104 protein-coding genes, 1 pseudogene and 1 riboswitch (1 of these 106 running past the window's edge) are annotated in these 115343 nt (G+C 52.1%); of the genes and pseudogenes, 55 read left to right on the top strand and 50 right to left on the bottom strand.

Features of this window, described 5'->3' with window-relative positions; all coding sequences use genetic code 11:
* The 4 genes from yjfF to BM181_RS05950 all read right to left on the bottom strand — a co-directional run.
* A protein-coding gene (gene yjfF / locus BM181_RS05965; RefSeq protein WP_075442883.1) for a galactofuranose ABC transporter, permease protein YjfF crosses the window boundary here: on the bottom strand, positions 1-576 show its 5' portion. It extends 468 nt beyond the left edge of the window; the window shows 576 of its 1044 coding nt (coding positions 1-576); its start codon is at positions 574-576; the stop codon falls past the left edge of the window.
* On the bottom strand, positions 573-1646 hold the full coding sequence (locus BM181_RS05960) for an ABC transporter permease (protein WP_075442882.1): 1074 nt from the start codon (positions 1644-1646) through the stop codon (positions 573-575). Before BM181_RS05960 ends, yjfF begins: the two co-directional genes overlap by 4 nt.
* Positions 1646-3154, bottom strand: a complete 1509-nt coding sequence (locus tag BM181_RS05955) for a sugar ABC transporter ATP-binding protein (protein WP_075442881.1) — start codon at positions 3152-3154, stop codon at positions 1646-1648. The genes BM181_RS05960 and BM181_RS05955 overlap by 1 nt, the downstream gene beginning before the upstream one ends.
* Positions 3155-3341: 187 nt before the next feature.
* Positions 3342-4367, bottom strand: coding sequence for an ABC transporter substrate-binding protein (locus BM181_RS05950; RefSeq protein WP_075442880.1), 1026 nt, complete (start codon positions 4365-4367; stop codon positions 3342-3344).
* A 580-nt stretch (positions 4368-4947) separates the two neighbouring features.
* Here BM181_RS05950 and BM181_RS05945 point away from each other — a divergent pair.
* Positions 4948-5967 carry a LacI family DNA-binding transcriptional regulator gene (locus BM181_RS05945; RefSeq protein WP_075442879.1) on the top strand — a complete coding sequence of 340 codons (1020 nt, stop codon included), beginning with the start codon at positions 4948-4950 and terminating at the stop codon, positions 5965-5967.
* A 135-nt stretch (positions 5968-6102) separates the two neighbouring features.
* Here BM181_RS05945 and araA (BM181_RS05940) read toward each other — a convergent pair whose 3' ends face one another.
* The 16 genes from araA (BM181_RS05940) to BM181_RS05865 form a co-directional block, all read right to left on the bottom strand.
* The gene (gene araA, locus BM181_RS05940; RefSeq protein ID WP_075442878.1) at positions 6103-7527 is read right to left on the bottom strand and encodes an L-arabinose isomerase; all 1425 of its coding nucleotides are present in this window, start codon (positions 7525-7527) and stop codon (positions 6103-6105) included.
* A 34-nt stretch (positions 7528-7561) separates the two neighbouring features.
* Positions 7562-9175, bottom strand: a complete 1614-nt coding sequence (locus tag BM181_RS05935) for a xylulokinase (protein WP_075442877.1) — start codon at positions 9173-9175, stop codon at positions 7562-7564.
* A 13-nt stretch (positions 9176-9188) separates the two neighbouring features.
* On the bottom strand, positions 9189-9530 hold the full coding sequence (locus BM181_RS05930; protein WP_075442902.1) for a PTS sugar transporter subunit IIA: 342 nt from the start codon (positions 9528-9530) through the stop codon (positions 9189-9191).
* Positions 9531-9807: 277 nt separating this feature from the next.
* Positions 9808-11232, bottom strand: coding sequence for an L-arabinose isomerase (gene araA / locus BM181_RS05925; RefSeq protein WP_075442876.1), 1425 nt, complete (start codon positions 11230-11232; stop codon positions 9808-9810).
* 42 nt (positions 11233-11274) lie between these two features.
* A complete protein-coding gene (locus BM181_RS05920) occupies positions 11275-12003 on the bottom strand; it encodes an L-ribulose-5-phosphate 4-epimerase (protein ID WP_075442875.1) in 729 nt (242 codons plus the stop codon).
* A gap of 44 nt (positions 12004-12047) precedes the next feature.
* Positions 12048-13658, bottom strand: coding sequence for a xylulokinase (locus BM181_RS05915; protein ID WP_075442874.1), 1611 nt, complete (start codon positions 13656-13658; stop codon positions 12048-12050).
* 36 nt (positions 13659-13694) lie between these two features.
* Entirely contained in the window at positions 13695-15119 is a 1425-nt protein-coding gene (locus BM181_RS05910; protein ID WP_075442873.1) for a sugar porter family MFS transporter, read from the bottom strand.
* Between the two features lie 196 nt (positions 15120-15315).
* Positions 15316-17052, bottom strand: a complete 1737-nt coding sequence (ade, locus tag BM181_RS05905) for an adenine deaminase (RefSeq protein ID WP_075442872.1) — start codon at positions 17050-17052, stop codon at positions 15316-15318.
* Positions 17045-17860: a Cof-type HAD-IIB family hydrolase gene (locus BM181_RS05900; RefSeq protein WP_075442871.1), complete on the bottom strand. Its 816-nt coding sequence runs from the start codon at positions 17858-17860 to the stop codon at positions 17045-17047. The genes ade and BM181_RS05900 overlap by 8 nt, the downstream gene beginning before the upstream one ends.
* A gap of 459 nt (positions 17861-18319) precedes the next feature.
* Positions 18320-20656, bottom strand: coding sequence for an FAD-dependent oxidoreductase (locus BM181_RS05895; RefSeq protein ID WP_075442870.1), 2337 nt, complete (start codon positions 20654-20656; stop codon positions 18320-18322).
* Between the two features lie 26 nt (positions 20657-20682).
* Complete coding sequence (locus BM181_RS05890; RefSeq protein ID WP_075442869.1) at positions 20683-22314, bottom strand: glutamate synthase-related protein; 1632 nt, start codon at positions 22312-22314, stop codon at positions 20683-20685.
* Complete coding sequence (locus tag BM181_RS05885) at positions 22302-23408, bottom strand: class II glutamine amidotransferase (protein ID WP_075442868.1); 1107 nt, start codon at positions 23406-23408, stop codon at positions 22302-22304. The genes BM181_RS05890 and BM181_RS05885 overlap by 13 nt, the downstream gene beginning before the upstream one ends.
* Positions 23409-23858: 450 nt before the next feature.
* Entirely contained in the window at positions 23859-24839 is a 981-nt protein-coding gene (locus BM181_RS05880; protein WP_075442867.1) for a M23 family metallopeptidase, read from the bottom strand.
* Positions 24840-25003: 164 nt separating this feature from the next.
* The gene (locus BM181_RS05875) at positions 25004-25513 is read right to left on the bottom strand and encodes a DUF4446 family protein (protein ID WP_075442866.1); all 510 of its coding nucleotides are present in this window, start codon (positions 25511-25513) and stop codon (positions 25004-25006) included.
* A gap of 67 nt (positions 25514-25580) precedes the next feature.
* Positions 25581-26531 (bottom strand): ParB/RepB/Spo0J family partition protein, encoded by a 951-nt coding sequence (locus BM181_RS05870; protein WP_075442865.1) that lies wholly within the window; start codon positions 26529-26531, stop codon positions 25581-25583.
* Entirely contained in the window at positions 26524-27291 is a 768-nt protein-coding gene (locus BM181_RS05865) for a ParA family protein (RefSeq protein ID WP_075442864.1), read from the bottom strand. Before BM181_RS05865 ends, BM181_RS05870 begins: the two co-directional genes overlap by 8 nt.
* Before the next feature lie 227 nt (positions 27292-27518).
* Here BM181_RS05865 and BM181_RS05860 point away from each other — a divergent pair, with 227 nt between their 5' ends.
* On the top strand, positions 27519-28220 hold the full coding sequence (locus BM181_RS05860; protein ID WP_075442863.1) for a methionine synthase: 702 nt from the start codon (positions 27519-27521) through the stop codon (positions 28218-28220).
* A 13-nt stretch (positions 28221-28233) separates the two neighbouring features.
* A complete protein-coding gene (locus tag BM181_RS05855; RefSeq protein ID WP_075442862.1) occupies positions 28234-30609 on the top strand; it encodes a homocysteine S-methyltransferase family protein in 2376 nt (791 codons plus the stop codon).
* A gap of 48 nt (positions 30610-30657) precedes the next feature.
* On the opposite strand, the gene BM181_RS05850 is transcribed toward BM181_RS05855, so the two are convergent.
* Complete coding sequence (locus BM181_RS05850) at positions 30658-31641, bottom strand: helix-turn-helix transcriptional regulator (protein ID WP_075442900.1); 984 nt, start codon at positions 31639-31641, stop codon at positions 30658-30660.
* Between the two features lie 104 nt (positions 31642-31745).
* Between BM181_RS05850 and BM181_RS05845 the strand changes: the two genes are divergently transcribed.
* From BM181_RS05845 to BM181_RS05830, 4 genes and pseudogenes are all read left to right on the top strand, one after another.
* Positions 31746-33794 carry an AAA family ATPase gene (locus BM181_RS05845; protein ID WP_075442861.1) on the top strand — a complete coding sequence of 683 codons (2049 nt, stop codon included), beginning with the start codon at positions 31746-31748 and terminating at the stop codon, positions 33792-33794.
* Between the two features lie 40 nt (positions 33795-33834).
* A pseudogene (dnaB, locus tag BM181_RS05840) lies at positions 33835-35164 on the top strand (replicative DNA helicase).
* 54 nt (positions 35165-35218) lie between these two features.
* Entirely contained in the window at positions 35219-35734 is a 516-nt protein-coding gene (locus BM181_RS05835; RefSeq protein ID WP_075442860.1) for a 3'-5' exonuclease, read from the top strand.
* Positions 35735-35810: 76 nt separating this feature from the next.
* Positions 35811-36959 (top strand): hypothetical protein, encoded by a 1149-nt coding sequence (locus BM181_RS05830; RefSeq protein WP_075442859.1) that lies wholly within the window; start codon positions 35811-35813, stop codon positions 36957-36959.
* A gap of 106 nt (positions 36960-37065) precedes the next feature.
* Here BM181_RS05830 and BM181_RS05825 read toward each other — a convergent pair whose 3' ends face one another.
* Together BM181_RS05825 and BM181_RS05820 are read right to left on the bottom strand one after the other, a co-directional pair.
* Complete coding sequence (locus BM181_RS05825; RefSeq protein WP_082336194.1) at positions 37066-37911, bottom strand: FtsZ/tubulin family protein; 846 nt, start codon at positions 37909-37911, stop codon at positions 37066-37068.
* 116 nt (positions 37912-38027) lie between these two features.
* Positions 38028-38948 carry a cell division protein FtsZ gene (locus tag BM181_RS05820; RefSeq protein WP_371263012.1) on the bottom strand — a complete coding sequence of 307 codons (921 nt, stop codon included), beginning with the start codon at positions 38946-38948 and terminating at the stop codon, positions 38028-38030.
* Between the two features lie 650 nt (positions 38949-39598).
* Between BM181_RS05820 and BM181_RS05815 the strand changes: the two genes are divergently transcribed.
* Entirely contained in the window at positions 39599-40864 is a 1266-nt protein-coding gene (locus BM181_RS05815) for a hypothetical protein (protein ID WP_075442856.1), read from the top strand.
* 82 nt (positions 40865-40946) lie between these two features.
* On the opposite strand, the gene pfkA is transcribed toward BM181_RS05815, so the two are convergent.
* On the bottom strand, positions 40947-41909 hold the full coding sequence (gene pfkA / locus BM181_RS05810) for a 6-phosphofructokinase (protein ID WP_075442855.1): 963 nt from the start codon (positions 41907-41909) through the stop codon (positions 40947-40949).
* Positions 41910-42116: 207 nt separating this feature from the next.
* Positions 42117-42193: riboswitch (ZMP/ZTP riboswitch) on the top strand.
* A 53-nt stretch (positions 42194-42246) separates the two neighbouring features.
* On the opposite strand from pfkA, the gene BM181_RS05805 reads away from it, so the two are divergent.
* Complete coding sequence (locus BM181_RS05805; protein WP_075442854.1) at positions 42247-43419, top strand: phosphoribosylaminoimidazolecarboxamide formyltransferase; 1173 nt, start codon at positions 42247-42249, stop codon at positions 43417-43419.
* A 93-nt stretch (positions 43420-43512) separates the two neighbouring features.
* Here the strand turns inward: BM181_RS05805 and BM181_RS05800 are convergent, their stop codons facing one another.
* From BM181_RS05800 to rpmH, 11 genes are all read right to left on the bottom strand, one after another.
* Positions 43513-45666, bottom strand: a complete 2154-nt coding sequence (locus tag BM181_RS05800) for a putative bifunctional diguanylate cyclase/phosphodiesterase (RefSeq protein WP_075442898.1) — start codon at positions 45664-45666, stop codon at positions 43513-43515.
* 88 nt (positions 45667-45754) lie between these two features.
* On the bottom strand, positions 45755-46315 hold the full coding sequence (locus BM181_RS05795; protein WP_075442853.1) for a hypothetical protein: 561 nt from the start codon (positions 46313-46315) through the stop codon (positions 45755-45757).
* A 152-nt stretch (positions 46316-46467) separates the two neighbouring features.
* Complete coding sequence (preA, locus tag BM181_RS05790; RefSeq protein WP_218150096.1) at positions 46468-47952, bottom strand: NAD-dependent dihydropyrimidine dehydrogenase subunit PreA; 1485 nt, start codon at positions 47950-47952, stop codon at positions 46468-46470.
* 103 nt (positions 47953-48055) lie between these two features.
* On the bottom strand, positions 48056-48769 hold the full coding sequence (rsmG, locus tag BM181_RS05785; RefSeq protein WP_075442851.1) for a 16S rRNA (guanine(527)-N(7))-methyltransferase RsmG: 714 nt from the start codon (positions 48767-48769) through the stop codon (positions 48056-48058).
* A gap of 18 nt (positions 48770-48787) precedes the next feature.
* A complete protein-coding gene (gene mnmG / locus BM181_RS05780; protein WP_075442896.1) occupies positions 48788-50662 on the bottom strand; it encodes a tRNA uridine-5-carboxymethylaminomethyl(34) synthesis enzyme MnmG in 1875 nt (624 codons plus the stop codon).
* A gap of 38 nt (positions 50663-50700) precedes the next feature.
* Positions 50701-52083, bottom strand: a complete 1383-nt coding sequence (mnmE, locus tag BM181_RS05775; protein WP_075442850.1) for a tRNA uridine-5-carboxymethylaminomethyl(34) synthesis GTPase MnmE — start codon at positions 52081-52083, stop codon at positions 50701-50703.
* Positions 52084-52161: 78 nt separating this feature from the next.
* Positions 52162-52914 carry an RNA-binding cell elongation regulator Jag/EloR gene (jag, locus tag BM181_RS05770; protein WP_075442849.1) on the bottom strand — a complete coding sequence of 251 codons (753 nt, stop codon included), beginning with the start codon at positions 52912-52914 and terminating at the stop codon, positions 52162-52164.
* A gap of 1 nt (position 52915) precedes the next feature.
* The gene (locus BM181_RS05765; RefSeq protein WP_075442848.1) at positions 52916-53584 is read right to left on the bottom strand and encodes a YidC/Oxa1 family membrane protein insertase; all 669 of its coding nucleotides are present in this window, start codon (positions 53582-53584) and stop codon (positions 52916-52918) included.
* Positions 53585-53626: 42 nt separating this feature from the next.
* Positions 53627-53836, bottom strand: a complete 210-nt coding sequence (gene yidD, locus BM181_RS05760; RefSeq protein WP_075442847.1) for a membrane protein insertion efficiency factor YidD — start codon at positions 53834-53836, stop codon at positions 53627-53629.
* Entirely contained in the window at positions 53833-54213 is a 381-nt protein-coding gene (rnpA, locus tag BM181_RS05755; protein WP_075442846.1) for a ribonuclease P protein component, read from the bottom strand. Before rnpA ends, yidD begins: the two co-directional genes overlap by 4 nt.
* 100 nt (positions 54214-54313) lie before the next feature.
* Positions 54314-54448 (bottom strand): 50S ribosomal protein L34, encoded by a 135-nt coding sequence (gene rpmH, locus BM181_RS05750; RefSeq protein WP_075429623.1) that lies wholly within the window; start codon positions 54446-54448, stop codon positions 54314-54316.
* A 442-nt stretch (positions 54449-54890) separates the two neighbouring features.
* On the opposite strand from rpmH, the gene dnaA reads away from it, so the two are divergent.
* From dnaA to htpX, 9 genes are all read left to right on the top strand, one after another.
* On the top strand, positions 54891-56318 hold the full coding sequence (dnaA, locus tag BM181_RS05745; protein WP_075442845.1) for a chromosomal replication initiator protein DnaA: 1428 nt from the start codon (positions 54891-54893) through the stop codon (positions 56316-56318).
* 281 nt (positions 56319-56599) lie between these two features.
* Positions 56600-57712 (top strand): DNA polymerase III subunit beta, encoded by a 1113-nt coding sequence (dnaN, locus tag BM181_RS05740; RefSeq protein ID WP_075442844.1) that lies wholly within the window; start codon positions 56600-56602, stop codon positions 57710-57712.
* A 22-nt stretch (positions 57713-57734) separates the two neighbouring features.
* A complete protein-coding gene (locus tag BM181_RS05735; protein ID WP_173371644.1) occupies positions 57735-57956 on the top strand; it encodes an RNA-binding S4 domain-containing protein in 222 nt (73 codons plus the stop codon).
* Between the two features lie 33 nt (positions 57957-57989).
* Positions 57990-59093, top strand: coding sequence for a DNA replication/repair protein RecF (gene recF / locus BM181_RS05730; RefSeq protein ID WP_075442843.1), 1104 nt, complete (start codon positions 57990-57992; stop codon positions 59091-59093).
* 4 nt (positions 59094-59097) lie between these two features.
* Positions 59098-60051, top strand: a complete 954-nt coding sequence (locus tag BM181_RS05725) for a DciA family protein (protein WP_075442842.1) — start codon at positions 59098-59100, stop codon at positions 60049-60051.
* Positions 60051-60389, top strand: a complete 339-nt coding sequence (remB, locus tag BM181_RS05720) for an extracellular matrix regulator RemB (RefSeq protein WP_075442841.1) — start codon at positions 60051-60053, stop codon at positions 60387-60389. Before BM181_RS05725 ends, remB begins: the two co-directional genes overlap by 1 nt.
* A gap of 18 nt (positions 60390-60407) precedes the next feature.
* Positions 60408-62447 carry a DNA topoisomerase (ATP-hydrolyzing) subunit B gene (gene gyrB / locus BM181_RS05715; RefSeq protein WP_075442840.1) on the top strand — a complete coding sequence of 680 codons (2040 nt, stop codon included), beginning with the start codon at positions 60408-60410 and terminating at the stop codon, positions 62445-62447.
* A 255-nt stretch (positions 62448-62702) separates the two neighbouring features.
* Positions 62703-63395: a YjbE family putative metal transport protein gene (locus BM181_RS05710; protein WP_075442891.1), complete on the top strand. Its 693-nt coding sequence runs from the start codon at positions 62703-62705 to the stop codon at positions 63393-63395.
* Positions 63396-63410: 15 nt separating this feature from the next.
* Complete coding sequence (gene htpX, locus BM181_RS05705; protein WP_075442839.1) at positions 63411-64268, top strand: zinc metalloprotease HtpX; 858 nt, start codon at positions 63411-63413, stop codon at positions 64266-64268.
* 85 nt (positions 64269-64353) lie between these two features.
* On the opposite strand, the gene BM181_RS05700 is transcribed toward htpX, so the two are convergent.
* A complete protein-coding gene (locus BM181_RS05700) occupies positions 64354-64995 on the bottom strand; it encodes a prepilin peptidase (protein ID WP_143092118.1) in 642 nt (213 codons plus the stop codon).
* Positions 64996-65298: 303 nt separating this feature from the next.
* On the opposite strand from BM181_RS05700, the gene cpaB reads away from it, so the two are divergent.
* The 10 genes from cpaB (at position 65299) to BM181_RS05650 (ending at position 74672) form a co-directional block, all read left to right on the top strand.
* The gene (gene cpaB, locus BM181_RS05695) at positions 65299-66291 is read left to right on the top strand and encodes a Flp pilus assembly protein CpaB (RefSeq protein ID WP_256211308.1); all 993 of its coding nucleotides are present in this window, start codon (positions 65299-65301) and stop codon (positions 66289-66291) included.
* A gap of 4 nt (positions 66292-66295) precedes the next feature.
* Positions 66296-68152 (top strand): type II and III secretion system protein family protein, encoded by a 1857-nt coding sequence (locus tag BM181_RS05690; protein ID WP_075442838.1) that lies wholly within the window; start codon positions 66296-66298, stop codon positions 68150-68152.
* Positions 68153-68176: 24 nt separating this feature from the next.
* On the top strand, positions 68177-69010 hold the full coding sequence (locus BM181_RS05685; protein ID WP_075442837.1) for a CpaE/TadZ family protein: 834 nt from the start codon (positions 68177-68179) through the stop codon (positions 69008-69010).
* Positions 69011-69036: 26 nt separating this feature from the next.
* Positions 69037-70167, top strand: a complete 1131-nt coding sequence (locus BM181_RS05680) for a CpaE/TadZ family protein (protein WP_075442836.1) — start codon at positions 69037-69039, stop codon at positions 70165-70167.
* Positions 70164-71138 carry a type II secretion system F family protein gene (locus BM181_RS05675; RefSeq protein ID WP_075442835.1) on the top strand — a complete coding sequence of 325 codons (975 nt, stop codon included), beginning with the start codon at positions 70164-70166 and terminating at the stop codon, positions 71136-71138. Before BM181_RS05680 ends, BM181_RS05675 begins: the two co-directional genes overlap by 4 nt.
* Before the next feature lie 66 nt (positions 71139-71204).
* Entirely contained in the window at positions 71205-71387 is a 183-nt protein-coding gene (locus BM181_RS05670) for a pilin protein (protein ID WP_075442834.1), read from the top strand.
* A gap of 47 nt (positions 71388-71434) precedes the next feature.
* Positions 71435-71914 (top strand): TadE family protein, encoded by a 480-nt coding sequence (locus tag BM181_RS05665; protein ID WP_082336190.1) that lies wholly within the window; start codon positions 71435-71437, stop codon positions 71912-71914.
* A gap of 45 nt (positions 71915-71959) precedes the next feature.
* Positions 71960-73366 (top strand): TadA family conjugal transfer-associated ATPase, encoded by a 1407-nt coding sequence (locus BM181_RS05660; protein WP_075442832.1) that lies wholly within the window; start codon positions 71960-71962, stop codon positions 73364-73366.
* Positions 73366-74307 (top strand): type II secretion system F family protein, encoded by a 942-nt coding sequence (locus BM181_RS05655; RefSeq protein ID WP_075442831.1) that lies wholly within the window; start codon positions 73366-73368, stop codon positions 74305-74307. Before BM181_RS05660 ends, BM181_RS05655 begins: the two co-directional genes overlap by 1 nt.
* 14 nt (positions 74308-74321) lie before the next feature.
* Positions 74322-74672, top strand: coding sequence for a DUF192 domain-containing protein (locus BM181_RS05650; protein WP_075442830.1), 351 nt, complete (start codon positions 74322-74324; stop codon positions 74670-74672).
* A 35-nt stretch (positions 74673-74707) separates the two neighbouring features.
* Here the strand turns inward: BM181_RS05650 and BM181_RS05645 are convergent, their stop codons facing one another.
* The 3 genes from BM181_RS05645 to BM181_RS05635 form a co-directional block, all read right to left on the bottom strand.
* Positions 74708-75970 carry a pilus assembly protein TadG-related protein gene (locus tag BM181_RS05645; RefSeq protein ID WP_075442829.1) on the bottom strand — a complete coding sequence of 421 codons (1263 nt, stop codon included), beginning with the start codon at positions 75968-75970 and terminating at the stop codon, positions 74708-74710.
* 100 nt (positions 75971-76070) lie between these two features.
* Positions 76071-76964 (bottom strand): Fic family protein, encoded by an 894-nt coding sequence (locus BM181_RS05640; protein WP_075442828.1) that lies wholly within the window; start codon positions 76962-76964, stop codon positions 76071-76073.
* 177 nt (positions 76965-77141) lie between these two features.
* Positions 77142-77738, bottom strand: a complete 597-nt coding sequence (locus tag BM181_RS05635; RefSeq protein WP_075442827.1) for a hypothetical protein — start codon at positions 77736-77738, stop codon at positions 77142-77144.
* A 299-nt stretch (positions 77739-78037) separates the two neighbouring features.
* Here BM181_RS05635 and BM181_RS05630 point away from each other — a divergent pair, with 299 nt between their 5' ends.
* From BM181_RS05630 to BM181_RS05615, 4 genes are all read left to right on the top strand, one after another.
* A complete protein-coding gene (locus BM181_RS05630; protein WP_075442826.1) occupies positions 78038-79033 on the top strand; it encodes a pyridoxal-phosphate dependent enzyme in 996 nt (331 codons plus the stop codon).
* A gap of 25 nt (positions 79034-79058) precedes the next feature.
* Positions 79059-79973, top strand: coding sequence for a Ppx/GppA phosphatase family protein (locus tag BM181_RS05625; RefSeq protein ID WP_075442825.1), 915 nt, complete (start codon positions 79059-79061; stop codon positions 79971-79973).
* 142 nt (positions 79974-80115) lie between these two features.
* Complete coding sequence (gene gyrA, locus BM181_RS05620) at positions 80116-82545, top strand: DNA gyrase subunit A (protein ID WP_075442824.1); 2430 nt, start codon at positions 80116-80118, stop codon at positions 82543-82545.
* A gap of 184 nt (positions 82546-82729) precedes the next feature.
* Positions 82730-84709 carry a methyl-accepting chemotaxis protein gene (locus BM181_RS05615; RefSeq protein WP_075442823.1) on the top strand — a complete coding sequence of 660 codons (1980 nt, stop codon included), beginning with the start codon at positions 82730-82732 and terminating at the stop codon, positions 84707-84709.
* Between the two features lie 81 nt (positions 84710-84790).
* On the opposite strand, the gene BM181_RS05610 is transcribed toward BM181_RS05615, so the two are convergent.
* Both BM181_RS05610 and BM181_RS05605 read right to left on the bottom strand, forming a co-directional pair.
* Positions 84791-86023, bottom strand: coding sequence for an NAD(P)-dependent malic enzyme (locus BM181_RS05610; protein WP_075442822.1), 1233 nt, complete (start codon positions 86021-86023; stop codon positions 84791-84793).
* A 229-nt stretch (positions 86024-86252) separates the two neighbouring features.
* On the bottom strand, positions 86253-87515 hold the full coding sequence (locus tag BM181_RS05605; protein WP_075442821.1) for an LCP family protein: 1263 nt from the start codon (positions 87513-87515) through the stop codon (positions 86253-86255).
* Between the two features lie 549 nt (positions 87516-88064).
* Between BM181_RS05605 and BM181_RS05600 the strand changes: the two genes are divergently transcribed.
* The 3 genes from BM181_RS05600 to BM181_RS05590 all read left to right on the top strand — a co-directional run bounded on the left by BM181_RS05600 (position 88065) and on the right by BM181_RS05590 (position 89828).
* Positions 88065-88745 carry an MgtC/SapB family protein gene (locus tag BM181_RS05600; protein WP_173372145.1) on the top strand — a complete coding sequence of 227 codons (681 nt, stop codon included), beginning with the start codon at positions 88065-88067 and terminating at the stop codon, positions 88743-88745.
* A gap of 101 nt (positions 88746-88846) precedes the next feature.
* Positions 88847-89269, top strand: coding sequence for a cytidine deaminase (locus BM181_RS05595; RefSeq protein ID WP_075442820.1), 423 nt, complete (start codon positions 88847-88849; stop codon positions 89267-89269).
* Positions 89270-89348: 79 nt separating this feature from the next.
* On the top strand, positions 89349-89828 hold the full coding sequence (locus BM181_RS05590) for a hypothetical protein (protein WP_075442819.1): 480 nt from the start codon (positions 89349-89351) through the stop codon (positions 89826-89828).
* 57 nt (positions 89829-89885) lie between these two features.
* Here the strand turns inward: BM181_RS05590 and BM181_RS05585 are convergent, their stop codons facing one another.
* Genes BM181_RS05585 through BM181_RS15525 form a run of 4 tightly spaced genes read right to left on the bottom strand, consistent with a single transcriptional unit; the run spans position 89886 to position 93495 of the window.
* Positions 89886-91778, bottom strand: a complete 1893-nt coding sequence (locus BM181_RS05585) for a PTS fructose transporter subunit IIABC (protein ID WP_075442818.1) — start codon at positions 91776-91778, stop codon at positions 89886-89888.
* 53 nt (positions 91779-91831) lie between these two features.
* A complete protein-coding gene (gene pfkB / locus BM181_RS05580; protein ID WP_075442817.1) occupies positions 91832-92740 on the bottom strand; it encodes a 1-phosphofructokinase in 909 nt (302 codons plus the stop codon).
* A 3-nt stretch (positions 92741-92743) separates the two neighbouring features.
* Positions 92744-93139: a DeoR/GlpR family DNA-binding transcription regulator gene (locus BM181_RS15530; RefSeq protein WP_256211307.1), complete on the bottom strand. Its 396-nt coding sequence runs from the start codon at positions 93137-93139 to the stop codon at positions 92744-92746.
* Positions 93130-93495 carry a DeoR/GlpR family DNA-binding transcription regulator gene (locus BM181_RS15525; protein WP_256211306.1) on the bottom strand — a complete coding sequence of 122 codons (366 nt, stop codon included), beginning with the start codon at positions 93493-93495 and terminating at the stop codon, positions 93130-93132. Before BM181_RS15525 ends, BM181_RS15530 begins: the two co-directional genes overlap by 10 nt.
* Positions 93496-93727: 232 nt before the next feature.
* Here BM181_RS15525 and BM181_RS05570 point away from each other — a divergent pair, with 232 nt between their 5' ends.
* From BM181_RS05570 to BM181_RS05540, 7 genes are all read left to right on the top strand, one after another.
* Positions 93728-94603 carry a YitT family protein gene (locus tag BM181_RS05570; protein ID WP_075442816.1) on the top strand — a complete coding sequence of 292 codons (876 nt, stop codon included), beginning with the start codon at positions 93728-93730 and terminating at the stop codon, positions 94601-94603.
* A gap of 22 nt (positions 94604-94625) precedes the next feature.
* Positions 94626-95228, top strand: coding sequence for a hypothetical protein (locus BM181_RS05565; protein ID WP_075442815.1), 603 nt, complete (start codon positions 94626-94628; stop codon positions 95226-95228).
* Between the two features lie 148 nt (positions 95229-95376).
* Positions 95377-96672 (top strand): O-acetylhomoserine aminocarboxypropyltransferase/cysteine synthase family protein, encoded by a 1296-nt coding sequence (locus tag BM181_RS05560; RefSeq protein WP_075442814.1) that lies wholly within the window; start codon positions 95377-95379, stop codon positions 96670-96672.
* Between the two features lie 167 nt (positions 96673-96839).
* Positions 96840-97967, top strand: a complete 1128-nt coding sequence (locus BM181_RS05555; protein ID WP_256211305.1) for a M48 family metallopeptidase — start codon at positions 96840-96842, stop codon at positions 97965-97967.
* Between the two features lie 87 nt (positions 97968-98054).
* Positions 98055-98318 carry a YhdT family protein gene (locus tag BM181_RS05550; RefSeq protein WP_075442813.1) on the top strand — a complete coding sequence of 88 codons (264 nt, stop codon included), beginning with the start codon at positions 98055-98057 and terminating at the stop codon, positions 98316-98318.
* The gene (panF, locus tag BM181_RS05545) at positions 98311-99810 is read left to right on the top strand and encodes a sodium/pantothenate symporter (protein ID WP_075442812.1); all 1500 of its coding nucleotides are present in this window, start codon (positions 98311-98313) and stop codon (positions 99808-99810) included. Before BM181_RS05550 ends, panF begins: the two co-directional genes overlap by 8 nt.
* A gap of 145 nt (positions 99811-99955) precedes the next feature.
* Positions 99956-100243: a hypothetical protein gene (locus BM181_RS05540; RefSeq protein WP_075442811.1), complete on the top strand. Its 288-nt coding sequence runs from the start codon at positions 99956-99958 to the stop codon at positions 100241-100243.
* Positions 100244-100330: 87 nt separating this feature from the next.
* On the opposite strand, the gene BM181_RS05535 is transcribed toward BM181_RS05540, so the two are convergent.
* Positions 100331-100741: a hemerythrin domain-containing protein gene (locus tag BM181_RS05535; RefSeq protein WP_075442810.1), complete on the bottom strand. Its 411-nt coding sequence runs from the start codon at positions 100739-100741 to the stop codon at positions 100331-100333.
* Between the two features lie 156 nt (positions 100742-100897).
* Here BM181_RS05535 and BM181_RS05530 point away from each other — a divergent pair, with 156 nt between their 5' ends.
* The 8 genes from BM181_RS05530 (at position 100898) to BM181_RS05500 (ending at position 106910) form a co-directional block, all read left to right on the top strand.
* On the top strand, positions 100898-101578 hold the full coding sequence (locus tag BM181_RS05530; RefSeq protein WP_143092117.1) for a Crp/Fnr family transcriptional regulator: 681 nt from the start codon (positions 100898-100900) through the stop codon (positions 101576-101578).
* A gap of 149 nt (positions 101579-101727) precedes the next feature.
* A complete protein-coding gene (locus tag BM181_RS05525; protein WP_075442809.1) occupies positions 101728-102324 on the top strand; it encodes a recombinase family protein in 597 nt (198 codons plus the stop codon).
* 334 nt (positions 102325-102658) lie between these two features.
* Entirely contained in the window at positions 102659-103387 is a 729-nt protein-coding gene (locus BM181_RS05520) for an LEM-3-like GIY-YIG domain-containing protein (protein ID WP_075442808.1), read from the top strand.
* Positions 103388-103483: 96 nt separating this feature from the next.
* Positions 103484-104470, top strand: coding sequence for an HNH endonuclease (locus BM181_RS05515; RefSeq protein ID WP_075442807.1), 987 nt, complete (start codon positions 103484-103486; stop codon positions 104468-104470).
* A 74-nt stretch (positions 104471-104544) separates the two neighbouring features.
* A complete protein-coding gene (locus BM181_RS05510) occupies positions 104545-105402 on the top strand; it encodes a hypothetical protein (protein WP_075442806.1) in 858 nt (285 codons plus the stop codon).
* Positions 105403-105491: 89 nt separating this feature from the next.
* A complete protein-coding gene (locus tag BM181_RS15520; RefSeq protein ID WP_256211304.1) occupies positions 105492-105623 on the top strand; it encodes a hypothetical protein in 132 nt (43 codons plus the stop codon).
* A gap of 72 nt (positions 105624-105695) precedes the next feature.
* On the top strand, positions 105696-106193 hold the full coding sequence (locus BM181_RS05505; RefSeq protein WP_075442805.1) for a hypothetical protein: 498 nt from the start codon (positions 105696-105698) through the stop codon (positions 106191-106193).
* A 15-nt stretch (positions 106194-106208) separates the two neighbouring features.
* A complete protein-coding gene (locus tag BM181_RS05500) occupies positions 106209-106910 on the top strand; it encodes a hypothetical protein (RefSeq protein ID WP_075442804.1) in 702 nt (233 codons plus the stop codon).
* A gap of 309 nt (positions 106911-107219) precedes the next feature.
* Here BM181_RS05500 and BM181_RS05495 read toward each other — a convergent pair whose 3' ends face one another.
* From BM181_RS05495 to BM181_RS05480, 4 genes are all read right to left on the bottom strand, one after another.
* A complete protein-coding gene (locus tag BM181_RS05495; protein WP_075442803.1) occupies positions 107220-107528 on the bottom strand; it encodes an AzlD domain-containing protein in 309 nt (102 codons plus the stop codon).
* A complete protein-coding gene (locus BM181_RS05490) occupies positions 107518-108267 on the bottom strand; it encodes an AzlC family ABC transporter permease (protein WP_075442802.1) in 750 nt (249 codons plus the stop codon). Before BM181_RS05490 ends, BM181_RS05495 begins: the two co-directional genes overlap by 11 nt.
* A gap of 129 nt (positions 108268-108396) precedes the next feature.
* Positions 108397-109767 (bottom strand): alanine/glycine:cation symporter family protein, encoded by a 1371-nt coding sequence (locus tag BM181_RS05485; RefSeq protein ID WP_075442801.1) that lies wholly within the window; start codon positions 109765-109767, stop codon positions 108397-108399.
* Positions 109768-109952: 185 nt separating this feature from the next.
* Complete coding sequence (locus BM181_RS05480) at positions 109953-111767, bottom strand: MutS-related protein (RefSeq protein WP_075442800.1); 1815 nt, start codon at positions 111765-111767, stop codon at positions 109953-109955.
* A 163-nt stretch (positions 111768-111930) separates the two neighbouring features.
* Between BM181_RS05480 and BM181_RS05475 the strand changes: the two genes are divergently transcribed.
* The 5 genes from BM181_RS05475 to BM181_RS05455 all read left to right on the top strand — a co-directional run bounded on the left by BM181_RS05475 (position 111931) and on the right by BM181_RS05455 (position 114918).
* Positions 111931-112902: a hypothetical protein gene (locus BM181_RS05475; protein WP_075442799.1), complete on the top strand. Its 972-nt coding sequence runs from the start codon at positions 111931-111933 to the stop codon at positions 112900-112902.
* Positions 112903-113021: 119 nt separating this feature from the next.
* Entirely contained in the window at positions 113022-113186 is a 165-nt protein-coding gene (locus tag BM181_RS05470) for an aminoglycoside phosphotransferase (protein ID WP_075442798.1), read from the top strand.
* A gap of 73 nt (positions 113187-113259) precedes the next feature.
* The gene (locus BM181_RS05465) at positions 113260-113538 is read left to right on the top strand and encodes a hypothetical protein (RefSeq protein ID WP_075442797.1); all 279 of its coding nucleotides are present in this window, start codon (positions 113260-113262) and stop codon (positions 113536-113538) included.
* A gap of 34 nt (positions 113539-113572) precedes the next feature.
* Positions 113573-114244, top strand: a complete 672-nt coding sequence (locus BM181_RS05460) for a hypothetical protein (RefSeq protein ID WP_075442796.1) — start codon at positions 113573-113575, stop codon at positions 114242-114244.
* 17 nt (positions 114245-114261) lie between these two features.
* Positions 114262-114918, top strand: coding sequence for a D-sedoheptulose-7-phosphate isomerase (locus tag BM181_RS05455; RefSeq protein WP_075442795.1), 657 nt, complete (start codon positions 114262-114264; stop codon positions 114916-114918).
* Positions 114919-115343 lie beyond the last annotated feature (425 nt).

The raw sequence follows: 115343 nt of genomic DNA, 5'->3' as shown, positions 1-115343 counted from the left end.
AAATTTCGTGAAGCCAAGCACGATAGCCGCCACAACAATCGTCAGCAGCGCCACAATAGCGCCGATCGAGATGAAGCCCACGCCGACATCGACACGATAGCTTGCCAGCGCCACCCAGGTCGGATTCTCGATTTGGATCGTATCCTGCGAGATGACGGCCGTGAGGCCGCGGCAGAAGAACATGCCCGCCAGCGTGATGATGAACGGCTGCAGATCGAACTTCGAGATGATATAGCCCTGCGCTGCGCCGAAGACCGTTCCCATGACCATGACGATGAGCACACACAGGCCAAGTGGCAGGCCCGTATTGGCCAGCAGCCACGCAAGCACCATGCAGACCAGTGCCAGCACGGCACCGACTGACAGGTCGATCCCCGCGATGATCAGCGTGAACGTGATACCCACCGTGACGATGATCAGCGCCGCATTATCGATGAAGAGATTCAAGAAAACCTGCGGCCGCATAAAGCCCTTGTACATGGCAATACCTGCACCATAAAGAATGGCAAACAGGAGCACTGTGACGAAAAATGAGAAATATTTGGATGCTATGATGTCATTAAGTCTGTTTCTCATGGCTGCTCCACCACCTTTCCATCAACCAACTTTTTTGGGCGCGGTTTCCCCGCTGCCCGCCGTGCTTTCCATGCATCGAAAAGCTCCTGGGCTTTTTTCGACTGAATCAAGCAGATGATGATGACCGCGATTGCCTTGACAACCGGCAGCTGGTCGGCGGAAACACCGAGCGCATACATCGTCGTCGTCAGCGTCTGGATCGTGATAGCACCGATGACCGAACCACCGATGTAGAATTTGCCGCCCGAAAGCAGCGTACCACCAAGGGCAACAGCCAGGATAGCATCCATCTCCATGTTGAGGCCGGCATTATTAGCATCGGCTGCGCGGATCAGGGAACTTTCAATGAGGCCCGAAACGCCCGCGCAAAGCCCCGAAAACGCATAGACAAGGAAGATGACCAGTGTAACGTTGATGCCCGCATATCTGGCCGCCGTCGGGTTGATACCGACCGACTGGACGAAGAGCCCGATGCTCGTCTTCTTCATCAACACAGCCACCAGCAAGACCATTGCGAGGGCAATGAAGATGTTCGTCGGCAGCGGCATGCCCGGCAGGAACCCGGCGATGTATTCAAAGGGTTTGTAGTAGACCGTGATGATCTGGCCTTCCGTCATGAGCTGTGCCACGCCACGGCCAGCCGTCATGAGAATCAGAGTAGCAACAACGGCCTGGATCTTGAACTTAGCGACCAAAAGGCCATTCCACATGCCGCAGAGGACACCAACACCAACAGCAGCAAGCATCGCCATTGCCATCGGCATCTGAGCTACACCATCGCCACGGCCACCGATCATCGTGCAGACCACAGCCGCCGAGATGGCTACCACAGCACCGACGGAAATATCGATACCGCTCGTCGCGATGACGAAAGTCATGCCCAGCGCCAAAATAATCAGCGAACAGGAACGGTTGAGGATATCGATGAGGCGGCCGTACAGCCTGCCATCCTCGGTCAGCTGTATCGACAGGAACCCATCGACGAAAATCGTATTGAATACCAGCAGTACCAAGAGGGCTACTACTGGCAGGAAGAGCGAACTTCCTGCAAACCTTTTCAGCATATCCATCAGGCTGCACCTCCCGCAATTGCCTTCATGACACCATCCGAACTGATGTCATCGCCCGTGAGTTCTGCCACCTTGCGGCGGTCACGCATGACGATGAGTTTCGTGCAGGTACGGACCATCTCATCCATCTCCGACGAGATGAACACGACCGACATGCCACGCTGCTTCGCCAAGGCAATCGCCATCTTCTGGATTTCCGTCTTCGTGCCGACATCGATGCCGCGCGTCGGCTCATCAAGGATCAACAGGCTCGGCTGCGTCGCAAGCCAGCGGGCAATGATGACTTTCTGCTGATTGCCGCCCGACAAGTTCTTGACGAGCTGCTCGCGGTCGGAAACCTTGATTTTGAGCAGCTTGATGCAATCATCTGCAATCCTGCACTGCTCTTCGTAGGGGATATGGCGCATGATACCATCCTTCGCCTGCATCGCGAGGATGATGTTCTCACGCACCGACAGGTCGCCGATGATGCCTGAGAGCTTGCGGTCTTCAGGACAGAAGCCGATCTTCTGCTCCATGGCATCCATCGGGTTCTTGAGATTGATTTTCTTGCCATTGATGCTGATGGCGCCCTTGCTGATCTGGTCGATGCCAAACAAGAGATCCGCCGTCTCGGTGCGCCCAGAGCCCAAAAGCCCTGCAAAACCGATGACCTCGCCCTTGTGGATGGTCACGTCCACCTCGCGCAGCTTGCCAACGGCGCCAATCCCCTTAGCATCGAGGAAGACCTCCTCCGACGGCGTGCTCTTCTCTGCGAATTTGTCCATATCCTTGACATCGCTGAGCTCCTTGCCGACCATCTTGGCGATGAGCTCCAGGCGTGGCAGCTTCGCTACCTCATAGGAACCTACCAGCTCGCCGTTGCGCAATACGGTGATATGGTCGCAGATCTCATAGATCTGATCGAGGAAATGGGAGATGAAGACAATCCCCATGCCCTGCTTCTGCAACTGGCGCATGATCTTGAACAGATGCGCCGTCTCCTCCTCGTTGAGCGAGGAAGTCGGCTCATCGAGGATCAGGATCTTCGCATCGACATCGACAGCGCGCGCAATGGCGATCATCTGCTGCAGGGCGACCGAATAGTTGTCAAGTGTCTTTGTCACATCAATATGAACATCCAGCTTTGCGAGGAGTTCCTCGGACCGCTGGTTGATTGTTTTCCAGTCAATGAAACCGTGCTTCTTCGGCTCGCGGCCAATGAAGATATTCTCTGCCACCGTGAGGTTCGAGCAGAGGTTCACCTCCTGATACACCGTCGAAATGCCACACTCCTGGGCCTCCTTCGGCGTCTTCGGTGAAATGGGCTTGCCATTCATGACGATGGTACCACCATCGCGCTGATAAACACCCGTAAGTACCTTGACCAGCGTCGACTTGCCGGCGCCGTTCTCTCCCATCAGGGAGTGGATTTCCCCGGCGTGGAGCGTGAAATTGACGTTCGATAGTGCCTTGACGCCCGGGAATACCTTATCTATATACCGCATCTCCAATAGAGCTTGTGCCATGATCTTCACTCCTAACCAGGAAACTCAATACACTCGGAATCAGTTATAAACCACACGGATAAGTCCTGAATTGTTCCTTTTGGATCTATCTGCGGATAAAAACAGCCGCGTCCGAACTCATACGACGTACGGGCGCGGCCTGTTTATCCTAAGCTGCGTATTTGGATTGATTGGAAAGGGGAATCAATTAATATTTGCGCTCTGGGAGCGTCTTTGCTGCGACATCTGCCGGGAATACGCCCTCATCGACATAGACGAGTTTTTCGACTTTCTCGCCAGCGAGGATCTTCTTAGCCGTCTCCATGAGCAGCGGTCCCTGCAGCGGGTTGCACTCAACCGTGCAGTTTGCTTTGCCATCGATCATAGCCTGGAACATGCCTTTGACACCATCGATGGAAATGATCGTGATATCTTTGCCCGGTTTCAGACCAGCTTTCTCGATTGCCTGGATAGCACCGAGAGCCATGTCATCGTTGTGAGCGAAGAGGATGTCGATTTTCGGACCATAGGATTTGAGGAAGGACTCCATGACTTCCTGGCCTTTCTGGCGGGTGAACTCACCAGTCTGGGAAGCGAGGATGTTGTACTTGCCTGCATCAGCTGCTTTAGCCATTGCATCTTTGAAACCTTCCTGACGGCGGATAGCTACGGAAGAACCAACCGTGCCCTCAAGAATTACAACATTGTACTGGCTGCCGCCATCACGCGGGGTCTTTTTCTCTTTAGCCATGTACTCATCGATCCATTTGAAGACGTTGTTGCCTTCTTTGACAGAGTCCGTACCGATTTTAGCAACGTAGAGGGAATCATCGCTGAGTTTGACATCGCGGTCAACAACGATAACCGGAATCTTCGCATCTTTTGCTTCTTTTAGCACCGTGTCCCAACCGGTTTCAACGATAGGAACGAAAGCGATGATATCAACGCCCTGTGCAATGAAGGAACGGATAGCCTTGATCTGGTTCTCCTGTTTCTGCTGTGCATCCGAGAACTGCAAGTTGATACCTGCATCTTTAGCTGCCTGTTTGATGGATTCCGTATTGGCCGTTCTCCACTCGGATTCCGCTCCGATCTGTGAGAAGCCCATCGTTATCTGCTTGCCGCCAGAGCCTGAGCTCGAGCCGCTTCCACTGCTTGCGGACTGTCCGCCGCCACAACCGGCTGCAACGATCATCATGGCTGCTGCCAAAAGTAATGCAATGATCTTTTTCATGTTTTCGTCTCCTTTGCTTTTCGTACTGCCATCAGTACATTATTGTGGGCTCTGCCCGGAACCAGCCTTCCCGCTTGTCCACCTCGATTCTCCGGGAGTGATTCCTTTTCCGGTTTCAGGATTTCCGTCTCGCTGCTTCTGTTCTCGTGCACAGAAAAGTTTAAAAACAATCCTGTTTATTACAAAAAATCAGACAATAATAGAACCAGCACTGCCCCCAACGGTAACACTCCTTACTTCCAAGCTACAGAACCATTTCGTTCTCTTGCTATTACAATACACTTTCACTCCGCAGTTGTCAATACGTTTTTTATTCTTTGTTTTTGTTTGTGTATGTTTTATTCCTGTTTGTTATCATGTGCACGAACACCAACACACCAGCACGGACGCCACTTCACGCCACTTTGTGTTCGCCTTGGAGACAGCAGAAAATTTTTTCCGCACGCCGCCTTGCCAAAAAAATAACTGTGCTCGTGCAGGATTCCCCTTCTCCCACGACGAAACTATATTCCTATCATCCATTTATGGACCCCATTAAGAAATCATAAATGTACATTATATATAAAGCGAGGTGCCCTTTATGGTTACTATCAAACAAATCGCCGAACTCTGCGGCGTTTCCCGGGGAACCGTTGATCGTGTCCTCAATAACCGCGGCAACGTGAAGCCCGAAAAAAGACAACTCGTGCTCGATACCGCCAAACAGCTCAACTATCAGCCGAACCCCGCAGGCAAAGCGCTGGCCGCCCGCAAGAAGAATCCCATCGTCGGTGTGCTCATTGCCTCCGAGGGTGTCCCCTTCTTCGACGATGTGCTGCTGCCGATGCGCAAAGCCGCCCTCAAATACGAAAACTACGGCATGAAAGTCCTCTGGCGCAGCATGCGCGGCTTCAATGTCGACGAGCAATGCGGCATCATCGATGAACTGGCGCAGGAAGTCAACGCGCTCATCATCAACCCCGTCAATGACAAACGCATCATCGCCAAGCTGGACAATCTGGTGACACAGGGGATATTCGTCGTGACCATCAACAACGACGTCGATACCTGCCGCCGCCACTGCTATGTCGGTACAGACTATCTGCAGGGCGGACGCACAGCTGGTGCCCTGCTCAAGATGATCGCGCCGCCAGGCATCCATGCCGGCGTGCTGATGGGATCGCAAAGCATGCAGGGCCATCGTGAACGCCTCAAGGGCTTCCTAGAGGTACTCGAGAAGACCGAGGGCTTCGAGCTCATGGGCGTCCGCGAGAACGACGATGATGACATGATTTCCTACGAGGAAACCCGGCAGCTTTTAGCCGAACATCCCGAGACCAATGCGCTCTTCATCATCTCCTCCGGTGCCTACGGTGCCGCCCGCGCCGTGGTCGCCCAGAACCGCCGCGACATCGTGATGGTGGTCTTCGATACGATCCCCTCAACGATACGGATGATGCGCGACCACATCATCCAGGCTGCCATATACCAGCACCCACGCCAGCAAGGCCGACGTGCCATGCAAGTGGTCTTTGACTACCTCGTCAACGGCATCAAGCCAGAACACGAAAAATACATCATGCGCAACGAAATCCGCATCCTCGAAAACGTTGTCGACTAAATACACAAAAATGGAGCTGAAAAAACAGCTCCATTTTTCTATGCAAAAATACTCTTCACGCTGAACAAACTGCAAATCCCCAAAGCAAAAAGGGAATCTGCCGCCTCCGATTTCAAGCCAACAGATTCCCTCTTTTCAGCAGATTTCTACGATATCCATGCCCAGCATGATCCCGAGCTCACGGATCTGCTCGGTCGTCAGATGGAAGCTCAACACGGTATGATGGCCGCCACCAGCCTGGATCCATGCCGTAGAGCCCTCTTTGAGCCCTACCGTCGGCGTCCAGAGCTGCTTAGCCACCGGCAGATGCGGCGTCTCCGCCTCAGCTTTGCGGCAGTCCACCGGATAGTATATCAGCCGGAAGCCCTCGCGGAAATCAGCCACCGTGACATCGACAGCTGCCCCGTCAGCCCCCGTGAACACCAGACGAGCGGGATCGTCCTTGCCACCGATGTCGAGCGGGTGCACTTCGACCTTCGGTTTGTCACTTGCGATAGTCGGATCGACCTCAAGCATATGCGCGCCCAAAATAGCCTCGTGCCCCTTGCGCAGGTCGAGGGTATAGTCCTCCATGAAGACCGTACGGTCATTGCGGGCCATGATCTTGAGCAGGCGCGTGAGTGCGGCATGCTTCCAGTCGCCCTCTGCACCAAAGCCATAGCCATCACGCATCAAGAGCTGCGCTGCCAGTCCTGGCAGCTGCTTCAAGCCCTTGAGATCCTGGAAATTCGTGCAGAATGCACTATACCCGCGGTCATCGAGGAATTTCTTGATGGCAATGTATTCGCGCAGCTGATAGCGCACGGATTCCGTGAAATGCTCCGCGCTGTTATCCTGAGGATTCAAGTCATACTCCGCCTTGAGTTTCTCATAAGCCGCATCGATATCCTTCTCATCGACAGCATCCACGACATCGACAAGTTCGCCGACCGGCCAGTAGTCAACCGTCCAGCCCAGCTGGATCTGCGCCTCGACTTTGTCACCCTCGGTGACAGCAACATCGCGCATCGTATCGCCAAAGCGGCAGACACGTATCTTGAAGCTTTCATTATAGGCCACAGCCACATCCTGCCAATCGGCAATCTCCCGCTGCACTTCCTCATCGCCCCAGAAGCCATAGACAATCTTATTGTTGAGACCGAGACGAGCGTTCAGATAGCCGTATTCCCGGTCACCATGAGCACTCTGGTTGAGGTTCATATAGTCAAAGTCGATCGTCGCATACGGAATCTCATTAAGGTACTGCGTCGCCAGATGCAGCAGCGGTTTCTGCAGCAGTTTCGTACCGCGGATCCAGTTCTTGGCCGGCGAGAAGGTATGCATCCAGGTAATGACACCAGCTACCTCATCGTGATAGTTGACATCCTTCATGAACTGCGTGATGCCATCAGCCGTCGTCATGACGCCCTTGCAGACCACCTTGTATGGCAGCTTGCCACTCGCATTGAGCTTATCCACGATGTCCTGCGTATCACGCGCAACATTCTTGAGCTGCTCCTCGCCGTAGAGGAACTGGCTGCCAGCAACGAACCAAAATTCATAGTTAGGTACATTCAACATAAGTGACCGACTCCTTTGTACTATAAAATATGGATTACTCATCTACATCAGCGATGGCTGCCGCTGCAATCTCTGCCGGCAAGCCGCTGCGATAAGCCTTGATGAAGCGATCTGCCCCCTCGCGGCCAGCGGCCGTCGGTGTGCAGGTCGTGCTCTTTACGCCACGGAATACCTCCTGATCGAGGAAATCCGCTAACGGCTTGCGGCTGTCCTCGGGCTCCGCCGCATAGACGGCCAATAAAGCCATCCCCCAAGGGCCGCCCGCATCGGCCGTCTCCATGATCGTGATCGGCATGCCGAGGAAATCCGCCAATGCCTGCTGCGCGATTTCCGGTGTCTTGAACAAACCGCCTTGCGCAATCATCCCCGCGGACTCCACCTGCTCTTCGCCAGTCAGGATATCCATGCCGATGCGCAATGGCGCAAAGGCACCATAGAGCTGCGCCAGCAGGAAATTCCCCAAGTTCATCGCACTGTGCGGCGTGCGGACAAATAGCGGCCGCCCGCTCTCGATGCGCGTGATATTCTCGCCCGACAGGCAGCTGTAATTCACCAGCCCGCCAGCGTCCTTGCGGGCTGCCTTGACGGTTCCCAGCAGCCTGCCGTAAAGCTCCCCCGTCGTTACGGTTGCGCCCACGGCTTTGGCTACATCAGCAAAGATACCCATCCAGGCATTGAGGTCTGACGTGCAGTTATTCGTATGCACCATAGCCACTGGCGCTCCATCCGGCGTCATGACAATGTCGATATCCTGATGCACCGCCTTGAGCGGCTGCTCCAGCACATTCATCGAGAAAGCCGACGTGCCGACTGAGATATTGCCCGTGCATTTGCGCACGGCATTCGTGCTGACCATGCCCGTACCGGCATCGCCTTCCGGCGGTGCCATGAGACTTCCCGGCTCCAGCTTCCAACTCACATCGAGCATCTTCGCACCATAGTCCGTAAGCCTGCCTGCCTGCTCACCCGCGACTTTGACGACTGGCAGGATATCCTTGAGCTTCCATGGTTGCTTTTCTACCAGCTCCAGCTTATCAAATATCGCTAACCGTGCCTCATCATATGTCCCGGTCGCCGGATCGATGGGGAACATGCCCGATGCATCATCGATGCCCAGCACCTTCTCCCCTGTGAGCTCCCAGTGCACATAGCCGGCCAGTGTCGTCAAAAAGCCGATGTCACGTACGGATTCCTCGCCATTCATGATGGCCTGATATAGATGGGCAATGCTCCAGCGCTGCGGGATATTGAAGTCAAACGCCTTGGTGAGCTCATCCGCGGCAGCTGCCGTGATATTGTTACGCCAAGTGCGGAACTCCGCCAGCTGCGCTCCCTCCCGATCAAAAGCCAGATAGCCATGCATCATAGCGCTGACGCCGATGGCACCAATCTTCCTCAATTCAATGCCATAACGCGTCTGCACCTCAGCAGCCAGATTCTGATAGCACCGCTGTATGCCCTCCCATACTTCATCGAGCGAATACGTCCAGATACCATCCTTCAGCGTGTTTTCCCAGCCGTGACTGCCACTGGCGACCGTGCGGAAATCCTTTGTAACGAGCACGGCTTTGATGTTCGTCGACCCCAGCTCCAGTCCCAGCGCGGTATCACCAGCCTCAATGCTGGCCCGAATCTCTTCTTCATTCATTGCTAGACACCTCTCACACTGCATGTGATCCTACATTCGATTGTGCGTATTGCATCGCCTGATAGATGTGTATGCTCTCCACGGCCAGCGCTTTGTTCCCTTCGGCACCGGTGAGCTGATCTTCCGCATGGATCAGAAGCAGCAGCTCCTTGCCGCTCAACGACAATATTTCCTGCATGAGACTGGTATGGATCTCGTGCCCGATATCAGCGTGGCCGTCACCGGTTTCCAGCAGATTCTTCGCCTTGTCGAAATCCCTGTTGCGAGCCGCATGAATCGCCTTTAGATAGCTGAGTCTTGCGTCATTCGCCGCTTTTAGCATCTTCTGCAGCAGTAGTTCACGAGAAGCTTCCATCCTCATATTCTCCCTTCTTGCACGGAGTGATTGTCCTGCGCTCTTTGTGTCCGAGCACATCTATTGACTAAACTATAGCATTGTTATCCTATTTTGTCAATATCTTTATTATTTATATCTTATTTTATCGTATCCTTTATCTGCCAATGGCCGCAGCCATAGAAAATTGATCCGCATACATGCCAGACAACCTGCAATTCCTATAAGAAAAGCCCGCTGGCTCCATGTTTCTGAACCAGCGGACTTCTCCGGGGAACTTATATCTGTATTTCAGAGGTTAGCAGATTTCTACCAAATCCGTGCCCAACATAACCGCAAGGTCATGTAGCTGGGATTCTTTGATTGAGAAGCTCAATACCGTATGGTGGCCGCCGCCAGCTTCGAGCCAGCGGGTTGCGCCTTCCTTGAGGCCGACGGTCGGCGTCCAGAGCTGTTTGGCTACTGGCAGATGCGGCGTCTCAGCCTCAGCCTTGCGGCAGGTGACTGGATAGCTGATGATGCGGAACCCGTCGCGGAAATCAGCGATCGTCACATCGATGGCATCGCCATCAGCGCCAGTGAATACCAGGCGTGCCGGATCATCCTTGCCGCCGATATCGAGCGGATGGACCTCAACCTTCGGCTTATCGCTGGCAATCGTCGGGTCAACCTCAAGCATATGCGCACCAAGGATAGCCTCATGACCCTTGCGCAGATCGAGCGTGTAATCCTCCATGAAGACCGTGCGGTCGTTATGGGACAGGATCTTCAGCAGGCGCGTAAGCGCGGCATGTTTCCAGTCGCCTTCCGCACCGAATCCGTAGCCATCACGCATCAGGAGCTGTGCGGCAAGACCTGGCAGCTGTTTGAGCCCCTTGAGATCCTGGAAGTTCGTGCAGAATGCCGTATAGCCCTTCTCATCGAGGAACTGTTTGATGCCCAGATATTCACGCAGCTGATAGCGTACCGATTCAGCGAATTTCTCTTCGCTGTTATGCTGCGGATTCAGCGTGTAGTCACGCTGCAATTTCTCATACTCAGCATCGATGGCCTTCTCATCGATTGCATCGATGACATCCACCAGCTCGCCGACTGGCCAGTAGTCGACCGTCCAGCCCAGCTGGATCTGCGCTTCGACCTTGTCGCCCTCGGTGACGGCAACATCGCGCATCGTGTCGCCAAAGCGGCAGACGCGGATCTTGAAGCTCTCGTTATAAGCTACGGCAACATCCTGCCAGTCAGCAATCTCCTGCTGCACTTCCTCATCGCCCCACCAGCCATAGACGATCTTGTTGTTGAGACCGAGGCGGGCATTCAGATAGCCATACTCGCGGTCGCCATGGGCACTCTGGTTGAGGTTCATATAGTCAAAGTCGATTGTCGCATACGGGATCTCATTGAGATACTGCGTTGCCAGATGCAGCAGCGGTTTCTGCAGGAGTTTCGTGCCGCGGATCCAGTTCTTGGCCGGCGAGAAGGTGTGCATCCAAGTGATGACACCAGCCACCTCATCGTGATAGTTGACCTCTTTCATGAAATCCGTGATGCCATCAGCCGTCGTCATGACCCCTTTGCAGACAACTTTATACGGCAGTTTGCCGCTTGCATTGAGCTTTGCCGTCATATCCTCTACATCGCGGGCAACATTGCGGAGCTGCTCCTCGCCATAGAGGAACTGGCTGCCAGCTACAAACCAAAACTCATATTCTTTCGTCTCTAACATGATAATTCTTCCCTTCGCTTGTTCTGAAAATACGGTATCTGCTCAGCGATGCGTGACACCACTGTTTGACTTGGCATTATTCTGCCCATAGTAGGCATTGGCACCATGCTTGCGATAGTAATGCTTATCGAGCAGGAACTGCGGTACGCGTTCATCCGCCCGCGTGAGCTGCAGCGCATGGTAGTTCATCTCCGCCACGACATCAAGGATCTTGGCCGTCTCCACGGCTTTTTTCGGCGTCGGCCCCCAGGTGAACGGGCCATGCTGCTTGACGAGCACTGCCGGGACAGCATCGGGATCGATGCCCAGTTTGCGGAATGTCCGGACGATGACATGACCGGTATTCTCCTCATAGGCTCCCTCGATTTCTTCCTTGGTCAGGGCCTCGGTCACCGGCACATCACCGTAGAAGGTATCGGCATGCGTCGTGCCCAGCGCCTCGATCGGCAGCCCGGCTTCGGCGAACGATACCGCCCACGAAGAATGCGTATGGACAACAGCCCCGATATTCGGGAACTCCTTATATAGCACCAGATGCGTCATCGTATCGCTCGAGGGATTCATCTCACCTTCCACCACATGTCCCTCCATATCGACGACGACCATGTCCTCCGCTTTGAGATCCTCATAGGGAACTCCCGACGGCTTGATGACAAAGAGTCCCTGCTCGCGATCGATTCCCGAGACATTTCCCCAGGTAAAGGTAACAATGCCGAGCTTCGGCAGCATCATATTCGCCTCATAGACTTCTTGCTTCAACGCTTCTAACATGATAAAAGATCCTTTCTTGACTGGAAATCCTGACTATGACCTGCTCAGGCCGTCTCCTTGACAGCCGTACCGGCCTTTTTCTCGACAGCCAAGCCGGCCTGATATGCCTTGATGAAGGCCTGGCAGCCAGCTACGCCCTGCGCATTCGGCGTGAGCGTCGAGCTCTCCGGATGGCGGAAGACATGGCGATCGAGGAAGTCGGCCAGCGTCTCCTCCGGCATGCCCCATTTGGCAAAGACCGCCAGCACAGCCATGCCCCACGGGCCACCTTCGCCCGCCGTCTCCATGACCGTGATGGGTATCCCCAGTGCATCGGCAAGCACCTGCTGGCCGATGACTGGCGTCTGGAACAAGCCGCCCTGCGCGATCATCACATCGGTCTTCACGCCCTCCTCACGGACGAGGATATCCATGCCGATCTTGAGGGGTGCAAAGGCTGCATAGAGCTGTGACAGCATGAAATTCGCCAGATTCATATGGCTGTGCGGCGTACGCAGGAAGAGCGGACGGCCCTGCTCGACGCGCGTGATGTTCTCACCCGACAGGCAGCTGTAATTCAGCAGGCCGCCGGCATCCTTATCAGCCAGCCGCGTCTGGTTGAACAGCAGGCCGTAGAGCTTATCGGGTTTGAGCCCATGTCCCATCGCCTCAGCAAACTCGCCAAAGAGCGAGACCCAAGCATTGAGATCCGACGAGCAGTTATTCGTATGCACCATGGCAACGGGAGCACCATCCGGTGTCGTGACCATGTCGATATCCTGATGGACTTCCTTGAGGGGCGCATCGAGAACGTTCATCGAGAACGCCGAAGTACCGACAGAGATATTGCCCGTGCGTTTGCGGACACTGTTCGTACCGACCATGCCAGTACCAGCATCACCTTCCGGCGGTGCCATCAAGCTGCCCCATTCGAGCTTGCCTGATGGGTCAAGCAAACGTGCACCTTCCGGCGTCAGTACCCCGGCCTTTTCCCCAGCCTTGAGTACCTGCGGCAGTATCTCTTTGAGATCCCAGTTATACGGCTGTACCTTTTCCAACTGCCCAAATTTTGCCAGCATGGCAGCATCGTAATCGCCGGCCGCACTGTCAATCGGGAACATGCCCGAAGCATCACCGATGCCCAGTACCTTCTCCCCTGACAATTTCCAATGGATATAGCCAGCCAGCGTCGTCAGGAAATGGATCTTGCCGACATGCTCCTCGCCATTCAGGATTGCCTGATAGAGATGCGCAATGCTCCAGCGCTGCGGGATATTGAAGGCAAACTCCTGCGTCAAGGCATCGGCAGCCTCCCCCGTGATGTTGTTGCGCCAAGTACGGAAGCCAGCCAGCTGGCGTCCCTCGGCATCAAAGGGCAGATACCCATGCATCATCGCACTGACGCCGATAGCACCGATTTTGGTGAACGATACATGATAGCGGCTGCGCACGTCGGCTGCCACCTGCGTGAAACAGGTCTGGATACCAGCCCAGGCACGGTCAAGATCATACGTCCAGATGCCGTCCTCCAGCTGGTTTTCCCACTCATAGCTGGCCGACGCCAATGTCTCGCAATTTCTGTTCACGAGCACAGTTTTGATTCTTGTCGACCCCAGCTCAATACCAAGGGCCGTTTCGCCATTTTCAATGCTGGCCGCATTCTTCATAAGTTCCATCAGTAGTCCCCCATAGTCATTTCCAGCTTCGACGCCTCAATGCATCAGTACAGGCTTTGCATCCTCTGCCTCGCCATGGCGAGTACCAGCAGCCTCAATCTCCTCCAACGTATGGCCACGGGTCTCCGGCACGCAATTGCGGATGAAGGCCACACCAAGCAGGCAGATGACACCGAAGATGGCAAACACAGCTGCCTGCGAGATCGTAGCCGTCATGATTGGGAACAGCAGGCCAACAAGGAACGAACCGATCCAGTTGAACGAAGATGCCATACCCGAAGCACGGCCACGGATAGCCAGCGGGAAAATCTCACCGACGATGACCCAAGTGAGCGGAGCCCACGTAAAGGAATAGAATGCTACATAGATGCAGAGGAAGAAGACAATCATCATCGGATCCATGCCCGGGATCAGGCTGTTGAGCACTGCCGGCAGGATGAAGGACAAGCCCATGACCGTACCGCCTACCGTCAGCAGCGTGCGGCGGTTGAAGCGGTCAGCGATGCCCAGAAATACCAGCGAACCAAGTACGAGGATGATGCCCTGGATGATTGGCCACATGAGCTGCGAGCTGGCTGCCTGGCCGGTGGCCTGCTCCACGATCATCGGGATGTAGTAGAAGATAGCATTAGCGCCTTGGAACTGCTGGAAAGCAGCAACACCAACACCAGCAGCGACAAGATAGCGGTATTTGTTCGAAACCAGCGTAGCAAGCGACGTAGACTGTTTTGCCTGCTGTTCATCGCGGGCCGTAGCCTGGATGTCGGCCAGCTCAGCTTCAACCTCGGACTCGGGACGGATGCAGGCCAATACCTGACGCGCCTCAGCCAGCTTGCCGCCACGGACAAGGAAACGCGGCGATTCCGGCAGGTGCAGGACGCCGAAGAACAGGATGACAGCCGGGACAGCCGCCAAGCCGAGCATCAAGCGCCAAGCGATCATTTCCGGCATATCCTTGAGCAGGTAATCAACCACATAGGAAAGCAGCATACCAGATACGATCATGGTCTGATTGATTCCGGACAAACTGCCGCGCAGCCGTGCTGGCGCCATCTCCGACATATAAGCCGGAACCAATGCCGATGCTGCACCAACCGCTAAGCCCAGGAGCGTGCGCACAGCAATGAGATACAATGTACCATCCTGTGGTGCAATACCAGACAGAACCGAACCAATGATAAAGATAAGTGCAGAAAGCAGGATCATCTTGCGGCGGCCCAGACGGTCTGAGAGCTGGCCAGCCAGAGCGCCACCGAAAATCGCACCAAACATGACGGCTGAAGTGATCCAGCCGATGACGCTTGCATTCCCCTGCAAGCCCCAATCATTCTGCAGAAACGGCAGGGCACCGGTCATGACACCGATGTCGTAGCCAAACAAAATGCCACCAAAGGAACCAAAGAAATATATGAACTTGCTAGAAATCTTCTTGCTTGCACTTTTGTCTGTGCTTGTTTTCATTTCATATCCCCTCCATATAGGTTTTAAGTGGTATCTTTTAAATTGTGTTCGAGCACATTTCATGGTCTTAATATAGCACACGTATATCATTCTGTCAAATTTTTTATTGCTATTTATTTATTACAAATTTATAAGAACGTGTAGTATATTCTGACAATTAATGCAGGAAGCATTCCCGGAATCATCCGGGAACACCTTAGTCCGGCAGTTCATCGATAGCGATGATCCTGCCAGCCTGTACATCGACCAACCCGCGGTCACTGAGCTTGAGCTCAGGAATGACCGGCAGACTCAGGAAAGCCAGCGTCAGGAACGGATCGTATTCACGCCGCACGCCGAGCGCATAGGCCAGCTCCTCCATCTGCTTAGCCTTGGCTGCTACCTGTACAGCCGGCTGTGCGGTCATAAGGCCGCCGACAGGAAGCGCCAGACAGCCGCGTACCACACCATCTGCCACGATGGCCACACCGCCGCCACAGGCAGCCAGTGTCCTTATCGCCAGCTGCATATCGCCATCGTTCGTCCCGATGACGATGAGATTGTGGCTGTCATGCCCGATGGTCTGCGCGATGGCACCGCTTTGCAGGCCAAATCCCTTCACCAGCCCCAGCCCAATCCGCCCAGTCCCCTTATGGCGTTCGCATACAGCCAGTTTCAGTATATCCTGGGCAGGATCGGCAGCAGCCAGGCCATTCTCTGCCGGCACCTGCATAAAGCGCCTTTTGGTCAGCAGCTGCCGCGGAACCAGCTCGATGACATTTGCCTCCTCACCAGTCACTGGCAGCGCCAGCGAAAAGCCATCATCGGCTGCCAGCCGCACGGAATCCTCCAGCCGCTGCGGCACCACCTGCGGGGCATAGTCCTGCCAGAATGATTCCACAGGCTGGCCCTGCTCAGCAGCCAAACGGCCCTGCGCATATACCTGCACAGGCACCCAAGCCTTGAAGTCTTCAAACACCAGCAGATCCGCCCGGCGGCCTGGCGCAATGACACCACAGTCTTTGAGCCCGAAGTACCGCGCCGTATTGACCGTAGCCATCTGCAAGGCCTGGGAGACAGGTATCCCCTTAGCTACTGCCTGCCGCACCATCGCATTGATGCCGCCCGCTTCCAGCAGGTCCCCCGGATGGCGGTCATCGGTACAGAAGCAGCAGAAGCTGCTGTTTTCCAGCGTCACCGCAGGCAGCAGGGCATCAAGATTGTGCGCGGCCGAACCCTCGCGGATCAGAAGATACATCCCGGCAGCCAGCCGCTCTTCTGCCTCCTCTGGCGTCACGCACTCATGGTCGGACAGGATGCCAGCAGCGGCATAGGCCATCAAGTCTTTTGCCGCCAGCTGCGGTGCATGCCCATCGACCAGACCCACAGTCTCCACCAGTGCGAGCTTCTGCCAGACCTTCTTATCACCAGCGAGCACCCCTGCTATGTCCATCATCTCGCCCAGCCCTAGCACCTGTGGCGATGCCAGGAACGGACGCAGCTCTTCCGCCGTAAGGCAAGCCCCATTGTCCTCCAAGGCCGTTGCAGGCACACAGGACGGCAGCATGAACCTGATATCGATGGGCAGCCTTTCCGCTGCGTCCATCATATAGCGGATGCCCACACAGCCTGCTACATTGGCTATCTCATGCGGATCGGCTACTACCGTTGTCGTGCCCTTGGGCAGCACGGTCCGCGCGAAGCCATGCGGCGTCAGCATCGAACTTTCGATATGCACATGCGCATCGATAAAGCCTGGCGTCACGTACCGGCCCTGCAGATCGACTTCATTTGGCCCGGAATATTGGCCGATTCCGGCGATATAACCCTGGCTGATCGCAATATCGCAAGGCTTGAAGCTTCCCGTGAAGCCAGCAAAAACCAAGCCGCCTTTCAATACGAGATCCGCAGACTCCCTGCCCTGCGCCACGCGCATAAGTTTTTTCTTATCCATCGCTGTTCTCCTGCAAGATTTCTCTTTCCAAGAACTTCGCCAGGCCATCTTCCGCATTGGCGGCTGTAACATCCGTCGCCAACTTCTTGATCGCCTCGGGTGCATTCCCCATGGCGACACTGCGGCCTGTCAGTTCCAACATCTCGGTGTCGTTGTAATTATCGCCAAAGGACAGTGCCTCCTCCGGTGTCAGCCCGAAGTGCTCCAGCATCACGGCAATGCCGCTGGCCTTCGATACCGACGCGTCCATGATTTCGAGCAGGAACGCTGCCGAGCGGACCACATGGAACATCGGGAACCGTGCCGACAGCTCCGCTTCCGCCCGCTCACACAGCTCTGGCTCAGCCATCAGCAGGATCTTATGCGGGACTTCGCCAGCTTCCAAGCGCTCATGGAAATCAGCGGCTTGCGGCTGGGCAGAAGTGATGCGCACCTCTGTCTGCACGCGTTCATTCGCCACATCTTTGACATACCAGTGATGGCCAGCATAATAGTTTACCACAGCCTCTTGATATTCCGAAGCCAAGACATCCAGCAGGCGCGCTGTATCCGCCCCATCCATCGTCACACTGCCAAGCTCCTCGCCCTCAGCGGTAAGCGCCAGGGCGCCACTGTAACTGATGATGGGAATCGTGATGCCAATGGCTTCTGTCAAAGGATAGATTGCTTCCGGCATCCGGGCCGATACAAGCACCAGCGGTATATCCTTAGCCAACAGCTTCTTGACAGCCTCTGCCGTGACCGGACTGACCTTGCTCTCCGGCGTCAAAAACGTTCCGTCGATATCCGAAAATACAATTTTTACCATAACTCCCGCCCCCACTTTTGTTTTTGTTTATAAGTATACTTTCCTTTCTATGAAAGAACAATTGATATCTGTCACAAATCCACGATATCCAAGTTCTATGGAGCAGGATATGCAAAAATACAACAACACTTGCTCACGTATGTATTCTGGATTGCAAGGTGGCTCTCCAGGAGTCAGTGCCTACGGGAAAGAATCCCGCTGATGCACAGCACGAAGGGGCAGATTCGGTTGTTGCCGATAAGCCTCCATCCCCGCGAAGCATAGTTTCGCGGGGGCTCCTCTGCCGAGCACTTTGCCCCCACCGCTCAGGATGTCCACCAGACATCCGCAACTCCGCCGTCGCCAGAGGGACGGAATATGATTTTGCTTCACAGGATCTGCCAGACAAACCACGCTTCATAAAAACAAGCCGTCACTTTCAGCGACGGCTTGTTGCACGTGAAACATTCACTATATCTCTTATGCTTTTGCACCCGTGGAGTACATGGCGATTTTCTCTGGATTGTCGTTGATGCTCCAGACACCGCAGGGGCAGACACCGGCGCAGATACCGCAGCCGATGCAGCGATCCGGGTCGGAGACATACTCCCAGCTGCCATCTTCCTTCTCGATGCGCGTGATGGCCTTCTCCGGACAGGACTCAAGGCACATCTTGCAGTCACGGCAGGTACCGCAGCTCACGCAGCGCGTATGGTCATCCACCGGATCACCCAGCAGGCAGTGATGGCACTTCTCGAAGTATGCTTTCGACAGGCGCTCTGCAGGGATCTGCTGCTTCTCCGGGAAGTCAGCCGTCTCTTTGCCCATGACATACTGATCGACATACCAGGCAGCCTTGCGGCCACTGCCGATAGCATCGGTCAGACGGCCCGGTTTGATCGTATCACCAGCCGTGAATACACCTGCGGCGATGCTCTGGTCCTTCTTCGGCACGAGCCAGCTCTTGCGGAAGAATTCGATGCCCTCATCCTCCGGCAGGAAGTCAAGCTCCGGCTCCTCACCGATGCTGACGATAACCTGATCCGCTGGGATGAATCTGCCGTCGTTGCCGTAGACACCTTCCGGCGTGATCTTGTTCGTGAAGAACGGCCAGACGAGCTTACCACCGAGGTTCTCGATATACTCGATCTCATCGGCAAAAGCTGCCGGTTTCTGCACATCGACGGCTACGACCGTCTCAGCGCCCATCTCGTAGGCCCCACGGCAGGTATCCATACCGGAGTTGCCTGCGCCGATTACGACGACATGCTTGCCCGTTGCCGGTTTCTCGCCACGGTTGATGGCCTTGAGGTACTCCAGCCCCATCGTGAGGTGCTCTGCCCCCTCCCAAGGGAAGAAACGGGACTTCGTGCCGCCCGTAGCGACGACAACCGCATCATTTTCCCTGCGCAGGGCCGCGAATTTCTCTTTGTCGACCTTGCAGGACGTGACGAACTCGACACCGACGCTCTGGATGCGTTTGAGTTCAGCCTCCAGGAGCTCATGCGCCAGACGGCCGCGCGGGATGACCTGCTCAAGCTTGCCGCCGATATGGTCAGCATCATCATAGACCGTGACGCTATGGCCCTTGCGTGCCAGCTGCCAAGCCGTCGACAGGCCAGCTACACCACCGCCGACAACGGCGATTTTCTTGCCAGTCTTGACTTTCGGCGGTTCAACCGGCAGGAAGGCCGAGCGATAGCCGAGATCGCCGATCTGGATAGGCTCATCGATCGAGCCGCGCGTGCAGTGATCCATGCACGGATTCGGGCAGACCGAACCGCAGACCGAGCCTGGGAACGGCGTGTACTCGAGTTCAAGCTGGAAGGCTTCGTCGAGCTTGCCCTGGCGGATGAGATCATAGCGGCGCTGGGTCGGGATACCCGTCGGGCAGTTGAATTCACACGGCGCAGCAAATCTCGCATTGTCCCAGCTCGGCACACGCAGGCGGTAAAGCCCCGTGGACAGCGTGTTATGGACAGCGAAATCATCATGAGCGACATCGCTGAAGATACCGCCCTTGACCCACTCATTCTGGCGGAAAGCCTTGAGGTCATGGCTCTTCTTGCCTTTTTTCTCCGCAGCCGTCAGCGGACGCAGCTTCTTCCACTGGCTCCAATCCGACAGCTCCTGGCGCAGATCTTCGCGCTCGATGTGCTGTAGGAAGCCATCCATGCCACCATCGAGGAAAGCAATATCATCTTCCTCAAGGTCCATGTATTTGATATCCGCAGGATACGTGTCAATCGGCCCACGGACATAGACGATACCGCCGACCATGCCAACACAGGCACGCTCACCGAGGACCGATGCGAACTGTTCACTGTCATAGCCGCAGACAACGGCACGGCCGCCGCCCATGAACTCGAAGGAGAAGGAGCCGACATTCTTGAGGATCCACAGCTCCGGCTCTTCATAGAGCGGGTCATGCTTCATCAGCGAACCCGTACGCGTACCGCCACGGCCGCCGATGAAAATCTTGCCGCCCGAAGAACAGTGGCCTGCCGTATCACCGGCATCACCCTTTACCGTGATCGTACCGCCAGAGTTCAGCCAGCCGACATCGGCAGATACAGAACCCTCCGCTACGATTTCCGTTCCCGGCAGACACATGGAGCCGAGTCGCTGGCCGGCATTCGTGACATGGAAATGCAGCGTCTTGCCCTCTGGATGCCACAGCGGGCCGCCAATATCGTGCTGGCCTGAAGCTGCGACCTCAAACTCGGTCTCGCCCTGCTTCACGGCATCGCCGATGGCCAGCAGCAGGTCTTGGGTGGACATGCGGTCATGTCCCTGCATCGTATCTATCTTGAACATAAATCATTGCCTCCTGTTACGCCATCTTAGCATACATACTGGATACCGAGTTTCTCGGCCACAGCCTTGTCCGTGGAAACCAGCGCATCACTGCGGCCGATTGGCAGCGAGCTGTTGCCGATTGGTGCCATGAGCTTCTTGAGCTCGGTATCGAAGGCCAGTACGTAATCGACGATTTTCTGCGCTCCACGATCGATATCGAGGCGCTTGACGAGACGCGGATCCTGCGTGCAGATACCCATCGGGCATTTGCCCGTATTGCAGGCATTGCAGCGGCCATGCTCGTTGCCCACGCAGCCCAAGAGCTGGATCAGTACCTTGCCGACGAATACACCGTTGGCACCCAGGCACATCATCTTGAACGCATCAGCAGCCGCATCACCGGTCATGCCGATACCACCGCCACCATAAAGCGGGATCTGGCCCTGCAGGCCCTGCTTGACCGCCGCATTGTAGCAGTCGCGGATCTTGGAGACAACCGGATGGCCCGTGTGGTCAAGGGAAACCTCATTGGCTGCACCCGTACCACCCTGGATGCCATCGAGGAAGAAACCGCCGCAGATCTTGTACGGATCGCGCAGCAGGTTGTTGTAAACGGATACCGACGTGGCCGATGCCGCACATTTGATGCCGACCGGCACACGGAAGCCGAAGGCAGCATTCATCGAAAGGTGCATCTTCTGGACCGACTCCTCGATGGAGTAGAGGCCCTGATGGTTCGGCGGCGAAGCCAGCGTAGCCTTCGGTACGCCACGGATAGCCTGGACGTGCTCAGCCACCTTGGCCTCTGGCAGCAGACCGCCATCGCCCGGTTTTGCACCCTGACCGATCTTGATGAGGATACCCGCCGGATCAGTGACCATATGCGGCATTGCCTTGATGATGCGGTTCCAGCCGAAATGGCCCGAAGCGATCTGGATGATGAAGTATTTGAGGTAGTCCGATTCCAGGAGCTTGACCGGCATACCACCCTCACCAGAGCTCATGCGTACTGGCAGGCCGCATTTCTCGTTGAGGTAGCCGACAGCCATCGCTACGGCCTCCCACGCACGCGTCGAGAGTGCGCCGATGGACATATCGGAGAAGATCAGCGGATAGATCCAGTCGACTGGCGGCGTATGGCTGGCCTGTACGAGTTTGCCGTCCTTGAGCTCAAAGGGCAGCTCCTTGGCCGACAGGACGCGGCCAAACGGCGAGCGGATATCAAAGGTATGACGGGCAGCGTCAAGCGACGGGTCCGTCATCTGCGAGATACGGCCGACTACAATGCTGTCGAGGGTGCGCTGGGCATTGAGGTTCGTGCGACCACCGCGTTTGATGGGGCCATTGTCCTTCGAGAGCAGTGCCTTGCGCGTATCCGGATTGCGTACCGGACGGATGGCATTGTTCGGGCAGATCTTCTCACACATGCCGCAGCCCCGGCAGAAATCCGTAAGGCTGGCGACCTGCTTGATGATAGGCCGTGCCACATGCGTATGCTTCGGCTCCGGCAGGCTGCCCTCTGAGACGGTCAGCGAACGTCCCTGCGTCACGACCTTGATAGCCTTGAATGAGCAGGCGGCCACGCAGCTGCCGCACATCGTACAGCGGTCGGCTTGATATTCGATTTTCCAGGGCAGGTCATTTACCCCTACATCCTGTGTTTTTACTGCTTCCATCTCTGTACCTCCAGCTCATTGTCGATTACGATGATTTCCCGTTCATTGGGATAGATGTCCTTCGTCTGGTCACGATCCGGCATGATCTCATTGATGCCACAGACCTCTGACGAAATTGCCAGCATGTCATCCGTGCGGCCGATGACGACCGGACGCAGCTTCTTGGAATCACAGCAGGTAATCATGCGGTTGTCCGGCAGTACGCCGATTACCGTGTTCGGCCCGTTGATTTCAAGATTTGCCAGTGACTGGCGGATGGCCGTAAGCACATCCTTATCTTCGCGCTGCTCGATTTCCTCGAAGGGCAGCGGCGTGATGACATGCTTATAATAGGTAAGCGGCCATTTGAGCTCGTGATGGACATAATGGAGCGTATTGAGGAAGCACTGGGAATCCGACTCGAAGCCGATATAGCCACGATGCAGGGATTTCTGGAATTCCTTATTCTTCGTATAGAAGGTATTCTCGCCATTAGCGCAGAGCGTATAGCCCTGCAGGAAGAACGGATGCGCCGCATAACGGACGATATCATAGTTCGTATTCTGGCGGCACTGTGCCACGATCGATTTCGCAGCGAGGCAGCCGTTGTCATCCCAAAGGTGGAAATACGTAGCGATATCGCGCGGATCGCCGATTTCCTTGAGGGTCAGGACATCCGGCCAGAAGGAGTAGACAAAGCCTTCCCCAGCCTCTTCCAGCAATTTGCGCAGTGCCAGGCGCGTATCGAGCAGCAGGTTCTCCTTCTGCTCCTGCGTCATCTTCTCTGCGCCTTCCGGATAATCGTAGTTACGGAAAATGTAGTACGGCATTGCCTGGATATCAAGGCCCGGGCGCTTGTCCGGGATAGGGATCCATTCAGCCAGCTGCACAAAGTTGTGCGCATCCATGTATTCCTCTACAAGCTGTGCACCGCGCTGCGTGCAGGCCAGGGATAAAAGCGGCTTATCCTTATAATTGGAAAAGATGCCGTAAAGATCCTGCATGACCATGGCAAAACCAGAGTTGTCATGCCCCTCCTGCTGCGGCAGCATCAGACGCAAAGCCGTAGATGGCTGGATGGGTACCTTGCTCTTGATTGAACCGATTCTACACATATCCGTCTCTCCTTTGAGATTGTCCTTCATGTATAATACATTGTCTCTATACAATACATTTTTATTGTAATGTAACTCCTATTATAGGAATACTGTAAATCGATGTCAATATGTATATTCAAGCATAAAATTCTGAAAAATATAGCTTATCCCTTGATTTTCCGCCATTTGCTGTCCAATATCTATGTATTTTTAATCATTATTGTATATTTATGCTTATATGTAGTTTACACTTTTCGCATTTGTTATACTTATTGTGCCAATAAAAAAGCCCTATGCCGTAAGCTGCATAGGGCTTTTAGATATTATTCACTTTTGTTATGTTATGTATTTTTTTACTGTATACATGCATACAAATCTATAGCGAAACGGTCAAAAGGTATGCTAAAGTATACATTATTCATTATGGTTTGACCATGCTTGCAAGACAAATGTCAGCAAAAGACCTTGTCAATGCAGATAGGTCGAGGGATTGACCGGCGTGCCATTGATGCGCACCTCATAATGGACATGCGGGCCCGTCGAGAAACCTGTGCTGCCCATATAAGCGATGACCTGGCCGCGGCGCACATGCTGGCCAGCCACGACCGCTACCTGCATGGCATGTCCATAGCGCGTCATGATGCCATTGCCATGATCGATGTCGACCATGTTACCATAACCGCCGCTGTTCCAGCCAGCCGTCGTTACGATGCCATCAGCCGTTGCCACGATGGGCGTCCCCATATCATTGGCAATATCTATGCCCGGATGGAAATCCGAGCCGTTCCAGCGCAGGCCATAGGGCGAGCTGACATCACCGCGAGCCGGCCAGATAGCCGGTACTGTCCCGCCAGGCATCCCGAGATCATTGAGCGAGGATGTCCCCAGCATATCCTGACGTGCCTGGAGCTGCTGCTTCAGTTCCAGCAGAGACTGGCGCCGTACAGCCAGCCCCTGTTCCACGAGATCAAGTACCTGGCCGACATTGTTGAAATCCGGCTGGACGATTGGGCCGCCCTGGCCATCATGGGTGCCATCGCCGCCATTGCCATCGGCAGCAGGACTGGACGGTGCCTGAGCATCGCTATCCTTTGCCGGCGCCGCTCCCGACATCCGGCGAAGGTCGTTTTCGATCTGCAGGAGCTGATCCATCTGCTCCTGCAAGGCATTGGCCTTCTTCGAAAGATTCAGCAGCTGCTCCTGCTGGATCTTATTCACTTCCCGCAGCTCCCGTACCTCACTGGCACCACTGCGCACGGCAAAGGTACTGTAAACGGCATAACTGAACGCACCGACAAACAGCAAGGCCCCTGCCGCCAGCGATACCGCACCGATTTTCAGTGCCTGTGCCGACAGATGGATGTTCTTGACATCCCCCCCCTGCGGCGGAATAAACTTGATGGTATATTCCGGCTCTCTCTTTATCTCTGGTCTTTTCTCATCCGCCAAAGTAAAGCCTCCAAACTTTCTCAATAAAAATAAATCCACGGAGCATACTGTCCCTGGATCGCATCATAACCTCATCATCTGAAAAACGGCTTCAAAGCCAACAAAAAACCTTATGCCATTATAGCATAAGGTTCTTGTTTTTTAAAGGCTTTTCTATGCAGGGATCACTGAGCCTTGGCCATAGCTTCGCGCAAGGCCTGCTCTTCTTCCTCAGTCATCGTATAAGTGGAATGGCCATCCTCGATGGGCTTGACATAGCTGCGCGAATCCTCACGGCCGAAAATACTCGAAAGGACAACGCCGTTATTATGCGAATCCAGCAGTGCTACCGCATAGCTGAGATCACTGCCCATGTCCTCGAAGGCCCGGAAACGCACCACGCCCACCCGCGTGACAGCCGTCTGCAGCAACGCATCCATGCGCTGGTTCTCCGCATCAATGCGCTGGTTTTCCTCTACGACATGCTTGACCTCATCGATATGCCCCATGAGCAGGCGCTCCAGATTGGCACCATCGACACCAGCCATCATCTTGCGATAACGTTTCTTCATATAGTTGAGCTTCAATGCCTGATTGATCATGACGATCAGCATGATCAGCATGATGACTGCCATTCCTGTGACAATGAACGGCATATTATCCGCCATAAACTTCATAAACTGCTGAATATCCATTGTTTCCTATGTGCTTCCTTTCTCTTCTCTCTTCCCGGCAACCATTGTTGCACGTGAAACATCTAGCTTATACCGTGAACTTCTGTGACAGCGACACCTTGCGGAGCGCATCGATGCGCTGCTGCTTCACGTCCTGCTGCCGTTCAAGTATCGTTCCCATGATACGTTCAAGATCATCGGCGGAATAGAACTCGATCTCAATCTTGCTCTTCTTCTTGCCCGGATGGATCTTGACCTGTGTTCCCAAAAGATGCGTAAGCTTTTCGACAACATCCGTCAGGAATACATCCTGCGGTACCGTCTGCTTGGCGGGCGCCTGCGTCTTCGCCTTGAAGTAGTCAGGGTTTTCCAGCACCTTCTTGACCAGCGACTCACACTGCCGTGCCGACAGTTCCTCCGCCTGGATATACTCTGCCGCCTCACGCTGCAGAGCCATATCCTCGATGGCCAGCAAAGGCTTGGCCTGCCCCATCGAGAGCATGCCATTCGCCACATAATCCTGTACCTGCGGTGCCAATTTCAGCAGACGCAGGAAATTGGCAATATGTGAGCGGCTGCGGCCTACCTTCTTGGCCACCGTCTCCTGCGTCAGCTTGAACTCCCGCATCAGGCGCTCATAAGCCTGCGCTTCTTCCATCGCGTTGAGATTTTCCCGCTGGATGTTCTCGATCAGCGCAATCTGGCCGACCTCTTCGTTATTGTACTCCCGCACGATGACCGGCACCTCGGTGAGCCCGGCGAGCTTAGCGGCACGCAGGCGGCGCTCACCAGCAATCAGCTCATAGCCGCCATCCGGCAGCTTGCGCACGAGCAACGGCTGCAATACACCGAAATTCCGGACAGATTCCTTGAGTTCTTCGAGAGCCCCCTCGTCGAACTCCAAGCGAGGCTGATAGCGATTTGCCTGGATGGAGCCAATAGCTATCGAATGCACCTTGTCACGGCCGTCAGCTTCTACCTTAGCCTTGCCGAGGCCCAGGGCTCCTAGCCCCTTGCCCAGTCCGCCATGTTTAGCCACGGGAAATCACCTCTTTCGCCAGCTTCATATACACGTCGGCCCCCTTGGATTTCTTATCGTAGTAGAGTATCGGTTGACCGAAAGATGGTGCCTCGCTCAAACGTACCGTACGCGGGATCATCGTCTTGTAGACAGCTGATTCGAAGCTGTCGCGTACCTCAGCTACCACCTGCTCAGCCAGCTTCGTGCGCGAATCGTACATGGTCATGACGACACCCTCGACATTCAGGTCAGCGTTGAGATTATTGCGCACGAGCTCGATGGTCTTCATCAGCTGCGCCACACCTTCGAGCGCATAGAACTCGCACTGTATCGGCATGAGCACCGAATCGGCCGCTGCCAGCGAATTCAGCGTCAACAGCCCTAGCGATGGCGGGCAGTCGATGATGACATAATCATATTCGTCCCGAACCTTGTCGAGGGCCTTCTTGAGACGCGTCTCGCGTGAGATAGCCGCAACGAGCTCAACCTCTGCACCAGCCAGATCGATATTGGCTGGCAGGACATCCACCTTGAATTCCGTCGGCTGGATGACCTCCCGGATATCTACCTCGCCGGCATTATCGATGAGCACATCATAGATGGTCTGCTCCAGCGCCGACTTATCGATACCATAGCCGCTGCTCGCATTTCCCTGCGGATCGCAGTCTACCAGCAGGACTTTCTTCTTCTTGGCTGCCAGGCAGGCTGCCAGATTCACTGACGTTGTCGTCTTGCCGACACCGCCCTTCTGATTGGCTATTGCAATGATCTTTGCCAACTCTTCCACCACTTTCCCAATATCATAAAATGTTACAGTTTTTCTTGTAAAATTCCGCCAAAACAAATATAATTGTTATGCCATTATATATTTGATAAACAGTTGTTAAACGGTCCTGGCAGAATCCCATAACACTCCTTTTATCTACTATATATAATAATATGAAATGACCGAAAAGCCAATGTTTCACGTGAAACATTTTTAAAAAATTTAAGGAAGTGAGCAGCATGCCTGTCTATAATGCGCCCTTGCTGCGCATAGATTCCCAGGAAACCCGGCGCTATGCAGGACTGATGAAAGCGAAGGATTTTGACGAAACAAAAATCGCTGACGCCTGTCAGGAAGCCCGTCTGCTGGCTACACCACGCGGTATCTGGCAAGTCTATGACTATGATTGCCAGCGGCAGGAAATCAAGGCTGACCCTCCCTGCATCATCGAAGGGACAAAAATCGGGGCTCATCTTGCGGGCTGCGATAAGGTCATCCTGCTGGCAGCCACAGTCGGTGAAGCCATCGAAGAGACTGTGACTGCACAATTCGCCGCCGGCGAGTATGCCGCCTCTGTGCTGCTCGATGCAGCAGCGACCACGGCCGTCGAACAGCTTGCCGACGCGATGGAAAAAGCCATAAAGCCTAAAGCCGCGGCCAAGGGGTACGGCATGCGCTGGCGTTTCAGCCCTGGCTATGGCGATTGGCCCATCGAACAGCAGCCCGAGCTCATCCGCCTGTCACAGGCTGCCGATATCGGCATCAGCCTGTCAAGCTCCATGATGCTCGTTCCCCGCAAAAGCATCACAGCCATCATCGGCTTATATAAGGAAGACAAAAGCACCCCCGCCGCCAGCACAGTGAAACACGCCAAGGGCTGTGCGGCCTGCCACAAAGTGGATTGTCCCGCAAGGAAAATCCCGCCAGAAGAGCATATATAAAGGAGACTTTCCTATGATTCATATCTTTGACGGTGCCATGGGCACCATGTTGCAAGCCGGCGGACTGAATCCAGGCGCCTGCCCGGAGCTCATGAACATCGAGCAGCCCGAAGTCGTGAAGAACATCCATAAGGCCTATATCGATGCAGGCTCTACCATTATCGAAACCAATACCTTCGGTGCCAGCAGCTTGAAACTCGAGCATTATGGCCTTGCCAGCCGTGTCGCAGAGATCAATGCTGCCGCCGTGAAGATTGCCAAAGAAGCCGCTGCAGGCAGAGCCAAGGTTGCTGGATCTATGGGGCCCACGGGCTGCTTTGTCGTGCCACTCGGCGATCTTGACTTCGAGGATGCCTATGCTTGCTTTGCCGAACAGGCTAAAGCCCTGGCAGAAGCTGGCGCTGACTATCTGATCATCGAGACCTGCATCGACATCCAGGAAATGCGTGCAGCACTGCTGGCAGCCAAGGAAAATGCCCCTGGCGTTCCCGTCATCTGCCAGCTCTCCTACAGCGAAGACGGCCGCACGGTCACAGGCACCGATCCACAGTCCGCGGCCATCATCCTCGGTGCCATGGGAGCCGACGTCATCGGCGTCAACTGCTCCCTGGGCCCTGAGCAGCTCGTTCCGATTGTCCGCACGCTGGCAGAGAACTGCGACGTCCCGATCAGCGTTCAGCCAAATGCCGGCATGCCCTACCTTGAAAACGGCGAAACGGTATTTCCTATGGGGCCTGAAGATTTCGGCCGTTGGGGCACCGAGCTGCTCGCTGCGGGTGCCACCTACCTCGGCGGCTGCTGTGGTACGACACCAGCACATATCGCCGCGCTCTCGGCAGCACTGCGCACGGCTGAAGAACCCCTGCGCGCCCCGAAATCGCGCCGCCTCTGGCTTGCCAGCCGCAGCAAATCGGTCTGCATCGACAAAAAACTGCCGACCAGACTCATCGGCGAGCGCATCAACCCCACGGGCCGCAAGAAACTGGCCGCCGAAATCCGCGAGGGATCGTTCCTGTCGGTGAAAAAAGAAGCTGTCAACCAGGTCAAGGCCGGTGCCCATCTGCTCGATGTCAACATGGGTGTCGGCGGTATCGACCAAGCAGCCGCCATGAAAAAAGCCGTCACTGAGATTGCCCAGCTCACCGATGCTCCGCTGGCTATCGATACCAGCGACGCCCAAGCACTCGAAGCTGGGCTGCGAGCCTATCCGGGCCGTGCGCTGATCAACTCCGTGAGCTACGAGCCCGATCGCATCGCCGAATTCCTGCCGCTTGCCAAGAAATACGGTGCAGCGATCCTCTGCCTCCCCATCACTGCCGAAGGTGTTCCCAAGACAGCCGAGGAACGCATCGAAGTCATGCGGAAGATCATCCAGGCTGCCAAAGCCCAGGGGTTGGAGGATGGCGACTTCCTCTTGGATGCACTGGTCATGACCGTATCCGCCGACAAGAATGCTTGCTATGAAGTCCTGATCACCCTGCAGATGTACCGCGAACGCTTCGGCTATCCGACGACCATGGGCCTGTCCAATATCTCCTTCGGCCTGCCGAACCGTCCCCTCATCAACAGCACCTTCTTTGCTATGTGCCTGGCCGCAGGCCTTGATGCCCCCATCATGAACCCCTATGACGAGTCCATGCAGCGGGCGCTGAAAGCCAGTGCCGCACTGCTTGGAGATGATCCGAACGGCCTGGCCTTCAGCCAGGATGAAGCCAATCTCAGTGTCCCCAAGAAAGCTGCGGTCGCCAAAGAAAGCAATCTGGCAGCTCTGCCTGCCATCAAGCAGGCTGTCATCGATGGCGAAAAGGACGAAATCGTCGAGCTCGTCGCTCGTGCCGTAGCCGAAGGTCATAGTACGAACGAGATCACCGAAAAGGCCTTGACGGCCGCCATGACTGATATCGGTGAGGACTTCGGTGCTGGCCGCATGTTCCTGCCGCAGGTACTGCTCTCAGCCGAGACCATGCGCGCCGCCTTCAACAAGCTCAAGGAACTGCTGCCAGCCAGCAGCGAGGCCGACAAAGGAACTGTCGTCATCGCTACGGTCAAAGGTGACGTCCATGACCTCGGCAAGAACATCACCGGAGCCCTGCTCGCCAATAGCGGCTTCCGTCTCATCGACCTTGGCAAGGACGTCGACTCCACTGAAATCGTCAGAGCCGCTATCGAAAGCAAAGCCGACATCGTTGGCCTCTGCGCCCTGATGACGACGACGATGGTGCAGATCGACAAAGTCATCGCCGACCTCAAAGCCGCTGGCTGTCCAGCAAAAGTGATGGTTGGCGGTGCCGCCGTCACTCAGGAATATGCCGACAACGCCGGTGCTGACGCCTACGCCCCAGACGGGGTTAAGGCCGTAGAACTGGCCAAGGAAATGGTAAAAAAATAAAATATACTCACTAATAATGGGCTGTTGCACGTGCAACAGCCCATTATTTTATGGAATTCCCAGCTTTTTCTTTAATATGTTCTCTATATCTGTTTTCAGCCACACAGGCTCTACAATATCCACATACTCTACATATTGCAAAGCCCAATATCTTATGGCATTCTCGTTGCATTTGACCGTCACCAATATCTCATCCGGACCAACCGATTTCACCGAAAAAGCCTTGCCGAACCAATCAACCAGCTGATCCATCATAGATTTTTCCGTCAGGAATTTTACTTCTATACTATCCCCACCAAACATATAGATATGCTCTGCCATGTGCTTAGGCAGATTATACCCACCAATGGCAAAGTCAGCAATTTCCCTTTTAGCCTTGATAGGCTTGTCCAATATCTGCATTGCTGCCATCTTATCAATACGGTAATGCGATATATTATCGTGATTTTCCGTATTGCAGATTAGATAATACCAGCCATTGCACACCACCATCTGATAAGGACTTACGATATATGGCTTTTTGCGCTTGGGCACCAGTCTAAAGGACGTATTGTAGCGGTTATAGGTAAATTGCACCTTTGTCTCATGCTCTATCGCATCATTTAACATGTCAATATTCTGCATTACCCGCGTATTATCCGAATGCCGCATTTCTGACAGCTTGGCAATATGTTTCACCTTTGGCTGAAAATAGCGATTCCCAAATTTAACCAGTTTTTCTATAAGCCGCTTAGCCTGATTCTTCGAAAGTCCCCTGGAGCATAACACGCTATCAATGAGCAGCCGCAGTTCCGCATCTTCAAAATCCCGCTCCATCAGATAACAGCCTCTATTTGTGGCTATGTCATAACCTAACTCTTTTAAGGATTCTATATTGGCTTTCACAGACCGTCTGTCACAGGTCATACCATAAATCTTATCCAGCAGCTGGATAATCTCCTGCTGGGTCAGCCGATGATTCTCATCGGAATAATCCTTCAGGATATCCAATATCAGCATGTTGAGCATCTTCTTATTGCCTGTCGCGTACATCTCGCCACTTCCTTTCTTCATATTTACCTCCATTATACCCCTTCCAATGTACAAAGAAATGTACATCTCATGATTTATACTATAGGCAAAAGGAGGCGAATATCATGTTATTCTATAAGCTAAAAGTAGCTTGCAACCTAATTGAATCCGGGAAACTTCACACCGCTTATAACGAGTCCCGGAACAGTTGGGTTAGCGAGCTTGAGGAGCTAAACGACACGCTGGCCTCCACTGGCCAGGAGAACAAAATCTTTCTCACCTTATACAAAGCAACCAAAGATGAATTATCCCTTGTCGCTATCCTCGACACACTTGACCCGCGCAATAAAAAGAAAGTTCTTGCTTACTTCACATCTTGCATCAGTGAAGAAAAATATGGCTTGTCACTAAGCAATCCTCAATTCAAAGAAATAACACCATCAGAAGCCAAGAAACTCCTGGACAGTAGTTCTCAAATTCTCAATCACTATTTCCGCCGAAATGATGTCGGTTACGACCTTGATTATTACAACAATGGTTCTTTCAAGATTATCGAAAACTTACTCGACCATAAGCCAATGAGTCAAAAACAGGCGATACAAAAAGCTCAGTCCCTTATGGCCGATGAAACACTGCTCGATGAGTTAGAACGCATTTACAGTCCCAAGCATCCACAAAAATTTCAGGGACATCCTATCCATTACAAGCTATCTGTGGGCAATTCTGCCGAAGCAATGCAGTTAAGCACATTCCTGGCCCATGCCTTATATGTCAACAAACGGCTTGTCAGTCGCTGCATCAGCAGAATCTATGAGATTGACGAACATTGCTACAATGACAGCGACATCGAATGCATCTTTCGCCAAAGTGTCGGTGGTACGGTCATCATTGAACTCTCTGGCTCCAGGGAAGAACATCAAAATTACACCACTTGTTATGAAGAAGTTGTCAACTTCTTTGCCGAAAATATTCGTAAGTATCAGTGCAATACCCTCTTTATTTTGGTAGAAAACACAAAAAATCCGGGGTTCACACACAATCTCGTTACCGACCTGCAAGATGATATGTTCTTCGTAGAAATAAAAGAAGGTACAGGCAATCATCAAGAAGCTACCGACTATCTCAAACAACTCTTGGATGCGGGCAAGCTCTCTTATAGCACCGAGCAAATCAGAAGAGCTCTGGGCGAAAAGACTACGTTCCGCCCATCCGATATTCACAAGATATATGACGGTCTTTATCGGGATAATCTGCGAAACAATATGTATACAGCCTATAAGACTGTCAGCCGGGTAAAACTTATCAAAAAGACGAACCCCCCTCAAGATGCCTACAGTCGCCTGCAATCTATGGTTGGACTCCACGAGGTGAAGAGCATTGTCGACGATATCCTGAATACCTTCCGTGCCCATAAACTTCGTTCTACGCTAGGCCTTAGCCAGTACCGCCCCAATATGCATATGGTCTTTACAGGCAATCCTGGCAGTGCAAAAACCACTGTGGCCAGACTGTTGGCGGATATTCTCAACAAAGAAGGCATCCTGACTAGCGGTGAATTCGTCGAATGCGGTCGTGCTGATTTAGTAGGAAAATATGTCGGCTGGACTGCTCCCCAAATAAAGAAAATGTTTCGTGCTGCCCAAGGCGGCGTCCTCTTCATTGACGAAGCCTACTCTCTCGTTGACGATAGAGATGGTTCTTTCGGTGACGAAGCCATCAACACCATCGTACAGGAAATGGAAAACCACCGTGACGATACCATAGTCGTATTTGCCGGCTATCCTGACAAAATGGAAAGATTCCTCGAAAAAAACGAAGGCCTGCGCAGCCGTATTTCCTTCCATATCGATTTTCCCAATTACAATCCCCAAGAACTAGTCGAAATCCTGCATCATATGGCTGACCGCCAGGAACTGAAACTTTCCCCTGATATTGATGAAAGTTGCCGCGAAATATTTAACAAAGCCAGCCAACAGGAAAACTTTGGTAACGGCCGTTTCGTGCGCAACCTTCTCGAACAGGCCCAAATAAGACAGTCTAGCAGAATCATGCAGGAATATGACGGTAAAGAGATTGACCGGAATATATTACTGCAATTAGAAACGTCTGATTTTGATGTGCCACTAAGCAAGCAGTCTAAGAATAAATCCCGCTCAGTAGGGTTTATTACGTAACATCAATCCTTTTAGGAAGGATTCGCACGGAGGATGAAAGATGGCTCTACTAGAACGCCTGCCACCACAAAATATTGAAGCAGAACGAGCTGTTCTGGGCGCAATGATGATAAGGAAGGAAGCAATCATTGAGGTACAGGAGATTTTGCAACCAGATGATTTCTACCGGGAAATTCATCGCATAATCTATGAGGCTATGATAAAACTGCAAAATGACGATGAAGCGGTAGATTTAGTCACACTGACAGAAGAACTCCGCAAAGAAAATATGTTAGATCAGGTTGGCGGTCTTAGTTTTATCACACAGCTTGCCAATGTCGTGGGTACTTCCGCCAATATTGGTTATCATGCCAAGATTGTTAAGGAAAAGGCCGAGCTTAGAAATCTCATCGATGTTGCCACGGAAATAGCCAGCAAAGCCTATGAGGACAGTGACGATGTGGAAAACATCATGGATGAGGCGGAAAAGAAAATCCTCGCAGTAGCCAGCCGTCAGGGTGGCGGTGCCTTTGAGTCCATGAAGAGCATCGTTATGCGCACCTTCGAGCGCATCAATGTGCTCTATGAATCAAAAGGTGGCCTAACGGGACTAAGCTCCGGTTTTAAGGATTTAGACAAGCTCACCGCAGGCCTGCAAAAATCTGACTTGATTTTGGTAGCAGCCCGGCCCATCTATGGGAAAGACAGCCTTCACGTTGAACATTGCCAGCTATGTGGCAATACATGGCTACAATGTGGCATTCTTTTCACTGGAAATGAGCAAAGAACAACTTATGCAGCGCATTATCTGTTCCGAAGGCGGTATTGACGCCACGCAGTTGCGCACCGGTCAATTAGATGCTATGGAATGGAACAAATTAGTGGGCGTATCGGATAGCCTTAGCCGCATTCCTCTTCATATAGATGATCAGGGTGGACTGACGGTGATGGAGTTGCGTTCCAAAACCCGACGGCTAAAAGCAGAACATGGCCTTGATTTGATTATCATTGACTACTTGCAGTTGATGCAAGGCCGTAGCGGCAAAGGAAATGACACCCGCCAGCAGGAAATTTCCGATATATCCCGCTCTCTAAAAGCCTTGGCTCGTGAGCTGGATGTGCCGATAATTGCCCTCTCCCAGCTTTCACGTTCCGTAGAACTGCGGCAGATAAAAAAGCCAATGCTCTCTGACCTGCGTGAATCCGGCTCACTGGAACAGGATGCCGATATTGTCATGTTCCTCTACCGTGAGGATTATTATGACAAGGATACGGAGAATAAGAACATCACGGAAATCATTGTGGCCAAACATCGTAATGGCCCGGTAGACAGTGTGAATCTATACTTCCAGAAGGAATACACCAAGTTCCGGGATTTGATGATTCAATAAAGGCAGGATTTAGAAAGACAGGTCACGAAATAGCTACTGAAAAGGAGACAGATAATGGAAAATATAACGGACTTAACCAAATTAATATGTTTTGACACAGAAACCACAGGATTAAGCGGCAGCGACGAGGTGCTTCAGCTTGCCATTGTAAATGGGCATGGCGATATCCTTTTTGATGAACTTTTCAAGCCAAAGCACCATACTGCTTGGCCCCATGCCGAAAACGTTCATCATATCTCTCCAGCAATGTTAGAAAACAAAAATACCATAGACTATTATATGAATGATATTGCCAGGATTATTGCAGAAGCCCAATACTATGTAGGATACAATATTAATTTTGATATTCGTATGCTAAAACAGTCCGGCTTTGCAGTGGAGTCTTTTTATCGGAAAAAGTGTCGGCGAATTGATGTTATGAAAGAATTTGCACATTCCTATAGTAAATACAAGGTCAATCTTTCCACTTGTGCTGACTACTTTCACTATGACTGGGGAAGAGACACGGCTCATGGAGCTTTAGCAGATGCAAAAGCCACGCTATACTGTTTTAGGCAGATGAATGCATAAATAATTATTTAATATAAATCTGTATCTATTAAAACATATTCTTAACATGCATATTGCGATAAGGAGGTATTATTTTATGGAATCAATTTTCGACAAATTACTTAAAGCTCGTTGTAATTCAAACGAGGACTATTTAACGGAACTACTTGCGTTAACCCTTAAGCAAATTGATGGAATTGCTATTGAATATATCCGATTCATTTGTCAAAAAGGAAATATTAATTTACAAGATGAAATAAATTTATTACCAGAGGATTTTGTTGAAACTCAAAAAAGAGTTTCAACTGGAATAATTGACTTAATTTTAAAAACAGATAAAGATATCGTATTTATCTCTGAACATAAATGGTGGAATGGAAAATTGCTTGATAATCAAATTATGAATTATATGAATTGCACAAACGAACTAAGATTTAATCATGCTTATTCTGTCCTTATCACACCGAGCAGAACTCAATGGACTCAACACGCAGACATCCAATTGACTTGGAGTGATATATACGAGTTTTTCAAATCTCAAATCAAAAAATATCAAAATCAGGAAAAATTTCTCATTGAGCATTTCATATTATTCCTTGAAAATAATGGTATGGGTAAATATAATTCAATAACCCCAGAAGCACTTTATGGTTTTTTTAATGCCGCAAAGCTAGAGAAGAATTTAAAAATAATCTTTTCTGAACTAGAATCTATTGATTGGTTAAACGAATGTCCAGCACTAAACGAATTAATCAAATGGAACGGCTCAGGTTTTAATATTGTCACAAAGAAAGAGTGGGGAAGACTAGGCATTGACTTTATGAGCGAATGGAAACCTGGACTATTTGCCGGAGTTATACTTGATACTGATGATCATCAGATTGAACCTGAAAAACGCGAAAACGGACCTGATTTTGTTATCTTATTAGATGTTGATTGCAAAGATGATTCTATATATAATTCACTATTAACTTCACTTGAATATCAATCATTGTCTGATAATTTATCTAAAGACAGCAAATCTTTTACATTCATTCCTCATAATAAGCTGATGAACAAATGGCGACTTGCAGTCTTAAAAAAACCGTTAGTAGATATTCTTCTTTCTAAATACGATTATGACGAACAAAAAGATGCAATTAAAGGCACAATAACTGAAGGTATAAATTTAATTGTTAATTCTATTCAAAATACCGACAAACGATTTGACACAGCGGAAAACATGGATAATATAGGCAACTTGTGAATTAAATATTTGTATAATTCAAATTTAGAAACGGACAATCCGTCCCTATAATATAACAAGGGAGATGTACATTATTATGTACATCTCCCTTGTTATATTATAAAATTCACGTTGTTCGTGTCAGAATAACATATACAGAAATATGATTTGATGTAACCTTATCAATACTACCACTCCAAATGTATTCCACACCTGAATTAGTCCCTTTCCCTAATAACATAACTACGTCGTTAAGCCCCTCTACTGACATATTATCTTCCGAACTTGTAACATTCAACAATCGTCCTCGTGCCTTCGGCAAATATTCCACTATATCTTTGGTACTGATGGCTTCCTGGGCAATTTGCATATAATCACTATTCTTTTTTGCCTTACCTTCACTGTAGCCAATATAGGCTCTGCCACCACTGCCCAATACGTCTTTTACATAATCCAAATCTAATCCCACTAAATTAGGCCATCCATACACGGAAAATATCCCATGTACAATTTGACATACCAGTTCCCTTGGATATTCTTTTCCATCATTCCTCACTATAAAGAAAGAATCCACGAGATTAGTCAAGCTATCCACTATCCTCTCTTCTCTGTCCTTCTTCAAATCAACACACACAGCAATACATACTGAAAGGAATACACCAGCTGATTGTACACCTCTTGCAACTTTTTCTGCTTTATGAAAACTTTCCTCATCATCTATATTTGCTATTACAAATACAACATCTGTTCCTGATACTATCTTTGCTACATCCGATAGTTTGATAATTGCTAAATCATCATATTTCTCAATTATTCCATCATCGTCAATTAGAAAAAAATCCAATCGTCGTTCTTCTGGATGAGAGGATTCGCATTCTATTATCCCACGTAAGCTATCTATTGTTTCCTTTCCTATTCCAATAACAGTAGTAGAAGCATAATTCTCACGTAACAATTCAACTAAAACTGACATAGCAATCCCTTATTTATACAATTTTTCAAATTTTATATTCTTGTCTATTGCTAATATTATTTCTTGACGTATATGTAAAACTTGCACATCCTATTCCGTAAGAAGAAAAATTACACTCAAAAAATCTCTTCATTTATAAAATCTGTAGCTATCAATAACACCGTAACAGCCTCCTCATTATTACCTTCCATGTATCCCCAAATAATACTCTCGTTTCCAGCCATTTTTTCCTGCATAGCGAAAACAGCTGTTCCTATATCATACATACTCATATCGGTGCCACCAATAATATAAAGCAAAGCTCCTTGTGCTCCGTGAATACTTCGCTTCAACAGAGGGCTATTGCAAGCCCTTTCCATAGCCTCAGACAAATCTCCTTTTTCGCTTTCACCTACAGCAAAAACTGCATCGCTGGAATTACTCTGCCTTAATATAGTTTTTATGTCAGCAAAATCAAGGTTAACATCTCCAGTAGTGGTAATGATTTGCGTAATCAACGTAACAGCGTTCCCCAAGACCTCATCTGTCAAATCAAAAGCATTCGCAATCGTCATTTGTTTAGCTTCTGGCAGTTCCATCAAATTGTCATTCTGAATAACAATTAGCGCATCTACTTCCTGTTCTAATTTCATTATTGCTTCTTCCGCTACACACTTCCGCTTATTTCCCTCAAAACAGAAAGGCACTGTAACAATGGCAACAGATAAAATATCTTGCTCTTTGGCGAAAGATGCCACTACTGGCGCTATTCCTGAACCTGCACCTCCACCTAACCCTGCTGTGATAAATAACATATCAGTATTCTGGAGAACACTCCTCAACACTTCTTCGTCTTGCTTAGCAGCAAATTCCCCTTTATCCCTGTCTCCCCCTGTTCCATAACCATGAGTCACATTCTCTCCTACCTGAACGGCCTTTATACCTAATTTTTCCAAACCACGCAAGGCTCTTGCATCCGTGTTGATAGATACTAATTCCACCGATGACGAAATTTTCCCATCAGCTAATCGTTCTAAGACACTTGTTCCCCCCCCCACCAATACCAAGAATCTTTATATTCACATGATGCCGGGGAAAACTGTCTTTATAGATTTTGTTATTCTCTTCCATATGCCATTTCTCCATACTAAATTTTAATATCAGCATACCAAAAGAGATGTACAAAATAATGTGCATCTTTTTTGGTATATTTATTGCAGAATTTTAACGGTCAAAAAAATTTGCCTATTGCAGAGAAAAAACACCCTCATTGCAGAAAATTAACATCCACAGAAACTAAAGTGCTGATTTCAAAGGGATAAAGCCACTTATCCACAAGAAATGTACAGGTTATCCACAGATAAACCCACAGGCTAAGTCCTTTCCGCGTTATTTTTCTGCAATGACCGTTAAAAATCTGCAATAGCTCCGTTATTATCCTGCATTAAGCCTGTTAATATTCTGCACATGAGTTATTTTTCTGCAATCCTTCTGCGTATCTTCGCGGGTTGGCAAGGGTTGATGGCTGCCCCTTATATATTGTTTTAGGTTTTATCCAACAGATAAGATGCTGATATTGTCCACGAAAGATACAAGGCTCATGCGGCAACACCAGACATCTCCTGCTCCACATCCTGTTATTGCAGATATTTAACGTGCTTGCCATTACCTTGAGATTTTGTTATTGTGTTTAACGCGAGGTGAAAACATGACCACTCCCCAGCAGCTTGAACTGCCATTTTTCTCGTCTATTCAATACGCCACAGCTTACCCTCTCCGAGCTACATCGAAGCTGGAAAACAACGTCTACTCTGCCGTTCGCTACACCATTCAGCAGATGGTTTATTCCGGCGCCGAATTTGAAGTGGACAAGAATATCCATATCCCCATTGATGTACGCAGTGAGGCTAAACTGCGAAATATAGACGATTGGTTTACCCTCTACCGCAACATCGAGAAGGCCATGAACAAGGTTTCTAAGAACGCCTACAAGGAACGCATTATTCTGGATGATACGGCGGACAAGGAGAAATACATTGAAGCCGCCATTGTCACAACCACTCATTACAACGCAGAGAGTGGCATCATCACGGTAACGGTCAATGCCGACTTCGTCAAATACTATGTAGCCATGCTGCTGTCCCGGCCAGAAATACAGGTTCCCCGGGAGTTTGATGCCTTTGCCCGCTCCAGTTATACCTATCCTTTTTCCCGCTGGCTTTTCGGGCAGATAGCCATATTGCAGAAAAATAACGAGAATCCTCCCTACAAAATATCCATCACGCTGGACGATTTAATGGCCTTTGTCCCCCCTTCTTCATCGACTATCCGTCCATCTTCCTACAGCCGTGATATCATATCCTCCGTTATCGAAGACATGAACGAAAACGAATTCTGCCCTGTGACTATTATCAATCCTCATAACATTGTTTCCCGCCGTACAGGCAGGAGAATCGCCGAATTTACCTTTGAGGTAGAGATGCGGCCGCTGGGCGCCAATAAATATCCCCTAATCACAACCGTTTCTGATAGTGGCCTGATTAATGAGAGCCGTGTTCCTTCCCTTGAATATCTGCACGAGCAGTTGAAGCGCCTGGGCTTTGCCCAATCTTCATGGAATAAATTGGATAATCAACCGGCAATCTGCTGGAAGGTTATTCTCTACACCCTTGTAAAAATCAAAGAGCACGCCCATGATGCTACCCCTTTCAATCCCGGTGCCTATATTCAAGGTATGCTCAAACGCCGTTCCGAACAGGCCTTGCTCAAGGACAAAAATATCAAGAGCCTTGCGCTGGATGTCCTGCGCAAAGCTCCTGAATACGTTGATGAAGTTATCATTGCCACAACTGGCGTCCGTACCGCTGCCGACCAATTCCTAGCTATGGCGATTCAAAACCGTCCAATACCTAAGCAGACTACCGAAAACAATCAATTTTTGCGTGAATATATGAATCGATGTAAATCAAAATAAGCCAGAACTCAACTGCCAACAAAGCCCCATGTACTGTTGTTATCCAATCAGTACATGGGGCTGCTTTACATATTTGATGTTTTTAGAACAGTACCTTAGCCAGGTGCAGGTATTCCGGATCGAGTTTCTTTTTGTTATTGACCGAATCATGCAGGTCGATGGATACGACGCGGCCCTTGCTGAAGCCGAAGACGATATCCGAGAGCCCCGAGATCAGTGCCAGAGCAGCCTGCTCGCCGAGTTGGCTGGCACGCACGCGGTCGATGACCGACGGGGAGCCCCCACGCTGGATGTGGCCCAGTACCGATACGCGGGTATCGAGTTCCGTCTTCTTCGCGATGTAGTCGCCGATTTCCTGGCCGCTGCCAGCACCCTCAGCAACAACGACGAGGATGTAACGCTTGCCTTCCTGATAAGCAACCTTCATATCCTCACAGATCTTATCCAGATCGAACGGGGACTCCGGTACAAGGATGTACTCCGCACCGCCCGAGATACCCGAGACGAGTGCCAGCCAGCCCGAGCTGCGGCCCATGACTTCCATGACGATGACGCGGCGATGTGCCGAAGCCGTATCACGGAGCTTGTTGATGGCATCGATGATCGTATTGGCAGCCGTGTCGCAGCCGATCGTGTAATCAGAGCCCCAAACATCGTTGTCAATCGTGCCCGGCAGACCGACGATAGGAATGCCCGTCTCCTGCGAGAGCAGCGAAGCACCGCGCAGCGAGCCGTCACCACCGATGACGCAGAGGCCCTGGATGCCGCGGTCAACGAGATGCTGATAGCCGAGCATACGGCCCTCCGGCGTCTTCCAGCGGTTGCAGCGAGCCGTACCAAGGAACGTACCACCGCGCTGGATGATGTCGCCGACGTCCTTGGACTTCATCTCAAACATATCTTCTTCAAGCAAGCCATGATAACCATCACGGATACCCCAGACTTTCACACCCTCATAGAGTGCCGTACGAACAACCGCACGGGCTGCCGCATTCATTCCCGGGCTGTCGCCACCGCTGGTCATGACTGCAATGCTCTTTAACATAATCGAAGTCCCCCTTGAATATGAGAAAATTGTAACATAGTACGCCAAAATAGAAATTCTTACCAAACCTTATCATACCATAAATCCGGCAAATCTAACAGGTTTTTTCCCATGGGAAAAATCAATTAACCTAATTTTTTGAGCAGGTTCATCAACTTGTCTTCTGCCACTTGACAAAAAGCCCGTATGATGATAGATTGACTATTGTAAATGCTGTGCGACTGACGGAAGTGGATCACCACAGGGAGCACAGGGAAGAGAAGCCGACCGTCTGGGCGTATAGCCTGGATTCGTGTCGGCTTTTTTCGTTATTTGATGGGAAAAGGAGAACCTTGCAATGAACGAAATGGAACTCAAATACGGCTGCAACCCGAATCAGAAACCAGCCCGCGTATTCATGAAGAACGGCGACCTGCCGTTCCAGGTGCTCAATGGCAAACCGGGCTACATCAACCTGCTCGATGCCATGAACAGCTGGCAGCTCGTCCGTGAGCTCAAGGAAGCCACAGGGCTGCCAGCCGCCGCCTCCTTCAAGCACGTCAGCCCGGCTGGCGCGGCCGTAGCCGTTCCGCTCTCAGAGACGCTCCAAAAGGCTTACTTCGTCGAGGGTGTAGAGCTTTCACCGATTGCCACGGCCTATATCCGTGCCCGCGGTGCTGACCGCATGTCGTCTTACGGCGACTTCGTCGCGCTGTCGGATGAATGCGATGCCCAGACGGCATCCTTCCTCCAGCGCGAGGTTTCTGACGGCATCATTGCACCGTCTTACTCCGACGCCGCCCTCGAGATTCTCAAGACCAAGCGCAAGGGCACCTATCTCGTCCTGCAGATGGACCCGGACTACAAGCCCGAGCCCATCGAGACCAAGCAGGTCTTCGGCATCACCTTCGAGCAGCAGCGCAATGAGATTGCCATCACCGAGGACTGCCTCAAAGAAATCCCGACGCAGAACAAGGACTTGCCAGCCGCAGCCAAGCGCGACCTGCTGATTGCGCTGATCACGCTCAAATACACCCAGTCCAACTCCGTCTGCTATGCCAAGGATGGCCAGGCCATCGGCATCGGTGCCGGCCAGCAGTCCCGCGTCCACTGCACGCGTCTGGCGGGCAGCAAGGCAGATATCTGGTATCTGCGCCAGGCCCCTCAGGTTCTTGCGCTGCCCTTCCGCGAGGATGTGCGCCGCCCGGACCGTGACAATGCCATTGACGTCTATGTCGGCCCCGAGTACCGGGATCTCTTGGATGGCGACAACTGGAAGCGCGTCTTTACCGAGAAACCGCCAGTCTTCACCGAGGAGGAAAAACAGGCCTGGCTGGCTACACAGGCAGGCGTAGCCCTCGGCTCCGACGCCTTCTTCCCGTTCGGCGACAACATCGAGCGCGCCCGCAAGAGCGGCGTTGCCTATGTTGCCCAGGCCGGCGGTTCCATCCGTGACGACAATGTCATCGAGACTTGTGACAAGTACAACATGACCATGGCCATGACGCACATCCGTCTGTTCCATCACTAAGGCCTATTCTATCGTTACCCCGTTCTTACACATACACACAAAAGGTGCTGGTCAAGAATGATTCTTGACCAGCACCTTTTACATTGCTAGGATTCAATCCAGCACCTCACCCGGTGTCACGGGATTCAGGCTGCTGACCCCATCCATATCGCGCACACAGGATAGGCAGCAGTCTATGCCGCCCAGCTGGAACGGTATCAGCAGATAGATCTTGAGCCGTACCTCACCAGCGTCATTGCGCGAGTGGAAAAAGGCCGTGAAGTGATCGCGCCTTACCTGCTCCTGCCGCTCCGCCAGCCGCGTCATATCATAGAACGCCAAGAACGCCTCACGCTCCTCAGGGACAATGTAGCGGTCAGCATAGAGCTCCAGGCTGCCCTTCACCGAATCGACTTCCGTCGTGATGCGGTTCTGCGTCTCATCGATATACACATTCTCCGCCCGTCCGGCACTGGACAGGAAATCGATGCGGGTAAATATGGACATGATATGCCAGAGTGCCGCATGTACATCCACTGCATCACGCTGCCGCTGTGCTGAAAGATTCACAGGTGCTACCACAAAGGCATGGACATCACGCACAGGATCCGTCGCGATGTGACGGCAATGGATCTTGCAGAAATTGCCATTGATGGAAAAATCGGCATTCTCCTCCATCCCCGACTGACGGCACCGTACGAGCAGCCGCTCCATCATGCGGTCACGATGCTCACGGCCGCTCCGGTACCGTGCGACAACCTCCTCCAGCGAAGCCAGCCCTATTCCCCTCAGATACTCCCAGTACGCCTTGTTCACATAGAGATAGCTGAAGCTGTCACGCGTATCGCCCTGCTCCACGATGGCCAGTGGCAGCTGGCTGATATGCCCCGTACGCTCCGCCTCCATATGCAGCGGAAAACTGCTGAGCACATTGACACTGCTTACCTGCTGATAGTATTCCGAGGAATCCAACGGTTCGAACGTCAGCGTACTATCCTTCTTCGCATACGAATCGGCAGCTGGTGCCAAGGGCTGCGGCTTGCCGAAGAGGTACCCCTGGCAGGCTTCACAGCCTATGCACTTCAGGAATTCATATTGCTCCTCCGTCTCCACGCCTTCGGCCAGCGTATGCATGCCGATCTTCTTTGCCATATCCACAAGGGACTGGATGATGATGCCCGCCTTGCGATTCTTCCCAAAGTCACGCAGGAAGCGCATATCGAGCTTTATCATATCAAAATCGTATTCCTTGAGGGTATTGAGGGACGAATAGCCACTGCCGAAATCATCCATCCAGACCTCATAGCCTGCGGCCTGGAAGCGGGCCACCTGCTCCATCAGATTGCTGTCATCCTCGCTCAGCGCGCTCTCCGTTATCTCGAGCCGCAAGCGGTCACAGTCTACCTTATATTCCTGACGGATGCGCTCGATATCGGCAAATATGTCCGTCAGCTGGAAATCCAGCCGCGACAGATTTACCGATATGCGTGCCTCCTGCCAGCCCTGCCCATGCTCACGCACACGCCGGAAATCCTCACAGGCCTCACGGATGATATAGAGATCCAGTTTATGGATGAGATGTGCACTCTCCAGCACCTCGATGAAGAAATTCGGCGGGATCATCCCATGTTCCGGCGACCGCCAGCGCGCCAAAGCCTCAAAGCCGATGACCTGCCGCGTCATCGTCCGGATTTCCGGCTGGTACCAGATCTCGATATCATGATGCTCGAGCGCACGGTAGAAATTGCTCACGACATAGTTCTTGAGCCGCAGTTTCTCCTCCAGCGAGGCATCAAAGACATCCCAGCCTTTGTCGTATCTTCCCTTGACGTTCTCACAGGCCAGCTTGGCCCTGTCCATGATCAGCGCCACATCCTGTATCCCTGCCGCAGGCACATAAAGTCCTGCCTTGACCTCCATCGCGAGATTCTGGTCGAAGTCATGGACAGCCTGACGGATATACTCCAGCCGCAGCTCGATATTCTTGTTCTCGACAGCGACCATGAAATGATCGTCGTTGAGACGGGCCAGCAGCGCATCAGGGAAAGCATCGCGCAGAATGCTGGCTATGCGGCGCAGGAACTTATTGCCGCCTTGGAACCCATACTTTAAGTTGTACTCCTTGAAATTCTCGACATCAAAATACAGAAACGCGATATTGCCACTTGCATCTTCGCGTAGTAAATAATGGGCATCCTCCATGAAATACATCATGGTAAACAGCCCCGTAACTTCATCCGTTTGGTTCTTGCGAATAAAATCTTTCATGATGACGCTCTCATTCTCGAAGTTATCCACATATATATCCACTAAACTGTGGATATGTTTATATTTTTGTGGATAAATATTAACAACGTTACAGCGATATCCGCAAATATTCCTCGATTGCATCGCGGAAGCTCATGTTGTCTCCGCTTGAGCCGCCGACATTCCTGTCCTTCATGACCTTCAATACGCCATGATAGATATCATCCTCAATGGAGCCCGGCACCAGATTCTCCCAATGCAGCGAGCTGTACGGACGCTCCGTGATGGCATTGTCCGGCCGCCCCGTGACCTCAAGCTCACTGAGGAATTGAATCTGCCGTGTCTTCGGTCGGATGTAATAATGGCTGAGGAAATATTTCGGTGGGTAGCTATACTCCCCATCATCATCGATCTTCACCAGCCGCACCCAAGCATCCACGATATTTTCGGTTTCCGAATACGGAATCTTCATCCAACGCACATTCTTCGTATCCAGATAATAAGCGAAGCCATTATCCTTGAGCAGCAAGACATAGCGCTCCTGCTTCTGCTTTTCCTGGCTCTCCTTGGAAGTACTTTTCGCAGTATCAGTTTCTGCCGCCTGTACCGCCACACTGGAACACAAAGAAATCAATAAACCTGCTATGCAGATAAACGCGATTTTTTTCATCCTATCACCTCAAAATCAGTCATACTCACTATCTGTTAAATTCTCTATGCAGACAAAAATTTCCTCTCTTTTTTCTGCAACATCATAAAAAATCGGCAGGGATTTTCCCTGCCGCAAACCACAAAATATGTTCCACGTGAAACAAATCCAGCCTATCCTTTTGCTACCCGTTTCCCGGCCGAAACAGCATCGGCAGGGCAGATCAGGCGGCATAGATGACAGCCGACACAACGCTTAGGATCCAGCACAGGCAGACCCCTTCCATCCAGATGCAGGGCTTGATGACCGCCATCCTGGCAGGAAATCACGCAGCGTCCGCAGGAAATGCATTGGCTGCGCTGGAATCTCGGGTACTCGATGGTCTCGCGATTGAGCGCCTCTGGCCGGACGATGTGCGGCAGGGCACGCCCGATAAGCTCGCTTACCGACGCCATGCCCATCTGATCGATATAGCCTGCAAGTCCTTCCGTGAGATCTTCGATGATGCGATATCCATACTGCATGACCGCCGTGGTGACCTGCAGGTTCCCACATCCTAGTGCCAGGAATTCTGCGGCATCACGCCAATTCTCGATGCCGCCCATGCCGCTTATCGGGATGGCCCCGAGCTCCTTATCCTGCTTCAGGTCATTGATGAAGCGCAGGGCAATCGGTTTGACCGCCTTGCCCGAATAGCCGCCCTCCGCGCATTTTCCCTGTACATCCGGCTCCGAAGCATAGCTATCCAGATTGATGTTCATAATGCTCTTGATCGTATTGATGGCCGCAATGCCATCAGCACCAGAGCGGATAGCTGCTCTAGCCGGTACTTCCATATGCGTGATATTCGGCGTCATCTTCGCCAGCACGGGCAAGCGCGTGCCGCGGCACACAGCCGCAGTATACATCGCCACAAAATCCGGATTCTCGCCGATTTCCGCGCCGAGCTTTTCCCCTACCATCTGTGGGCAGGAAAAATTGCACTCGATGATATCCGCTCCCGCGCGCTCCATATCGGCCGCCATCTGCTCCCATTCTTCGACATTGCTGCCCATGATTGAGGCCACGATGACCTTACTGGGAAACTCCTGCTTGAGCCGATGCAATATCTCCAGATTCTCTTCATAAGAACAGTCCGAAAGTTGTTCAATATTCTTGAACCCTACAAACGGCGTACCATCCTTTGCCAATGCTGCATAGCGCGGCGACGCCTCGCAGATATCAATCTTCGTTATCGTTTTATAACTTACGCCTGCCCAGCCAAGGCGAAAAGCCCGCGCCACCATCTCGTAGCTGCTGCCCACCACCGAAGAGGACAGGAAAAACGGATTTTCGCAGGCAACTCCCATGAAGTCAAGCGCCAAAACGTTCCCGCTGATACTGTTATGCTCCTCTGGCTTTCTATCTGCCACAGCCTGCATGACATCCTTGATATGTACCGGATAGTCCAACTGTCCACGGCGGCAGGCGGTTTCACAGGGAGCATCACAATCCTGGCACGTCTTATCACCAAGGATCCGGCCTGCGCCTGCACTATTTTCAAACTGCACCGCCCGCAAGATGCGCCCAGCATCTATCCCCTGAGGGCAAGCTGCCGTGCAGGCAGGGGCCAGGCAAAGCAAGCAGCGTCCCGTCTCCGCCAGTAGATTCATCCGCATAAAGATCCCCCTCTCCTTGTCCATTTTCCTTTACCCTTATTATAGCAGAATTTTCACTCTATTTATAACAAAAAATAAACCTTCCCCGCAGGGAAGGCATATCTCATAGTGGGTTCTTGGCCGGAGTCCCAGCCTTGCGCGGATAGGCTTTCGGTGTCGGCATGCCCTTCGTGATGTCGATGACAGCACGGACATCCTCAAGGCCCGGCAGTTTCACCGGACGCGTCTGCGTGTCACTGCCCCCCATCACTTTGATGGCCTTGACAGCCTCCTGTTCCTCCTCCTGATACTGCATGCCCTTCAGCGCGAGGAAATGACCGCCGCGTCTTACAAAGGGCAGGCAATACTCAGCCAGGATCGGCAGGCGGGCGACCGCGCGCGATACCGCGATGTCAAACTGCTCACGATAAGCTTTGTTGCGCGCACCTTCCTCCGCCCGGGCATGGACACAGGCGACATCCTGCAGCCCGAGCTCATCGACGACAGTCTGCAGGAATCTGACACGCTTGTTCAGCGAATCCATCAGCGTCAGCTTGATCCCTGGTGCGAAAATCTTGAGCGGCAGGCCAGGAAAGCCTGCGCCAGTGCCTACATCAATCACCGTTGCCCCCTCTGTGAACAGCGAAGCATCATAGGCCGTAAGCGAATCGATCATATGCTTGACAGCCACCTCATGCGGCTCTGTGATGGCCGTGAGATTCATGACCTTATTCCACTCGACGAGCAATTCATAGTACCGGTTGAACTGCTCTAGCTGCTTTTCCGAAAGCTCAATGCCATAGCCAGATGCAGCTTTCTTCATTTCCTCGATAAACATATCTTATCCTCCCGCCTGTTATCTTCCCATGCGCCGCTGCTGCTCCAGCCAGACGAGCAGCACGGAGATATCCGCTGGCGAAACGCCGCTGATGCGGCTGGCCTGGCCCACGGAGCGCGGCCGGATCTGCGCGAGCTTCTCGCGGCCCTCATCGCGCAGGCTTGGTACCTGTGCATAGTCGATATCTTCCGGCAGCAATTTCTCTTCCAGCTTCTCCATATGCTCGACCTGTTCGAGCTGCTTCTTGATATATCCCTCATAGGTGATCGAGATCTCTACCTGCTGCCGCACTTCATCTGCCAGCTCCGGCAGATCGAATACTTGCTGGAGCTTGGCATAGCCGACATCCGGGCGGCGCAGCAGCTCATAGAAGCTCGTCGCATTGCGGATGGGCTCAATGTCCGCTGCCGCCAGTTTATCCTTGATCTCCTGCGTCGGATTGATGGAGTGCTGGCGCAGGTATTCCATGGCGTCTTTGATTGCCGCTTGCTTGCGCGTGAAGCGCTCCCAGCGGTCATCCTGCACGAGGCCTACCCGGCGGCCCAGCGGCGTCAGCCGGGCATCGGCATTGTCCTGGCGCAGCAGCAGGCGGTACTCCGCCCGGCTCGTCATGATGCGGTACGGCTCATTCGTCCCCTTCGTCACGAGGTCATCGATCAGCACGCCGATATAGGCATCACTGCGCTTCAGTACCAGCGGCTCCTCGCCCTTGATGAACATCGCGGCATTAATGCCAGCGATGATTCCCTGCGCCGCTGCCTCCTCATAGCCCGAGGTGCCATTGGCCTGACCAGCCGAGAAGAAGCCCTGGATGGCCTTGAATTCCAGTGTCGGTTTGAGCTGCGTCGGATCGATGCAGTCATATTCGATGGCATAGCCCGCCCGCATGACCCTGGCATGCTCCAGCCCCGGAATCGTATGCAGGAACTCCAGCTGTACATCCATGGGCATACTCGTCGACATGCCCTGCACATAGACTTCATTCGTATGCAACCCCTCAGGTTCAAGGAACAGCTGATGTCTCTCCTTATCGGGAAAGCGCAGGATTTTTGTCTCGATCGACGGGCAGTAGCGCGGACCGATCCCCTCAATGATACCATTGGCCATCGGTGCCCGGTGCATATTATCACGCAGGATTTTATGCGTCTTTGCATTCGTATAGGTAAGCCAGCACGGCGTCTGCTCACGCGTCGTGACATCGCTCATAAAGGAGAAGTTGCGGCACTCCTCATCGCCCGGCTGGATTTCCATCTTGCTGTAATCGAGGGTGCGGGCATCGACGCGCGCCGGCGTTCCCGTCTTGAAACGCATGAGCCTGACACCTGCCGCCTGCAGCGAATCGGAGAACTTCATCGCTGCACGCTGGCCGTTCGGGCCTCCCGTATAGGTATGCTCACCAATGATGATGCGTCCCCTCAGATACGTTCCCGTCGCCATGATGACAGCCTTGCCTTCATAGATTTCTCCCGTCTCGACCTGTACGCCTGTCACCTTGCCATCCTCGACCAGCAGCCTGTCGATGAGGATCTGTTTGACATCGAGGTTTTCCGTCTGCTCACAAGTCTCCTTCATCGTGTACTGATAGAGCTTCTTGTCGGCCTGCGCACGCAGGGCATGGACAGCCGGGCCCTTGCCCGTATTCAGCATACGGAACTGGATACAGGTCTTGTCCGCATTGACGCCCATCTCGCCGCCGAGCGCATCCAGCTCGCGCACAAGGTGTCCCTTGGCCGGACCGCCCACCGACGGGTTGCAGGGCATCATCGCGATGTTGTCCATCGACAGTGTCGCCAGGAGGGTCTTGCAGCCGATACGGGCTGCCGCCAGCGCAGCTTCGACACCTGCATGGCCAGCACCGACGACGATGACGTCGTAGCTGCCAGCCGTAAAAATATTCTTATCCAAGCTATATCACCTTTCCTTACGGAATCTTATTTTCCAATACAGAATTTCGAGAATATCTCGTTGATGATATCCTCGCCCACAGTCTCGCCCGTAAGCTCCCCGAGTTTTTCCCAGGCCGAGCGCAGGTCGATGGAGATGAAATCAAGCCCGAGCCCTGCACCGATCGTCCGCAGGGCAGCGGCCAGATGCTCATCGGCCTGCCTCAGGATCTCAGCCTGCCGCTCATCGTTCACGAAGCTGCCTTCATCCCCATTGTCCATTCCGCTGTCGTAGACTTTTTTCTGGATAGCCGCTGCCAGATCATCCAGACCATGCTCCGTGACCGTCGCTATGGCAATGACAGGTGCCTGCGTGCGCTCAGCCAGCTTCTCCGCGGTCAGCACAGGCGCCAAGTCGGTCTTGTTCAGCAGGACGAGCGCATCCTTGCCTGCGATGAGGTCCAGTATTTCCTCATCCTCTGTCGAAAGCTCACGCGAACCATCGAACAAGGCCAGTATCAGGGACGCTTCGTCCACATAGGCACGCGCCTTGTCTACGCCGATCTTCTCGACGATATCATCGGTCGCCCGGATGCCAGCTGTATCGATGATGCGCAGCGGCACCCCGCCGATATTGGCATATTCCTCGATGGAGTCACGCGTCGTTCCCGGGATATCCGTCACGATAGCCCGCTCCTCGCGCAGCAGGGCATTCAGCAGCGACGACTTGCCGACGTTCGGCTTGCCGACGATCGCCGTCATCAACCCCTCACGCAGGATGCGGCCCGTATGGGCCGTCTTGAGGAGCTTCCGGATCTTGTTGCGCACGTCAACCACATTTCGTTCTACTTCATCGGTCACCACATCGTCGACCTCATCCTCTGGAAAGTCGATAGCTGCTTCCAGATGGGCAATCTGCCCGAGGATATCGTGGCGCATCGCCTTGATACCTGCGGAAAAGTGACCGGAAAGATGGCCCGAAGCCATCTTGAGGGACTTCTCCGTCTTGGCACTGATGACATCCATGACAGCCTGCGCCTGCGTGAGATCGAGGCGCCCATTCAAAAAGGCGCGCTTCGTGAACTCACCGCGCTCGGCAGCTCTGGCACCTGCCTGCCAGGTAAGCGCCAAGGTCTTGCGCAGCGGCATCACACCGCCGTGGCATTGCAGTTCGACCACATCTTCTTTCGTATAGGAATGGGGCGCGCGCATCAGAAGCACCATCGCCTCATCGACCGTCTCACCCGCTGCGTCGACGATATGGCCGAAAACGGCCCGCTGCGTCTCATAGCTTTCCAGCTTGCGGCCGCTGGCAGCGCGGAATACCGTGTCGGCCACTGCGATGGCCCGCTCCCCGCTGATGCGGATGATGCCGATGCCTCCTTCGCCCTGCGCGGTCGCAATCGCGCTTATCGTATCCGACTGTTGCATGTTTCCTCCTCATATATACACAAAAGGGCAGCCTCAAAATGAGACAGCCCTTTCACAGCTCTCTTGCTAAAGCAGATATTATTCTTCGTCTCTGCGCTCGCTATCACGCCGGCGCGGACGGCGGCGGCGTTTCGGCGCAATGACCACATAGCGGCGCGGTTCATCGCCAGCACTGTACGTCAGCACGCGGCGGTTCTCCTGCAAGGCCATATGGATGATCTTGCGTTCATGGCGGTTCATCGGCTCAAGATGTATCTCCTCACCGATGCGGCAGGCCTTATCGGCCAGATGCCCAGCCAGGCGTTGCAGTGTCTCCTCACGGCGCGAGCGGTAATCCTCGATATCGATGATGATGCGCGCACGGTTTTCCGAGATGCCACGATTGGCTGCCAGATTGGCCAGATACTGGAGGGAATCCAGCGTCTGCCCATGCTTGCCGATCAGGATGCCCAGATGGTCGCCGATCAGATGGAACAGGATGCCCTCCTCAGACTCGCCCCGCTCGATCTTCACGTCAAGCTTCATAGCTGCAAATACATCGCGCAGGAAGTCCTCCGCCCGCTGCGTCTGCTCTGCCAGCGATATAGCAGGTCCAGCCGCTGCCGGGGCCTCTGCCTGAACAGCGGGCTCGCTTTCCCTGCACACAGCAGCGGAAGCCTTTGCCGTCACCCGGATGCGGGCAGGCTTGCCCCCGAAGAGGCCGAAGAAACCGCGCGACGGCTGCTCGATGACCTCATAGTCAACCTGCGAGGCATCGACCCCCAGCTGCGCCAGTGCCGTTTCCAATGCTGCGTCTACTGTTTTACCGGATGCTTCCAATACTTCTGCCATATCAGGCAGCCTCCTTCTTGCTATCCTCACCACGATACATCCACCACTGCTGGGCAATCTGTACCACGTTCATCGTTACCCAGTACAGGACAAGGCCAGACGGGAAAGACAAGCTGATCCAGCCGATGAACAGCGGCATGACCGTCATCATGATCTTCATCTGCTGATTCATTTCCGTCGTCGTCATCTTCTGCTGCAGGAACGTCGTCAATGCCGACAGGATTGGCAGGATGTAGAGCGGATCAGCCTCCGACATGCTCGGCAGCCAGAGGAACTTAGCCGCCTCGGCCGACGGATACGTGAAGTTGAACAGCGCATAGTACATGCCCATGAGAATCGGCATCTGGATCAGCAGCGGCAGGCAGCCAGCCAGCGGATTGACACCAGCCTCCTGATAGAGTGCGCCGATCTTCTGCTGCATGACCTGCGGATTGTCCTTGTACTTCTCCTGTATCTTCTTCATCTTCGGCGACAATTCCTGCATCGCCTTCATGGATTTTACCTGCTTGACCGTCAGCGGATACAAGAGCATCTTGATGATGACCGTCAGCAGGATGATTGCCAGACCATAGCTACCTACACCGGCAAGGTCAGTCAGTGAATATAACGTCTCGAGCACAAAGTGCAGGAGATTCTCAATCGGTGCAAATATCGTTCCAAAGAAACCCAAACCATCACGTCCTAATCTAAAACTATAACCAAAAACTTCAACTTATGGGACAGGATCATAACCGCCCTTGTGGAAAGGATGGCAGCGAAGGATGCGCTTTGCAGCGAGCCAGCCGCCACGGCATGCTCCATATCTTTCAATTGCAATCAAGGCATACTCCGAACACGTCGGGATATACCGGCAGGAAGGCGGCTTCAGCGGCGAAATGAAGTTGCGATAGAACTTTATCAGCAGCAGCAGCACTTTCTTCATTCTCTTGCCTTCTTTCGTACCGGTGGCTCCGTCCCTTCAAAGATGCCCGCCCGGCGCCCTAAGGACACGAAGGCCTTCTCGACCACATCGCACTTGACATCGACCATGGCCTTGCGGCCCACGAGCAGCAGCGCCAATCCCGGCTTTATCTGTGCCTGGTTCTTGCGGTAACTCTCACGCAGCAAGCGTTTGACGCGGTTGCGTACGACAGCGCAGCCGAGCTTCTTGCCAGCGGCAAAGCCGACCTTGCCATCGAGATGGTCCGAGGCAAAGACATACAGCACAAAATACCGGTTTGCCCACGAGCGGCCCGTGCGGTAGACCCGCTGGAAATCACTGCGCCGCTTGAGCATCCGCTTTCTCGGTAATTTAAGCATTCGTAATTTCACCAAAATCTATAAAAACACTTCGGATGATTATCCGAAACTACTTGATAACTAAAAGAAAAGGCCACATAAAGTGACCTTACTGTAAAATTTATGCCGAAAGCTTCTTTCTACCGCGCTGGCGTCTTCTCTTCAGAACGAGACGGCCGCCTTTCGTCTTCATGCGCTCACGGAAGCCATGAGTCTGCTTTCTCCAATGGTTGTTCGGCTGGTAAGTCTGTTTCATTCGTTAAACACCTCCTTATTCTAATTTCTGACTTTTCGTATAGAAGCAAAAAGCATCAGATCGTTTTCATGCGAAGCGCAGGGCTGCCCCCGCACTAAGAATCACTGTAAATTATATCTTGTCCCCTAGATGGTGTCAAGATTTTCTCTGTGCATTTTTTCCACGGAATTGTGGATAAAATACACGCTTGCTGTACTTTATCCCCGAAAAACTGTTGATAACTTACTTTTATTCTGATAAGATATTGTTGATTATTGTGCGGAAAACTCCACAGGAAGCGAAAAAAAGCAAAAAAGCCTATCTATATATATTATCTGCAATTCCCGCCTCTTCTCCTGGGAATACCTTCAGTTATCCACATGTGTGGATAAAAATGTGGATAAAATTATACACCTGTGGAAAAAGCTTTCTACATATTCTATAAGCAGAAAGGGTTATTTTAATGGAGCAATCACAGTTGCAGGCAGTCTGGGAGCAGATTCTTGACAATATGAAAGAACAGCTCGCGGCATCTGCCTTCAAATGGCTCAATCCGGTCAAACCACTCTCCCTGACCGACTCCGAACTCGTCCTTGGTGCACAGAACGCCATGTCCAAGGAGTGGATCACGAGCCATTACCTGACGATCCTTGAGGATGCCGTCGCTGACGTACTCGGTGCACCTCACAAGATTGTCATGAAAGTCATCGAGGCCGAAAAGCCAGAGGAACCAGAGGCGCCAGCAGCGCCGGTACGCCGCCCCGCCAAAGGGGAGAACCCCGATCAGGGAACGCTTTTCCAGGAAGGGAATGGCGCCAGCGCACCAGCTGAGACCAATGATATGCACATCATGGCCGCCGGTGACAGCTCCTCGCTGAATCCGAAATATACCTTTGATACCTTCGTGACCGGCAGCAGCAACCGCTTCGCTCATGCCGCAGCCATGGCCGTCGCCGAGTCGCCGGGCAAAGTCTACAACCCGTTCTTCATGTACGGCGGTGTCGGCCTTGGCAAGACGCATCTGATGCATGCCATCGGCAACCGGGTCCTGCAGAACCATCCCGAGATGCGTGTGCTCTATGTCTCCAGTGAGCAGTTCACCAACGAGATCATCCGCAGCATCCAGGAAGGCACGGCCGAGAAATTCCGGCAGAAATACCGCAACATCGACGTACTGCTCGTCGACGATGTCCAGTTCCTGTCGGGCAAGACCAGTACCCAGGAGGAATTCTTCCATACGTTCAACACGCTGCACGACGCTCAGAAGCAGATCATCCTGTCCTCGGACCGTCCGCCGCGTGAGGTCGAGCGCCTCGAAGACCGCCTGCGTTCCCGCTTTGAGTGGGGTCTTATCACGGACATCCAGGCACCGGATCTCGAGACGCGTATCGCCATCCTCAAGAATAAGGCACAGCTCGACCATTTCAGCGTGCCGAACGATGTCATGGTCTATATCGCCAGCCGCATCGACAGCAACATCCGTGAGCTCGAAGGCGCATTGACGCGCGTCGTCGCTTACGCCTCGCTGATCAAGCGTCCGGTCACGACGGATCTCGTCGCTGAGGCGCTCAAAGACGTTTTCCCGAACAACAAGACAAAGGAAGTAACGATGGAAGTCATCCAGGAAATCGTTGCCTCCTATTTCAAGATAAAGATCGATGACCTGCATGCCAAGAAGCGCACGCGCAGCATCGCCTACCCGCGGCAGATCGCCATGTACCTCTGCCGCGAGCTTACCGATACGTCACTGCCGCAGATTGGCAACTTCTTTGGCGGCCGCGACCATACGACCGTCCTGCACGCCTGCGACAAAATCAACAAAGAAAAAGAATCCGATAAGAAGCTCGGCAGTATCCTGACCGAACTTATCGAGCGCATCCAGAAAATGTGACGCCGACGCGCTTATTTATGAACAAAATCGTCGTGGATAACTCTGTGGAGAGCCTTGCGAATTTCTTGTTGACAGAATGTGGATAAATGAGAGGGGAGATTATCACCGTGGATTGTGTGGATAACCTCCCCTCTTGTTATGAACATGTTACCCACAGCAAAAACGTTGATAACATCGCCTGATCCTGGCTTATCAACATTTCCACAGGCCCTACTACTACGACGGCTATTTATTTAAAAATACTCCGAGTAATATTAAAAAAAAGAAAGAGGCCAAGCAAAATGAAAATAACCTGTGCCAAAAGCGAATTAGTGAGCGCCTTGCAGATCGTATCCAAGGCCGTAGCCAGCAAACCACAGACCCCCATCCTTTCGGGTATTTATCTGAGAGCAGAAGCTGGTGTCTTGGAGCTCCAGGCAACAAATTATGAGATCGGCATGATTTCCCGCATTCCCGTAGAGATTGCCGAGCCAGGACAGATAGCCATCTCCGGACGTTATTTCCAGGAAGTTGTCCGCAAGCTGCCTGGGGATAGTGTCACCATTTCCTTCAATCGTGAAGAAAAGATCGTGCATATCTCTTCCAATCAGGCAAATTTCACCCTTCTGAGCATGAACGCTTCGGAATTCCCGACCATCAAAGAGATGGAGGGCAACCTGCAATTCAAGATCAAGGACAATGTCCTGCGTTCTCTTATCAAGAAAACTGTCTTTGCTTGCTCCACGGATGAATCCCGTCCTGTATTCACTGGCTGCTACCTCGAGGTTGCCGATACGAAAGTGACGATGGCAGCGACGAACACGCACCGTCTGGCTGTCAAATATGAGACCTTCGATGAGTCCATCGGCAATATCAAGATCATCATTCCCTCGCGCATCCTGCAGGAACTTCTCCACAACATGACCTCGGAAATCCCGACGGATGTGACGGTCACTTGCACTTACAACCAGATCAGTTTCTCCTTCGAGAACCTCTATATGACTTCACGTCTGATCGAAGGTGCTTTCCCAGACTATCATCGTGTCATCCCACCGGAATTCGCTACGAAAATCACGCTCAATGCCGCCGAGTTGAACTCAGCCGTTGACCGTGTCTCGCTGATTTCGCGTGCTGGCGACTACAATATCATCAAGCTCGAATTCGCCAACAATCAGGTGCATATCACCTCGAACAATCCGGAAATCGGCAATGCAGAGGAGACAATCCCTGCGACGATCGACGGGCCGGAGCTCTCGATTGCCTTCAATGCCAAGTACATCATGGATGTGATGAAGACTGTTGACAGCGAGACTTGCCAGATCAAACTCAACCAGCCGCTTTCCCCGGCAGCTATCCGCGAGTCCGACGATGAAGAGTTCATCTACATCGTGACGCCGGTCCGTACGGCTCATTGATTTTTTGCAGGAGGTTATACACATGCAGATTGAGGATATCACGATCGATACCGAAGAAATCCAGCTTGATCAGTTCCTGAAATGGGCTGGCGTGCTGGCTTCGGGCGGCGAAGTCAAGGCTCTGCTTGCCGAGCGACGCATCAAGCGCAATGGCGAGACGGAAAGTGCCCGCCGCCGCAAACTCCATCCCGGTGATGTCATCGAGATCGAGGGCATGGGTGCCTGGAGGGTGGCAAAGGGCTGAGGCCATCCGTTACCGAACAGGAGATTAGAAATAATGTTTGTACGTTCGCTTACATTAAGAAATTATCGGAACTATTCGGAGCTGCACCTGGATTTCGACCAGAATATCAATGTTTTCTTGGGCCAGAATGCCCAGGGCAAGACGAATATCATCGAGGCCGTCTACTATGCATCGCTGGGCCGCTCTCATCGCACGCACACGGATACGGATCTCATCTTTTGGGATAAGCCGGCGGCATCGGTGCAGCTCGATTTCGACCGTCTCGGTGTCGGCAATCATCTTGAATTCCAGTTCAGCCGCGAGAAACGGCGGCGGATACTCTTGAACGAGCACCCCATCCGCCCCAAGGAGCTGATCGGCAGCATCAATACCGTCCTGTTCTCACCTGAGGACCTGTTCCTTATCAAAGGAGCGCCGGCTGGCCGCCGGCGCTTTTTAGACGGTGAGATATCGCAGGCGAGTCCTGCCTACTATCACGAGCTGCAGCAGTACACGCGCATCGTGACGCAGCGCAATACGCTCCTGAAGCGCATCCGTGAGCGCAAGGCAGCCACTGACATGCTGGATCTCTGGGACCCGCAGCTCGTGGACAGTGCCGTCAAGATCACAAGGAAGCGCCAGGAGGCCGTGCGCAAGCTCAACATGCTGGCTAACCTCATGCAGCGCCGCATTTCGGGCAACCAGGAAAACCTGGCGATCACCTATGAAATTCATGGCATGGAGGCAGAGGACATGACAAAGGACCTCGCTTCATGGTATAATAAAGAGCTTGCATCTCACCGGGAGGTCGATATCCTGCGTGGTTCCACGAGCCGTGGGCCGCATCATGACGATATCATCCTGACGGTCAATGGCATCAATCTGCGTTCGTTTGGCTCGCAGGGACAGCAGCGCACTGGCGTACTGTCCCTGAAGCTGTCTGAGCTAGAGTTCCTGCGGTCAGAGACGGGAGAATACCCAATCCTGCTGCTGGATGATGTCATGAGCGAGCTCGATGTGACCCGGCGCCATCAACTCATGGAGTTCATCCGCCGCGAGCGCATCCAGACGATGATTACAGCGACGGACGCGGCCTATTTCCCGCAGGAGCGTATCGGTACCTATTTCCATGTCAAGGCGGGCCAGATCACGAGGTAATAAGATGGCGAAGCGCAATCCAAAGCTGGAGAAGGTGAAGGAAATCCTCCCGCGCTGGGTGAAGGGCAAGGGCGAGGCTTTTGGCAAGAAATTCTATGCGCATTGGGTGCTTTGGCACTGGGCGGATATTGTCGGCGAGTTCAATGCAAGACATGCAGAACCCCAGGGAATCCGCAAGGATATCCTGTATCTGTATTGCGGCAACTCGACGCTGCGCAATGAACTCATGATGATGCAGGAGCAGATCACGCAGATGGTCAATAATTATGCCGGCCAACGCATGATCACGGGCATTGCTTTCGGCAGGCGCTGGGAGCATCCGGACACCGAGGAGATCGATGAGATCCGTCTCGCCCATGCGGCTCCTGAGGAGAATTGGGGAAAGGCACGGCGCAAGATTGTGCTGTCGGCTGAGGAAGCTTCGGCCGCAGATGGTATCGGGGCTGAGGTGCAGGACGAAGAACTGGCGCAGAAGGCGCGGCAGCTCTACAAGAAGCATCTGCAGATGGAAAAGCTGCGGGCCGAAAGGGACTGGCATCCCTGTGCAGTATGCGGGACGCTCTGCCCGCCGGAGAAGCGGTATTGTCCGGTGTGTGCGAAGAAGCAGCGCGATCAGCTGCTGGCGGATATCCGGCAGGTGCTCAGGGATATTCCCTGGGCGCGCTGCAAGGAGGTACAGGAGTACGTTCCCGGATGCACGCCGAAGCTCTTGAATGAGCAGCGGGCGGCGATGGTCCAGCAGCTGGCTTCTGAGGTCGATGTCAATGACAAGACAAGCATCAAGGCGATGAATCTTGTCATGCTCTGCCGCTGCCTGCCGCCGGAGCACCTCACCGAAGAGGAGATAACGCGCACGCTTTATGGGCTGCGGTTCAACCTGCACCGCCCGAAGGACTACAAGGCGCCGAAACGGTACTCGGTCATCCCGTTAGGGAAGAAAGGCAAGAGGAAAAGCTGATGTTCCTGCATTTAGGCAACGGTGTTTCCGTGCGGACAAAAGACGTCATCGCCATCCAGAGCTATGCCCTTTTCCAGGATGGCCCGGGAAGTGCCCTGCTGGCAGCCGGACAGGCTGACGGCAAGGTCATAAATACCCTCGACCTCGGCTCTGAGGGCGAGGGAGAATCCATAAAGTCGCTGATCCTGACTACGGATAAGATTTACCTGTCGGCTATCTCGCCGCTGACACTCAAACGGCGTTCAGAGCTGGCATTTCATACGATAGATACGTCAGATACTACTGACAGACCAGATAAAACAGAGATGCGTGATATTGCTATTACGGATACGGAATGATGGGAGCGTAGGATTTTCATGGCAAATGACAAGGAAACGAAAGTAATTGACCTGACTCCGGCAGAGGAACAGCCTGTTGTCGATGAGTTTGCAGACAAGGACCTCGATACGACCGGTGTCGAAATCCATACGGATGAGGAAAGCGCGGCCGTGACGGCTGTCGACGCTGACTATGGCGCTGAACAGATCCAGATCCTTGAGGGTCTGGAGGCTGTACGCATGCGTCCAGGCATGTATATCGGCAGCACGTCGGAGCGCGGCCTGCACCATCTCGTCTACGAGGTCGTCGATAACTCCATCGATGAGGCCTTGGCTGGCTTCTGTGACCATATCGATGTCACCATCAACAAGGACAACAGCATCACGGTAGTCGATAACGGCCGCGGTATCCCCGTCGATATGCACGAAAGCGGCATGCCGGCCGTCGAGGTCGTTCTGACGGTGCTGCATGCCGGCGGTAAATTCGGCGGCGATGGCTACAAGGTGTCGGGCGGCCTGCATGGCGTCGGCGTCTCGGTCGTAAACGCGCTGTCGACATCGATGGATGTCCAGGTAAAGCGCGATGGCAAGATCCATGAAATCGCATTCGAACGCGGTGTCACGACGCAGCCGCTGACCGTCACGGGAGACACGGAAGTGACGGGGACGCGCGTCCATTTCGTCCCGGATCCGGAGATCTTCTCGGTCACGACGTACAGCTATGAGACGCTGCGCCACCGCCTGCGTGAGCTGGCGTTCCTCAACCACGGCATCACGATTGCCCTGCACGATGCGCGCGGCGAGGAACTGCGCTCGGAGACGTTCCATTTCGAGGGCGGCATCAGTTCCTTTGTCGAGCATCTCAACCGCAAGAAGGAGAAAATCAATCCGCAGCCGATCTATTTCAATGGCTCGAAGGATGATACGGTGGTCGAGGTCGCTCTGCAGTACAACGACAGCTATCAGGAGAATATCTACTCCTTTGTCAATAACATCAATACCGAGGAGGGCGGCACGCATCTGGCAGGCTTCAAGCTTGCGCTTACGCGTGCGGCCAATGACTTCGCGCGCAAGCAGGGCATCCTCAAGGATAAGGACGGCAACCTCTCGGGTGATGATGTCCGCGAGGGTCTGACCTGCGTCATCAGCCTCAAGATTCGCGAGCCGCAGTTCGAAGGCCAGACGAAGACGAAGCTCGGCAACAGCGAGGTCCGTGGTATCGTCGACAGTATCGTGACGGAGGGGCTCTCGGAGTATTTCGAGGAGAACCCGGTCATCACGAAGAAGGTCATCGAGAAGGCCATCATGGCAGCGCGGGCGCGTGAAGCCGCCCGCAAGGCCCGTGAGCTCACGCGCCGCAAGAATGCGCTGGAGGTATCGAGCCTGCCAGGCAAGCTGGCAGACTGCTCGGTAAAAGACCCGGAACAGGCCGAAATCTACCTCGTCGAGGGTGATTCGGCAGGCGGCTCGGCTAAACAGGGCCGCGACCGCCGCTTCCAGGCTATCCTGCCGTTGCGCGGTAAGATCCTGAACGTCGAGAAAGCACGTCTCGACAAGATTTTCGCCAATGCCGAAATCCGTACGATGATCACGGCGTTTGGCACGGGCATCAGCGAGGATTTCGATATCGCGAAGCGCCGCTATGGCAAGATCATCCTCATGACAGATGCCGATGTCGACGGCGCGCATATCCGCACGCTGCTCCTGACCTTCCTCTACCGCTACATGAAGCCGCTGATCGAGCATGGCCATGTGTTCATCGCCCAGCCGCCGCTCTATCAGATCCGCAAGGCTAAGAAGCATTGGTATACTTACAGCGATGAAGAGCTGGCCAAGAAGCTCGACGAGGTTGGCCGCGATGGCACGACGGTACAGCGCTACAAAGGTCTGGGCGAGATGAACCCAGAGCAGCTTTGGGAGACGACGATGGATCCTGCGACCCGCACGATGCTGCGCGTCGACATGGAGGACGCCGAGGCTGCGGATGAGCTGTTTACGATCCTCATGGGCGACAAGGTCGAACCGCGCCGCCAGTTCATCGAGGAGAACGCCAAGCTCGTGCGCAATCTCGACATCTAATCAAAATATAATCTGACTTTTTGATATTTATCACTTGTAAAGTCAGTAGAGCTATGCTATATTATATCCATAGCCAAACAAAAGAATACTTCCACAAGGGGAGTAGCTGAACGGTCAGATATCGTCAATACGGTGCATGGCACCCGGTATGGCCGGCTAAGATTAGTAAGCAAGACCTTGTCTTACAGGTGGCCTGCGGGCGGCGTGTGGGACAAGGTCTTTTTGTATGAAAAAGAAGGAGTTGTAAAGGACGATATGGAAAATCTACTAGCGGGGATGTTCAGTCCCGAATGGTTTGCTGCACTGTCGGGAATCTTGCTGCTGGATCTGCTGTTATCCGGTGACAATGCTATCTTGATCGCGCTGGCGTGCAAGAACCTGCCGCATCACAATCGCAAGAAGGCGATACTGGTCGGTGGTCTTGGTGCGGTGCTCATCCGCATTCTCTGTACGCTGGGAGCCACGAGCGTGCTCGCGGCCCCTTATATCGAGTTCATCGGCGGTGCTGCGCTGCTCTACATCGCGGTGAAGCTCGTGACTGACCACAAGGGGGAGAACAAGGAGGATGGCGAGGCGCCTGCAAGCTTTGGTGCAGCGATACGGACAATCCTGATTGCGGATTTCATCATGAGCATCGACAACATCCTGTCGCTGGCTGGCGTGGCCAATACCGTCCCGGATGGCAAATGGAGCCTTATCATCTGCGGTCTGCTGATCTCGATCCCTATCGTGCTGTTTGGCGCGCAGTTCTTCCTGATGATCATGCTCAAAGTGCCGGCGCTCATCTATGGCGGTGCCGCCATCCTCGGCTGGACGGCAGCGGCTCTGATGGTCGGAGACAAGGCCCTGGGCGTCTATCTCCTGCCTTATGCACTCGTGCTCAAAATCGTATTTGTCGCTGCCGTTCTGGGCATCGGCTGGTATATCAATCATAGAAACAAGAAATAAAGAGGAGTGACAACTATGAATAACCTCAAAACCCTTTTACTGATGGTACTGATGGCCGCCATCATGATGTTCATTGGCGGTATGTTGGGCGGCAAGACGGGCCTCATGTTCATGCTGATTGTATCGCTGGGCATGAATTTCTTTTCTTACTGGTTCAGCGATTCCATGGTGCTCAAAGCCTATAATGCGCAGGAAGTGACCCGCGAGGAGGCACCGCAGCTCTATGGCTTGGTAGAGAGACTGGCAGGCAATGCCAACCTGCCGATGCCGAAGGTCTGCATCATCAATTCTGATGTGCCGAATGCTTTCGCTACGGGTCGCAACCCGGATCATGCAGCTGTCGCCGTTACCACGGGCATCATGAATGCCCTCGACTACAATGAGCTCTCGGGCGTCATCGGCCATGAGCTGGCTCATGTCAAGAACCGCGATATCCTGACGTCGACGATTGCTGCCATGATGGCTACGGTCATCACCTATGCTGCCCAGTTCATGGCCTTCTTCGGCGGCCGCTCGGATGACGAGGAGAGCAGCAACCCGCTGGCGGCAGTTGCCACGATCATCCTGGCACCGATTGCGGCCATGCTGATCCAGATGGCTATCAGCCGTTCGCGTGAGTACGAGGCTGATCACGATGGTGCTGAAATCTGCGGCAACCCGAACTTCCTGGCTGATGGTCTGGAGAAGATCGAGTATTATGCAACGCATGCGCGTCCGATGCAGGATGCCAGCCCGGCAACGGCGCATATGTTCATCATCAACCCGCTCAAGGGTGCAGGCAAGACGCTGGCTAACCTGTTCAGCACGCACCCTGACACCAGTGAGCGCATCGCTCTGCTGCGCCAGCAGGCCAGAGATATGCGGGTAGGCTGAAAAGGCTGATTGGAGAAAAACGTATAAATAAAAGGCTGGGCCGGAAGTCAAGGAACTTCCGGCCCAGCCTTTTTCGTTTTGGCAATCATGACAGGGCGGCAAGCAGGGCGATTATGGTGAAGCAGGGGCCATAGGCGAAGTACTCACCGCGTTTCTTCTTGCCGGTGATGAGCAGCAGCAGGGCGGCGATGCCGCCGAGGACGAGACCCGCGGCAACTACGCCCAGCAGGGCATCAGATCCCAGCCAGAGCCCGAGAGCGGTAATCAGCTTGATATCGCCGCCGCCGATGCCGCCGCGGGTGAGCACTGCCAGCAGCAGGAAGACAGCACCGCCTGCCACAGCGGCCAGCACATGGTCAAGGAGCGGCAGGCCAAGCATCGTGGTATAGAGTGCACCGAAGATGGCAAAGGGCAGCAGCATATCGTCAAAAATGACTTCCTGCTCGAAATCTGAAAATGTATAGAGAATGAGGAAATATTCAAAGCTAAGCAGGAAATACAGCCGCAAGGGCATGAGATCTGCGTGCTGCAGGGCTGTGAAGGTGAACAGGAACGCCAGGAGAGGCGCAAGGTAATGCTCGCGGATATGGCTGCGGCTCGCTACGGCCGCAGGATAGCTCAGGATGGCAGACGATTTCGCATAGAGCTTCGCCAGCCAGCGGTTGCCGGCGATACTGCCGAAAACAGCTAGGATAATAGTCATAATGGTCAAAAGCAAGGTGTTCATAGTCTCACTATCCTATCTCATGAAATATTAATCCATCTATAATCAGTATACGACTAAACACAAGGGAATAGCCAGAGAAATTTGATTATATGGCGAAATTTTTTATAAAAATACATTTTTTGTGAAAAATAACATCTTATAAGGACAAAAATTCTCCTATGAAAGAAAAAGAAACAAAAGAATTCTGAAAAAAACATTTTACAATGATAAGAATTATGATATACTCATAATGTTATTAGAGCAAGATTAATAATAAATAAAGGACTTTTGAACTACTTATTCATGACAGGGAGATTGTTGTAGATGTTGAAAATGCCGAATTCATCGGGGAATTTCAAGGATTTACTGGACAAGATCACTTACCGGCAATGGGTTATCATGGCGGTCATGTTCAGCTGTATGATGGGATTGTTCGTATTCTTTTCGTTATCAGGAGTGGATTCCAATGCGGAAAGTGCGGCCAAAGAAATCAAGGTAAAAGTAGTAGTAGCAAAGCAGGATATACCAGAGCGTACGATCCTCAAGGAGGAAATGCTCAAGGTAATCGAAGTTCCTGCAGATATTGCACCAACAGGAGCGTTTAGCGAGGTGTCGGAGGCGGCTGACCGCCCAACCTGTGCGGCAATCCAGCAGGGCGATATCGTGACGGATAAGAAAGTCTATACCGATGTGCGCATGGCAGGTTTTACGGGAACGATTCCACCTAACTGTCGGGCGGTATCCGTAGCTATCACGGATATAACAGGTGTATCGGGCTTTGCCAAGGCTGGCGACTATGTCGATATCATGGTGGTCAGCGGCAAGAAGGAAGACGGACTAAAGGGCGAAGTGCTGATGCAGAACGTCCTCTTGCTGGGCATAAATAAGACCGGCGAGCAGGCGGTGAAGGACGACGACAAAAAAGACGATCCGAAGGACAAATCGAAGGATAAGAGCGAAGGTAACATCGAGGGGGCAAAAGACGCGATGGCTACGGCTACGCTGGCTCTGCCCCTCAATGAGGCGCTGAAACTGGCAGTGGCTTCGCAGAAGGGCACGATCTATCTGGCTTTGCGTCCGTATAATCCGACGGATATCTTTACCCTTGACAAGGATTTCTATATGCCTGGCGACAAGCGCGAGGCATCCCCTGCGCCGCAAGCTGCGGCACCTGCAGCGGCGGCAGCACGTCCTGTCGCTGCTGCCCCAGCACCGGCCCCTGCGCCAGCGCCGGCGAAAGCTGCAGCAGCGCCAAGCTATGGAACGGGCATTGAAGTCATACGCGGTGTCAAATCAAGCAGAGTGGGGGTAAACTAAGCAGATGAAACAGTGGAAAACAGCTTTCACCCTCGGTCTTACTACTGTGACGGCCGCCGCTATCGCGCCGGCACCAGCTTATGCCTATGTCCAGCCAATCTGGCTCGGGGTGAATCAGTCGTACTACATGAATACAGGCAGCGCCATTACCCGCGTAGCCGTAGCGAATCCGGAAATCGCTGATGTCAAGATACTCGGCGCCAGTGCCTTGAATGTCGTGGCATTCAAACCGGGAACGACGACGCTCAATATCTGGACACAGAATGGTATGCGTCAGGAATACAGCGTGACGGTATCGAAAGAGGACAAGGGCCTGGCGGCCATCATCCAGAAGGCCATCGACTTGCCGCATGTGGAGGTAACAATGGTCGGCGACCGTGTCCTGCTCAAAGGGCGGGTACAGAACCAGTATGAAAAGGAACTGGCGTATAAGATAGCCTGCCTGTATATTGCCGATGATGCGGTCAACAATACCAAGCAGGTAGACCGCAAGACGTCGAATAGCATTGCGGGGATGGATAGTTCCTATAAACTGGAAGAGTCGCTGGATACCAGCAATCGCGTGGTCAACTTGCTGGAAATGATGAATCCTGACCAAATCAATCTCGAGGCTTTGGTCATCGAGATAAATTCCAACGATGCCAAGAAGATTGGCCTGCAATATGCATCGCTTGACCCGTCACAAAGCAATTCAGCAGGGACGTCAAGTGAGTCTACCAATTCCCGTGGAAATAGCATGAATGGAAGTGCAAGTTTGAACGGGAATGCAGGCATGAGTGGCAGTGAAAGTAACAGTCAAAGTTCTGGTACGAGTGGTACTAGTAATAAAACTACTACAAACTCTGGTTCGAGTTATAATCTCTCCGGTTCTGCGGGGGTGTCTGCTGCAAGAAACAGAGCTGAATCCTATACAATGAGCAGTAAGACCTCGAATTCGAATGTACACTTAGGTGGTATAGGGCAGTTCTATATTGGTGAATCATATGGACAGCAGCGCGAAAAAGGAAGCAACTGGTTCACGCGTAACTGGCTGTATACGCATTTTTCTCAGATCAATGCGCAGATTTTTGCCTTAGTTCAGACCGGTAGAGCACGGATTATCTCACGTCCGAATATCACGACGATGAGTGGCAAGAATGCCTCAATCTTGGTCGGCGGACAGATACCAATTCCTGTCAAACAGGGAGGGAGTGATGGTGGTATATCTGTAGAGTACAAGAACTATGGTATTGAGCTGAACTTGTTGTCTCCCAAAGTAGATAACAATGGCAATATCACATCAGAGGTTGTAGCGTCGGTCAGCCGGTTGGATTGGTCGAACGCTGTCACAGCAAATGGGATAAATATTCCAGGTGTGACTACGCGTTCTGCCAATACCATGGTAAATATCCCTTCGGGAATGACTATGGTCATTGGTGGCCTCTTGAATTCGGAAGAAACTAAAGTTACGCAGAAAGTTCCTTTGCTCGGTGATATTCCTGTGTTGGGAGAACTTTTCAAGTATCATTACAATACGAATGATAACTCAGAAATCATGATTCTGCTGACGCCGCGTGTAGTCAATGAGACGACGAAAGCGCATATGTCGGAATATATGCAGGATGCTTATATTGATTCTCGCCGGGAATATGACACATTGCATAATGTTGACTTGAATGGTGCGATTCCCAAGAAAGATTCTGAGATAAAGGCTGAAAAAGAAAGAGAAGAGAAATTAAAGGCGGAAAAGCTCAAGCAGAAAGCGAATAAACCATCTTTCTTAGAACGTTATAAAGCGATAAAAGAGGAAAATGCTAAAGCAAATACTGCGGGTAGCGTATCTCTCGATAACATCCTGCCACCGGATCAGGTGCAGAAATAAGCCAAGCAGAAAGGAGCAGCGGTAATGCTGGAATTAGAAAAAGAAGTCAATGGCGTTGTCATTACTTTCTTCAGTACGGCCTCGGCCGTAGGCAAGACGCTTATCAGCTGCAATATGGCCTCGGAGCTTGCAAGGCAGGGGAAAAGCGTTTGCCTGGTGGACTATGACTTGCAGTTTGGCGATGTCTGCAACTATTTGCAGCTGCTGCCGAAAAATACGATTGCGGATGTGCAGCGCGGCTTCACTCTGCAGGGCGATGCCTGCCATGTGGAGGAATATCTGACACCTTATGAGTATCGCGGTGTCCTGTTCTATGTCATGGCTGCCCCGCGGAAGCTTGAAGAGGCTTATAACATCAAGACGGAATATGCCATCAAGGTTATCCGTCAGCTGCAGCTGAAATTCGATTATGTCATCGTCGATACGACTTCGATGTTCAGCGTACTCAATCTCGATTTGCTGGATATGTCGACCATCGTGACATTCCTCGGTATCGTGGATTTCATTCCAACCATCAAGAATATGAAGATTGGCCGGAATACGCTCAATGAACTCAATTATGACCGGCAGAAACTGCGCCTTGTGCTCAACCGTAGCAATGCCAAGACGCGCATCAGCATCGATGATGTGGAGAAGCTGCTTGGCGAGGAGTTCTACCATATCCTGCCAAACGATTTCCGGGCGGCCAGCCAGTCCATCAAGGATGGTATCCCGCTGGTACTCAAACAGGAGCACACGGAGCTCGGCGAGGCCTTGCGCGACTTGGTCCTGCGCTATACGAATCAAGGGCAGATGGATTTTGAAGAGGATGATGCTGAGGAAGCCGGGGAGTCCTGGCTTAGCAGGATTTTTAGCTGATATTACAGGAGGAAGGAGGGACGTACATGGGAAATCGCGTTATGCTGGTAGAGCGTAATCGCCTGATGCTGGAAAAGCTCACGCAGGTCGTGCAGGGCACGAATGGCTTTGAACTGGTAGCTCGCTACCAATCAATCAGCGATGCGCTCGGACAGGGAACCATATTCAATCCGAATCTTATCCTGCTCGATATCGAGGAGCAGAATTCTGTGGCCTTGATTGCTGACTTTTTGAAAGTGTATCCGAAAGCAGCTATCCTCTGCATGGGCGAGAAATGGAAGGCCGAAAGCGCCAGTCATATCGTCCAGGCTGGCGCCCGCGGCTATATCATCAAGCCATTCACAGGGCTGGAGCTGCAGGAAGCGGTCGATACTTTCGTCAAGCTCGGCACGGAGGCTGGCTGTGAGACGTTGGTATTCTTCAGCCCCAAGGGAAAGAGCGGCAAGACGACACTGATTGCCAATTTGGCCACAGCACTAGCCCGCAAGACGCATGAGCAGGTCGGCATCATCGATGCGGATTTGCAATTCGGCGATATGTCGGTATTTTTCAATCTCGCACCTAAGACGACCATTGTCGAGGCGGCGCGCGATGCCAAGTTCCTGTCCCCCGTCACTTTGCATCCCTACTTTATGCCGGTCATGCAGAATGTCAGCGTGCTTTGCGGCACGGCGACGCCGAATCTTATCGACAAGGTATCGATCCGCCGGTTCGAGAATATCATCAGCATGAGCCGCAGCCTGTTCCGTTATTTGCTTATCGATGTACCGCCAGGGTTCAATCCGACGAGTATTGCGGCGGCGGAACAGTCGAATACGACCTTCTTGGTCAGCATGATCAATGATGCCTACGAAATCGACCATATGAAGCGGGCCTTGGAGATATTCAAGGACTGGGAGGATTATGAAGAGCGGGTAAAGGCCATCTTCACGCGGGTCGAGCCGTGCAACAGCCAGTCCCAACGGGAGCTGGCGCGCCAGCTCGGCTATCCGGTAACGGCCATTATCCCGAACGAATACGGCATCGTCTCCGATGCTGCGGATAATGGCAAGATGGCCACCGATATCCGTCCGGACAGTCCCCTCGCGCAGAGCGTGGATCGTCTGGCCGATGAAATCACTGGCCGCGGCCATAGGATAAGGTGGTCGGCATCATGAGGTTTCTACTGGCAATATTGGTGACAATCCTATGTCTGGCGTTTTTCCTGCTGCTGCTGCGCATCAAGGCGCGTGAGCATAAGAATATCGTCAATCGCATGGAATATTTCTCGGGCAGTGCTGTAAAGCTGCGCCAGCAGCAGCTCCGCAAGAAGCGCAGTGCTGCCATGAAGGGAAAGTTCCGCGATGTGGTCCATAGGATCGCGATGAAGCTGCAAAGCATCCAGAAGGAAAAACGGATGGATATGAAGATGCAGCAGGCAGATTGGCCGCTTCTGGGCTCCGAATACGAGGTCATGCTCGTGATTTTCGGTGTCCTGTGCGGCATCATCACTCTGGCGGCCACGCTAAAACCGTGGATAGCTTTAGCGGCGGGCATAGCCGGAGTGATTGTGGGACTTATGTTCCTGGATATATACATAAAAAGGCGGCAGAAGGCCTTCACCAACCAGCTCGGTGATATGCTCACCATGGTGGCGAATGCCCTGCGCGCCGGATTCAGTTTCATGCAGGCCTTCGAGCTGATTGCGCGGGAAATGGATGCGCCAATCGGCCGCGAGGTACAGAAAGTCGTCAATGAGGTGAACGTCGGCGCGACGCTCGATACAGCACTCGAGAATATGCAAAAGCGCGTCAAAAGCCCGGATTTCGAGCTGGTGGTAACGGCCGTGCTGATTCAACGGCAGGTCGGCGGTAATCTGGCGCAGATCCTCGACACTATCAGCGAGACGATACAGGAACGCATCCGCATGCGGCGTGAGGTAATGGCACTTACGGCGCAGGGAAGATTATCAGGAATAGTTCTTGGGGTTTTGCCAATTGCATTGGCTGGAATTTTAATGCTTATAAATCCAAATTATTTAAAACCTTTATTTGAAGAAACTGCTGGTCAAATTGCTATGATAGGAGCAATAGTATTTGAAGTTATTGGTTTCTTTGTTATTCGCAAAATTGTAGATATTAAGATATAATTTGTTGTTTATCCTTAAATGGATTAACATAAATCTATTTTATTTTTTTAGAGGAGGAATTATATTATGATGGAGATTCTTGAGTATCTGAAGGTTCGCTATGCTAGCGAAAAAGGTCAGGGGATTATGGAATACGCCTTGATTTTGGCATTTGTTGTAGTAGTTGCTGCTGCTATTGGTAGTGGCGGAGATCTTCAGACAAAGGTAAAAGCTGTATTTACTAGCTTGTCAGGTTTATTTGGTGCGTAAGGATAATTGCAAAGATAATTATCAAGGTTAGAATATTAAGGGGGAGTATGATGAAATTCCAAAAAGGTCAATCTGTAATGGAGTTTGCTTTGATACTCCCACTTTTTTTTGTTTTTCTATTTGGTATTATTTATGCGGGATTATTATTTAAAGATTATATGATGTTATCGAATATGGCACGTAGCAGTGCAAGACAGGCAAGTGTTAGTGCATCGAACAGTGCGGATATATCGCAGCTTAACAAGGCATACGCTAATACGAAAAAAGAAGAAAGCGATTTATACAAGGGGGCTTTGCATACGAGTTTATATGAGTTTGACCCTCAAAATGAATCAGATTTTTCAATATATCCTGTAGATAAAAGTGGTAAGAAAGCAAAAGATTTAAATTCTGTTCGCAATGTTCAAGTGGTTATCCATGCAAAATTAAATAAAAAAAATACATTAGGAAAAGTTTTTAGTAACTTTTTTAATACAATGGATACATTTTCGATAAAATATCAAATGTATCAAGAAAAAAAACAGTAAATAACTAAGAGATTTAGTTAATATAAATGCGGGAGTTGAGATACGATGTCATTATTATCGCGCCTAGGGCGCATGGATGGGAAAAATAAACAGGTCATGATTTTCGCTTCGCATGACGAAAGCCAGGAAATGGCCGAGGAAGTTTCCTATCAGAATATCAAGCATCGTATCCATCAGCGCATCGTCGAGGAGATGACGCCGGAGGAGCAGGTCGTGCTCTCCTCCGTTAGCCAGGATGCGCGGCAGGTCGAGGCGGTTATCCATAAATACTGCAAAGAGGTCATGGATGAGGAGCCATTTGCGGTACCGCGCGGCGAAATCCATCATCTGATTGCCGATATCCAGGATGAGATGCTGGGTCTTGGCCCTATCCAGTCGCTGCTCAATGATGATTCCATCACCGAGGTCATGGTCAATGGCCCGAAGAAGGTATTCGTCGAGCGTCTCGGCAAGCTGGAGCTTACCGATGTGAAGTTCCATGATAATGCGCATCTGATGAATATCGTCGAGCGTATCCTGACGCCGCTCGGACGCCGCATTGATGAGTCTTCGCCCTTGGTCGATGCCCGCCTTGAGGATGGCTCGCGTGTCAATATCATCATTCCGCCGCTCTCGCTCGTCGGTCCGGCCATAACCATCCGAAAATTTTCGAAGACGCCACTTAGTGTGGAAAATCTGATTTCTTTTGGTACGATGGATGAGAAGATGGCGCTTTTCCTGCGGGCCTGTGTCAAAGCACGCATCAATATCCTTGTATCGGGCGGTACAGGTTCGGGTAAGACGACGACGCTCAATGTCATCTCATCCTTCATCCCTGAGCAGGAACGCATCGTGACCATCGAGGATGCGGCTGAGCTGCGCTTGCAGCAGGAGCATGTCGTGACGCTGGAGTCTCGTCCCTCCAATATCGAGGGCAAGGGACAGATTACGATTCGCGATTTGGTGCGCAATGCTCTGCGTATGCGTCCCGATCGCATTATTGTCGGTGAGGTCAGAAGCGGCGAGGCACTCGACATGCTGCAGGCCATGAACACGGGCCATGATGGTTCGCTGACGACGGCCCATGCCAATAGTCCGCGTGATGCCTTGTCGCGTCTGGAGACGATGGTGCTCATGAGTGGTTTGGAGCTGCCGGTGCGTGCCATCCGCGAGCAGATTTCCTCAGCTATCGACCTTATCATCCAGCAGTCGCGTATCCGCGATGGCAGCCGTAAGATTACCTACGTGACGGAAGTCCAGCATATGGAGGATAACACCATCACGACGCAGGATATCTTCCGCTATGAGCAGACCGGCTTTGATGAAAGTGGTAAGGCTATCGGCCATTTTGTGCCGACGGGGCTTCAGCCGGGCTTCCTCGATAAATTCGAACTCAATGGCGTTGAGCTGCCTGATGATTTCTTCATGCCGGATGGCGGCGATAGCAGGAATTATAACAGGAGTGTGTTCTGATGCTGATATTTTGCTTTGCCATGTCGCTGGCAGTTGTGATATTCCTGCTTTTATACGGGCTGATTGAGAAGAAAATCCGTCCCCAGTCGCAAATCCATAAACGCATTATGAGTATTCAGGATGATGCGGATAAAAAAGGCGCGGTTTACCGGCAAGCGGCTAGGGAGCGGAAACTCAGCGAAATTCCTTTTGTCGAGCGTGTGGTTCAGCCTTTGCTGCGGGCTTTGGTACAGACTGTGACAAGGCTGGCACCGAAAGAAATGAATCAGGTGATTGCCGCGCGCATCGCTATGGCGGGCAAGGCAAAGGCCTGGACGGTCAATGAATTCATCCTATCCTGCTTGCTAGGCTCGGCGGTCATGTGGGGCTTGATGCTTATGTTGACCTGGAATGCGCACTATGCGTTAATCCAGAAAATCATGTTCCTGGTATTTAGCGGCCTGCTGGGTGGTGCCATGCCTATCGTGGTGCTCAATATCATGATTCAGAAGCGGCAGGAATCTATCCAGCATCAGCTGCCAGAGGTGCTGGATTTGCTTTGTGTCAGCGTTCAGGCCGGTTTATCCTTTGATGCGTCTATGCGCAAAATCATTGACCGCATGAAAGGGCCCTTTGTCGATGAATGCCGCCGCATGCAGGAGGATATCCGCATGGGCATGGTACGGCGGACGGCCATGCACAATGTTTCCAAGCGCTGTCAGGTACAGGATGTTTCGCTATTCATGACATCGCTGATTCAGGCCGAACGGCTTGGCACGAGCATGGGGCAGACGCTGAAAAATCAGGCGGATAATATCCGGGAACGGCGGCGGCAGTATGTAAAGGCGAAAGCCATGAAAGCACCGGTAAAGATTGTCTTTCCGCTGGTGTTGTTCATTTTTCCAGCGTTATTCGTCGTGACACTGGTACCGACGCTGTTGTTCCTCGTAAAGAATATGTAAGCGGAGGCAGATTGATGGAGAAAGACGTGGGCGGAAAGAAAGATGTGCAGCTCCGGCTGGAGATCGCGGATTCTTTTTGGCAGCGTTTCCTAGGCCTGATGGGGCGGAAAAAACTGGCCAGGGGTACAGGCTTATTGCTGGCTCCTTGCAATAGCATTCATATGTGCTTTATGCGTTTTAGCATTGATGCGGTGTATATTGACAAGGAATACCGCGTGCTGAAGGTAGTCCGGAATTTGCGTCCCTGGATAGGAATATCCTGGTGCCCAAAAGCCTGGGCAGTAATTGAAATGAATGCCGGCGAAGCAGCGCGTTATGGCCTCGAAAAAGATATGATATTGCATAATAAAAAAGTCACGGATTGACCGTGACTTTTTTAGTGCCAGTAAATGATTGGGAATCAGACCAGAGTAATCGTATAATCGCCAGTAGTTTGGCTGCCTTCAGAGGAAGAGCTGCTGTCATCCGAAAGCGGCAGATATTTGGTATAATCCTTGAAATGGTATTGGGCACCATTGGCCTCAAGGCGAATGCTTTCACTGACAATGCTTCCATAGAATTTGAAATTATTATCGTTGCAGAAAACTCTCGCATACGGTGCATAGATAATGCCGTAAAAACTTCCGCCACTGCCTTCGAAAACGACATCGTTTTTTCCCAGATAGGTGTAAATGATAGGCTGGTTTTCGTTGGAACTATTGTTGTTCAGACGAATTTTGGGGTTCGATGCTGAATCTACGGTAATATGGATAGGATCATTGCTTATTTTATTGGTATTTTGCGATAAGTCAATGACAGCTTCATTGGCATTCTTTATATAATATTCGGTTTGGTTGATTGCGTTTGCCGATAGCCAGAAATTGTCATATTCCCGATTGGAATATTTGGTGGTGTTTTTATATTTTTCCTTGAGTGTATTGGCATAGGAATAGAGATTCAGGTTTTGGTATTGGGCTTTATAGCCTTTGGCGCTTACTTCCGGGTCATTGGCGCGTTTGCCTTTTGTTTCTGAAGGGTAGAAAGCCTTGGCATCCGGATCGTTGGCATTATACTGCAAGGTGTTGGGCCGGAAGGATGGCTGGTTGGTACCTGTGCCGTTGGTATAGACGATATTGCCATTGAAGGTGGTAAATATCGTCTTATTATTCGGATCGAGTGACATGACGTTCAGGGTGTTCAAATCCTTGGTAAAGGTAAAAAGGTTCTTGAATGGGTTGTTATTCGCTGGCGTTCCTTTATAGGTAATCGCGGCGATGCTTTTTGCTGGTACGGTAAATGTATCTTTATCGTAGAAGATTTTCAGGAAATAAAGCGGAACTTCCTTGGAAAGTTCTACATGAAAACGAGTGATATTTTTATCGGTGTCAGCTGTATATATTGGTTCGGCTATAGGTTCATCGGTGTTAAGATTATGATAGTCGCCCTGTATATATTGGCTGGCTGTTGTGTTGGCATATGGATGCTTGCTGGTCGTTTCGTTATTGACGGCATAGGCTTTTGCTCCGGCCAGTGCAGCGGCGTCTGCTGTGTTTTGCAGACGGGTTTTTTGTACGTAAATATTGCCTAAATCAACGGCTAATCCTGTTCCGCAAATCAGCATAGGAAGCAGTAATGCTGTCAGAATCAAAATGGCGCCTTTTTGGTGTAGATATTTTGCGAACATATGCCAACCTCTTCCTCTATTTTGATGAGATAATATTATATATCTATATACAATATTTTACCCTTTTTCTCCTGTTTTTGAAAGAGAAAAAGGGTAAAATTCAATACGAAATACGAAAATAATCGAGATGTTTTTTGAAGGCATCCTGTGCAGTCAGACAAGTATCGCGAAGCCAGCCTTTTTCGTTTTTCCAGTTGGCTAATCCGCGGTAATAAAAGAGTTTTAGCTGGTCGGTTATGATAAAGGGGACGATTTTATGATGCAGACATTCTTTGAATAAAAGGAGGCGGCCGACGCGGCCATTGCCGTCCTGGAAGGGATGAATCTGTTCAAAGCGATGATGGAATTCCAGCAAATCGTCGAAGGATATGTTTTTTCGTTCGTTGTACCATGTTAGCAGTTCTTTTATCTTGGTGGCTACTTCCTCGGGAGGACAGGTGGGGTTACCGCCGACTTCATTGGGAAGGCGTTTATAGTCGCCGACGGCGAACCAGCTTTGGCGGCTGTCAGAGGTCCCGCTTTTGAGCTGCCGATGGAGTTCCTTTATCATTTTTTCGGTAATGCGATTTTCGGCTGTGTCGATGATTCTATCGATGCAACGGAAGTGGTTCATGGTTTCGACGATGTCATCGACATTGATGCATCTATTGTTCGTTTGGCCGATAGTATTCGTTTCATAGATATAGCGCGTTTCTTCGTGGGAAAGGCGGCTGCCTTCGATATGATTGGAGTTGTAGGTCAGATCAATCTGTATCCGGTGGTAGATGCCCCCTTTTTGCTGATTGGCTTTTTCCTGCCGGAGTATGGTCAGTAGTGTACGCGGCTTTGTTCCTGTTCGTGGTTTGCGGTGGGGAAGCTGAGCATCAGCAGGGATATTCCAGCTGCGGCCAGTCTGAAAGGCACCGGCAATGCGGCCTGCTGCGCAGTAATTTCGCACGCTGCGCGCTGAAAGGCCCCATTTTTCAGCTGCTTCCTGTACGGACAGATAAGTCATAGCAACTTCCTTTCTTGCCATTTACGGCAAAATATAGCCAATAAAAAATACATATATCGAAATATAAATTGCCGATATCGGCAATTTTATTATAACGCTCTAGTTTGTGATTGGCTATAGGTAGAATGAAAAACACCGCTAGATAATCTAGCGGTGTGGAGCTTACGATATCCTTGTTCATTTTATCATGGCGTTGAAGTCCTTTTGCGGGATGACTGTGGTGAGCCCCATGATGGACAGGAGCTGGACGAGCGCCATTTCCGGTGTGCCGGTGTTCTTGATGACATAGGTCGCGATTTTCCAGGTGTCGAATTCTTTGTTGTTTTCGGCATACTGGAGGTGGTATTTGATCTCTTCGTTGGTGTGGCCGGTATTCAGCATGCGATCGATGAGCGCGACGTAGTCGACCATGAGATAGACGGTCGCAAGCTTTTTCTTGATGAGCTTGTTGAGCTGCTTGATGCCGTTGGCCTCGAGGATCATGACGCTGATTTGATGGTCCTTGAGCGAGTTGAGGATGTCATCCTTGCGGATGCCGAAGGCATCGCCCTTGTGCGTGAACTGCACGACGAGGTCGAGGGAATTGAACTCCTCACGGCTCACACTGCGGTAGAGGTGGGCACTTTCGGATTTCTGATGCGTTTTGCCACGCTCCGGGAAGACATAGGTCGTATATGTCGGTATGAAATGGATGCCCATGGACATGAGGTGTGAGGCGAGTGTCGCCTTGCCGGATGCATGAGGACCTACTAGTGCATAAATCTTATTTGTCATAGTATATTCATCCTTACATTACAGCTTTACAGAAAATCTATATGTCTATTTTAGCATAGGAATGCAGGCAATACAAAAGCGGGAACAACCGAACGTTCCCGCTTTTGCCGCCTCTATACCTTCTGCCTACAACAACATATACAACATGTTGTTGTTCTCCCATAGATATAATACAACATTTGCCAAGTTATTTCAATAGGGTATATTTATAAAAATTTTAATTCCAAAGTGTAAAGGGAATTGTACAGTTTTGCCGAATACCTATGTTAAGATATTCTTATAGAAAAGGGGGCTTATCCATGTACTTTTATTGTGAGAAATGCAAGAAACAGTATCCACTCAATAGTCATTCCTATATGTGTGAATGTGGCGGCATGTTCCGTCTGCATAAAGATGCCGATGATGAGCCAGTCCATGAAATCAGTCTGGGAGAGTTCCAGACGCCGCTGCTGCCGTTCCGGGATGGCAAGCTGGAATTCCTGCTGAAGCTGGAGAACCTGCTGCCGACTGGCTCCTTCAAGGATCGTGGTGCCTATACGCTGATCAATGAAATCCATCATCTGGGGGTCAAGAAGATTGCCCTTGACTCGGCAGGTAATGCCGGTGCAGCGATTGCAGCCTATGCGGCAGCAGCAGGGATGGAGTGCACGGTATATGTGCCCGATGATGTGTCGAATGAGCTCGTGACGCAGATCGAGGCCTATGGGGCCAAGATCATCAAGGTCGCCAATGGCCGCATGAAGGCCTGTGCAGCGGTCAAGCAGAATCTCGGTGATGCATACTATGCTTCCCACGTCTATAATCCCCTGTTCTTTGAGGGCATGAAGTCGATTGCCAAGGAGATGTATGAGCAGCTCGGCGGCCATGTGCCCGACTATATTTTCGTGCCGGTGGGCAACGGCACGCTGCTGATCGGCTTGTTCCTGGGCTTTATGGAGATTGGCCGTCTGCCGCATTTCGTGGCGGTGCAGAGCCGTAAGTGTGCGCCGCTTTATGATGCCTATCATGGCTTGCCGGAGCAGCCGAAGAAGACGACGATTGCAGAGGCTATCCGCATTGAGCAGCCGAAGCGGCTGGATTGGATGATCGAGGCTATCAAGGCCAGCAATGGCGATGTTGTGACGATTGAGGATTGCGAAATCCTGCGGGCCAAGAAACACCTGGCACATTGCGGTATCTATGTGGAGATGACCTCGGCGGCGGCACTGGCTGGAGCGGAGAAGTTCTTCCAGTCGGGCAAGCCGGACAATTACCGCGTGGTCGTACCTCTTACGGGCAATGGCCTCAAACGTTGAAATAAATCCTGGCGGGAGTGACGATATGCTTCATGGAATCATAGATATCGGTTCGAATACGGTGCGCATGGCCATCTATCTGATAGAGGGCAGCCACATCGAGATGCTGCTGAAGAAAAAACATACGGTGGGGCTGGCCGCCTATCTGCGCGATGGTGTGATGCAGCAGCAGGGCATCGATAAGGCGGTGGAGATCCTCGGGGAGTTCAAAGATTTCCTGGCGACATTCCGCATCACGCAGGTGACGGCCTTCACGACGGCTGCGCTGCGCAATGCCAAGAACAGCCGGGCGGCCGTAGGAGAGATCGAGCGGCGGACAGGCCTTGCCATACGGGTCATAACGGGCGATGAGGAGGCGACGTTTGATTTCATCGGGGCGACGCATAATCTGCAGACGTCATCGGGGCTGCTCATCGATATCGGTGGTGGCAGCACGGAGATCGTGACGTATCGCGAGCGGCAGATACAGTATAAGACTAGCTTGCCGCTGGGGTCGCTGGCCTTCCGCACGAAGTATGTGAGCAAGCTCCTGCCGTCGCTCAGCGAGTGCATGGCCATGCGGGCGGAAGCTGAGGCGACGATCCAGGCGGCTAAGGATTTTGCCTATGTCAACGAAGCGGAGATCGCCGGTATCGGCGGTACGTTCAAGGGCGCCTCGGCTCTCTATAACATCATGTTCAATCAGCCGGCGGCCAATACGCGCATGGAGACGAAACGCCTGAAGTCCATCATCGGGATGTTCACGAGTGAGCAGGAGATGACGCAGGACATGGCCATCATGCTGATGCGGGCTGTACCGGAGCGCATGCATACCATCATCCCTGGGCTCATCATTGCCGATGTGCTGGCGCGCCGCTTCAAGAGCGGCGTCATCACTTACAGCGATTCGGGGGTGCGCGAGGGCTATATTTATGACCAGATCATCGGGCAAAAGGCGTAAAATCCATGGGGATTGGGAGTATTTGTTTGGATTTCCGGCCTTTTTATGGTAAAATATAAGTTACTGAAAAGTCTTTTTTAAGCCTTCCTCAGAGGGGAAGGCTTTTACTTTGTAAGCTAAGAATTTGTTTTGAGGTGAGATTGTGGATTTTGGTCAGGGAAAGATAGTCCCGGTCAATCTGGAACACGAGATGAAAAACTGCTACATCGACTATGCGATGAGCGTCATCGTCGCGCGTGCTTTGCCAGATGTCCGTGACGGCCTGAAGCCGGTACATCGCCGCATCCTTTATGCGATGCAGGAAGCCGGCATGGGTTCCAATAAACCGTACAAGAAGTCGGCGCGTATCGTCGGCGAAGTTCTCGGTAAATATCACCCGCATGGTGATTCCTCGGTCTATGATGCCATCGTGCGTATGGCACAGGATTTCTCGATGCGCTATATGCTCGCTGACGGCCACGGCAACTTCGGTTCGGTCGATGGCGACCCGGCGGCAGCAATGCGTTATACCGAGGTCCGTATGTCGAAGATTTCCGAGCTCATGCTGCAGGATATCGACAAGGACACGGTGGAGTTCGTGCCGAACTACGATGAGTCGATGAAGGAGCCGTCGGTGCTGCCGGCGAAGTTCCCGCAGCTTCTCGTGAATGGTACTTCGGGCATCGCCGTCGGCATGGCGACGAATATCCCGCCGCACAACATGAGTGAGGTCATTGATGGCACGCTGATGCTCATCGATAATCCGGATGCGACTGTCGATGAGCTCATGACGGTCATCAAGGGACCGGATTTCCCGACGGCTGGCCTTATCCTCGGCAAAGAGGGTATCCGCCAGGCGTACACGACGGGCCGCGGCATCATCAAGATGCGTGCCAATGCGCATATCGAGACGATGTCGAATGGCAAGCCGCGCATCATCGTGACGGAGCTGCCGTATCAGGTTAACAAGGCGCGTCTGGTCGAGAAGATCGCCCAGCTCGTCCGCGACAAGCAGATTGAGGGCATCACTGACCTGCGCGATGAGTCTGACCGCAATGGTATGCGTGTGGTCGTCGACCTGCGCAAGGACTCCAACCCGAATGTCATCCTGAATCAGCTCTACAAGCACACGCAGCTGCAGGAGAGCTTCGGTGTCATCATGCTGGCACTTGTCGACGGCAAGCCACAGGTCTTGAACCTCAAGCAGGTTCTGCACTATTACATCAAGCATCAGGAAGATGTAATCACCCGCCGGACGAAATACGAGCTGGCTAAGGCTGAGGCCCGTGCACATATCCTCGAAGGCTTGACGATTGCCCTCGATCATCTCGATGCGGTCATCACGACCATCCGCGAGAGCCGCACGGCGGATATCGCCCGCGAGGCTCTGATGTCGGGCTTCAAGCTCAGCGAGAAACAGGCTCAGGCCATCCTTGACCTGCGCTTGCAGCGCCTGACCGGTCTCGAGCGCGACAAGATCCAGGAGGAGTATCAGGAAGTCTTGAAAGCTATCGAGGAGTACAAGGCGATCCTCGCAGACGAGCAGCGTATCCTGGGCATCATCAAGGATGAGCTCACGGCTGTCAAAGAGAAATACGGCGACGAGCGCCGCACGAAACTCACGATTGATACGTCGGAGATCGATGTCGAAGACCTCATCGCTGAGGAAGATGTCGTCATCACGCTCACGCATAACAACTACATCAAACGCATCCCGCTCGATACCTATCGCCGCCAGAACCGCGGTGGCAAGGGCGTCAAGGGAATGGGAACGAAGGAAGAGGACTTCGTCGAGAACATGCTCATCACGACGACGCACCACACCATCCTGTTCTTCACGACGCGCGGACGCGTATATAACCTCAAGGCCTATGAGATCGCTGAGGCCAGCCGTCAGGCGAAGGGCACGGCAATTATCAATCTGCTGCAGCTTGAGCAGGGCGAGAAGATCACGGCCATCATCCAGGTCAAGGGCTTCGATCCGGAGCGTTTCTTGTTCATGGCAACGCGCAAGGGTATTGTCAAGAAGACGAGCTTGTCTGAGTTCAGCAACATCCGCAAAGTCGGCTTGATTGCTATCAATCTTGATGATGATGATGACCTTATCGGTGTCAAGTTCACCGATGGCGAGAGCTATCTGATGCTCGGCACGAAGGGCGGCAAGGCTATCGCATTCTCGGAGGATGATGTCCGTGCGATGGGCCGTACGGCCCGCGGCGTCAAGGGCATCAGCCTGGGCATGGGCGATGAGGTTGTCGGCATGGATATCCTCACGCACAATGCTGAGGTACTGACGGTCACCGAGGGCGGCTATGGCAAGCGCACGCCGACCGAGGAATACCGCAGCCAGACGCGCGGCGGCAAGGGCCTCATCAACATGAAGGTCACGGATAAGACCGGCTATGTCGTCGGCATCAAGGTTGTCCATCCGGAGCAGGAGCTCATGCTGATAACGACGGATGGTATCGTTATCCGCACGAATGTCGAGGATATCTCAGTCATCAGCCGCAATACGCAGGGCGTCAAGCTCATGAGTACGGCAGAAAATGACAAAGTCGCATCGATGGCTACGATGGATCAGAAGAATGATTGATTATAAGAATAGATGAGCAGAAAAATAGCAGGTTCCTAAGGGAACCTGTTATTTTTTTATACAAATCAAATGACGAATCTTCCTGTCAGGTGAAAAAGGATTTTCCGGTTGCTTGTCGAAGTATTGCCCATAGGGAAATTTTGTCCGTTATTGGATATGTGATAAGGAAGAGAGGTTGAGAACTATGGGAATAAGGCAGAAATTCTATGTATTGGCTGGTGTTATCGGTGCATTACTGGCGGTAGTATCTGTCATCGGTTTCTACATGGCGGATACGAATCTGGAAAAGGCAGTAGAACAGGAATTGACGGCAACGATGGGGGATGCTGCTTCGCAGATGGACGGATGGCTGCAGTCTAAGGGAGTATCGGCTCAGCATACGGCTGATTTATTGACAGAGTTCAATGGCGATGAAACCCGGACCAAGAGCATCGATTCGCTGGCTATCGGAGCTTCGGATAAGGAAATCCTCGATGTCAACGTGGGAATGGAAGATGGTTATTTTGCCTCTTACCGCACGCAGAATAAGAGTACAGGCACGCTCGATCCCCGTACCCGGCCTTGGTATAATGATGGCAAGAAGGCTGGGAAGATGGTCTTTACGGACCCGTATGTAGACAAGAATACGGGGAAATTAGTAGTTTCGGCGGTGGCTCCTTTCAAGAAGGATGGACAGTTTGCCGGTAACATTTGCACGGATATCGACTTGGCGGTAGTTGATGCCCAGGTCGATAAGCTCAAATACCATGGTGAGGCTGGCATGGCGGCGGTAGCAGATAAGAGCGGCATGATTCTGGGCATTGGCACGGATGAGGCTATTGGCTCCAAGTTCCAGGATTTGCCAGGGATTGGTACTCATTTTGAAGAAATGCAGAAAAATGGCAAAGGTGTCTTCGTCTTTGACAGTCCGCGCGATGGCAAGATGATTTGCGGATATACGGTGGTGCCAAGCACGGGCTGGCTGCTGGCCATGAGTGTTCCTTATAGCTATGTATTTGCTTCGGTTACGACACTCAAGACGGTATATGCCATCCTGACGGTGGTCGGACTTATCCTGGTACTAGGCGTATGCTTCCAGTTCGCTGGCCGTATTACGCGCCCGCTGGTGGCTCTTGAGGCACATGCAGCTGAGATGGCTAAGGGAAATCTCGGGCTCAAGCCGCTGCCCGTGGAAACGAGTGACGAGATTGGCTCGCTTACCGGCGCCTTCAATACGATGAAAGAGAATCTGCATGAATTAATCTCGCAGATGGCTTCGACGGCAGAGCAGGTGGCAGCATCCTCGGAGGAGCTGACGGCTAATGCCCAGCAGTCGGCAGATACCGCCGTGCATGTCGCTGAAACCGTAGGCGATGTCAGCACACAGGTAAATCAGCAGCTTGGCGAAGTGGAAAAGGCAAAAGAAAGCGTGGATGGCGTTTACCACGATATCGACATCATGTCGGAAAAGGCCGTGCAGGTAACGGTAGCTTCCACGCATACAGCAGAAGCGGCAAAACGTGGAGCTGACCTTATGGAAGAAGCCATCCGCAAGATGGGCTCTATCGAGAAGAGTGTTCTGGAGTCGGCTGCTGTGGTCAAGGCGTTGGGCGAGAATTCGCAGCAGATTGGCCAGATTGTCGAAGCGATTTCCTCAATTGCCCAGCAGACGAATCTCTTGTCGCTCAATGCAGCGATTGAGGCGGCTCGCGCTGGTGAGCAGGGCCGCGGTTTTGCTGTCGTGGCCGAAGAGGTAAGGAAGCTGGCGGCTGAATCGCAGGAGTCGGCTGAGCAGATTAAGGCACGTATCAGTTCGATCCAGCAGGATACGGCGCAGGCAGTTGAGTCTATGCAGAATGGCACGAATGAAGTGACACAGGGAACGAAAGCTATCCGTGATGTCGGCGAGCAGTTTGAGGATATCATGACGAAAGTCGATGATATCAATAAACAGATGGAACAGATCAACGATGCGGTCAGCAAAGTTTCGGCCGGTGCAGAGCAGATTGTCACGGCAGTGGATGCTATTGATAGTGTTAGCAATAAGACTTCGAACAGCACGCAGACGATTTCGGCTGCAACGGAACAGCAGTCGGCATCGAATGAGGAAATTGCTGCGGCATCGCAGGCTTTGTCGACGCTGGCTAGCAAGATGCAGGAGGCAGTAGGCAAGTTCAAGATTTGATTTCGGTTGAAAAGCAGAGAAAAGGCGTAGGCCGGAGCGGTTGCTCCAGGCATACGCCTTTTTTGCTTTGGTATTATTTGCTTATTGAGCCAGCAGCTGGCGCGTGTGCGCAGCAACCATAGCGGGGGTCATTTCCCGGTTGCGGGCGACGCCGGTTTGGCGGGCAGCATGGGCTACGGCGGCGGCAACTGCCGGTGCGACCTCGGGATTGAACGGGCTCGTGATGACGTGGTCTTCGTCGAGCTCCTCCGGCTTGATGAGGTCGGCAATCGCCTTGGCAGCGGCGACTTTCATGGCTTCGTTGATCTCGCTGGCGCGGACGTCGAGGGCGCCGCGGAAGATGCCCGGGAAGGCCAGGAGGTTGTTGACCTGGTTCGGGTAGTCGCTGCGGCCGGTGCAGACGATGCGGGCGCCAGCCTCCTTGGCCAGCTGGGGCAGGATTTCCGGTTCGGGGTTGGCCATGCCCATGACGATGGCATTGGGGTTCATCGTGCGTACCATATCCTGCGTGACGCAGCCAGCGACCGAGACGCCGATGAACACATCGGCCTTGCGGATGACCGATTCGAGGGGGCCGGCTTCGTTCTGCGGGTTGGTGATCTTGGCGATATCCTCCTTATATGGATTCATGCCGTTCGGACGGCCGGTGTAGATGGCACCGCGGGAGTCGCAGAGGATGATATTGCGGCCACCAGCACTGTACAGGAGACGCGTGATGGCCTGTCCGGCAGCACCTGCGCCATTGACGACGAATTTGGCATCGGCAAAGGTCTTGCCCGTGAGCTTGAAGGCATTGATGAGGGCCGAGACAACGACGATGGCCGTGCCGTGCTGGTCGTCGTGGAATACGGGGATGTCAAGGCTCTTCCGCAGGGCTTTTTCGATGTCGAAGCACTGCGGGGCCTTGATGTCTTCCAGATTGATGCCGCCAAAGGTCGGTGCCATGAGCTCGACAGCCTTGATGACCTCGAAGGGATCCTGGGTATCGAGACAGATGGGGACGGCGTCCACGCCGGCAAAACCTTTGAACAGGATGGCCTTGCCCTCCATGACCGGCAGGCCGGCACCCGCACCGATATTGCCAAGGCCGAGGACGGCCGAGCCGTTGGTCACGACGGCTACCATATTGCCCTTGGATGTGTAATCGTAGATCTTCTTTGGATCGTCCTTGATTTCGAGACAGGGGGCGGCAACGCCGGGAGAATAGGCAAGTGTGAGGTCGTCGGCGTTCTCCAGGGGAACCTTGCTCGTGACGGCAATCTTTCCCTGTGCTTGCTTATGTAAGGCTAAAGCCGCAGCATTTACATTACTCATGGTGATGACTTCCTTTCCCAATACTGTTACGTAAGAAATGTTACATTTTATAAATATATTTTGGTAATATTTTCGTAAAAGTGTAATCATACAGCTAGAATACATTATAGACGAATGCAGGATAATTACCAATACAGAATATTCATATCGCCATAGTTTTTGGCTATTTCGTAGCAGAAGAAAGAGGCTGACGCCAGCGTGGTTGCTGGTATCAGCCTCTTGGGATATGCTATTGCGTTTTTGCTGGCGCTGCGGAGCGGCTAGGTACGGAACGATCCGGAGCTGCCGGGGTGCTTTCGCGGCTGGAGCCAGTGTCATTGTCCGCCGCGTCGCGGCCCGAACGATTGTCGCTGGCAGAGGATTTGCTGCGCTTCTTCTCCTCGGCATTGTCTTCACGCTGCTCGCTGCGCTTCTTGGCCGTGCTGTCAGCAGCTTTGTGTTTCTTGGTGCTTTCTGTGCTGCGGCCGATGGAGGTATCGCTGGCGGGAACTTCGCTGGCATTCGCCGGAATGGAGTTCTCGTATTCGCGGGCATCCTGCTCCAGACGGTGGCGGACCTTGGCGCTCATCGTGACATCAAGGGTATCGGCGACCGTGGAACGCAGCTGCGTGAGGTCAGGGATCCAGTAACTGATGCCGTCGATATAGAGCGGGCGGCCCGGGACCATATCGGTCTTGAGACCGTTTTGCTTCGATTCCTTGAGCGTGCCGGCGAATTCGAGCAGCTGGCGGAAGCTCAGGTCGGTCTGGATGGAGTCCATGACCTCGCGGATGATGGTCGGGAGCTTCGGGATGATGGCCGGCGAGACCATCTTGTCAAGGCAAGCCTTGATGAAGTCCTGCTGGCGGCGGATGCGGCCGAGGTCGCCTTCCTCATCGCGGTAACGCACATAGGTGATTGCCTTGGCACCGTCCATGTGCTGCATGCCTGGCCTGAAATCGATGATGAGGCCGCCGTCATCGTCCCAAGGGTCCTCATAGTACATGCGCTTGGGCACGTCGATGTCGATGCCGCCGAGGGCATCGATGATCTTGGCGAAGGATTTCGTGTTGATGATGACATAGTGGTCGATATTGACGCCGAGCAGGTTCTCGACAGTATCCTGCGTCAGGCGCTCCTTGCCATAGGCATAGGCGGCATTGACTTTGTCAAAGCCATGTCCCTTGATTTTCACGCGGGTGTCGCGTGGGACAGAAAGCAGCGAGGCCTGGTTCTTCTTCGGATCGATCGAAGCAACCATGAGCGTGTCACTGCGGCCGACATCATCGTCGCGCTCGTCGACGCCCATGATCATGATGGTGGATTTGTCTTTGGCGGTCAGCAGTCCGTCGTCGATGGCATGTTCGATTGGCTTGTCGAGCAGGCTGCTGCTGGCAAAAAGGGCTCCGCCGATGGCGGCAGCGGCAAAACAAAAAAACAGAAGAAGCCAAGGCCAGATGCGGCGTTTCTTCTGTGCCCTCCGTGGAGGGATATTGGATTTTTGCAAAGTCATACCTTCTTTTCGTTTAGTTCCGTACAGGTGTTAAGCACTACATAGCTATTATAAAGAGATACGCGGCTTTGTGCAATTACAATTTTCATATCGCGCGTATATATATGAAATCTTACGCTTCCTTTCTGAAAAACGCGGGGAGAGCCGGTGATTTTGTCATGTTTATAGTAAATTTTAATTTTGGGGCTGAATTGCCAGTGTTTTGTAAACTGTGTTTTGGCGGGAAGCTTATCCACAGAATTTGGGGGTAAAATCGGGGGATAAAAGCACAAAATATGGAAAAAGGCAGGAAGAAAGACCTAATATATGGGGTTATCCACGGATTTATCCACAATATCCACAGAAAATGGGGATAAGGATACGAACATTATGAACAAGATGCTTATATATTATAGAAGGAAACTGAAAAGTTTTATGTGTGTTCGCTTTTGTTATCCACAGGTGTGGATTGTTTTGTGGATAACGAAAGACTGTTTGCTTATTTCTTAGCAGGAGATTCAAGCATAAATGACGAATATTATAGCGATTAACGGATAGGGAGATGAGAGCATGCTGACAGAGGGCGAATTGTTTTTACGGCTGGTCCTTTCCTGTGTGCTGGGCGGCATCATCGGCTATGAACGCCAGTCGCGCCGCAAGTCGGCTGGCCTGCGCACGAATGTGCTGGTCTGCTTGGGCGCTTGTCTCATCATGGTATTGTCGCAGGCGATGTACCAGCAGGTCGAGGGCTTGACGAACGCCGATCCGGCACGTCTGGCAGCACAGGTGGTGAGCGGCATTGGTTTCCTCGGTGCAGGTGCCATCATGAAGGAGGGCCTGACGGTCACAGGACTCACGACGGCAGCTTGCCTATGGGTAGTGGCTGGTGTCGGCTTGGCGGTCGGCGGCGGCTTCTATTCGGGGGCGCTCATCACGACGGCGCTGGTTTTTGTGACGCTCGGCAGCCTGTCACGGCTCGATGACTGGGTGGATCATGAGAAGAATCTGTCGCTGACCATCCATACGGTGGACAGGCCGGGACAACTCATGCGCATCAGCCGCTGCCTGGAGGACCTGCAGCTCAAGGTGCGTGGCGTCAAGGTCAAGGCGGATGAGGACGAGGCCGATGAGAAGGATGAACGCTGCATGTATATCGATTTTGAGATCTTCAACAAGCAGAGCGTCAAGAGTGTCATGATCGTCGATGCTGTGCGTCAGATCGATGGCGTGATCCGCGTCGATGTCGTCTGAAGGATTTTATTTTGCGCGCGAGAGGATTTTCGCCGTCCGGTGCGGAATAATATCCAAAGAGTAAATATACGGCTTTTCCAGTCAGAAGGAGAGGGTTTGGAATGAATACAGAAATCGTAGATACTATGGTGCGCGTTGCCATGCAGGCGATGGATAATGCGTATGTGCCTTATAGCAAAGCAGCTATCGGTGCCTGTGTACTGGCGAGCGATGGCACATTCTATACGGGATGCAACATTGAGAACGCCATCCCGCGCTTGTCGGTTTTTGCGGAAGAAGTAGCTATGTATCGCGCTATCGCTGATGGCAAGCGGGAATTCGACGGCATTGCTGTCATCGCGGATACGGAAAAGCCGTTCATCCCGAACGGTGCAGTCTGTCAGCTGCTGGCAGAGTTCAACGTGCAGGAGATCATCATGGCCAATATGCATGGCGTGCTCAAGACGGTGACGCTTGACGAGCTCATGCCCTATGCGCGGGAACTCATCGGCAATCCGATGCAGCTTGACGAAGAAGATTTTTGAATAGCCAGCCGCTCCTTCAGGAGCGGCTTTAAGTTTGCACCGGTTTTCGCCGATATATGGAGAAAGGGAGGTGCACAGCATGGCAGGTGTGAATATGGATTCCTTGCTGGTTCTGCAGAAACTGGCGGAGATGCAGAAGGATAAGAAGCGGCAGGATGATAAAAAGGACAGTGCCAGCGGCGAGGCTGCGGCAAGCTATAAGGATATCTGGGCGCAGGTCCGGCGGGAGCAGGAAGAGTGGGACAAGACGCTCAACGAGGTCGATATCACCCAGTACAAGCTCGCCCTGATGGACAGCTTCTGGTCGGACCGCCACGATGCGCAGAACTATCTGGCCAGCTATTATAAGCGGCAGAAGCGGGCCATCAACCAGCAGTCGCTGACGGAGATCACCCAGGATATCGCCTGGCTCAACCAGCTCAACAACGCTGGTATCCTGAACCCAGCCATTGGCACCGAGGCCTCCCAGCAGCTTGGCAAGGCGCTGACAGCAGCGCTGCAGACCTCGGTGATGGCCAGTATCCAGAATATGCAGCTCCAATCGCTTTGGGGCTTCTGACATACAAAAACAGCTCATCTTGCGATGAGCTGTTTTTGTTGTATGGAATTATTGCGATTATCCTTTGAGCGGCTTCTTGAGCACGGAGAGGATAGCACAGCCGACGATAGCGCCGACGAGGATAGCGACGAGGTACATGACCGGGTTGCCGATCGTCGGAACGACGAAGATACCGCCGTGCGGTGCACGCAGCGTGCAGTCAAAAGCCATGGTCAGAGCACCAGCCGTAGCGGAGCCGATAACCATCGACGGGATGACGCGCAGCGGGTCACCAGCTGCGAACGGGATAGCACCCTCGGTGATGAAGGAAAGGCCCATGACGTAGTTCGTCACACCAGCTTTGCGCTCGCTCTCGGTGAAGCGGTTCTTGAAGAACGTCGTGCAGAGAGCAATGGCGAGCGGCGGAACCATACCACCAGCCATGACAGCAGCCATGACGTGGAACTCGCCGGAAGCCAGCAGGCCAGTACCCGTTACATAAGCAGCCTTGTTGATCGGGCCACCCATGTCAACAGCCATCATACCGCCCATGACGATACCGAGCAGGATGCGGGCATTCGGGTCCATGTTCTTGAGGGTGTCCACCATCCAGGTGTTCAGAGCGCCGACCGGCGGAGCGATGACGAACATGCTGATGACACCGATGATCAGGATACCGAAGAACGGATAGAGCAGGACCGGCTTGATGCCGTCTAGGGATTCCGGCAGGCAGCTGAAGGCCTTCTTGAGGAAGTTCACAGCATAACCACCGACGAAACCAGCGACGAGAGCGCCGAGGAAGCCGGAACCCGTCGTGCCAGCCAGAGCACCGCCGACGAAACCGACAGCCAGACCCGGGCGGTCAGCAATGGACATGGAGATAAAGCCGGCGAGAACTGGCAGCATGAAGCCAAAGGCAGCGCCGCCGATATCCTTGAAGAATTTAGCCACCGGCGTGTTGGAGCCGAAGTTCTTCGGGTCGATGGAGTAATCATCGAGCAGGAAGGCGAGGGCAATCAGGATACCACCGCCGACAACGAAAGGCAGCATGTGGCTGACACCGTTCATGAGGTGCTTGTAGATCTGACGGCCGAGGCTCTCGCCTTCCACATCAGCAGCGCCCTCAGCAGCGTCGGAGCCGTTTGCCTGGTATACCGGGGCATTGCCCGAAAGCGCGCGGTCCAGGAGCTCATCGGCTTTGTTGATGCCGTCAGCAACCTTCGTGATGACGACGCGCTTGCCAGCGAAGCGGGCCATAGCGACGTTCTTGTCAGCAGCGACGATGATGCCGTCAGCAGCAGCAATCTCTTCATCCGTCAGGACGTTCTTGGCACCGCCGGAGCCGTTGGTCTCGACTTTGATGCTGATGCCGCGCTTCTTGGCATGCTGCTCAAGGCTCTCGGCAGCCATGAACGTGTGGGCGATACCCGTCGGGCAAGCCGTGACAGCGAGGACCTGGATGTGGTCAGCAGCCGGAGCAGCCGTCTCTTCTTCAGCAGCCGGAGCGACGAACTTGCCGTCTTCTTTGTCGTCAACGAGCTTGAGGAATTCTTCCTTCGTCTTAGCGGCGATCAGAGCCTCTTTGAAGTCCGGATCCATGATCATCGTAGCGAGCTTCGACAGGATGGCGAGGTGCTCATCATTGGCCGAATCCGGTGCAGCAATCATGAAGAACAAGCGGCTCGGGTTGCCATCCATGGACTCAAAGTCCATGCCAGATGGAACTGTCATGGCAGCAAGGCCAGCTGCTTTAACGCCTGCGCTCTTGGCATGCGGCGTGGCAATGCCATCACCGAGGCCCGTCGTGCCCGAAGCTTCGCGGGCAAAGACGTCTTTCGTGTACTGTTCCTTGTCGGACAGGTTGCCGCCAGCCTCCATGAGGTCAGCGAGCTGATTGATTGCAGCGGCTTTGTCAGCCGGAGCCGCACCCAGCAGGATGCTGTCGCTCTTGAGCAAATCAGTAATACGCATGGTATCTCTCCTTTTTGAATAATGTATAATGATTTTATGATACTAGCAAATGATTAGGCAATGGTGGCCAGCAGTGCTTCAACTTCCGGACGCGTAGCGAGGTTTTCGCTGAAGGCGGAAGCCGAGCCGGTGGCGACACCCATGTGGAAGGCTTTCTCGAAGTCGCCATTGGATTCCATGAAGCCCGTGATGAAGCCAGCTACCATCGAATCACCGGCGCCGACGGAGTTGATGAGCTTGCCTTTCGGTGCCGGGCATTTGTAGGACTTGCCCTCGGCCGTCAGCAGGATGGCACCGTCGCCAGCCATGGAGATCAGCACGTTCTGGGCACCTTTTTCCTGGAGTTTCTTGGCATAGGTGATGATTTCCTCATCCGTCGTGAGTTTCACGCCGAACATGTCACCGAGCTCGTGGTTATTCGGCTTGATGAGGAACGGATGATACTGCAGGACGTTCAGGAGCAGGTTCTTCTCGGCATCGACAACGATGCGGATGCCCTTGCCGTCAAGGCGGGCCATGATTTTCTGATAGATGTCATCCGGCAGGGTCTTCGGAATCGAGCCAGCCAGGACGAGGGTGTCGCCTTCCTGCAGCTTGTCGAGCTGTGCGAAAAGCTCTTCGCGCTTGGCTTCGCTGATGTCCGGGCCCTGACCGTTGATTTCGGTCTCGCAGTCAGCCTTGGCCTTGACGTTGATGCGCGAGAAGCCCTTCTCAAGCTGGACGAAGTCGCTCTTGACGCCGAAGTCCTTGAGCTGGTTCTTGATCTCTTCGCCCGTGAAGCCGGCGAGGAAACCGAGCGCCGTGCTCTCATGGCCGAGGTTCTGCAGGACGATGGACACGTTGATGCCCTTGCCGCCAGCCAGAACCTGTTCGTAGTTCACGCGGTTGATAGTGCCGGCAGTGAACTTGTCCAGGCGGACGATGTAGTCCAGCGATGGGTTGAATGTTACGGTGTAAATCATGAGTTATAAATCCCCCTCGATGATAGTAGTGTAGTCCCGATACTTCTTATCTTCCAGCTGGCCTGTGATGATTGAGGCACTGGAGATATTAGCAAAGGTAATAGGCGAAATTTTATTGAATTTCGACCGGTCGGCCAGGATGAACGCATGACTGCAGCGGGAAAGCGCTGCTCCTTTGATGATGCCTTCGCTCGAGTCTGGCGTAGAAAAACCGGATTTGGTGCTGATACCGTTGGTACCGAAGAATCCTTTCGTAAAGTTGTAAGCTTTCAGATTATTCAGTGCCTCTGTACCGACCACAGCTTCAGTGACGGCCTTGATTTCACCGCCGAGGATGAAGACCTTGAAACCCTTGGCAGCAAGACGGGCTGCATGGGAAATGCCGTTCGTTACATACACGGCACTGGTTTCACAGTCAAGAAGTCAATCATGCGCAAGGTGGTAGAACCGGCATCGATGTAGACGAAATCCCTGCGCTTGATGAGACTGGCTGCCTTGCGGGCAATGGCGATCTTTTCCTCAGGGTAAAGATCGCGCTTCGTCTTCATATCTTCCTCCGACGAGCTGTAATTGTTGTCGATGGAAGTAGCGCCGCCATAGACTTTGTAGAGGCGGCCGCTTTTGTGCAGCGCCGTTAAGTCGCGGCGGACCGTGGATTCCGAGGCATCGAGGGCCTTGGTCAGATCCAGTACGGTAACAGCCTTTTTCTCTTCGAGAATGCGGAGAATCGTTGCATAACGTTCTTCCGTAAGCATGGCTATCACTCCTTATTTCTTAATATAATACAACTAAAGTCCGCCAAAGTCAATCAAAAGCACGATAAACCCAGCAAAAAAAATTATAAAAGAGCATAGTCTGGCAAAAAACACCGACCAAAACGATAATGGTTGACCAAAGTCACGAATTTTATTAAAAATTAATGGCAGGAAAAGCAAGAAATTGGCTATAATATAAATAGGTAGAAGTCTATGACGGGAGTGTGAACCTATGGAAGAAAAGAAAAAGATTGTTCAGCACCGGCCCAAGTCGTTTTATGTGAAGAAGTACCTGACGATATTCTTCGGCGCGATCATTGCGGCAGTGGGCTTGGAGCTGTTTTTGATCCCGAATGAAGTCATCGATGGCGGCATCGTCGGTGTCTCGATCATGATGAGCTCGCTGACGGGTTTGTCCCTTGGTGTATTCCTGGTTTTGCTCAACATCCCGTTCCTATATCTGGGCTATAAGCAGATCGGACAGAATTTTGCCATTGCGACCCTGGTCGCCATCTGTTTCCTGGCTGTATGGTCTGCGGTGTTTTCGCCCTTTCCGCAGGTCACTGACGACCCGTTCCTCGCGGCCATCTTTGGCGGCATCATCGACGGTCTGGGCGTCGGGCTGATCATCCGTGCGGGCGGCAGTCTCGATGGCACGGAGATCGTCGCCATCATCATGGATAAGAAGTCGGTGTTCTCGGTCGGCGAGGTCGTCATGTTCATCAATCTCTTCATCCTGTCGAGCGCGGGCCTGCTCTATGGCTGGGACAAGGCGATGTATTCCCTCGTGGCCTACTTCGTCATCTCGAAGATGATCGATGTGGTCATCAAGGGCCTCGATGAGTCGTATGCCGTCATGATCGTGACGAATGAGCATGATGAGATCACGTCGGCACTCAATGATCGCCTGGGCCGCGGTGTGACGCTGCTGCATGGTGCTGGCGGCTATACGGGGGAGAGCAAGGAAGTGCTTTACTGTGTCGTCACGCGCCTGGAGGTCGACAAGCTCAAGGAAATCGTGCTGGAGAAGGAGGAGAACGCATTCGTCACCATCAACGCCGTCCACGACATCATCGGCGGACGGTTCAAGAAAAAGGCGATCCATTGATTCGATGAAGGGAGGAGAAAGCATGCGCCGTATTGCATTGCTGGCATTTCTTGTCATGTTGTTCCTGACTGCGGCCGCAAGTGCGGCCGAGCGGGTTCCCTTGCGGGTCGCGCAGCTGCCGCTGCGGGTACAGAGCTGCTATCAGCCGTCGCAGCAGGTGATTGACGGCCTGGAGCGGCAGGTAGACCGCAGCCTGCATGTGCCGCTCAACGAGACGCTCAAGGCTGTGGAATTCATTCCGGAGCGGCAGTGCCTGGCGGCATTGGCAGAGACGGCCGATGAGGTCGGCGGCAAGCCGCGGCTGAAGGATATCGTGAAGCCGCTGGCCGCAAAGCTGCAGGCTGACCTCGTGGTCGTGCCGGTGGTCACTGGGTATGAGCAGTATACCTATATGAGCTGGAACTGGCGGCGCGGGCAGATACTCCACAGCTACGCGGCGGTGCAGATTGTCGGCTATGACCGCAAGAAAGACGAGGTCTTCAAGAAGGAGGGATCGCGCCGCTATGATGACGAATACATGCCCTCCGGCGAGGTGACACGGCTGGTGGCGGAAGCTATGGATGATGCCCTGCGCGAGGCTGCAGTCCATGACCGCGTCTGGAGTTGGAAAACGAATATAAAATGAGAGTAGACAGGCTTTGGCAAGAAATGGCCAAAAGCCTGTTTTTTTTTTACAAAAAGTATTGACACTTAACAATGTTACAGATATAATGTAAACATATTAATCAGATATGTTTACAAAAACACATAGCTTACGAAAAGAGGTAATCGCCATGAGTGAAGAGAGAAAATACAGATTTGAGACCCTGCAGCTCCATGTCGGTCAGGAGCAGGCTGATCCAGCCACCGATGCCCGTGCCGTTCCCATCTATCAGACGACGTCTTATGTGTTCAGCGACTGCGAGGATGCTGCTGACCGCTTCGCTCTGAAGAAAGGCGGCAATATCTATGGCCGTCTGACGAACCCGACGGAAGATGTATTCGAGAAGCGCATTGCAGCGCTGGAGGGCGGCTCGGCGGCTCTGGCGGTAGCCTCGGGTGCCGCTGCTGTGACCTATGCCCTGGAGGCTCTCGTGCACCATGGCCAGCATATCGTGGCTGCGACGACGATCTATGGTGGTACCTATAATCTCTTTGCCCATACCTTCCCTAGCCATGGCGTGGAGACGACCTTTGTTGACCCGACGCAGGGTGTGCAGGTATTCGAGGATGCAATCCAGGAAAATACCCGCGCTGTCTACATCGAGTCCATCGGCAATCCGAATGCCAACCTCATCGATATCGAGGCGGTAGCGGCTATCGCTCATAAGCATGGTCTGCCGCTGGTTGTTGACAGCACCTTTGCGACGCCGTATCAGTTGCGTCCGTTCGAGTATGGGGCAGATATCGTCGTCCATTCGGCGACGAAATTCATCGGCGGTCATGGCACGACGCTGGGCGGTGTCATCGTCGAGAGCGGCAAGTTCGACTGGAAGGCTTCGGGCAAGTTCCCGCAGCTTGTCGAGCCGAATGAGAGCTACCATGGCGTAAGCTTCTACGAAGCGCTGGGCCCGGTGGCCTTTGTCACCTATATCCGTGCCTTGATCCTGCGCGATGAGGGAGCGGCTATCTCGCCGTTCAACGCCTTCCTGCTGCTGCAGGGGACAGAGACCCTGTCGCTGCGCGTCGAGCGCCATGTGGAGAACGCACTCAAGGTTGTCGACTATCTGGCGAAGAATCCGAAGGTCGCCAAGGTCAACCATCCGGCAGTAGCCGACCATCCGGATCATGAGCTTTACAAGAAATACTTCCCGAATGGCGGTATCTCCATCTTTACCTTCGAGATTGCTGGCGGTGCGGCAGAAGCCAAGAAGTTTGTCGATCATCTGAAGGTATTCAGCCTGTTGGCCAACGTCGCTGACGTCAAGTCCCTCGTTATCCATCCGGCATCGACGACGCATAGCCAGATGAATGAGCAGGAACTGGCCGCTTCGGGCATCACGCCGGCGACTGTCCGCCTGTCCATCGGTACGGAGCATATTGACGATATCATCTATGATCTCGATCAGGCTTTCCAGGCGGTAGACTGATATAAATAACGAACAGCCTCCTTTGATTTTGCTGATAAAATTAAGGGAGGCTTTTATCATGGTTAAAGTTTTGTGAGAATTATCTGATTATGGTTGAAATAGTCAGTCTATATAAGTATAATCGAGGAGGATGATAACAATTCTTGGTTGATTTGGAGGGATTTTTAGTGGAATTCAAAAAAATATCGCGCAAAGCTGCCGCTGCTATGCTGCTCAGTGCTTCTTTGGTGGGTGGTGAGCTGGCAATCGCTCCGCCGGCAACGGCAGAGGCTTTTTCGCTCAGCAATATCAACGATATCGGCAGCATCGTCGTGACGGGGGTGAAATATGCGCAGCTGCGTTCGCAGATCAAGCAGCAGACGGATTATCTGGACAACGACCCAAATGGACGGCAGGTGATGTATAACGATTGGCGCAACAAGACCGGCGTTGACTATAATGAGAATCTGAACTGGCGTCTGGAAAATATGATGCAGAATATGACGGCTGCAGTCCGCGCGGTGGATGCCTCGATCGACAAGCATCCCTACTATTATTACCTGAATCCGGACGACTCGTTCAACGCCTTCTGTGGTTTAGGGCATGTCATGAGTGTCAATCATGGTGCCTTCGACTACATTTCCTGTGATGATGAGCTGGCTGTCATTGTCGGCCACGAGATGGGCCATGGGCAGAAATCCCATGCAGCGAATGGCATGGTGAAGACGTTGGACAAGCAGCTGTTGGCATCTGTGGCCTCATCGGTGGCTGGGGGAACGGACCTTACCGATATGGTAGCGGGGATGGCGCTCAAGAATGGCGTCGTACATGCGACTAAGAGCAACGAGTGGGAGGCGGACAACCTTTCCTGGGAATACATGACGCATTCCAATTACAATCCAGGGGCCTGTGCTGCTATCTGGCAGCGCGTCATCGACAAGCTCGGCAATAACAGCCAGAGCGGTGCAGCTCTCTGGTTCAACCCGTCTGACCATCCGAACCATGCTGCCCGCCGCGACAATTACGCGAAGAAGCTGACGGCTTACAGCGGCAAGCATGTCACGGATAAGGACGGCGTGGTCTATGTCAATGGCAAGAAATTCGTCACGCCGGCACCGGCTGGCGGCATGAGCACCAAGGAGCGTTCGTATTTCGTCATGGGCAATCTGGCAGCCGCCTATCATAACGGCCATAACAAAGCTGGCGTCACGGCGAATGGCAATACGGTCATGATGGGGGCACAGCCCATCCTGACCTGCACCGCAGACGATGAAGCGGCGCAGACGTTGGCTGATCGTCTCAACTCCATCAAATAAGATTGATAAAATCCTCTTTCTGCGGTACACTATTTGGTACGACGGTACGCACAGGATGGTGCGACTGTACAGAAAGGGGATTTTTATATGTCTGAATTTGAAAAATACCAGCAGATATGCCGCGAAGCCGGATGGACCGGGGCAGCTCTGCTGGTTCTTATTGTGTTCTGGATCTTTGCCGGCTTTGGGCTCGCTGGTGTCAAAGGCGAGCTTTTTGGCCTGCCGCTTTGGGCAGTGACCTCGAGCCTCGGTGTCTGGTTCTTTGCCATCGTATTGGTGAAGCTGCTGACAAGATTCGTGTTCCGGGATATGGAGCTTGAGGAAGGGAAGGGGGCTGACCGTGATGAATAACGGCAATCCGGCAGCACTGCTGCCCTTGCTGGTCTTCATGGCTGTGATGGTCGGCATCGGCTTCTATGTGCGCCGCGTGCAAGCCCGTGGCTTTGCCCATAATTTTGTGCAGCAGTATTTCATTGGCAGCCACGATCTTGGCGGCTTCGTTCTTGCGATGACGACCGTGGCGACTTACAGCTCGGTAAGTTCGTTTGTCGGCGGTCCCGGCATGGCCTGGCAGATCGGTTTTGGCTGGATTTATATGGCGGTTGTGCAGGTCACGGCGATTTTCCTGGTGCTGGGAATTTTTGGCAAACGCGTGGCCCTGCTGTCGCGCAAGTTCGATGCGGTGACGGTTGTCGATATTATCCGTGAGCGTTTCCAGTCGGATGGTCTTGCGAGCCTGGCGGCTTTTATTATCGTGCTGTTCTTCTGTGCGACAATGACGGCACAGTTTGTCGGTGGTGCGAAGTTGTTTGCAACGGTCACGGGCTACAGTTATGAGATGGGGCTGTTGCTTTTTGGCCTAGTCGTTGTCATCTATACGAGTATCGGCGGTTTCCGTGCGGTGGCACTAACAGATACTTGCTGTGCAGTCATGATGATGATTGGCATCGTGTTGTTGCTCTACTATGTCTTGCAGGCAGGTGGCGGTTATAGCAATATCATGGCCAATATCCATGCCAACCATCCGGAGATGCTGGAGCCGTTGTCAGCGGGGCATATGCCTGTGGGCCTGTATCTTACGCAGTGGATACTCGTCGGTATCTGTACGATTGCCCTGCCTCAGTCAGTCGTGCGTGGCATCAGCTACAAGGATACGAAGAGTTTGCATCGGGCAATGCTTATCGGTACGGTGGTTGTCGGTTTCATGAATATCGGTATTAACTTCACGGGTATCCTTGCCCATGGTGTACTGACCGATAGCCTGCAGAGCTATGGCGGTGTTGACTATATCATACCGAAGACGATTGTCACGGCAATGCCACCAGCATTGGTTGGCCTGGCCATCATCGGCCCGTTGGCTGCTTCGATTTCGACGATTTCGGGGCTGCTGATTGTCGCATCTTCGGCCATCATCAAGGATGTTTATCTGCATCATAAGGCCAAGCGGGGCATCCAGCCGTCCGCAGGCAAGCTTCGGCTACTGTCGATGGCGGCTACGGCGGTGATTGGTGTTGTGGTGTTCTGCATTGCGTTGACGCCGCCTAGCCTTATCTGGATCATCAACATGTTTGCTTTTGGCGGTTTGGAGACGGCGTTCTTCTGGACGCTGCTGCTCGGACTGTTTTGGCGGCGGGCCAACAAGCTTGGTGCCATCCTGTCGATGGGGGGCGGCACGCTGGCTTATTGCTTGACGCAGGGCATGGGATTCAAAGTCCTAGGACTGCATCAGATAACCATCGGTATTACGGTTTCGCTGCTGTTCTTCCTGCTCGGTGCTTATATTGGCAAACCGCAGGATGAAAAAGTGCTGGCAACATTTTTTCCTAATAAAGGTAAATTGTAATAATTCACTACCAATGGTAGAAAAATTGTGCTATAATACATTTACCCTTTAGGACTTATGGGGTAAAATAACGCTATAAATATTTATGTAAATAAAAAGCAATATAAAGATTGTTTATATAACTGTTGCGTAGGAGGAGAAGTAAATGGTTGTGGCAGTCAACAACACAACAAATAAGTTATTTAAATTCAAGACGGGACGATATAATCTCAAGGAGAAAGCAGCCTGGAAATCGCGGACGGCGTTTGTCGAGGATACGCTGCAGGAAATCATCCGCGAAGCCGCCCATCGTGAGCCTATCGCATTTGCCAAGTGCTGCTACGATATAAAACTCACGCGCAGCGATGTGGAAAATCGCTATGTACTGTCTTATGTTGATGCTGTACGTTACTGGAAGACGTATTGTGATGCACGCGTCTACCAAATCGCATAAAGATTGTCATTTCTGAGGATAGCAATGGCAGACAGAACCGGCCCCGCCTTATGGTACATAAGGCGGGGCCGGTTTTCGTTCCTGCTGTCATTCCGCGACGAGGGGGTAGAGCTCTTTGTCTTCGCGCTGCAGCCGTTCCAGCAAGGCGCCGATGACCCGCTGGGTTTCCTGGCGGAATTTGGGGATATCGGCCTTGATCTTTGACGGCGTCATGAATGCTTCCTTATAGGCCGTGAAGGTTGCGGCCAGTCCGCCCATATCCTGCTCAAAGCGTACAGCCATCTGCCGGATGGTGTCGTCGGGACTCTGGCTGAGGCTGGGGTAAAGGAATTTATCCTCAGCGGCAAGATGGATGGAGATAAGCCCTGCCAGCCGTGCCAAGGCTTTGGCGATGTCATCGGCCTGCTGCCCGACTTGCAGGTCGGAATGGCAGCTGTTGATGGTGCGGATGTATTCATAGATGCTGGCATGGTGGTCTTTCAAGATTTCAAGATACATGAGATAGCCTCCTTGGTTTGTCGTTTTTCTGGTCTTATTGTAGCGGCTGGCGGCTGACGGGTCTGTTGTCATGGCAACAGATTGTGATTTTCTGGATATGCCAGACTGCTGGTGTATGCTAGAATAAAACCAAAATAGGAAACGGAGGCTGTGCGTATGATGGGGAAAGAAAATCTATGCAGGAAGTATGAGCAGGTTTTGGCGAGCTGTCCCCTGCTGGCGGGGATACCTGCGGCAGAATACGAAAAGACGTTGCATTTCCTGAAGGGAAGATGGCAGCGTCTGGGTAAGCATGAGATATTCCAACGACTGGATGAGCCGTTCCGTTATGCGGGAATCGTGGTGATGGGGCGTATCGAAGGAGCCTTCCTCAATGAAAATGATGCGAAGATCGCGGTCAGCCGCTTTGGCGCCGGGGAATTCTTCGGTGAGGCTCTGGGCTGCGTGCAGCCGGCGCACAGCCCGATACAACTTGAGGCTTTGGCAGACAGTCTGGTCATCTTCGTTGACCTTTCTATCCTGCAGCAGCCGCAAGGCGAAAGTACGGTAATACCGTATCAGCTCGCACTGAATTTGATTCGTGGCCTGGCCCAGCAGAACGTCTATCAAAACCGCAAGGTGCGGATCTTGAGCCAGAAGAAACTGCGCGACCGCATCGGGATATTCCTAGGCGAGATGCCGCGCCAGACAGATGGCGCGGTAGCTGTCAACCTGACGACGACAGCTATGGCAGAATTCCTTGGCGTCAACCGCAGTGCCCTGTCTCGCGAGCTCGGTGCCATGCAGGATGAAGGCCTGCTGCGCATTGAGGGGAAGAGATACTTCCTGCTTAGATGAGTATGAGTTCCTTTATAGATACACCTAAAAGCCCATCGGTAAGAAACACCGATGGGCTTTTAGGTGTATCGTTATTGTCCAAAAAACGGAAGCATTCCCTCTAAAATCAAAGTAAATTTGTTTTTTATAATTGGAGAGGAGGAATCCAAATGAACAACAAGATTTATGGCTACATCCGAGTATCCACTATTTCCCAGCGCGATGATCGCCAGTGGCTGGCAATGGAAGATTTCGGCATTCCGAAGGAGTGCGTCTTTGTAGATAGGCAAAGCGGGAAAAACTTCGAACGCCCTGCCTATATCGAGATGATGGAACAGCTCAAACCTGGTGACACCTTGGTGGTGAAGAGTTTGGACAGGCTGGGGCGTAACTACGACGAGATGACCCAACAGCTGGATATCATCACCAAGGAGAAAGAAGCAGCCATTGTGGTTATCGACCTTCCGCTGCTTGATACGCGAAACAAATATGGGGATGACCTGACGGCAAAACTTATCTCCAATCTGGTCATTCAAGTATTTTCCTATGTGGCTGAAACTGAGCGCAATATGAATCACCAGCGAACCATGGAAGGGCTGGCCGCGGCAAGGCTGCGCGGTGTCCGGCTGGGCAGACGGCCAGTGAAGAAACCTGCGGCTTTTGCGATGGTGCGGGAGGCATGGGCAAACGGGCAGATTTCCGAGCGGGAAGCTGCAGAAAAGCTGGGCGTGTCCCGCCCCACCTTCCATAAATGGGCGCATGAGTAAGCACGATAAAGCCCTAAAATGAAAGAGGCGGCAAGAAAACCATGGTTTAACTGCCATCTAAAGAATCTTTGATTTCACGACCCCATATATATTATCGTAATGTTTCGACAATATATAATAATTTTCCTGCAAAGAAAAAGAAAAATTATGCCGCAAAAAAACCATGGTTTTTCTGCCAAATTGCGGTATGCAAAAAAGCGGATAGAAGGGGGATGGAGCGATTAATGATAGTTTTCGTAGGGTGTTGGAAAGATGCTTTGTAAGCATGAGAAGATGGAAAAATACAGGTAATGTATGATGATATGATTTGTAAACTGTATCGGAGGTTAGCGTTATGATTCGTGAATTTTCATTAAAGACCCAGGAAGAACTGAAAAACTATGTTTATGTTTTGTCAGATACGGAAGGGAACATTTTCTATATCGGGAAAGGGACAGGGAATCGCGTATTTGACCATTTTAAACAGAATGGAAATAATTCTAAAGTTGCAAAATTAGATGAATTAAAGAAACAAGGGAAAGAACCCGTGATTGAAATATTAGCATATGGAATGGATGATGAAACGGCCAAAATTGTTGAAATGTCAGCGATTGACCTTATAGGATTAGATAAACTTACGAATGAGATAAGAGGAAATCATGCTGGTAAGTGGGGACGTAGGTTTGCGGATGAATTGGAACGCGAATATGGCGCAACGCCTATTTATGCTAAAGACTTTAAGGAGGATGCTATATTTGTGAAAATTACACAAAAGTATAAAGCAGGAATAGATGAAAATGAACTATATGAAATTGCACGGAGTAGTTGGGAAATTAGGAGTGAAAAAGCAAAACGGAACTGTAAATATGTAATGCCGCTGTACAATAATATAATTTTGGAAGTATATAAAGTAGATGAATGGGCTTATGTTGAGGATGAGCGTTACGAATTTGTAGGAGCCATTGCCTCAGATGAAATTCGTGAAAGATATGTAAATAAATATTTGCCGGAAACTACTAAGTTACAACATCCGGTTATTTATGTTATTGATGGGAAGATAGAAAATAATAAGAAAGATCGTTAATGAAATTATAATTATTAGATAAAAATGGAATAAACAAACGCAAATATTATTTTATAAAGATAAGTTTTGTTTTATATTATGAAATGGAGGCATAAAATGGAGGTTTACTATGTATCTCAGGATGAAACGTACGAACAAGAAATAACAAAACAATATTTGTGGACAAGGCAGTTAACAAGAGATGGTAAGCGTTGGCCACCAGCTGAGAATGTTAAAAGAATGAAAAAAGGAGATTTCATATACCATCTTCATAAGAAAAAAATAGTTGCGATAAGTTGTGTTGTTGAAGATGGCAAATATTACAATTTATCTGAAATGCCACCTGAAGATAGAGTGGTTTATGGAGACGGAATGGACGAGGGATATTTGACTAGAGTTCATGTTGAGGAATTAAGTACACATGTAGACCATCAGAAATTTATCGAATGGGTCAAAATGAATATAAAGAATTCAGAATTGATTACATATGGTGAAAAAGCAGTTAAGAAAATGGCTTATGCGTTAAAGATGAATCCAAAAGAGATAATATATTTGACTGAACAAATCAGAAGTTTTGGTAACGAGAATCTTTACTTATGGAAGATTTTATACTATTTTGATCAAGATTATACTAATGATGAAAAAGAAGAAATTGAAAAAGCTATTGATACGATGAGTAAAATGCCTAATAGGGAACACTTCAAAAAAGAGCCACAAAAAGCAGCATATGTCTATAATAAAAAATATCCTAGACGTAATCTGGTGAATGCGGCTGAAGCATTGATTTACGCAAATTATAAATGTGAAGTGGATAATAATCATAAAATATTTCAAAGGAAGAATGGAAAAGGCTATACAGAAGCACATCATTTAGTGCCAATGAGTAATACTGGTGAATTTAGAGATAACGAAAATAATGTGATTTCACTTGATGTTACCAATAATATTGTATCTCTATGTAGTAATTGCCATGCCATATTGCATCATGGAACTATGGAAGAAAAAGAACCTGTGCTGAGAAAATTATATGAAGAACGAAAAAAGAGCTTGGAAGATGCAGGGATTAAAATTGATTATCTAAAATTAAAGGATTGTTATAAGTGATATAATGTCCCAAAAAGTCAAGTTTTGAATAAAAAATTAATATGATTACGATGGCTTAGAGGAAGTGAAGAAGGATGTTATGGCGAAAATTTTTGGGTACAATATGGCTATGTACTATGATGCTTTTGGGAAGTGCGAATATGGTGCAGGCGTTAGGTCTGTCCACGGATGGGCAGGGGGGCTACTATGCTTCGGATAACCATGATTATATGCTGATTGATACTCAACCTATGGGGCCGATTTCTATGTGGTATATGTTGGATTTGAATTCTTGTGAATCGGGAAGTTATGATGGACGGGCTGCGGTATATGGCCGAGTATACATGATAACTAGCGATTCAGAGAATTCCAAGGGAGGAACGAACTTTAATTTTGTGTTCTTCCAAAATGGTGTGTACCATGCGCCGGGAGGCAGCTATCAGTACATTAAAGGCAGTGACACTAGTCGTGCGGCGAAGGTGATTTTTGACCGAGCGAATGGGAAGAGTTCATCGGGGAGTAAATCCAGTTCTTCAAAACAACACAATTTACTTCGTGATGACCAGATTGCGATTGGTGGTATATCTCCGTTTGGCTCATCGCAAGCATATATCAGGAGTATTTACGGTGAACCGACTAAAATATCAAGGTCATGGTCAAAGTCATGGGAGGCAATGGTAGAGCGTTGGGAGTATGGAGATTCTTTTATAATGCTATTTGTGGGAGATTCGACAGAGTACCCATATCTAATAAAATGTACAGCTGCAAATGGTTTAGCGACTCCGGACGGAATTAAAGTTGGCAGTCCTGCTTCAGAGGTTATAACAAAATACGGTAAACCGCCTTTTGCTGTAAATGGCTCATATCACTATAAGGGACGTGGGGATTGTGATTTTGTTTTTTCGGTAGCAAATGGTGTGGTTACGGCGATTTACGTAGGTTGGAGTGCTTAAATTGGGAGGTAAATGTAGATGAGAATGATAAAATAATAAGTAGACCAATTTGTCTCTTGACAGCTGTCGGCTTTTGGTTAAGTAGCAATATGGCGCAGACGTTGGCAGCGAGCAGTGATATGATGGAATGGGACAAGGAGACTATCAACGGCATGGACTATGGAGGGGCTGCCCCGGACAAGGCGAAGAATCCAGGCCATGCGCGGATTATGGCCCATTAAGCGGCTATACTGGAAGCGGCAAGGATTAATCGGGATATAATTTTGCGGGCAATGTGAGAGGAGTTGAAGATAATGAAAAAGATTGTATTAACTTTGTTAGCATTTCTTTTATTGACATGTCAAAGTGCCTTTGCGGCTAATCCTTATCCACGGACATTGGATAATGGGAATTTAGTATTTGTTGCTGGTCATATGGGCTATGGAATATATGCTATTCGTTCCTCAGTAGATGTGCAGCTTTATCAGCCGCCAAAGTATCAGATTGCTATAAATAGTATAACGGTGAATGTGGATACGGGTCAGCGTGGGGATGTGGAGATCCATTATTTCCGCTATAACTGGGATACCAAGACGGTTTACTATTATTCACAACAAAAAGATACATGGTTGAAATGGGATTTGAATTGTACCTATAGTTTTGCAACGGGTGCGCCCTTTGTGCCTAATTTAGCAGAGGTGGCTTTTGTAAGTGCTTATAATATGAAGTTCTATGGAAATAAACTAGGATATACTTACGGTTCGTGGCAGAGAGTTATTCCCGAGAGTTTGTATCAGGCATTGGGGATTTGATGGGAGGCATAAGTAATGCGTAAACTGTTATTCCTGCTATGTTTGTCGCTGTTTGTTCACATAGGCAGTGCGGATGCCATGTCGTTGCGCGCTATTTGTCCTTTGTTAGGCTTTTCCAATCACAATGGGATAGCAGAAGATTGCAGTGGCCCGGATAATGGAGAACATTGGGCCAAGTTAAGTAACTTCAATGGCAAGGAAGTCAATGTAAAGATACGGGTAAAATATTATCACGACTATGGCATCAGAAAAAATGCCGGTGGAACGATAACAGTTAGCTGCGGCAGAGAGATGCTGTCTTTTCCGGTGAAAAAAGATGAATCAGCCAAGGTGCAGATAATGCCTTCGACAGATAAGCGAGAGTTTTTATTGATTCGAACTTATCAGGATGCTGCTGATGGCAGTTCTGCTTGTATGGGGATGTGGCTTGTGGGCGAGAAAGATGGGAAATTGCTTACTTATGCTACATTGGACACAGTAGAAAATGCAGGTTTGCTGTTTGATGACATATCCCCGACCATTAAGAATGGTGAGCTTTGGCTTACTGGGACGGCAAAAGTTTATTGGGGGGCTGACCCGCAGGCTCCGCCCCGTCCATTAAGCAGTAAATACAACGGTGTGCCGGTCAAAGTGGATGGGAATTATTGCACTATAAACTCAGCCGTTCTGTTTTGGGATAGTGCCGCTCAGTGGTTTGGCATAAGAATGGAAAATTGACCAATTAGGGGAGGATGAGACTGGTGAAGAAAAATCTCTTAATCTTGTTGTTGGGAATGGGCTTTTTGCTTTGATGAGGTTTTTGCTGGGCTTATTGCAGAACAGACCCGCGACTGGCCCCGCCAAGCACTAAGGCGCGCAGTTCAGCGCTGGCCCTGTCCATTATACGTTGCCTGTATCACTACAAATATGGAGATACATACAATTCCTATATTGATTGACTAGTAGAACACAGAAAAGCGGGGGCTGACAAGTCAAATTTGACAAGTCAAGCCTCCGCTTGTTTTTGGAGTATTATATAATTCCTGCTTAGATGAGTATGAGTTCGGTGCAGAACACGACGATACAGCAGGCGGCTGATACTTTGAACAGGCTGGCACCGTACCAGGAAAGCGCGATGCCGGCTATAAGGGCCATAAGGCCGGAGATTGGTGTCTGCGTAGCGTTCATGATGGCCGGGAAGGTCATGACGGCGAGCGTTACATAGGGGACGTAGAACAGGAAGGAACGCAGAAAACGGTTCTTGATCTGCTTGCGGATGAGCGTCAGCGGGACGATGCGGATGGCGATAGTCACGGCGCTCATGATGAATAGATAGACATAGATGTCATGCTGCATGGTCGTTGTCCTCCTTGTCTTTTATGGGGAAGAACGCGGCGCCAAGCCCTGCGATGACAACGGTCAGGATAATCGTGCGCGTGCCGGCGGACAGCTCCATAAGACCGGGCAGATGTGCCAGAGCAAAGCTGGCAATGAAACTGGCGAGTACGAGGCCGCCGACGATGTGGTTGTCGCGGGCCGTCGGGATGATGACCCAGAGGAACATGCCGAACAGGGCGACAGACAGGGCACTGACGGCCTGCAGTGGCAGCAGGTTGCCGGCGACGACGCCGAGGGCGGTACCGATGGACCAGCCAGGCAGGGCGACGGCCATAGCGCCATAATTATAGTAGGGATTGAGCGGACCTTTGCGGGCAATCGTGATGCCGAAAATCTCGTCCGTGATGTCGAAGCCGACGAGAATGCGATGCCAAAGTGGCGTATCCGCTGCGAATTTCTGGCTGACGACACAGCTCATGAGCATGTAGCGCGCATTGGCCACAAGGGTGATGATGGCCATCTCGAGGTAGGGGGCATCGGCGGCAATGACCGTGAAGGCGGCGTATTCGCCGGCGGAGGCATTGTTGAAGAAGCTGGCCAGAAAGCCCTGGAAGGGCGTGAGGCCGGCGTTCCTGGCGGCAATGCCAAGGGTGAAGGAGACGACGAAATATCCCAGGGCAATCGGGATGCCGTCATGGATGCCTTCGAAAAACACATCCCGGCGGGTCTTGCCCAGTGGCAATGGTATGGCTGACATGAAAAGCCTTCTTTCTAAGAATAAGTGTATGCCTACTATTGTATGGCTAAGTGAAGGAATTGTAAAGATGTAAATAAAGCGACCTCCTGCCCAATGGCAGGAGGTCGCTTTGCCTAGCAAGCTGGCGTATCAGTTCAAGGCCTCTTTGGCATTCTTGGAGGCTTCCTCTTCGGCGAGGTAGCTCTTCGTCTCAGCGACGACTACACCGGAGAGGGCGATAAGGGCGATAAGGTTCGGGATAGCCATGAGGCCGTTGACGATATCGGCAAGGATCCAGATGGCTTCGAGCTTGAGGAAGGCACCTGAGGCAATCAGTGCGATGAAGATCACACGGTACGGCAGGACGCCTTTGGTACCCATGAGGTAGATGCAGGCGCGCTCGCCGTAGTAGTTCCAGCCGAGGATCGTCGTGAAGGCAAACAGGGCCAAAGCAATCGTCAGGAGCTGGCTGCCGAGGAAGCCGTAGACGCTGGCAAAGGCGGCGCTGGTCATAGCGGCACCCGCAGCATCTCCCTGCCATACACCCGTGAGGACAAGGGCCAGGCCCGTCATCGTGCAGATGATGATCGTGTCGATGAAGGTACCCGTCATGGAGATGAGACCCTGCTCAGCCGGATGCTTGGTTTTGGCAGCAGCGGCGGCGATCGGGGCGGAGCCGAGACCGGATTCATTGGAGAAGACGCCGCGGGCGATACCGTTCTGCATGGCCATCATGATGGTGGAGCCTGCAAAACCACCGGCAGCAGCCGTGCCTGTGAAGGCACTCTCGAGAATCAGGGAAACGGCAGCCGGGACGGCATCGAGATGCATGAGGATAAGGCCAAGGCTGATGGCGATGTACATGACGGCCATAAACGGGATGACCTTGGAGGCGACTTTGGCGATGCTCTGCAGGCCGCCGAGGGTGATAGCGGCAATCAGCAGTGTCAGGACGATGTCCGTAGCGAATTTCGGCACACCAAAGGAGATATTGACACTGTCGACGATGGCGTTGACCTGCGGGAAGGTACCGATGCCGAGATAAGCGACGAGGATCGTTGCGACGGCGAAGAAGGTAGCGAGCGGTTTATACTTTTCGCCCATGCCGTTGCGGATGTAGAACATCGGGCCGCCGGCAATCTCGCCTTTTTCATCGGTGCTGCGATACTTGACGGCGAGCAGGCCTTCGGCGTATTTCGTTGCCATGCCGAAGAATGCGGCCATCCACATCCAGAAGATGGCACCCGGGCCGCCGACCTTCACAGCCGTGGCGACGCCGACGATGTTGCCCGTGCCGACCGTAGCGGCGAGGGCGACGCAGAGTGCCTTGAAGCTCGAGACATCACCTTCGCCGTGGTTCTTGGCTTTGAAGATAAGGCCGAGCGCTTTCGGCAGGCGGAATACCTGCAGCAGGTGCAGGCGGATCGTCAGGAAGATGCCCGTGCCGACCAGAAGCGTGATCAGCGGCGGCCCCCACATGAAGGAGTCGATGGCATTGAGTACAGGGATGAATGATTCCATGGGAATGTCCTCCTCAAATGAATAGAATAACAGGAAGTGTCTCTTGTGAATATACAATGATATACGGAATTAAGACAATAAATATATTAGCACATCTGTGGACATTTGTCTCGCTTTTTTTATAAAAAAATGCGAACAAGCCGTCAGATTGGGCTTTGTTCGCATTTTTTCGTGTTTTGACGGATTTAGTTTCCTGTTGCGTGCTCATCGGTGATGATCCCTGCCATGCGCAGCAGATACTGGGCATTCGTGGTCTGGCAGCGCCCTGGCTTGAGCTTGTAGTCGAACCGTATCTTGTCGTCTTCGTAGTATTCTTCGAAGTGACAATTTGTTACAGGTATCTCGTTGGGGGAGTTCAGGTCACAGAGCTCGAAGTCGTGCGTGGTGACAAGGGTGATGCACCAGGCGCGGGTCAGATGGCGGATGGCTTCCTGCGCACCGATGATGCGGTCGGCGGAGTTGGTGCCTTTGAAGATCTCATCGATGCAGATGAGCATGGGCTGCTCCTGGCGGCTGAACTCGACCATCTGCTTGATGCGCAGGAGTTCGGCGTAGAAGGTCGATATGCCCTGGGACAAGTCATCGTTGACCTGGATGGAGGTGAAGATATGCAGCGGCGACAGCGTGAACTCTGCGGCACAGACCGGTGCGCCGGCATAGGCGAGGACGGCTGCACTGGCAAGCGTGCGCATATAGGTGGTTTTGCCGCTCATGTTCGATCCCGTGATGATATGCGTGCCTGCGGCAAGCCTGGCATCGTTCGGGATGGCTTTCTCCTCGGGGAGCAGCAAGGCGCTGAGGCTGCGGGCGCGCAGAGACGGCGAGCCTGCTGCCAGCTGCGGGAATACCCATGTTGTCCGCGTGTGGCCGATCGTCGCCAGTGACAGCAAGGTTTCCATTTCGGACCAGATGTCGATCCATTCGCGCAGGTTGCTGGCAGCATCGTCGCGCCAGCGGCTGAGCTGGACGGCCATATGGCAATCCCAGAGCAGCAGGGTGTTGGCAAGCACGAAGAAAAAGAGGTTGTGGTCCAAAGAGACGCAGTCGGCCAGCCGGGCCAGACGGCGCAGGCTTTGGCTGGCGCCGCCCGTGCGCAGGCGCTGCTGCAGACCGCTCAGCGTGGTGCTGGCAAAATCTGCCTGCTCGAGCTCGCGGAACAGCGCCTCGTAGTGGTGCAGCTCATGGGTGAGATCGGCGAGGGGGGCGAGCACCTCCTGGTTGTGACGGTGGAACAGCATCGTGAGCAGGAATTGCAGTCCGGTCAGCAGGCCGGGGAGGCTCCAGCTCACCACATCGAAGGCCGCAAGCAGCAGGCTGATGAGCGTGAGGACTGGCAGTATCCAGGCTGTGCGGTAGCGGACGATCGAGTGGCTGCCGCTGGGCGGTTCTTTTTCAATCTCTGCCAGCAGGCTGGTGGTATCATGGCCATTGGCGAGCATGGCTGCGCGGGCCATGAGGTTCAGGCAGAAACGCGGGTGATCGATGAGTTCTGCCACGGCTTGCTGGCGGGCGAGTATCTTTGCGGGAGCAGGCGGTGACGTGGCAAGGGACCGGGCCAGCCGCTGGCGGCCGCGCTGGGTACGGGCGCAGGAAAGGTACTGGTACAGGGAGGCAGGGCCGAAGATATGCAGGTCGGTTTCCTGTGGCCGGTCGGCGCGGTGGAAGCTGGCCCCATTGTCATCAAAATCCTTCCATTTGCCAGTGAAGCGATCGATATAGGAAGAAGTCGCGTCGAGATGGCAGGCAAGCAGCTGCTGTTGCTGGCGCAGCCTGTTGTGCTGGCGGACGAGCAACAGGAAAAAGATGAGTAGCAGCAGGCCGAGGACGGTTCCTGCCGGATGGCCATCGTAGCCGGCCGCAAAGGCGAAGACCATCGTGAGGAAGGTGCCTGTGCGCAGCGCCATATAGCGGCTGCTACGCTGCTGGAGCTCATGGATGGTACAGAGGTCAGCCTCACGGATGGCTTCATAGAAGTGCCGTTTCTCCTGGGTATGTTTCAAAGAAAATCACCTCACACAATAATCTGGATGATTTTATTATAGCATGATGTAGGTTTTTCGAAAAAAATGTCGAAATCAGTAACAGAAAGCTTGGCTCAGGGGTATAAGAAGAGAAAAGCTTTTGCAAGAGAAGCAAAACAGGATAAGGAAAGGATGATTGCAAATGATGAAGGGAAAGAAATTCTTAGCGGCAGCAGGTCTTGCTGTGTCACTGACGTTTGGCGGAACCGCGCTGCCGGTACTGGCAGCGGAGCAGGCTCCGGCTGTGCAGCAGGCGGCTGTCGTAGATGCCAAGGCACAGCTGAGCAAGGATTTGGCCAGCCTGGCTGAGTATAATAAAGGGACGATGGCGTTTGACTTAGATTTGTCATCGCCATTGCTCAGCTTATGCTATAAGGGATCACTGTCCTTCAATGTCGAGCCGAAGATGGCTGCCAAGGGCACGCTGGCCATGGAGATGATCGTACCGGGGGCACCGTCGTCCATCGAGCAGAGCGCATTCTATATGCAGGAATCGGATAAGGACCTCACGGTCTATGTGCAGAAGGCCGATAAGAGCTGGGAAAAGACCGTAGCAGAAAAGAAGGAACAGAAAAAGACCGTGGATCAGACGGTAGATCAGGCATTGGCTGTTGATCTGATGAAATGTACCAAAGAGGTAACTCTCGGCAGCAGCGAGGGCAGCAAGCAGAGCTATCTTGTCACGCTCGACGGGAAAAAGTTCTATCCGTATCTGTTCCAGCTATTGGAGCTCGACAAGAAAGATGCGAAAGATAAAAAGGATGCGAAGGATACCGAGCAGCTCAAAAAGGTATTGCAGAGCATGGGCGATATCGAATACACTGTGACCATTGACAGAAAAGAACATATGATGACGGATTTGCACGCCAACCTGACGACGCAGATGCGCAAAGCGTTGACTTCGCTACTCAAAGAACAAAAAATGACGGCGGAAGATGAAAAGGGACTGCTGGAAATCATCAATGGCAGCACGCTGGAAATCAGCTTCAGCGGCCGCAAGCTTGAGTCGGAGTCGGATCTTAATGTACCGGCTGATGTAGCTGCGAAAGCTAAGCTGACGGATGCCAAGATGCCGAGTGTATTGCCGAAAGTCCTGCCGGCAGGGAAAAAATAATATCCTGTGAATATGAATGCCAGTCCGGGAATTCTGCTTCCCGGACTGTTTTTTCTTGAACTGGCAGCGATAACCCTGTAAACTGGTAGGAGCAGGAAAGCTACAGGAGGGAAGAATGGATGAAAGCGGATAACACCGAGGCGATGGCCCGCATCCAGCAGAGTATCGACAGCATCGAGAAGCGGATGCGCGTGGATTCGAACGATCTCGACTACGAGACGCATCTGCGCCAGAAGCGACAGCTGCAGCAGATACTCGATCGCATGAAAGCCAGAAATCTGTAGAATCTCAGCAGATTTTCATCTGGGATTGATAAACTATAAACATCAAAAGGTCAAAAGAAAGGATGAACCTCAAATGTCTCAACGTATGACGATGGACGAAGTCCTCAAACAGTATGGCGTCCCGCAGATCAAGCTCGATGTCCATGCGACGCGCAGCGAGCTCTTGAAGCTCCGCGAGAAACTTATGGCAATCCGTGATTTATCCAATGGCCAGGAACAGGGATACCTCGACATTGACTGCAAGCTCTACATCGATGTCGATGATATTGACCGGTATCTGTCGGGTGAGCTCGATACGGTGGGCGAGATCTACGCCTTCCCCGAGGATATCAAGTCCTATAAGGAAGAATAATCTGTGATACTATATATGAAGGAGAGTTGACATTATGAAGTTGAAGAAATTAGCTGCGGCAGTTATGGTGGGGCTTATGGTCGCTACGGCGGTGCCGATGGTCACAGCCGTCACGGCTGATACGGCAACGGTGGCCTATGCGGCCAAAGGCGGCGCAAAGCTGGGCGGCGGGGCAAAATCTGCGCCGAAACCGGTAGCCCCGAAGGCATCGGCACCGGCAAGCAACAGCAAATCGGTATCGGGCAATGGCGAGGGCTACAAGCCGTCCAAGGATGCCAAGAGCCTCGATAAGAATGCACCGGCAGCCAACAGCAAGAGCAATACGGCGGGTACGGCCAATGCGCAGAGCGGCAGCCGTTGGGGGAGTGCCCTGCGCAATATCGGCCTGCTGGCTGGCGGCATGATGCTCGGCAGCCTGCTGGCGAGCATGTTTGGCGGCCTGGGCGGCGGCCTGCTCGCTGATATCCTCGGTGTGGTCATGAATGTCATCCTGGTCTTTGCAGCCATCATGGTGATCAAATGGCTCTGGAACAAGTTCCGTGGCCGCAAGAATGAGGGCAATGTCTACCGTTCCTCGATGCGTGATCTCAACATGCGCCAGGAACCACAGGATGTCATGCCGCAGCGCAGGGAAATCCAGGATATCCGAGGCCCTGAAAGCGGCTATGAAGCCAAAAGCATGGCTGACAGATATCGCAATCGTTAAAAGGAGATTTGTTTAAATTGGTGAAGGAATCGACAAGAAATAAAGTAAGCGAATTGATTGAACGTTATCCGGCCCTGTTGGTCTGCAAGGCCGACCTTGAGGCGGCGGTGGAGGCCATCTGTGAGAGCTATCGCAGCGGGCATAAGCTCATTGCCTGCGGCAATGGCGGCAGCGCCTCGGATGCCGAGCATATCGTCGGCGAGCTCATGAAGGGCTTCCTGCTGCCGCGCAAGCTCGGCAGTGATATGGAGGCCAAGATGCGCGCGGTATGCCCGGATGAGGCAGACTACTTTATGGAGAATCTGCAGGGCGCATTGCCGGCACTGTCGATGGTCAATCAGGTAGCGCTCAATACGGCGTTCGCCAACGATCAGGCACCGGATCTCGCCTTTGCCCAGCAGCTTTTGGGCATGGGCGATGCGGGCGATGTCCTCGTGGCGATTTCGACATCGGGCAACAGCACGAATGTTATCTATGCGTTGCAGATGGCGAAGGTCAAAGGGGTAAAGACCATCGCACTTACGGGCAAGTCGGGCGGCAAGATCAAGAGCCGCAACCTGGCAGATGTCTGCATCTGCGTGCCCGATGATGAAACCTTCCGTATCCAGGAACTTCACCTGCCGGTCTACCATATGCTCTGCATTGCGGCCGAGAATGAATTCTTTGGCGAGTAACCTGCAATAAGGGCGGCTCGTTGTCTCCTACGTGAGACGGCGAGCCGTTTTTGCTATAAATTGCAGTTTGTAATTACCAGGAATTTATTCGTAGAATACCGCGCCGCCGGGCCGGGGAGTACCAACGCTTCACTTAGATGCTTTGCTAAAAATATTTTTTGCCTTTAACTAAGCATTGAAAAAGTTCCCAAACGCGCTGCGCTTGAACGGTGTGAATTTTTCAACGGAATGTGAAGGCAAAAAATATTTTCTTCACGCAAACCATCAATGTTACGCTTATGGTACGCCCCTGCCCGGCGGCTTCGTTTCAGCAATAGCCCGAATGAATCTTCAACCTGCTAATACGTTAGTACGTATCATTCTGTGCCTAGGATAGTCGCTCCAGACAGAAAGAAGCACTACCCCGTTCGCCCCTTTGGTAATGG

This window comes from Pseudoselenomonas ruminantium (genome assembly GCF_900113715.1).
Classification (GTDB): domain Bacteria; phylum Bacillota; class Negativicutes; order Selenomonadales; family Selenomonadaceae; genus Selenomonas_A; species Selenomonas_A caprae.
The sequence above is the reverse complement of the archived record's forward strand: the minus strand, read 5'-3'. Positions and strand labels throughout refer to the sequence as shown.

Coding starts and splice junctions, on each gene's coding strand:
- preA (WP_218150096.1), bottom strand. CDS start 47,952: ATGCGGATGAATCTACTGGCGGAGACGGGACGCTGCTTGCTTTGCCTG.
- BM181_RS15520 (WP_256211304.1), top strand. CDS start 105,492: ATGGCGCAGACGTTGGCAGCGAGCAGTGATATGATGGAATGGGACAAG.
- BM181_RS05525 (WP_075442809.1), top strand. CDS start 101,728: ATGAACAACAAGATTTATGGCTACATCCGAGTATCCACTATTTCCCAG.
- BM181_RS05515 (WP_075442807.1), top strand. CDS start 103,484: ATGGAGGTTTACTATGTATCTCAGGATGAAACGTACGAACAAGAAATA.
- BM181_RS05920 (WP_075442875.1), bottom strand. CDS start 12,003: ATGTTAGAAGCGTTGAAGCAAGAAGTCTATGAGGCGAATATGATGCTG.
- BM181_RS05665 (WP_082336190.1), top strand. CDS start 71,435: ATGATGAAATTCCAAAAAGGTCAATCTGTAATGGAGTTTGCTTTGATA.
- rnpA (WP_075442846.1), bottom strand. CDS start 54,213: ATGCTTAAATTACCGAGAAAGCGGATGCTCAAGCGGCGCAGTGATTTC.
- BM181_RS05615 (WP_075442823.1), top strand. CDS start 82,730: ATGGGAATAAGGCAGAAATTCTATGTATTGGCTGGTGTTATCGGTGCA.
- BM181_RS05875 (WP_075442866.1), bottom strand. CDS start 25,513: ATGGATATTCAGCAGTTTATGAAGTTTATGGCGGATAATATGCCGTTC.
- dnaA (WP_075442845.1), top strand. CDS start 54,891: ATGGAGCAATCACAGTTGCAGGCAGTCTGGGAGCAGATTCTTGACAAT.
- BM181_RS05530 (WP_143092117.1), top strand. CDS start 100,898: ATGATGGGGAAAGAAAATCTATGCAGGAAGTATGAGCAGGTTTTGGCG.
- BM181_RS05935 (WP_075442877.1), bottom strand. CDS start 9,175: ATGAATGAAGAAGAGATTCGGGCCAGCATTGAGGCTGGTGATACCGCG.
- BM181_RS05520 (WP_075442808.1), top strand. CDS start 102,659: ATGATTCGTGAATTTTCATTAAAGACCCAGGAAGAACTGAAAAACTAT.
- BM181_RS05850 (WP_075442900.1), bottom strand. CDS start 31,641: ATGTACGCGACAGGCAATAAGAAGATGCTCAACATGCTGATATTGGAT.
- pfkB (WP_075442817.1), bottom strand. CDS start 92,740: ATGATTTACACCGTAACATTCAACCCATCGCTGGACTACATCGTCCGC.
- BM181_RS05800 (WP_075442898.1), bottom strand. CDS start 45,666: ATGAAAGATTTTATTCGCAAGAACCAAACGGATGAAGTTACGGGGCTG.
- BM181_RS05650 (WP_075442830.1), top strand. CDS start 74,322: ATGGAGAAAGACGTGGGCGGAAAGAAAGATGTGCAGCTCCGGCTGGAG.
- araA (WP_075442878.1), bottom strand. CDS start 7,527: ATGTTGAATGTACCTAACTATGAATTTTGGTTCGTTGCTGGCAGCCAG.
- BM181_RS05845 (WP_075442861.1), top strand. CDS start 31,746: ATGTTATTCTATAAGCTAAAAGTAGCTTGCAACCTAATTGAATCCGGG.
- BM181_RS05630 (WP_075442826.1), top strand. CDS start 78,038: ATGTACTTTTATTGTGAGAAATGCAAGAAACAGTATCCACTCAATAGT.
- BM181_RS05465 (WP_075442797.1), top strand. CDS start 113,260: ATGTCTCAACGTATGACGATGGACGAAGTCCTCAAACAGTATGGCGTC.
- BM181_RS05825 (WP_082336194.1), bottom strand. CDS start 37,911: ATGTCAGTTTTAGTTGAATTGTTACGTGAGAATTATGCTTCTACTACT.
- BM181_RS05605 (WP_075442821.1), bottom strand. CDS start 87,515: ATGACTTTGCAAAAATCCAATATCCCTCCACGGAGGGCACAGAAGAAA.
- remB (WP_075442841.1), top strand. CDS start 60,051: ATGTTCCTGCATTTAGGCAACGGTGTTTCCGTGCGGACAAAAGACGTC.
- BM181_RS05830 (WP_075442859.1), top strand. CDS start 35,811: ATGGAATCAATTTTCGACAAATTACTTAAAGCTCGTTGTAATTCAAAC.
- BM181_RS05595 (WP_075442820.1), top strand. CDS start 88,847: ATGAATACAGAAATCGTAGATACTATGGTGCGCGTTGCCATGCAGGCG.
- BM181_RS05590 (WP_075442819.1), top strand. CDS start 89,349: ATGGCAGGTGTGAATATGGATTCCTTGCTGGTTCTGCAGAAACTGGCG.
- recF (WP_075442843.1), top strand. CDS start 57,990: ATGTTTGTACGTTCGCTTACATTAAGAAATTATCGGAACTATTCGGAG.
- BM181_RS05930 (WP_075442902.1), bottom strand. CDS start 9,530: ATGGAAGCTTCTCGTGAACTACTGCTGCAGAAGATGCTAAAAGCGGCG.
- araA (WP_075442876.1), bottom strand. CDS start 11,232: ATGTTAGAGACGAAAGAATATGAGTTTTGGTTTGTAGCTGGCAGCCAG.
- BM181_RS05685 (WP_075442837.1), top strand. CDS start 68,177: ATGCTGGAATTAGAAAAAGAAGTCAATGGCGTTGTCATTACTTTCTTC.
- BM181_RS05805 (WP_075442854.1), top strand. CDS start 42,247: ATGAACGAAATGGAACTCAAATACGGCTGCAACCCGAATCAGAAACCA.
- panF (WP_075442812.1), top strand. CDS start 98,311: ATGAATAACGGCAATCCGGCAGCACTGCTGCCCTTGCTGGTCTTCATG.
- BM181_RS05535 (WP_075442810.1), bottom strand. CDS start 100,741: ATGTATCTTGAAATCTTGAAAGACCACCATGCCAGCATCTATGAATAC.
- BM181_RS05635 (WP_075442827.1), bottom strand. CDS start 77,738: ATGACAAATAAGATTTATGCACTAGTAGGTCCTCATGCATCCGGCAAG.
- BM181_RS05710 (WP_075442891.1), top strand. CDS start 62,703: ATGGAAAATCTACTAGCGGGGATGTTCAGTCCCGAATGGTTTGCTGCA.
- BM181_RS05910 (WP_075442873.1), bottom strand. CDS start 15,119: ATGAAAACAAGCACAGACAAAAGTGCAAGCAAGAAGATTTCTAGCAAG.
- BM181_RS05885 (WP_075442868.1), bottom strand. CDS start 23,408: ATGTGTAGAATCGGTTCAATCAAGAGCAAGGTACCCATCCAGCCATCT.
- BM181_RS05610 (WP_075442822.1), bottom strand. CDS start 86,023: ATGAGTAATGTAAATGCTGCGGCTTTAGCCTTACATAAGCAAGCACAG.
- pfkA (WP_075442855.1), bottom strand. CDS start 41,909: ATGTTAAAGAGCATTGCAGTCATGACCAGCGGTGGCGACAGCCCGGGA.
- BM181_RS05495 (WP_075442803.1), bottom strand. CDS start 107,528: ATGCAGCATGACATCTATGTCTATCTATTCATCATGAGCGCCGTGACT.
- ade (WP_075442872.1), bottom strand. CDS start 17,052: ATGGATAAGAAAAAACTTATGCGCGTGGCGCAGGGCAGGGAGTCTGCG.
- BM181_RS05670 (WP_075442834.1), top strand. CDS start 71,205: ATGATGGAGATTCTTGAGTATCTGAAGGTTCGCTATGCTAGCGAAAAA.
- rpmH (WP_075429623.1), bottom strand. CDS start 54,448: ATGAAACAGACTTACCAGCCGAACAACCATTGGAGAAAGCAGACTCAT.
- BM181_RS05950 (WP_075442880.1), bottom strand. CDS start 4,367: ATGAAAAAGATCATTGCATTACTTTTGGCAGCAGCCATGATGATCGTT.
- BM181_RS05540 (WP_075442811.1), top strand. CDS start 99,956: ATGGTTGTGGCAGTCAACAACACAACAAATAAGTTATTTAAATTCAAG.
- gyrB (WP_075442840.1), top strand. CDS start 60,408: ATGGCAAATGACAAGGAAACGAAAGTAATTGACCTGACTCCGGCAGAG.
- BM181_RS05550 (WP_075442813.1), top strand. CDS start 98,055: ATGTCTGAATTTGAAAAATACCAGCAGATATGCCGCGAAGCCGGATGG.
- BM181_RS05470 (WP_075442798.1), top strand. CDS start 113,022: ATGAAAGCGGATAACACCGAGGCGATGGCCCGCATCCAGCAGAGTATC.
- BM181_RS05690 (WP_075442838.1), top strand. CDS start 66,296: ATGAAACAGTGGAAAACAGCTTTCACCCTCGGTCTTACTACTGTGACG.
- BM181_RS05460 (WP_075442796.1), top strand. CDS start 113,573: ATGAAGTTGAAGAAATTAGCTGCGGCAGTTATGGTGGGGCTTATGGTC.
- BM181_RS05510 (WP_075442806.1), top strand. CDS start 104,545: ATGTTATGGCGAAAATTTTTGGGTACAATATGGCTATGTACTATGATG.
- mnmE (WP_075442850.1), bottom strand. CDS start 52,083: ATGCAACAGTCGGATACGATAAGCGCGATTGCGACCGCGCAGGGCGAA.
- BM181_RS05565 (WP_075442815.1), top strand. CDS start 94,626: ATGCGCCGTATTGCATTGCTGGCATTTCTTGTCATGTTGTTCCTGACT.
- BM181_RS05640 (WP_075442828.1), bottom strand. CDS start 76,964: ATGACTTATCTGTCCGTACAGGAAGCAGCTGAAAAATGGGGCCTTTCA.
- yidD (WP_075442847.1), bottom strand. CDS start 53,836: ATGAAGAAAGTGCTGCTGCTGCTGATAAAGTTCTATCGCAACTTCATT.
- BM181_RS05895 (WP_075442870.1), bottom strand. CDS start 20,656: ATGTTCAAGATAGATACGATGCAGGGACATGACCGCATGTCCACCCAA.
- htpX (WP_075442839.1), top strand. CDS start 63,411: ATGAATAACCTCAAAACCCTTTTACTGATGGTACTGATGGCCGCCATC.
- BM181_RS05645 (WP_075442829.1), bottom strand. CDS start 75,970: ATGTTCGCAAAATATCTACACCAAAAAGGCGCCATTTTGATTCTGACA.
- BM181_RS05835 (WP_075442860.1), top strand. CDS start 35,219: ATGGAAAATATAACGGACTTAACCAAATTAATATGTTTTGACACAGAA.
- BM181_RS05890 (WP_075442869.1), bottom strand. CDS start 22,314: ATGGAAGCAGTAAAAACACAGGATGTAGGGGTAAATGACCTGCCCTGG.
- BM181_RS05570 (WP_075442816.1), top strand. CDS start 93,728: ATGGAAGAAAAGAAAAAGATTGTTCAGCACCGGCCCAAGTCGTTTTAT.
- BM181_RS05680 (WP_075442836.1), top strand. CDS start 69,037: ATGGGAAATCGCGTTATGCTGGTAGAGCGTAATCGCCTGATGCTGGAA.
- cpaB (WP_256211308.1), top strand. CDS start 65,299: ATGTTGAAAATGCCGAATTCATCGGGGAATTTCAAGGATTTACTGGAC.
- BM181_RS05585 (WP_075442818.1), bottom strand. CDS start 91,778: ATGCGTATTACTGATTTGCTCAAGAGCGACAGCATCCTGCTGGGTGCG.
- BM181_RS05485 (WP_075442801.1), bottom strand. CDS start 109,767: ATGGAATCATTCATCCCTGTACTCAATGCCATCGACTCCTTCATGTGG.
- BM181_RS05560 (WP_075442814.1), top strand. CDS start 95,377: ATGAGTGAAGAGAGAAAATACAGATTTGAGACCCTGCAGCTCCATGTC.
- BM181_RS05700 (WP_143092118.1), bottom strand. CDS start 64,995: ATGAACACCTTGCTTTTGACCATTATGACTATTATCCTAGCTGTTTTC.
- BM181_RS05600 (WP_173372145.1), top strand. CDS start 88,065: ATGCTGACAGAGGGCGAATTGTTTTTACGGCTGGTCCTTTCCTGTGTG.
- BM181_RS05675 (WP_075442835.1), top strand. CDS start 70,164: ATGAGGTTTCTACTGGCAATATTGGTGACAATCCTATGTCTGGCGTTT.
- dnaN (WP_075442844.1), top strand. CDS start 56,600: ATGAAAATAACCTGTGCCAAAAGCGAATTAGTGAGCGCCTTGCAGATC.
- BM181_RS05625 (WP_075442825.1), top strand. CDS start 79,059: ATGCTTCATGGAATCATAGATATCGGTTCGAATACGGTGCGCATGGCC.
- rsmG (WP_075442851.1), bottom strand. CDS start 48,769: ATGTTTATCGAGGAAATGAAGAAAGCTGCATCTGGCTATGGCATTGAG.
- BM181_RS05735 (WP_173371644.1), top strand. CDS start 57,735: ATGCAGATTGAGGATATCACGATCGATACCGAAGAAATCCAGCTTGAT.
- jag (WP_075442849.1), bottom strand. CDS start 52,914: ATGGCAGAAGTATTGGAAGCATCCGGTAAAACAGTAGACGCAGCATTG.
- BM181_RS15525 (WP_256211306.1), bottom strand. CDS start 93,495: ATGCTTACGGAAGAACGTTATGCAACGATTCTCCGCATTCTCGAAGAG.
- BM181_RS05725 (WP_075442842.1), top strand. CDS start 59,098: ATGGCGAAGCGCAATCCAAAGCTGGAGAAGGTGAAGGAAATCCTCCCG.
- BM181_RS05795 (WP_075442853.1), bottom strand. CDS start 46,315: ATGAAAAAAATCGCGTTTATCTGCATAGCAGGTTTATTGATTTCTTTG.
- BM181_RS05655 (WP_075442831.1), top strand. CDS start 73,366: ATGCTGATATTTTGCTTTGCCATGTCGCTGGCAGTTGTGATATTCCTG.
- BM181_RS05915 (WP_075442874.1), bottom strand. CDS start 13,658: ATGGAACTTATGAAGAATGCGGCCAGCATTGAAAATGGCGAAACGGCC.
- BM181_RS05475 (WP_075442799.1), top strand. CDS start 111,931: ATGATGAAGGGAAAGAAATTCTTAGCGGCAGCAGGTCTTGCTGTGTCA.
- BM181_RS05955 (WP_075442881.1), bottom strand. CDS start 3,154: ATGGCACAAGCTCTATTGGAGATGCGGTATATAGATAAGGTATTCCCG.
- BM181_RS05900 (WP_075442871.1), bottom strand. CDS start 17,860: ATGGTAAAAATTGTATTTTCGGATATCGACGGAACGTTTTTGACGCCG.
- BM181_RS05660 (WP_075442832.1), top strand. CDS start 71,960: ATGTCATTATTATCGCGCCTAGGGCGCATGGATGGGAAAAATAAACAG.
- BM181_RS05815 (WP_075442856.1), top strand. CDS start 39,599: ATGACCACTCCCCAGCAGCTTGAACTGCCATTTTTCTCGTCTATTCAA.
- BM181_RS05855 (WP_075442862.1), top strand. CDS start 28,234: ATGATTCATATCTTTGACGGTGCCATGGGCACCATGTTGCAAGCCGGC.
- BM181_RS05960 (WP_075442882.1), bottom strand. CDS start 1,646: ATGGATATGCTGAAAAGGTTTGCAGGAAGTTCGCTCTTCCTGCCAGTA.
- BM181_RS05490 (WP_075442802.1), bottom strand. CDS start 108,267: ATGTCAGCCATACCATTGCCACTGGGCAAGACCCGCCGGGATGTGTTT.
- BM181_RS05500 (WP_075442804.1), top strand. CDS start 106,209: ATGCGTAAACTGTTATTCCTGCTATGTTTGTCGCTGTTTGTTCACATA.
- BM181_RS05505 (WP_075442805.1), top strand. CDS start 105,696: ATGAAAAAGATTGTATTAACTTTGTTAGCATTTCTTTTATTGACATGT.
- BM181_RS05945 (WP_075442879.1), top strand. CDS start 4,948: ATGGTTACTATCAAACAAATCGCCGAACTCTGCGGCGTTTCCCGGGGA.
- BM181_RS05860 (WP_075442863.1), top strand. CDS start 27,519: ATGCCTGTCTATAATGCGCCCTTGCTGCGCATAGATTCCCAGGAAACC.